A 111,706-nucleotide genomic window follows, 5' to 3' on the forward strand; every position below is an offset into this window, starting at 1 on the left:
GGCGCGGGGACGCCGCGTGCGCTCCCACAACAGACTTCGGGCAATCGTGCGGAGATAGGCAGCGGGGGTGCGCACCTTAGACCTAGGGCGCGCCTCGACGAAATTGACAAATGTGTCCTGAACAAGGTCGTGCACCTCATCTTGGTTCCGGATCGATCGGCGGAAGAGGCGTGCGAGGCGCGGCGCCTCCGACCGGAACAACCGGTCGATCAACCGATCATTTTCGCCGGTTTCCGGCACAGGGGCGCGATCATTATCGGATCGGTTCATGCCGCAATACCCGCTGCAGAACGCCGCGTGCGCCGAGACGAGGTCTGAAGATTTGGTGGCATGGAATTGAAAGCCGATCAGCAAAGCATGACGCAGCATTGCCCGTGTGCAGGCCAATTGCGTAACGATGTGACGGCCGACCCGCATAGTCGGGCGTTTGTAGATCAGGAGACGGGTTCACCCATCCCCTTCGCGCATCATGACGAGGGTAGCTTGTCGTTGCAACAGCAGAATTTACGCCGCGCCCGCTCAGCACCGGTCCTGAGCGTGGCAACCGTCCGGCACAGGATCAGATATTGCCCGACTCTGACGCGGCAGCGCGTTCGAGCTCAGCCAGTTTCTCGGTGCAGATTTCCCGGACGATCGCGCTCAGCTCCTGCACGCGCTCGCCCAGCCATGCGAGATCTTCCGCGCTGATCCGATAATGTTTCGAATAGCGGGCTTTGACATAGGCGTCCTTCAAGAGGCTGAAGCGGCGGCGCGACTGCCTGTCGTCGTCGGGCCAGACATGGACGAGGCGCCGGTCGACCTTCCTCGCCTGGTTGCGGAGATTTTCCAGATTATGGCTGTGCGGCGTGTACAGCGTGCAGGTCAGCAGCAACGTGTGATAGAGACGCTCAGTAGCCTGATGCAGCTGAAACGCGGCATTCTTTCGAAACCCTTGATTTTGAGCAGCTTCGAACATGGCAAAGAACTCGCCGGCGCTCGGGTACCATTCGTCAAAATATTCGCGTGCCAGCGCGAGCGCATCCGCAGGGCGCTTGGGTCGTGGCGTCGCGAGCTCGCTGTCGTCCGATTGATACAGCGCAACCGCATCCTTGACGACGTCCAAGAAAAAGAAGCGTCCATCGGCGAGATTATTATTCACCTCTTGGAGCGTGTGGACGATCAGGCTCACCGGATGACGCAGCCGGTGAAGAACCATATAATCGCGCGCCAGCCGGTTCTCGAGATGATACCAATATTCGTGATCGGTAAGTTCGACCTGATTGACGATGACGAGGATGTCATAGTCCGAGACATAGCCCTTCTCGGTGTGCGGCTCGTATATCCCCTCGCCGCGCGCCATCGAGCCATAGAGAATGACTTTCAGGATCCGGCCAGCCTTGCGTTCGCCGTTCGCGAGCTTGTGGGCATCTTCGAATTCTTCGAAAATCGCCTGCACGATGGCCTCGAGTTCGCGCTGGCCGCGGGCGGGAAGGTGCGTAATGTCCGTGCGCATGACAATTCTTCCTGCATGACTGGGGGCCATCAGGCAATGGGCGACGGGTTATCGCGCTGCTGGATCGTCAGAGTCTGATCGATCGCGACAAGCGCCGCGGCAAGTTCGCGACGAACCAAATCCTCCGAAATGCCAAGGGCCGCGGCGATCGCCGGATAGTCGAGGCTGCCGCGGGAGGACAATGTGAACACGTCTCGGGCAAGAGGCGGCAGCGCGGCGATGGCGGCCGCCAAGCGCTCGGGATCGATGCTTTCACGGCTGCCGGGGCCGGTTGCGGCGCGGATCCAGGCGCCGATCCACACGCCCGCGCGATCGACGCGACAAGGTGCCCGATCGGCGATGAGCACGCGGTCTTCGGCCGCCCAGGCCTGCCTGGTCGCCTCAATGAGACCTGACGGAGCGGTGTCGTCGGCATCGACCGCAAGCACGGCCTGCACGCGTGCGAGAAGTTCACGTCGACGTCTGCGACGGCTGACGACGCCCAAGAACCTGCTTTCGTCGGCGAGTTGGTCGCGCAGTTCCCGGAGGAGCGCGCAAAGATGAACGGTGTCCATGGAATATATCCTTGATGGCAGCCGAGGACTCCAGCGGGTACGCAACCCGCTGTCCTCGCTTCCATCCTTCCCACTCCCCTTCCTGTCCGACACCGATCGCGCAGTCGTGGGATGCATCGATCAGCCATTGAGTGCCGACGAGCGGGCAGGATGCCGCGCACCATCGAACCTTGCGATAGTGTCGGGCAAAGTAAGTTCGCCCCCCGGAAATTCTCACTGGAAAGTCCGGGGGTAGTGATCAGCAATCACGATGACCGATGAACTGCGCAGACGCGCCGAGCGCGCCGCCTATCGGGGTCGATCTTGAATTCACACAATCCAAATCTTCGGTTCGACGCTGCATGCGTGCGCCAGCCATCGATCTATGCGCGGCAGCTAGCTGCCGCGCATTTGCCGTCGCACTTCTCTCGCGATCAGTTTGTCCGCGGTGAATGAGCTGAGATGGCGTCGGGAGGAAAAACCCAGCGCCGCGATGCCATTTTCGCCAGCCGACCCAGCACCTTATGCCCGCGCCGTCACGATCCCCCAGCATCTGACTGGTGCGATCCTCGCGAATATGATGCGTTGTTGCGGTGCGATCGCCGCGCGTTCGCGTGGGAATGGCTACGGCGGAACGGATTCTATCGCAGCCTTTGGAGCGCGCGTGATACACTGCCGTCAGACGCGCCCAAATGTGTTGGCCTCGTCGCATGGGTCGATCCGGCTCTCGCATCTCCCGTGGCGCGACCGATCTGGAGCACAAAACTGGACCCGAAGGTTGTGAGGAGTCACTTGACCGGCCGGCGAGCGGCTTCGAGTGACCTGTTCGATATTCGGGACTTCGCGTCATTCGTCTCGGTTGAAATTGATGCGAGCCAGACGGAACATTGGCTATTCAGTGACGGGCACTGGATCGTCAGGCTGGACGTGCATGGCGGTTCGCTACTCGGCGGCCCGGCAAGACTTGAATATCAATTGAGTGGCGTACGATCGGCAAAACCAAAACTGGAAGCACTACGACAGTTGCTCGCCCTGTTTGAAAATGGCCGCTTACCAAGGTCAATGATTCCCCGCGAACAGCGGGCTGCAAGGTGGATAATGGAACTTCGTATCGGCGATGCAATACTTGCCGGCGCCAGCGAACAAGAGATCGCGAGGGAATTGTTCCCAGATGCAATCGCGCCCAAGCGCTGGCGCCGAGAAAATTCGTCTCATCGCCTGAGGGTGCAACGGCTGGTTCGGACAGCCCGAAGTCGTCTTTCCGATCCGCTGGGAGGGCCATGGTTCGAATAATTTGTCGCAAATAGCCGGTGCCTGGGGGCAATTTGCGGGCTGCACACATGTCATCGCTATCTTGCGCGCTCACCATATTTGGCTGCCGAATCTTCTGCGTAGATGCTGCGAGACGCTCGCCGCGTAGCGCAGTTGCCTCCAACCCGTCGGGCTATGATAGACGCCGATCGCCTTCCAATAATCGCCGGCCGCCGCGAGCCCCGACAGGAATATCCAGCGCGCCGCCTCCGCATTGAAACAGGCATCGTTCTGGAGCCAATGCCGAACATGGGTTTCGGGCCGCCCCACGAGCGTCGCAATTTTGGGCACCCACCAGCTGTTGATTTGCAACGGCCCCAGATCATGAGTGCCATTGCTGTTGACGACAGCGGCGCCGATCCAGCCGCCTTCCTGATCGCGCAGACCCCAAAGCGTGCGTTCGAGCCACGGCTTGCCATGGGCGGCGCTGCGGATGCAGCGAGCGATCTCAGCATCGCCCGTCGCGACTGGCGCGCGAGCCATTGCCGGCAGTGAGATGCCGAATGCCAAGGTGAAGATGGCCGCCGTCACCCCAAACCGCAAACCTTGCGAAGCGCGGACCCCGATAGGCGCGCTGGCGAGTTCGGCTGTCCGTGGAAACGGGAATATGTTCATCGATCATGTCCTTGCTGTCGGGAATGCGGTTGCTCTGCGGGCTCGGGATCAGTCGGTGCTTGCGCGCGCTGGCTCTTCGTCGAGCCAGCGAGAATGCCGTTCAGATAGGAATCGAGCTTCGACATGCCGTCTCTCGCGCGGCCCGCGAGCATTTCCGCAAGCGATGGCGGACGCAGAACCTCGTTCCATTCGCGCTCGCGCTCGGCCCTTCGCTCGGCGCGATCCGCACGCGTGCTCAGCATCAGCTCGCGCGCCCGGTCGAGACTTTCAGCGAGCCGGGCGCCGCGGATGTGGTGGCTGTCGCGCCAGAGACGTCCCAAGCCTTCGAGCGAGGACGTCTTTTCGCCAGAATGCTTCTCGAGCTTCTGCACGAGGCGATCACGGTCCTCGGTCCAGAGTTTCACGCCGTAACGAGCACGAGTGATGGCGGTGTAGTAATTCTGGCCATTGACGAGGCCCGATCCGACCGGGGCAAGGACATAGACGCGGTCATAGGTCTTCGACTGCGCCGAATAGACAGTTTCGGCGTAGCCATAATCCCAGGTGCGATGAACGGAGAGGTCGATCTTCTGCGGCTCGACGCTCCGGTCCCAGCGAATAGTCGCGATCGTCCCGTCTAGACGCTCGATCGTCCCGCGCTCCGCATTTTTGAGGCCGAGCTCCCTGGTCGCAAGCCGCCACTGAATGCGATCGCCCGCGGCGATGTCGCGTTTGTCCTCGACGAACACATTGACTTGCGACGCGCGGCCGAGACGGGGATTCCAGAGGATCGTCCCACCCTTCTCGTCGACAAGCCGCACGAGCTGGCGTCCGCGAGCATCGCGTGCGATACCGTCGACACGATATTCGGCGCCGGCGGCGATACCGAGCCCGGCATTGTCGCGGGCGAAGGTCACGACCTGGCCACCCGAATAAAACCGGGCAAAATGCTTCTCCTGGTCGGTCATACCGGAGGGCGAAAGAATATCGATGCGCGCGTCTTCGGCGGCAACGGCCCCTTCCCGCTTCAGAACTTCGCGGATCTGCGTGTTGACGATCAGCCTGGTCGCGTTGTCGAGAACCAAGATATTGGTCTTGTCGCGGTTCTCGGGTTTGAGCCGCGTCCATTCCGCGACGAGGTTAGCCGCAAGTTTGTCCGCGCCCTCGCCGCTGACGATCTTGTCGAGCGATTGGAGTGACGCGGCATAATCCCCGCTGCGCGCGCTCGCCACCGCGGCCTTCATCGACTGGGTTTGCTGTCGGACCGCCTCCGTCAGTTCAGCCGTCGGCAGGCCCAGCTTCTGCATCAGCCAGAATGGTTTGCCCTGCTCGATCGCCCCGGTCTGCTTGTTGTCGCCGAGAAGAAGAACGCGCGCACCGGTGTCGTGGCTGATCTGCAATATCCGCTGCGCTTGTCGGCTACCGAGTTGGCCAGCCTCGTCGACGACCAGGACATGACGGTCGGTAATATCATGCCCGCCGCCGCCTAGGAGCGCGGCGACGGTACGAGAGTCGATACCCGCGTCCTGGCCGAGTTTCGCGGTCGCCGATGAGGTCGGCGCCAATCCGATGAAGGTCCAGCCCGGATCGGCCGCGGCCTTCAACTGCTTGATGAGAGTCGATTTGCCCGAGCCGGCGACGCCGTGAACACCCATGACGCGGTCACTGGATATCGCGATTTCGGCGAGCACCTGTCGCTGGTCATCATTGAGAATGCTCCCGCGCAGCGACGTGTCGATCCGTTCCCGCGACGCAAGCGGAACCCCATCGCCAAGGCTTAGCGAGATATGCGTCGATAGCGCGATCTCGAGCCGCGCGGCGCGGCGCGAGGTTCTGCCGCGCGTAAGGACTTGGTCACCGGTGGGCTCTCTCGTCTTTAGCAGCTTGAGCCGTGCTTCATGCTCCTCGAAGAGGGGGCGAATGTCTCGGAACCGAACATCGCCCACATGCGACGCGAGCCCGGTGCGGATGAGCCGACCAAGGTTATTGACCGCTTCGCGTGTCTCCGACTGGCGAAGCCCGAACAGCGCAGCGCGGCGCACGGTTGCAGTATCGGCGTCCAGATGCTTCTCCTCTCGCGCATCGGCGGCGTCGCGGACAGCTTCGAGCGCGGGAATGTGAGCCTTCGATCGCTCTGCCCATTGGGCATGGAGCGTGTCGAGATCGACTTTCTGCTTGGGGGGCCGGGTCGCGAAGAAAGAAATCGATCGCTCGGCCTGGCCCTGGAAACCATGTTCCTTCGCGTGCGCATTGATCTGCTCGGCCCGGCGCGACGTCGCATCGATCAGCTCCTTGGGGACACCCCGAATCTCGAACAACCCCCGGCGCGGGTCGAACTCGATCTCGTAACCAATCCCCCTGAGGTCATGGGCGAGGTCGTTGCGATAGATCTGGCCGGCGACCATCTGCTCGGCGAACATGGCGCGGGATTCGAGGCTCACCATCTGCTCGTCACCGGCATGGCGGGTCATGTTGAGGATGACGACATGGGTATGGAGGTGCGGATCGAGCTCGCGCGAGGCATGTTCGGTAAAACGCGCATAGAGAAGCTGGCCCGTCGTCTCGTGGGTAATCTTGCCGTCCATGCGCCGACGGAGTTCGGCATGCTCCTCGATCCAGGCGATGGCCGTCCCGACCGCGCGCTCATGCGCGGCGATGATCCTTTCATCGCCCGTCACCAGTGCCATGATCGACACCGACTTCGGGGCTTTGACGGCAAAGTCCCACCCCGGATGATGCTGAACTTCGCCATTCCGGATACGCCCGAGTTGCTGCCCATCGACCTTGCCGGCGAGCAGCGCCTCGAACGCCTTGCGGTCGACCGGCCCCGAAAGACCGAGGTCGGCCGCAAGCTTCCCGCCCCACTCCGAGGGCTCATCCCCACCCTTGGTGTAATAATCGCCGATCGTATAATAGCGGGCGATATTGCCGGGTTTGCCTCCAAGGCGGCGCGGATGGATCATGCAGGCTTCGCGGGCCGGCGGCGACCGCCCGGACGACCGTGCTGCCGTAGGGTGCGATCCCAGTGCGGGGCGATGATTTCGAGGGGCGTGGCCGGATTATCGGGCGAACCATCGGCGGGCGCGTCCCGGTCGGTTGGCGCCTCCCCATTCGTGTCTTCAGGCGCGGGATCGGACGCGCCCATCGGGAGATCGAGCTTCAGCTCGGGCGCATTCGCATTCGCTTCGCGCTTCCCGGACCGTTTGCGCGCTGGCGCACCGTTCTTCGCCGGTTTCGCCGATGACGGGGCAGCCTCTACCGAACCTGATGGTGACGGCGGCGCGGGCAGAGGCGCGATGCGATGCGGAAGTCGACGGCGTTCGGTAAATGCCTCTCCAATGGATGGCAGGTCGTTGTATCGATCCGCAAAGCGAACGACGGGCAGGTCGCGACCGAACCGCAGATAGCCCGACAGGTTCGGGAGGTTCGTGACCTCGGTGTGCATCACAAGAGGTCGCGTCACCTGGATGCGCGAGAGATTGACCCCGTCGCGCATGTCGTTGACGCCGTAGCTCATCCCCTCGTTCGCCTCGACCTGCTCGACCTGTCCCAAATTCTCGCTGACGTGCTTGGCGGTGGGGGTATCGTTCGCCCGGAGCGCGACCCAGGTCGAGCAATAGCCGGTGATCGCCGCGGCATCCTGGATGCCGTATGTCGCCTCGAGCTGCGGATAAGACTGGAACCCGAGGATGCCGCAGCCGCCATATTTGCGGGCGCGTGCGAGAAAGTCCGAAAGCGATGGCAGTTTCTGGAGCGAGGGTAGCTCGTCGATCACGCAATAGAGGCGGCGCTGCTGATCGGGTTTCAGGCTCATGATCGCGCTGATCGCGATATCGAGCCAGACCGTGATGAGGGGGCGGAGCGAGGGAAGCTGGTCGGCCTTCACGGTGACGAACAGCCAGCTGTCGTCCCCCTCGGTCGCCACCCAGTCGCGGATCGAAAGCCCGTCGTCGGTATCATCGAGATAGGCGAAGCTGCGCATCACCGACGCGAGCTCAGCCTGGACGCCCGCCGACGTGCGTTCGCCCTCCATCGAGATAAACGCCGCCGCATCGGTCCCTGCGGCGAAGGCGGACAAATCCTTCAGCGAGGAGCGGACGATGGTGTGAAGGAGGATCGATATATAGGTGCGTCCCTGCGCTGCGAGCTTGCGCAGCACGGCGACCAGAGTACCGCGCGCGGCCTTAGGCCAGAAAGGATCGCCATGCTTGTCGGGGATCGTCGATTCCGCGATCTGGTCATAATGATAATCGTGCGGAACATCGACCCAGGGCGACCAGATGGCCGACCGTTCGTCGAGGGGGTTGAGCAGGATGTCCTTCCCCTCGCGGTAGAATTTCTCGACGAAGGTGCCGGCGGTGTCGTAAACGATCGCCCGCTTGCCCTTGGCGCGGATGCCCTCGAGCATCTTGACGATCATGTTGGTCTTGCCCGTGCCGGGAGCGCCGCAGATCAGAACATGCTCGGTTTCAAAAGCGTTCGGGACGTTGATGCCCCCGATCGCGAAGCTGCCCTTCGCTTCGCCGCGAAGCGCGCGTCGTACCTGACGGACTGTCCCGAAGTGGGCCCCGCGCAGATATTCATTGGAACCGAGCCCCTTCCCTGTCCGGGTAAAATAGAACCAGGCGAAGACAAGTGCTGCGAGCGCGAACACCCCGGACAGGATCGCCCCGCCGATGAGATCGCTCTCGAGCTTTTCGAGCGCCTGCTTCGCGATCACAGAATCGACCAGCCAGTCGGCCGACGTCCAATATTCGCGGCCATCCGGGGTGCGGAACAGGACCGGGTCGTTCGTCCCCGGCGCGGCGTCGGCCTTGAAGTTTGCCTCAATGAGCTTGGTAAGGACGAAGCGCTGATAGGCATCCGATTTTTCGAAGGCGTACCAGATGGCGCCGATGACCCAGATGCTGAGCCCGGCGAGGGTGGTCTGGAAGAAGACCTGGGTGGTCATCCTCACATTGTGGACGATGGCCTGGCCGCCGCGCGTCCAGCTGCCGAGCGTGTCGTTGCGGAAGATGCTCATGACGACGCGCCTCCCCCCAGAGCGGGAAGGTCGCCAGCGGTGATCAGTCCCCGGTCGAGGAGTAGCCGCTTTGTATCTTCCATCCCCTTTGCGAGCGATTTGGGCGCGCGCGCGCCGACGTCGGACGCGAGGATCGCGAGCACTTGGATGACGGTCGAATGAAGTTCGTCGAAGCGGGCATGGAAGCCAAAGGGGTCGGCGCCGTTCAGCTGTTCGAGGGCGTCACGAACGAAGGCCGCGGTAGAGGCGCCTGCCGCATCCGCATCGGCCGCGAGCCGGTCGTATAGATCGTCGGGAAGACGAATAGTCAGTCTTGCCATGGCAAGCTCCTGGTCTGGAGCTTCGGCAAGTGAGGACGCGTAGCCCCTCTTATATAGCAAAACCGGCTCTGACAGGCAAATCGATGAAGGATATTTCGAGGTTCTGGCCTGTCGCAATCATCTCGATCCAGCTACGGTCGGCTTGAAAAACGGTTCAAACAAAACTATCTGAATGCCGTAAGCGTCGTATTTTGGTGAAGCCATGCCGAGCCTGTCGAAACAGATTCTGGATTATGTCCCCGAGGGGAAAGTCGTCGATCGCGCGCAGATTGCGCTCGACGCCGATTATGATTCCATTGGCCGCGTGCTGCGCAAGCTGGTCGACGATGGTAAACTCGTGCGTGTCGGTCGCGGCCGTTACCGCAGGCGGGCACGCGGCTCGACTATGTCCTCGAACTCGATCGCCGATCGTGTTGCGCGACGCGTGGCTCGTTCAAAGCGCAATGTCTTCCTGCGCCGGGATTTCGAGACGTTTGGCAGCTATGATGCCGTTGGGCGCGCCCTGCGGAGGGTCACCGAGGAGGGCCGCCTCGTCCAGATCGGCTACGGGCTCTATGCGCGCGCCGAACGCTCGCCGGTGACCGGCAAGCCCGCCCCCGTCGTCGGGATCAAGCGGCTCGCGACCGAGGCCCTCAAGCGGCTGGGGAAAACGGTCTCCGATTCCGGCCAGACAAGAGATTATAACAGCGGCCGAACGAACCAAGTCCCCACCGGGCGAACGATTGCCGTCAAGAACCGTGTCCGCCGCCGGATCGGCTATGATGGCGCCTATGTCATTCTCGAACGCGCCTGACGCAAGAACGCTCGGGCGCGTCGCAGGTGCGCTGCGCGTCGACGAAGCGTTCGTCGAGAAAGACTGGTATGTCGTCTAGGCCATTCAGGTCCTTCTCAACTGGCCACGCCCGACCTTACGCCAGTGTTTTCAGGGGGAACGTCGCTCCTAAAAGCGCACGGGCTGATTCAGAGATTTTCAGAGGAGTTAGATTTCAAGCTCATCCTCTCGGACGCATTCTTGGAAAAGTCTCCGGGGCAAAAACGTAGTGCGTTGAGCGCCTTCAAGAACGGACTCGCCGATGCCTGGGCGGCAGCGGGATTCGTCATAACCGGGGTCGAAGCCGGAAGTGGCAACGGGTTCATCCAGATCGACATGGACTATCCAACGATCCTCGATGGGCATGACGCGCTCCGCCCCCATATCCAGGCCGAGATATCCGCCAAGCCCACGCCGCTTGCGACCGGCGAACGGCCGCTGGCATCTTTCGTCCATCAGTATCGTGGATTGGAACCCGAGATCACCGCGATTGCGTGCGTCGATCCGGTCGAGACAGCCGCCGACAAGCTGAGCGCCTTCTGCTGGCGGGTGCTCACCCGCGACCGCGAGAGGGTCGGTGATGACCCGACGATCGTGCGTCATCTTCACGATCTCGCGGCGCTCGAAGCGACCGCTTCCGCAAACGCGCAGTTCCCTGCCCTGGCTGAAGAGACGATTATGGCCGATTCGCATCGCGGTGGCGGCGCACTGGAAGGCATGCTCCCTGCGCAACGCATGGCGGCCCTGGTGGAGCACCTGCAATCAGACACGCTCTATGCGGATGAATATGCCCGCTTCGTAGGCGGAATGGCCTTTGCCACTGAACAGAAATTCCCACATTTCCGGAAGCCGTCGGGGCGCTGGAGCGGCTTTGCAGGCCGGTACCGGCCAAATAGAGTCGGTACCGGCGTTTTTCCATGTGGCAGCTGCGGCAGCCAAAAGATGCCAAATGAAATCAGAAGCTTGCACCCAATGGCTGCCAAACGCGGCCGCAACCGGCAGCCGCGGCTGCCAGATGACGCCATCTTGGTCGAGCCAGGATATCCACATAACTAGCTGAATTAGAATGAGGAACAGATCCGCAGCACCCGTGCGTAGGGTGCATTACAAACGCCAACGGCGTGCGTCCGCCCACCGCAGCGACGTGTCGCTGCGACACCTCGTGCCGGAAGGCGCGGGGGTTCCCCCCGCCGGGGGGGATTTCTTCATCTGCCGGCGGCACGCCGGCCAGGATAATTGACGTTTGATCATGGCGCATTCCTTCGGATAGAATTGGAAGCTGGCGGGCAGACCATTTGAAGGATGATGGTTATGCCCAAGAAGAGTGAACGTGAACGCCTCGCCGATCTCGAAGCGCGTCAGCGCAAGGTCGCCGAGGACGTGGAGAATGCCCGCCGCGCCCTGCGCGGCCGCTATGCGTCGATCATCGGCGAGCTTGCCGTCGAGGAACTGACCGAACGCGAATTTCGAGAGCTTGTAGGCCTTGCTATCCGGTCCGGCGGCGAAGCGGCGGTGGGGGCACTCAAATCCCTGCCGATACGTCCCGCCAAGTAACGCTATCCCGAAGGGATGCCCCTGCGACGAGCACGGCGAAGCCGCGCGCAGGAGGCCGATGGCATCGCCATCGCATCGCCCGCGCGACGGACCCCGCCAGGGGTCCACGAGCGCGGGCGACCTTCCCTTACACCAAAAAGAAAAGGGACGGCCCGGCACTCCGGACCGTCCCTTTGCGCCGCCCGATCAGGCGGCGAGACGCTGGTCGATAAGGCGGAAGAAATGCGCGGGCACGCCCTTCGCGCGGACCAGCCGGGCGAGATGTGACTGAAGCCCCGAGCCTTCGCAGACCAGGGCTTCCACCGGGTTCAGTCCGAGCAGTTGCTCATTGCGCATAAACCCCGCGCGTTGCCCGAACTTGCTGCTGAGGGTGAAAGCGACGAGCGGTGTTGCGGTCCGGGCCGCCCATGCAGCGGCAATGGCATCGCACCCCTTGGACTGCGCGGTCGTCGCCAGCACCATCGCCGGGATGCGCACCTTGATCTGGTCGAGCCGCTCGGTCAGCAGGGCGTGATCTTCCCATTGCTGCCCGCCCGAGAAGATCACCACGGGCCCCTGCGGGGCGTGGGCGTCGATCCGGCGCTGACGCCGCGCGGCGAGGAAATCGGTCGCCGCCACCACCGCGGCGGTGCGCTTGCTCGACACCAGCGACCCCCGGGGTGCCGCCCATGGGCGTCCGGTTTCGGCGGCGAAGGTCTGGGCGGCATAGTCGCGCATGCAGGCCACCGCGTCGCGCGCCTCGTCGAGAGAATGGCAGAAGGTCTGCGCCTCCTCCAGCTCGGCGGTCAGGATCTCGCTGCCGTCGGCGTCGCGGACGAGATCCTTGACCTTCAGCGCGGCCTTGTCGGCTTCGGCATCGAGCTGGTCCGCGACCTTGTGGAAGCTGTGGACGATGCCCCAAGCAATGCGGTCGGCGATCCCTTCGAGGCGGGTGTCGCGGAACAGATCGAAGAAGGTGCGGACCGCCATTTCCGTAGCGAGCTCCGCCGCGTGGGGGAGCGGCATGTCGGCGTCGGTCGGCTCGTCGGCATAGCCCATCCGGAAGCCGCCCGTGGTTTCGGTGAAGGCGTTTTCGAAGGCGGGCGACACGGTTTCCGCGGCGATGAGGTCAGCGATTTCTTGGTCGGTGCGAGTGGTTTGTGTATGCTTCGTCATGAGAACCTCCTTGAAAAAGAGGTCTCCTTCCCTGCACGGGCTCTGAGCGACGGGGTCAAGGATCGGGCGCAGCCCGACCGCGCAGCGGCGATGGGGGTCACGATTTTCTTTGGCGGCCACCGGCACCCGATGGGCTACGCCGCGCCCGCCGCGCCGAAGAAAATGGTGGGGCCCCGTCGTCCTTGAGGCCGGCGCTGCCCCCGTGCCACACTAAAAAGAGTTGAGAGAGAAGAAGAGGCTTGCGAAGCGGGGGCTCGATGCCCCCGATTCGCAAATGGTTGCATCAAACGCGATTATTTGCGGAAGGTCTCCGCCAGACCGGGAGGTGCGCCGCAACGGTGCTGGTCAGCCCTTCGAAGGGGAAGCGAGAGAGGATGAAGATAGTTGGACGCGTGTGAGCAGACCGAACGGGTGGACAGCGCATCGCGGATGATCCTCGCCACGCCGCGGCAGTTGTTCCGTACCTATTTTGACGCCGAGAAGATGAAGAGTTGGCGGGTGCCCGATGGCGCGACGGGCACCTATTCGGTGCTTGAACCGCAGCCCGGTGGGCGTTTCTGCCTAAATCTCCTCTATTCCGATCGGGCGGAGATCGACGGGCCTGAAGCCGCAATCGAAATCATCACCGGCACATTCACCGAGTTCCTACCCGACGAGCGTGTGGTCGAAGCGATTCGCTACACGAACGCCGACGCGGCTTATTCCGGCATGATGACGTTGACCCTCACGATCGAGCCAGCGAAAGTCGGCTCCAAAGTCTCGCTCCACGCGACCGGCATGCCCCCGGCGCTGGAGGTCACCGCCCATCGCGCGACACTTGCCGCAGCGCTACGGCGGCTGGCGCTGCTGACCGAATGAACGAGGAAGGCGGCCGCCTCGCAAGAAAGGCGACCGCTCATTTTCTTAACGTCGTTCGAAGGCTTCTCCGGTCGGCGGCATATAGGCCTCGAACGGATTGCCGTCATGCAAATGTCCGAACGGCGTCATGACATAGCTCGAACCCTCGCGCCCCACCGCGCAGATGACATAACGGGGCTCGCCCGACGCCGCATCGGTACATTCCATCAGGGCGAGGTCGCCTTTTTCCGCCGCACGGCGGAGCGTCGCGAAGTTCCGCCGATAAGCCTCAGGAATCGCCATCGCCGTCACGCCGTCAGGCGGAGGCCGGGGCCCCGCTGTGCCGCCGGGCGCGAAACGTCATCCGGCTTCTTGAAGGCATGAATCGGCACCCCGGCCTTGCGGAGGAGCTGGTAAAGATTGGCCTGAAGCCCCGACCCCTCGCAGAGCAAAGCCTCGACTGGCTTCAGCTCGGCGAGCTTGCGGTTGCGGTTGAAGGCGGTTTTCCGCCCCGAGCCATAAAGGCCATAGGCAACGAGTGGCACGCTGTTCTCGGGACGCGCCGCCCATGCGGCGGCGATCGCGTCGGCGCCCTTGCGCTGGCCGGTCGTCACTAGCGTCATATGCGGCACGCGGGCCTTGATCTGGTCGAGCCGCGCCCACAGCGGTTCCCAGTCGGCCCAGACGGCGGGACCCGAGAAGACGACGATCGGGCCTTGCGGGAGGGTCCGTTCGCGCGCGGCGAGCGCCCGCTCGCGCAGAAAATCTTGCGCCGCGATCTGGCTCGCCATCGAGACGGACGACGCCCGGGTTCCCTTCGCCGGCGACCATGGCCAGCCGGTGAGCGCGCGATACATTTCGGCGGCATAATCGCGCATGCATTCGATGGCGTCGCGCTGTTCCGCGAGCGAGCGGCAGAGGAGCTGCTTCTCCTCCAGGCTCGTCGCATAGACTTCGCTGAGGTCCGGCGTGCGCGCGAGATCACCGAGTTCCTGCGCAATTGAATCTTCGCGGCGCGCAAGCTTTCCGGCCGTGAAATGGAATGAATTGACGAAGCCCCATGCGATGTCCGGAGCGAACGCTTCGAGGCGCGTGTCGGTGAAGAGGTCGAAGATCGCGGCGATCACGCCGCCGCATTCGGCCTGCGCGGCGAAAGGCTCGGGCATGTCGAGATCGCTCGGCTCGTCCCCGGCGGAGACGATCGAGAGCGGGATTGGGTCGCCGAAGGCGGCCTGAAATTCAGGCGTGGCGATGGCCTCGGCGTATAGCTGTTTCAGGTCGGCGAAGCGGTCGACGGACGCGGGGTTGGCGTTGGTCATGATGGGCCTCCAGTCAGCAAAAATGAAAATCGGCCGGAGCGGCTGCGCCGCCCGGCCGCACGAGGATCAGTGGAGCGTTGCGCCCGCAGGCTTCCGCGGCGCCGGGCTGGCAGCGATGCCGTCCAGCGGGCGCAGCCCGTTGACGACCTCCCATGCGAGGACGGGCGCGAGCGGTTCGAGCGCGGTTCCGGCGACGATGTCGAAGACAGCGGCGATGACGGCGCCGCATTCGATGAGACGAATCTGGGCCATGACGGCCTCCCAAGCTGGATGAGAAAAATGGGCCGGGAACCGAAGCCCCCGGCCCGTCAAGCCTGACCGTCAGAACGGGACCTCATCATCGACGTCGGCGCCGGCGCCCGCGCCATTATCCATCAGCGCGCCGTCGGTGCCTGCGGTGCTCTCGCCGAACCCGCCGCCCTGCTCACCGTCGCCATAGTCGCGGCGCGACGAGCGGATCGCGGGACCGAAGTCGTCGCGGCGCTGCGGGCGCCGCCACGCGACGCGGTAGCCATCCTGCTCGGACCCGAAGAGCGCGATCGGGAGCGGTTCCGGGAGGCTCGGGTCGTCGATCGAGCCCTGAAGGAAGACTTCGCCGGTGGTATTTTTGGCGACGGCTTCCCAGAGAGCGCCGAGTTGGACCCAGCGATTGCCGACGTTGAGCGCGACGATCTCATAGGCCGGGGCCCGCTCGTGATCGCTCTCGACCGGACGAAGGCCGAGACGCGGCAGATCGATGGTGCGGGTCGCGATCGACCCCATCAGACGGCCGTTCCGATTGCTGAATTCACCAATATTCATGGGACTTTCCTTTGACGTTCATCGCTCCGGCCAATCCCGAAGCGACACCCGCCAAGGTCCCCCTCTCCTCTCTGTCCCGCCGCCGCCGTCCGGCGCCGCGGCCTGCGGTCGCACCCGCCCTCGCGCCCTCACGCACCCGCTCGCTTCAGGCGCGCGGATGCGCTATGCAGGTCGCATGGATGCCGAGACGATGAGGACGGTTGCGCGGCTCGCGCGGTCGCGCGCGGATCGCGGCAGTTCCGCGGCGCATGGTGACGGGCTCCAGCGGCTCGGGGCCGCGCGGGCGCTGCGCCAGCTCGCGATCGATCTCGAAGTCTCGGCCGATGCGTGCGAGGTCAGTCCCCCGCCATCCCGTCGGCGCGGCCGACCGGCCTAGCTCCACCCGGCCCCCGCGCATTTCCCTTTCGGCAGCCAATCGTTACCCTTCAGGGCCGAGATCCGGCGCAGCCGGAGCTCGGTCGGAGCGGCGCGCAGCGCCGCGGAGATAGAGCGGCGGTGCCCGCGGCAGCGGACAGCCGCCCCGCAGCGACATCCAACCATCTGCGGATCAAGCACAACAGTCCGGTGCCAGGCTATTCCAGGGGACAGAGTCTCGAACGCGCCGCAGGCGCGCTGCCAATGCGGCGCGCCTGCGATCGGTCGGACGGCAGTCTCAAGATAAGAGAGGCGGCGGCCGCTAACGCCGCCGGTAGTGTCATTCCGCGATGCGAGGGGTCAGAGCGAGCGGTAGCTCGCGGTCCGGTGACGGCGCGGTCGCGGTGTTGCGCGTGAAGGTCGCCGGACCGCCCACAGAGCGGCGGCCAACGTCAAGACCAATTTCATTGAGGCGTGCCCAAAGCGCGGACGATCTAAGGGCGGGACCTTCCGGAGGATAAGACCGGGCTATTTTGCCTTGGCGCGGCCACGCGGGGCCTTGCCGCCGCCGCCCCGACCCTTGGTTCCGAGGCCAATGGCCTTGGCGAGAGTGCGGCGGGTCTCGGCATAATTGGGCGCGACCATCGGATAGTCCTTGGGAAGGTCCCACTTCGCGCGATACTCGTCGGGGGTCATGTTATAGGCCGTCATCAGGTGGCGGCGGAGCATCTTGAGCTTCTTGCCGTCTTCAAGGCACACGATGTAATCGGGCTTCACGGAGGCGCGGATCGAGACGGCGGGCTCCTGTTTGACTTCGGGGGGCTCGGTCACGCCAAGACCGGCGAGGGCTTCATGGACGGACCGAATGACGAGGGGAATGTCGGATATCGCGACGCTGTTGTTGCTGACATGAGCAGCCACGATATCGGCGGTCAGCGTTACGAGCGTTTCGGAATCGTCCATGCGTTCACCCTTCGAATGCCAAGCTATCTAACTTTACCAATAGCAGGCATTCCACCGGGAACAAAGGGCAAGTAATCGGCAGTCCGACACCGAACTATCTCATCCAGACACTTACAGGGACCTACCAAGGGAACGTCGGTAGCAAGTCCTCGGTCGGTCCGTCGCTGTCGAGCAGCACATAATCACAGCCGTTGTCGCGGCCGAGCGCCAGGATCGCGGGCAGTTCCTTGGGGAGACAGCGCTGCGCTTCGGGCGGTAGCGTCATCGTATGGAGGAACCAGCCATATTGCGTTGGCGCGACGCACAGCGGCCGCCTGTGCGGCGGATAGTCTGCCCAAGCGGTGAGCAGCTGCCCGGTCGCGCAGCGAATATGGGCGGTGCTGAGCACAAGATATTGTCCGGTTTCCATGGCGTATTCCTTGAAGGGAGGCTCTGGTCGAGGGCAATTCAACGAACCGATTCCTGCTGTTCGATCCGCGAATTCGGATCCGCGGTGCTCGATGGTCACGCCGCGAGCCGCGTGACACCGGCGTTGAACCGGTCGATCCATTCGCGGAGCGGCGGTCGCTCTTCGATCGGGATCTGCGCCGCGACTGCCTGGAATTCGACGAGGGCGACGGGTGCGCCGTTCACGATCGCGGCAATCTCGCGGGGCGGCAACAGGCCGCGGTCCCGGATGAACTCGGTCATCGTACCGGGCCGCGCACGGGTGGACCGCCGCCACAGGCCTTCGACATTGATCAGGCGGGGGGCCGCGCGCGCTTCCATCAGGACGATCAGGCGCAGACACCAAGCGGGCAAGGTCTGAACCTCGTGCGGCTTCATCGCGGCGCAGAAGAAGCAGCTCGACTTGACGGGAACGGGAAGGCCTTCGGCCTTGATGCGAGCCGCGCATCGATGCCGGTCCCAACCCCAGTCGCGTAAGGGGTAACAATAGTCATAGCGCGGGTCGACATGCCCCTCGCGGTGCGCATACCGGCGGCTGTCCGCCGGCGATGCATCGTAGCCAATGAGCTTGATCACCTTGCCGCCGCGTGCCCACGCCTGCTTCGCGGGATCCCAGCTCTCGACCCATTTATCCTGTGGCTGGATCTTCCATTTCTGACTGCAACTGTGACGCCCGAAGCTGATCGAGGGCAGGGTCGCGTTGGTGAGGCAGTTTTCGAGCAGGGAGAAATAGGGCGGCCAATGCTTGAAGCGCTTCGGGGCATAGCGGACGATCTCGTGCGCTATGCCGCGGGCATCCATCCAGCGCTGAAATATCGGGAGATAGTCATAGGTTTCCGGACGCTCGCTGCCGGTGTCGGCCGTCAGCACGAGGTCCAGGGGTCGGCCGCGCGCGATCCATTCGATGATCATCGCCGTGCTATCGAGTCCCATGCCCCATGCGGCGATGACCGGCGGACGTGGCAGCGCAGGATCGTCCGGAAGACCCGGGTGTGGCCGGACATCAGACGAGAGGCGGGCGAGCGCGGTAGCCATATCAACGGCACCGGCAGCCGAGCGATCGCCGAAAGAAGCGGTGCGAATGTTGCGGGCGTGAAGATGTCATCGGCGAATACCCTTCCAACGATCCTCGCCGATGCTTCTCCCTTCCCTCCTCCGTATTGGCCGGTCAGGCGACGAGGGTCGTCAACCTTTCGCCATTGCCGGGCGGTCGCGATGAGACCCTGAAAGGCCGCAGCGTCTCTCCAGTGTTCACGATGAACTGGGCGCGACCGCTGGCGGCGCACCGCCTGACGGCAACGGCATAGCAACGCTCGAAGGAGGCGAGTTCCGCGCGCCGCGGCGACAATCGGATCGATGGTTCAGCGTTCGCCATGACAAAGTCCAGTCGAAGTGGATGAGGAGAGGCCCGCCTTCAGGTGCCGACGCGTTTGATCGTGAGCCGGAAGGCATCACCGTCTTCGAACACGACATGAATATGCGCGGCATCGATCCTGGAGCTGGTCGCGATGCTTGCGATATAAGCCTGCGTGCCAAATGCCTCGGAGACGATGTGCGGCGGGCGCTCGTCCGGACCGCCCCCGGCGTTCTCGCATTTGTCGATATGCGTCTCGATCAGTTCGGAAAGGAACGCGGCCATCGTCGAAAGGCGCGTCCTCGCGGAGCCCGCGTCGCCACTCTCGGGAGGGCCGAGGTCGCGCAAGATGGGCGCAAGAGCATCGTTGATCAGGTTCAGGAGATGCGATCTCCCCTCGGCATCCATTCCGGCGAGTAGCGAGGATGGGATCAAATTGTTGACCGCATGGGTCGCGTTGTCGACGAGATCGTCGAATTCGTCTTCCGCCATGGGAGTGACTCCTCGGGAATTGGGCCGGTCAGGTGACCACGGATCGCCCGCTCGGTTCAAGATTCCGGCATCGTCATGCCACAGTGGTTTCAGGGTCGGCGTCATTGGCCGCCAACGCGACCCGCACATTGCCGTGATAGGCCTCGAGCGTGAGCCGCCGCCCGATCGGGATCATCCATTGAACTTCTTCGGCGAAAACGGCGCGGATGTTCTCGGCGAGCGCTTCATCGGCTCCAAGAAGCAGTTCATTTGCAAATTTGCGGGCATCGCGTTCAAAATCGCGGTGCTGGGTGTGCCAACTATCGCTGCTACAATCCTCGTCGTAGGCAAAGCAGCAATCCTCGATCATCTGCGCAAGCGCCGCCGGCGCGATAGTGGCTCCTTCGCGAACGAAGACATGGGTTTCATCAAGACCGCTTCCGCCATTCGCACAGACCAGCATGTCGACGGGAAAGTTCAACGTCGCGATCGGCTCGTCGGACGCGGCGCAGCGGACGACTGGAACTTCGAGCGTGATCATAGGAACGCGGCCAGACAATGTGTCCGAGCAAATCACATCGCCGTCGGCGTAGTGAATCTGACGCCCGTCAATCTCGGTCGCAAAGGACAGGCCCGTGACGCGGGGAAGGTCATCATACCATTTGTAGCCCGCGAACGCGTCCTCGGCGCGGACGGCACGAAAGCCGAGCCTCTCTTCGGTCAGCAGCGATGCCGCGCATTGCTCGATATCGGCGTCATGATCGGGAATCAGGATCATCGGGACGGCCTCGATGCGGGCGCCCTCGGCGCCGCCACGATCGTCCGCCGTGCGTGGGCACCATTCGGAGAGCCAGGCACTGGCTTCGGGAAGTTCGATGCCGAGATCGGCTGCGCGCTGCCAGTTCTGGAATGAAAGTCGGTGGCTGCTCTCGGTTGCAATGGTTCGATAAATGGTGGCCTGAACGGCTACCCGCAGCGAAGCGAGCGCGGCATTATCGACCATTTCCTTGCGCGCAGGGAGCACGAGCTGCAACGATGGCGCGTCGACGATGTCGATCCGGGCCGTCCAGGGATACGAACCATCGACCTCTTTGACCGACGGCAAGCGGCAGGCGACCTTGACCCCGTGAAAGTTGATCCGCGGTTCAGTCGCGAGATCATAATTCGCGCGGAAGATGCCGATCCGGCAACCGTTCCATTCCTCGACCCGATGGGCCCCTTCGAGGAAATCCTCACGCGGCAGCAGTGCGCCGTGGAAGTGGACAGGCAGGGGGAAATGCTTGGCAGCGGCCTCGATCTGGCCCCGAAGATTGCAGAGCCATTCCTTGGGCATGGCGATGATGATCTCTGTGCCCGCCCGGATGCGACAGTTTTCGACAGCCAGGGGCTGCGCTCCTTCCCAGCCGTCCGCGGGGATGGTCATTGTCCAGCCCTCGTCTGCGACCCGCGAGAAGGACCGCACGGTCACGGTCCTGCCGGCCAGGCTGAACACACCCATGCCGGCCGGGTCCTCGCGCTGCGCGATCTCGTCGCTCCAGCCAGAGCGCCCAAGCGTGACGAAGGAAGCAGGGTCGTCGATACCGCGGCCATCGTCGGCGATGTGAAGGCTCGAGCTGCCCTCGTGGTCGCCCAGATGAACGTCGATCCGTCCGGCGCCCGCGCGGCGGGCATTCTGGAACAGCTCGTTGAGAACGTCGGTGATCGTCCCATTGAACAGGCGCGATACCTTCGTGATGAGTTCATCGCCGACCGATGGCCGAATCTCGCGGGGAAGCGTCATGACAGGATCTCCGGTTGCCGGGCAACATCATTGCTGCCGCACCGCCCCGCTCCCCCTTTCCTCCTAGCCCAGGGGAAGCGGGCGCATGGGCCCGTCATCAGGGGCCCCGCTTATCGGCTTCGGCGAATGGCTCGCTCAGCCTCGGTTTCGACATAGACCTGTTGTGAGCGACCGCGGCGGCGCTTGCGGATGCGGCCATCGACATGGGCCTCGGCCCAGCGCCGCGCCTCGGCGGCGCGCATGCCCATCGCGCATTCGTCGGCTTGCTCGAAGATCGTGTAGGCAAGCGCATATTGCTCGCGCTCGGGAAGAGCGAGCAGGGCCGAAGCGACCGGCAGAAGCCCCTCGTAGAATTCGAGAACATGGCGGCCGCCGCCATGGTGCATCAATATGGCGAGGCGGCCCTTCTTGCCGATGCCGGTCGGCCTTGCGATCATCACATTGTGCGAGGCATAGGTGACGCCGGCGCTGCAGCCGTCGGGTTCCGTCGGATAGTAGACGCGATCATCGCGCGCCGGCAGTGGGTGGGCGATGATATCGTAGCCGTCGAACGTTTCGACCTTTCGTATGTGATTATGTCCGATAACGCTCATTTCAGACCCTTTCTTTTTGGGTGGCTTCAGGACGAGGTTGCAGGTTTCGTGGACTCGGCCGACCGACATCAGGCGGCGCGTAAATTGTCGCCCTGACGCAGACCGAGGTCGAAGGCCGTGAGAATGTCGAGGTTGGCCTCAAGGCGATCGAACGCGGCCGTGAGGTCCGCGATTTGGATCCAGACGCACGCATCGCCTGGGTCATGGTCGAGCTCGAATACGATCGGCACCGAGTCCGCTGTCATCTCGGGGAAGATCGAGCGGATGATCAGCAATTCGATCCTGCGGCTGAGCGCCCCGATGCGCGGCGCGAGGGCCGCACGTTCGACGGGGCTCATCATCAAATAGCGCTCGGGCGCTACGATGGGCGCCATGCGAACACATGCGATCCGCCCCGCAATCTTGGGCGCAGCGGACGCACCGCCGATCATGCGTCGTTCTGCCGCGACGCCGTCGGCGGGGACCAGGACGCGGTAGATATAATGGGGCGGCGTCCCCGCGAGGCGGGAACGGGAGACAATGATTTCCATCGATTTGCTCCTCAGGCAACGAGCCGCAGGGGCGGCGATCCGGGGTTGGGGAGATGGAGGTCGCGGCGGATGCGCGCCGCCAGGCGATCGGGCTCGAGCAGTTCGCCAATGGCGGCCCAATGATTGCGGTCGCCGCAATAGTCTCGTCGACCTGCGACACGGCGAAACATCACCTCGCGGCCGGACCCGATGCCGAGGCCGAGCTGGACATAGATGCCTTCGCCATGAAGGACGATCTCGCCGCTGACCGCGATGCCGCCCTTGTTCGAGCGCAGGTCGTAGCTTCCGTCGGCGAGGCAAAGCGCGTCGGCGAGGCGCTTCAGCGCCTTCCGGCCATCGCTATGGAAGAGCTTCTTGGCCTGCTCGTCATAGCTGACGCCCTTTTGCGCGAGCACCGCGAGGGCGGATTTGCCTCGCATGTCGGCAATCCGGTCCATGCAGGCGCGGCGAAGCAGACTGTCACCCTCGCCCAAGTCTCTCGCGATGGCGCCGAGATGGCGTGCCAGCAAAATCACGGCGGGATCGAGATCGTCGGACTTGCCCGCGTTCCGGCAATCCGTGATCGCGGCGGTCAGCGCGTGGAGACAGGCGGGAAGCGTCGACAGCCCCGAGGGATCGAGCGCTTGCTGAAATCGGAACGCGATATCGTAAGCCATGGGATAGGCTCCTGCCTTCGGGCGCCCCATCGCGCCCGCCCCTGCCCATCCCCCTCTCCTCCGGCTTCAGTCGGCCAGTTGCGGTTCGCAATTATCGATTAGCTCGGCACAGCAATCCTCGATCTGGACGCCCAGCGGGCTCGGGCCGGGATCGAAGATCATCTTGAGGCATGCGCAGATATCGGGCTGGCCCTGTGTCCCGCACATCAGTTCAAAATCGGACTGATCGGCGGTTCCGCTCGTCTGCGCATAGGCGGCAAAGGCCGATTGCCGCATGATTTGCTCGTCCCACACATCGACATAGAGCGTCACGCTCGCGCTGGTGATGCCGGTCACGTCCTCAATCCCGGGCGGACCGATCGCAGCGTTTCGTCCATCATCTCGCGGGTCGAGGTGCCGAGAATCTCCGTGCCGGTGATGACGAAATATCCGCCGCCATGCTGGCCCGGCCTGAACTTGTCGCAGGTAGACGCCCACTCGAAACCGAAGGGAAGCGCGCTTTTGCAGACCTTTTGGATCAGCGATGCGAGCGCCTCAACATCGGCTTCATGTCCGCGAATGAACGCGACGCGGCCCGTATCGTCGCGATTGTCGTCGATCGTGATGTCCGCATCGAATGAGGGAATATCAGGATAGGGCCAGAGTTCGAGGAAGGATGCGAACGGATCTTCTTCGTGATCTTGCTTGGGGAAGAATTTGCTGAAGGCATCGCTGCAGGCGGCGTAGAGCGACGCGAGCGCCGCCATCTCCCCGCTCGGTGTTCCCTCGAAATCGCCGGACAGTTTCTCGGCGACAAGAAAGCATTCCTCGAGCAGCGATGCTTCTTCGGGCGTGACGGGCACATTGAAGGCCGTCTCGACATAGTTGTTGGCCATGTTCGGATTCCTTGGCGTTCGTGCTGGTCGCTCATTTCTGCGATAGGTGGATGTCCAGGGCCTGGCGGAGCAGGTCGTCGCGCGCGCCATTGACGATGATCGCATCGGGATTGGTCGCCAGGACCGCACTGATGATCGTGTCGGCCGGGCGCTTACGCAGCGGGTACTGGAAGATCTGACCACGCTCGATCGTAACGACAAAGGTGCGCATCAGCCGCTTCAATCGGCGGCGTTCGAGTTCGCGGGCAAGGAGATCGCCGACTTCGACCTCGAGGTCATGATCGTAGGTGAACTTGCCGAAGGACTGCTGCGGCCGGTTCGCGACCAGCCATTGGTTGACTTCCATCTCGGTCCAGCGGCCGACCTTATGGAAGAAGTCAGCGCCGCCCGTCCCTTGGTTGCGGGCATGGAAGGCCAGTTCGCCATCGATATAGACGTCGGCCGTGTAGGCGCTGGTTTCCTGCGACAGCGCAGCATTATAGGTGATGCGGCGAAGTTCGATTTTCATGGGTAGTATACCTCCTGAGTTGGACGATCACCCGAGCCCCTCTCCCTCTTCTCCATGCAGCGACCACGATGGCTGCGCTGTCGGTCGCTGTTTGTCGGGAATTTCAGGCCGTGCTGGAGTATCGAGCCTGGGCTCAATTCTATGTGCGGAGAGTCGCTGTTCGATCGTACAGGTCGAGGAGAATTCCCAACCCCGCGGCTTCCGTATAGGTGAGATCGCGATGGCCATCCGCATCGAGGCCGCTTGCCAGCTCGATGACAGGGTGAACCGAGATAATTTGCCCTGAGGGAAGCCGAAACTGGTTCTCGATGCCGGGTGAGGGAGTGGTGCCGTCAGGCACGTCCATCCGACCTTGAATCTGGAAAATGATGTGCATGAGCTTTCTCCGTGAACGAGTAGATTTGGGCAGTCGTCGCCGCCGATCACTGAAAGGACCGCCTAGGCAGCGAGGTCGAGGAGCGGGAGCGCTGTGACGTCGCCTCCGGTCGCCGCCCGGTCTAGGATGGGATAAGGCAGGCTCGGCACCTTGCGCGCGGCGATCCGGACCGCCCTCGTCAAGGGAAAGAGATAGGCGTGGCAGCCAGGATGGCGGCGCCGTGTCAAAAAGCCGGTGTGTTCTAGGCTGGCGAGCCATTCGCCACGGTCCTCACCGAGGCGCGGCGCGCGGGCACCGGCTCGGATCAAATCCTCCATCGCATATCTCTGACCGCATTCGGCATTGCGGATCTTGGATATTGCCCGCGACGATATGGGGCGCCCATCGGGAAGGATGAGGTCAACGCGCGGGCTTGATCGGCCGGTGTAGCGACTTCCCATCACCGCGTAGAGGCCGCCGACATGGCCAGGAAGGAACACGTGTCCGTCTGCATCGACGCGCCTGACCGGGTCGGCATAGGATATGACCGACAGAATCTCGGGTTTCTGGCGGCGGAGCAGCCGGAACGCCCGTGCCGCCAGGAACGATTCCGAATTGGCGCCCTGACTGTCGAGTATGACGAGACGTCCAAGGTCGCACGCCGCGCGCGGATCGCCGAGGCCCGCCGTTTTCGGAGCGCTTGCATTATTGACCGGGTGCGAGAAGACGCAAACGCCCACGAGTTCCGATCGTCCGCCGCGGCCATTGGCGAAGAGGCCGACCGAGAGCCGTGCGACCGGCATCGCCCCCGCATAATGATGTTCCCTGACGAACGGCGCGGCCTCACGCCGGGTATCGATTATATCGACGGACAGGGTTCCGGGGTCGATCTCCCAGTGCCCGGCACCCAGCGGCACCGGCGCTCGCGCCACCGCTGGGTCCGGTCGGTGATCATTCGGGATCGCCCGCGCCGTCGTCGGTGGATTTGACTGCGGCCGTCCGAGAAAGGTCGGGAATGCGCGGGTCGTTGTAGATGCTGTCGAGCGACAGCGAGAGCGCGCGGTGCTGGGCGCCTTCGGGCGTCGAAGCGTCGATCGTGAAGACCTCGGTCGCGAAGCGGTCATCGCCGCTATAGAAATCGACGTCGACGACATAGGTGACGATATCTGCCGGAGCGGTCGGCGACAGTGACTTGTCGAGCAGGTCGATGACGGTGGATCGCAGACCGTCGATATCAGGATCGAAATCTTCCCACGTCACATGGTCGGGGCATTCATCGACGAGATAGTTGGACATGAGATCCTGCATCGTCTCAAGCAGCGTGTGGCGTGCGTCGGCCATGGTTTTCCTCCTTCGGAAAATTGGCCGCCGGACGATCGCGTCCGGCGGCGCAGAATGTCAGTGGACGGCTTCGAGGAGCTTGCGGGCCTTGCTCTCGATATCGAGCCTGCTGTCCTGGTGGGTCTTGGTACGGGCGAAGGCGGTGATGCCCTGCACGAAGTCGTAGATGCTCTCGGGCGGGCGGCCTTCCTCGCCCAGCACCGTCGCGACAATCTTGGCGGACTCGGCCTTCGAGAAGCCCCGCTTGCGCAGAAAGTCCTCGCGATCTTCGTCCTTCCGGGCGACGATGCGTTCACGCGCGGTTTTGACGCCACTGACGAAGCGCATCGGCGAGGAGTCCGCGAAACGCTCGAGCGCCGGCGCGGCTTCGTGCGCGAAGCGGTTGGCAGCGAATTTCGAGTGCCGGATCTTGACCTCCTCGAAATTCTCCACGCCCCAGAGGTTCCGGTTCATGCAGACGGCGCGGAGATAGAAGGTCGCCATGCCGAGCGTCTTCGCGCCGACCTCAGAGTTCCAGGTGTAGAAGCCGCGGAAGTAGAGATCGGGCTCGCCGTTCGGAAGCTTGCCCGCCTCGATCGGGTGCGTGTCATCGACCAGAAAAAGAAAGACATCGCGGTCCGAGGCATAAAGCGTGGTCGTGTCGCGGCTGACATCGACATAGGGATTATAGTACATGTTCGACCAGTCGAGCACGCCCGGAACCTTCCACCGCGTCTGCCCGACGCCGTCGCCGGCGATCTTCATCACCGCGGCGACGAGTTCGTGATCGAATATCCGGCCATAGTCAGGACCGGTGGCAGCGCGTAATTCGTTCCGACCATCGTGGGTCTGGTAGAGTTTGACCTGCTCGGCCCGGTGCGCGACGAGCCCGTGCTGGAGGTTGATCCCCGCGAGCGCCGCAGGCAGTTCGCGCAGATAGGATGCGGGCGCACTGACAAGGCTGCAAAGCTGTCCGAACGACCAGTTGGTCGGGGCAACGGGCCGTTCTTCACCGGGAACGATGAGCGAGAGGCGTTCGGGGCTGTCGCTGCGCGCCTCGACGCGAATCTCCTTGCTATCCACGACGCGCGCCGTGGAGCGGTCGGCGCGGGTACGAACGGCCGCGTAAAGCTCGGTCAGCGAAAGATAGCGCTCATCGTCGGGCCGCGAGAACCATTCAGAAGATACGCGCCCGATATTTCGGCCGCGGGAAATATCGACACGATAGGCGCCGGAAACGGGATGATCGGTCGTGGGTGCAAGCGTGGCCATGGTGGCTCTCCTTGATTGGCTGGGTTACGCAGAAGGCCGATCAGCCTTCGGACGCACTCCGCCCTCACCCCCTTTCCACCTCTGAAGCAGGGAAGCCGACGATCAGTCCAGACGGTCGAGATCGATCCGAATTCAGGATAGAGCGTCATTCGATGCCGGGGCGGTAAAGTGGCCGTTCCCGCTGCCACCGCCAAACGGTCAAGCTGGTCAATCGCTCACGGGGCTGCTTTTGAAGCAATTCTGACCGGTTGCGGTCGTGCAGCTTTTATCTAGCCAGCATCGAGAAGCAGACTTTCCGGGACTGAGCGTTAACTACCCAAGCTACCCGCAAACCGTTCGGCCAGCCGCTCGCGTTTGAAAACATCGGCGACCCAATCGACGAACGCGCGCGTCTTGCCGGGAAGCAGCGTGCGCGACGCATAATAGACCGAGATCGCACCCGCGTCGGCGTACCAGCGTGGGACCAGCCGCACCAGCTTACCACTCTCGAGTTCCGGCAGCACATCGGGCATCGCGAGAAGCGCGACACCGAGCCCGAGCCGCGCGACTTCGCGCATCGCGGCGGGATCGTTGACGACGATATCCTCACGCAATGTCGCCGCGCTCTCGTTCCCGACCGCATCGCGCATCATCCAGTGGCGGATGCGCCCCGACTGGAGCGAGCGCATGACGATGCCTTCAAACTCGACCAGTCCGGCAGGATCGCCCGGCGCGACGCGGCCCGCCATATAGGCGGGCGATGCGACCGCGACGATATGCGCGGGCGCCAGGGCCCGCGCCACGACTCCCGGCGACAGGTCGAAGCCGCCCCCGATCGCCGCATCATAACCCTCGGCAACAATGTCGACCGGCCGATTCTCGAAATGCCATTCGGGCCGGATGCGGGGATAACGCGCGAGGAAGGCGGGCAGCATCGGCAGCAGGTGCATAACGCCAAAGGTCGGCGCCATACTGACCTTCAGCACCCCCGCCGGTTCCCCGCTGTCCGAAGCAATCCCCGCGATCGCCGCCTGGATGTCGTCGAGGCTTCCCGCAATCGCGAGGCGAAAGGCTTCCCCCGCCTCGGTCAGCGTCAACCTGCGCGTCGACCGGTGGAAGAGCCGCACCCCCAGATTGCGTTCGAGCATCGTGACGTTGCGGCTCACCGCCGCCGGGGTCAGCGCCAGCCGGCGCGCCGCTTCGGAAAAGCTGCCCAGCTCGGCGCTGCGCACAAAGGATATAAGATTGGCGAGCGTTTCCATTTTCAATCAATGATTGAATATATAGCAAATCATTACCGACTAATCGAGCCATAAACATTGCGCCATCTTGGTCTCACCCCACAACAAGGAGTGCAGACCATGACCAAAGCTAGCCAGAACCTCACGGGCAAAACCGCCCTTGTCACCGGCGGCTCGCGCTCGATCGGCGCCGCCATCGCGCGCCGCCTCGCCGCCGACGGCGCGGCGGTCGCCATCACCTACAGCGCGTCGCCCGACAGCGCGGCGAGCGTTGTCGCCGAGATCGAAGCCGCGGGCGGGAAGGCCATCGCCATTGCCGCCGATGCGGGCGACCCCGACGCCGTTCGCGCCGCGGTCATCCAGACCGTCGAAGCCTTCGGCGGCATCGATATCCTCGTCAACAATGCCGGCGTCGCGGTCAACGCGCCGATCGAAGAGTTCCGGTTCGAGGATTATGAGCGCATGCTCGCGGTCAACGTCACCGGCGTCTTCGTCGCGACACAGGAAGCCGCGCGGCGCATGAAAGTGGGCGGCCGCATCATCCACATCGGTTCGTCGATGACGCGCTACGCCGCCTTTCCAACCGCGTCGGTCTATACGCTGACCAAGGGCGCGATCACCGGCTTCAACCGCAGCCTCGCGCGCGATCTCGGGCCCAAGGGGATCACGGTCAACACCGTCCACCCCGGCCCGACCGACACCGACATGAACCCCGCCGACGGCCCCGTCGCCGCGATCGTCGGTCCCGGCATGGCAATCGGCCGCTATGGCCAGCCGGCTGAAATCGCCAGCATCGTCGCCTTCCTGGCCAGCGACGAAGCCGCCTTCGTCACCGGCGCCGACATCGTCGCCGACGGCGGCTTGACCGCCTGACCCGACCAGAAAGGACTATCGTCATGCCCAGCATCGGCATCATCGGCGCCGGCAACATCGGCCGCGCCATCGCCACCGCGCTCGCGAACAAGGATATCCCGGCGACGCTCGCCAACCGCCGTGGCCCCGAGAGCCTCGCCGAGGTCGTCGCGGCCATCGGTCCGGCGATCACCGCCGGAACGCGCGAGGAAGCCGCCGCGAAGGATATCGTCTTCGTCGCGGTGAACTGGTCGAAGCTTCCGGCCGCGCTCGCCGACCTGCCCGACTTTGGCGGCCGCATCGTCGTCGACACCAACAACCCGATCGAAGCGCCGCTATTCAAGCCTTTCGACCTTGGAGGGCGTGCGTCATCAGAAGTGTTCGCCGACATGGTGCCGGGCGCCCGGGTGGTGAAGGCATTCAACCACCTTCAGCCGCATCTCGTCTCGCGCGATCCGGCCAGTGAAGGTGGCCATCGCGTGCTCTTCTACTCAGGCGACGATGCCCCGGCCAAGGCCAAGGTCGGCGCGCTGATCGACCGGCTCGGCTTTGCCGGGATCGATCTCGGCTCGCTCGCGACCGGCGGACGCCTCGTCCAGTTCCCGGGCGGACCGCTCCCTGCTCTGAATTTGGTCAAATTCGACTGATCAAACCGATCGGCGGCGGATTGAAGTGCAATCCGCCGCCACTGGCCGGTGCACCGAAGACTTTCTGACGCCTGGCGGCGTCCGAAACTCTCAACGTTTGCGGTCAGGCCGCTTTCGGTCACGAATCTTTGAAAGCGGACGCGGAGAAATGCTGAGCGCAGTGCGGCCACCCCAATGCACCTTACTTGCAGCCGTTTGGCGCGCGCGACCCGAGGTAGGCCCCGATGCAGGCGCATTCGCCTCCCCGCCATTCCGCACAGCCGGTGAAAGGAAGAAAACCCAACGCATCCTTAGTCACAATTTGCACCCACGCGGATTGCTTGGTGCATTTGTTCCTTATTTGTTCTATTGCGACATTTGAATCGGAGACCGAATTCGAGGACGACGCGTGCTCACCATTCCCAGGTTCCTGATTTCTGGATATCCAGATTTCTTGCAATCCACATTTGTGGATTGCAAGAAAGGCCGATTTCTGTATTTCTCCACCAGATGCGCACGGCCCACGGCGGTCCGCAGTGGGGAGGTTCGCCTGATGGTCGACAAGCAGATCGTAGACGATGGTGCCACGGATGGCGAAAACAAATCGCTCAATTTCAAGGTGAGCGCCGACTTCAAGAAGGACTTCAAAGGGTTCGCTGTCGCGCAAGGCATGACGATGACAGACCTTCTCAAGGAAGGCTTCGCGCTAACGAAGAAAAAGCGGCAGAAGTGATGCTGACGGCGCCGTCGCGGCTGACCGGACTCCGGCGATGACAGTGCACGCGCCCGATGCGGCGTTCGCTGGCGCCGAATGGCTGTTTTCGATCGGCCGCGGGGACGTCCCGGCCGTCGAAGGATTGGTTCCGGTTGCCTCGTTCGATCGCGAAGGGCAGAATCCGGATGTCGTAGCCATGATCGAGCGTGCGGCCAGTTATGGGGCACGCGCGGTCTTCTTCGAGGCGCAGCGACAAGGACGGACCCCGGTCGCGCAGGCGTTCGTCTTCGACACCAAGGATCATCCCGACGACACAAGATTTGCCGAACTCCACAAGCGACTATGGAGCTGGGGCGGCGTGCCGCTGGTCTATCGCGCAGGACCGGGCGTCATCCAGTTGTTTCGCTGCGCACACCAGCCGGATTTCGTCGGTACGGACGATCGTCCGATATGCAATCCGATCCGCACGCTGGAATTGGGCGCGGCGATCGCGGAGCAAGATGTCTGGTGGGACGCGCAGCGAATCCGCAATGGCGCGATCTGGGATGACCCCGACGCATGCCTGCTCATGCTGTCCGCGACCAAGTCGGCTCACCGCAAACTGGTCGCCGGGGTCCGCGCGCTCGCCATACAGCTTTCGGACAGCGAATTGCTTGACCCGGCGCTGCGCCGCCGGCTGCTCATCCTGTCACTGCTGATCGCATATCTCGAAGAGCGACTGGTCTTGCTCCCCCATGATTTCGCGAGCGCCCTGCCCGGTGCCTCTCGCTTCTTCGAGGTCCTTGCCGACGGTCCGGCGCTGATCAGGCTGCTCGAAGCGCTTGAGGCAAGATTCAACGGCCATGTCTTCCGACTTCGCGACAGCGAACGCGCCGCCTTGGCCAAAACTTCCGATCTCGCCCGCTATGCGCGATTGGTGCAGGGCTATGAAGATGAAACCGGCCAGCTCAGCTTCTGGCGCCTTTATTCGTTCCGAGACCTGCCGGTCGAGCTGATCAGCAACATCTACCAGCTCTTCGTGAAAGACGAGGCCAGCTCCATCTACACGCCGCCGGCGCTTGTTCGACTGATGCTCGAGGAGGTTCTCGATTGGGATCGGATCGACGCGCTGATGGAAAGCGACGGAGTCATCCTCGATCCGGCATGCGGTTCGGGCGTTTTCCTCGTCGAGGCGTACAAGCGGCTCGTGCTCCATTGGCGTTCGCGCAACGGATGGGTGCATCCCGGCGTGGAAACTCTTCGCGGGCTGCTCCAGCGCATTCATGGCGTCGATCTCGAGGAAGGTGCGGTCGAGCTCGCAGCATTCAGCCTCTGCCTCAGCCTATGCGACGCCTTGAAGCCCGAGGATATTCGCGCCAGCGTGAAGCTCTTCCCACGCCTTGCCGGCGAGACGCTCCATTGGAGCTGCTTTTTCGACGCAAAGAAAAATGGCCTTATCGCGCAGAAGGTCGCGATCATTGTCGGCAACCCGCCCTTCGCCTCGTCGCTGACGACCAAGGGTGCTCGCGATTGCGCCGCGTCGTATACGAAGGAGTACGGCCCCCTCGCCGACAAGCAGCTCGCCTACCTGTTCCTCCACGAAGCCATGGCGATGGCGACTAAAGGCGGCATTCTCGCAATGATCGAGCCGTCGGGGTTCCTGTACAACCAGAATGCCCATTCGGTCCGCCAAGCGTTCTTCAAAACCTGGCGTGTCCGCGAGCTATTGGACTTTGTATCCGTCCGGGGACTGTTCAAAAAGGGAAACGCCGATCCGAAGATTGTCGTCGTAATCGCAGAGGCGGAAGATCCCGAAGTCGACGGCCGCCTCCTGCACGCAGCTTTCCGGCGCAACGGCCGGGCGACCGCAGAGCAGGGATTCGACATTGATTATTACGATCTTCACTGGATCAGCAACATCGATGCTCAACAGTCGCGGGACATCTGGCGGGCCAATCTGCTGGGGGGCAGCCGGGCGCACGATCTGATCAAGCGGCTGCGCACCTATCCTACGCTGCGACAATTCGCCGAACAGCGGCAATGGGATTTCGGCGAAGGCTATATTGCGGGACAGAAGGGTATCTCGCGCCCCGCCAACCATCTCATCGGCAAACCGCTCCTTCCCACCAGCGCGCTATCCAGCGCCGGTCTCGACACGAGCAATCTTGCCGTCGTGCCCAAGCAACCAATCAAGGATACGAAGACGGAGCGCCGATTTACGCCGCCGCTCCTGCTCATCAAAGAGCATGAAGATCTGCACCACGGGATGTGGACGGGTCACTATCTAACCTATAAACACGAGATCGTCGGCCTTGCGGCACCACGCGGTCAGCTCCCTCAACTCGCGGCGATTGGCGAATGGCTTGAACGGGAGTCGGTAGCCCTGCGAGCCTATATCGCGGGCATCAGCCCCCGCCTGTTTACGCAGCGTGCGACGGCGATCCTAAACGCAGACGTGCTTGCCCTACCCTATCCCGAAAGCGGGAATCTGGATCTCAGCGATAACGAAAGGATCATTGCTGAAGACATCGTCGAGCATCAGCGCGATTTCATTCGGCTTGGTACGGGTTCCGCCGTCATGCAGGCAGCCCCGCCAGCGGCCCTTGAAGCCTTCGACAAGGTGTTCACGCGGCAGTTGAATGCGATCTATTCGCGCACGCCGCTGCGCCCGCTTCCCGCACAAAAATGGTCCGGCGCTATTTGCCGGGCCTTTGCCTTCGGTGATGGCCAAGTCGATTGGACGGGTGCCGATGAACTACGCATCAAACTCGACAGCTTGTTGCGCGAGCGGCGGGGCTCGAGCCTGACGATCACGCGGATTACGCGACTGTACGACAAGGAATTCGTTTTTCTGCTCAAACCCGACCGGCACCGTTTCTGGACCCGATCGGTCGCGCTCCGCGATGCCGACGATGTTCTCGCCGATCTGCGAGGCCAGGGTTTCTGATATGCTGGCCGACGACGGTGAAAGCGTTGGTCATGCGGGTTCGCTTGACGCCGGCGTGCATCTTCCCGGCGAATGGTTCTCATCCCTGATCCGCTTCCTACGCGATGCCCTTCCGGGATGGCGCGACGATCCTGCGCGCGAAACGGCGACAGGGGAGACGAAGTTGACCGCGCAACTCTGCGCGCGCCTCGCCAGCCTGACACGGCACGCTCCGGGATGGGATTTTCTTCAGTTCCGGCGCGAGGAGCCCGACGAAACCAACGGCAATCGCGCAATCGATCTCGCCGTCGCGCCCTGCGGCGATGTCATATGGATCGAAGGGCGGGCGTACACCGAGTATCAGACCCTACTGCCCGTGGAATGCAAGCGCCTCCCCACGCCTCCTGGCTCTGACCGCGACGAGCGCGAATATCTGATCAGCCGTTTCAGCAGCGCGGGCGGAATCCAGCGTTTCAAGGCGGGCCACCATGGGGCTGCACACAATCGCGCGGCGATGATCGGGTACTTGCAGGCCGAAGATTGTGTCTTCTGGCGAACGCAGCTCGACAGTTGGATCGACGGCATTGTGGCGGAGCCGGTGGAAGGATGGTCCGAAAGCGACAAGATCACATTGCACGACCATGACGCCGGAGCGCGTCTTGCCGCTCTGCAGTCCAACCATGTCCGGAAGCCTGGCCTAGCGCCAATCCTCATCGATCACCTTTGGATCGAAATGTAGGTCACGCGTACCTGCCTGACCAATGCGCCGAAGGGAGGGAGCGAGGCCGATGCAGCGGACCGTGGAGATAGCCGATTTCGAGCTACCGCGCGGCGGCATTGCTATTTCCCAGCTGATGACGATGGACCGGGCGAAGAATGATCGACCGGACGCAGGAGCGCTTCGGCATCTGGCCGCATCGGCTTGTAGCGGACGCAGCCTATGGTTCCGCCGCGAACCTGGCGTGGCTGGTGGAAGAGAAAGGCATCGAGCCGCATATCCCCGTGTTCGAAAAATCCGGTCGCAATGACAGCAGCTTCGAGCGCGTCGACTTCATCTATGATTATGACGACGACAGCTATATCTGCCCGGGTGGCAACCACTTGCGGCGGTCTAATCGCAACTTCAGTACACCGCGCACCGGGATCGATAAGGACGGCTCCATCCGCTACCGCGCGCGTCAGCACGACTGCGAAGGCTGTGCTCTGAAGCCGCAATGCACGCCCAATGCGCCAGCCCGCAAGATCACGCGTTCAATCCACGAAGGCGCGCGCGACATGGCCCGCGATATCGCGACAACCGACGCCTATCTTGTGTCGAGCAGAGAGCGGAAGAAGGTCGAAATGCTGTTCGCCCACCTCAAGCGCATCCTGAAACTGGACCGCTTGCGTCTGCGCGGCCCCAATGGTGCCCGTGACGAGTTCCACCTCGCCGCCGCGGCCCAAAACCTCCGGAAAATGGCAAAGATCTTCCCGATCCAGCACCTCGCCACCGCCTGATCAAGGTGGGGAGGCCGTTCGCCTCCCGTCCGCTTCCACCCTCCGCAGTCCGCCGGGCGACTTCTTCAACAGAATAGGGCGCTAAGCCGACAATCATTCGTCGCCTCTGAGGTCGATTCGGACGGGCGGATCGACATCTTCTCCTCGGCCAGGATAGTCGTCGAAGACCGTGACACTGTTGTCGGAACAATTATCGCGCTGGGCGGTCAGCTTCGATGGTCGCCGCATTTTTTTGCGCTGTCTGGATCGAAGTCGATTGCCCGGCGAGCGCGATACGCCGGCGTGGTGAGGTTCCGGGAACAGGAATGAATTTGAAATGCTGGGTATCCGCCTCGAACGTCCGCGCTCGGCGGTTCATTTCCTGCGCGGTTTCTCGCAAAAGTGAAAAATCCACTGCAAAATATGTAGCTCAACGCGCAACCGGGATCGACGGTGGATCTAGAATTCTATGAGTTCGAATCCACGCGGTTTGAGGATCTTGCGGACCCAGCCCTTGTCGATCTGCAGATTCTCACCGGTCAGGTCGATTGCGGGATCCGCTCGCTCGAACAATGCGATGCAAAGTTCGTCCGTGTCGAAGCGCGACCTATACTGGATGCCATCGAACGCCGTCTCGGTATAAACGATCGCGGAAATCCGTTGCGTAATGTCGTAACCACCAGGATTGGTGACCGGATCGAAATCGGCCGCTACGCCGGCAGCGGTGGTCTGAAACCAGGCGAGACCGGGGCCATGCAGCTTGGCAAGGCGTAGTGTTCGTCTGGTCTTGAACGTAGCCGCGCGCTTCTGCTCGACACGGTCCCATAACAGGTCCCGGTCAGCGGGCTTCCGCAGCAGGCTTTCCGCGAACGGGCCAACCAGTGTTTTCCCAAGATAAAGAACGCCGAATTGTCCGTCGGGATCGTCCCAGCGCCAGGACGCGTCCTTGCGGCCATACCAGCGCGCGTCGACGGATTTGCCATGAACACGGTGCAGCGTCCGTCCGGCAGCGATCGTCGCCACCGGCATCATCGATTTTGCCGCCATTGTCAGTCGTCGAGTGTTTGGGCGACACGCACGACACGATCGACATCGTCTTGATTGCCCCTTAGGAGGTCGATCGGCCGCGCGTCGCCCAGACCGTCGTCGCCGCTCACCAGATACTGGAGGACCGCCCAGCCGCTCGCCCCGGGTGCAGCACCGAGAACGCGGGGAATCGCCGGGAGGATGGCATTGCCATCGAACTGGAATGCCGGAAACAGCTTGGCACCATTGTCATCGATCATGAGGAGGCGACGGTCCCGGGCGGCCTTGTAGACGGCCTGCACTGTCTTGTGTCCGAGCAGATTGCGAACTGCTTCGGCATCGAAAGCTCCACCTGCGGCTTCGATCAGTCGCCGTTTGAAGGCGATGGCCCGGGTAATCTCTTCCGCCTGTTCCGGATCGCCGGCTTCGACCGACGGAATGCCGCGCGCGATATTCAGGACAAGCGCGGGGACGTCGATGCTGCCAATCGCCGCCGTCTTGGCGGCAGCTGGCATCATCTTGATGATCCGGTCGGCGCTTGCCAGGATGCGGTCACGCAGGATGCGATCTACATCGATAGCGGCCATACTGGCTGTGCGAGACATGTCGGCGCTCCTAGTTTAGTGAGTTTCATATAGGGCATATTGGGAACGCTTTCAACCATCCACAGACGCCGAAACGATGAACCTTCAAACATGGACGTCGACGGACGTCGTGCCATCACGCTGGCTCCGTGGCCTTGGCGGCTGCCGCTTCAACTCGCTGGGAGTAGCAGTAAACACCGTCCAGTCGCCGTAGTAGACCCCGTCATGCTCGACATAATCGTTGAAGATGGTGAGGCGCCAATCGCACAGCGGGCCGACGACGTTCGACAATCCTCGCGCCCGCCAATCGGACATCACCGCCGGGAAGTAGCGGTCCATCACTTCAGGTGTGGCAGCAAATTTGACGTCACACATATAGGTGGTGTGGACATAAGCGAGCGGCCCGATGACGGGTCCATCACTGCCCCAGTCTTCGAGGTTCTCATCGGGATCTTTGCGACCATGATAGAGGTGGAGATAGAGTTGCGGAACATCCGGGGCGACGGCTTCGGCTCTTGGCATCGTATCACCGGTCTCATTCGCTTCGCGGGCGGCAATCCAGTCCAGATAGCCGAGACGCGTGTCATCGTTTGAGATCTCGTATTTCCAGTCGGCTAACGGATGACCGGCGCGGCGGCTCCACGGTCCCTGCTCTTCCGGCGCGGAAGCGATCGAAATCGGAGGCGGAACGAATGCGGCAATTTCGAACCAGGCGTCGGCCGCGGCTATGGATCCGAGCCCATTCAACTCGGTCCGGCTCATGAGAACATGGTCCGACCCGTTGGTGTCGAAATATAGCGGATCGCCCTCGCCGGTATAGACGGCACGCTGAGCGCTGAACGCGCCGACACACGGATCCGAATTGCGAACAAAAGGAATGCCGTGGTGGGTGCAGAAATCCTCGACCTGATCGAATTGCCCGCCAACCAGGCCATGGGCGCAGATTTCGAGGGCTTGGCCATCGACAATGTGGGACGCATCGACGGTCGCTCCAACCCAGTCGAGCATTCCATGGTCGCACGCTATGGCGTCGATCAGCGGCTCGATCAGATCGCTCCTGATCGCCCCGCCGATCCGAATGATCGCGGATGCACGGTCTGTCATGGGAACCTCCATCGTCTCGATGGCCCTGCGGACAATTCCGCCGCCACACCGAGCCCCCCCCCACTCCCCCCTTTTCGCCTGTAAATTGGCCCAGCACGCAAACTATGGCGGTGACTGGGGGCCGCATTCGGCAGCGCCGATGAGGCTGCGAAGCTTCGACCATGCGAGTGCTTCGCCGGCGCACCGCCCTTGCCGGACGCCTATTTCGTACAGGCGATAGGTCAGGCTGACGATTTCAGGTGTGGCGTTCGAGGGGACGAGGATCAGGAAATCGCTTTCGTCGTCCAGGAGCTCGAAGACCGTGCCGTCGGTCGGCAAGGTCGTGACTGCAATGCTGGCCGAGCTCCCGAGCGCGGTGAGAGCCGTGTTGAAGCGGTCGACAAAGTCCTGATCGACCAGTGGATAGAAGTCGGACATCATGGCCCCCTTCGTGGATTCGGGATTCACTGCGGCCGCTCGGCGATGATCGCGGCGAGGACCTCGTCGGCCTTCTCGACAGGCAGGAAGAGCCGCGTCTTGTACTGGATCACCTCGCTGAACAGACCGCGCGCCTTCAGCCATTCGCGGTCCTGTGGCTGGAAATCCCGGACCTCGAAGCGCCGGCTACTGTTCACCATCGTGGAAACGAGGCGCGCGCCATGGAGGCCCGGGATCAGTGCGCCATCGCCGCCACGCGCCGCCTCGATCAGTTCATCGGGCGTGAGTTTGATCGAGGACTCAAGACCGAAGGCGGACTCCAGTTTCTCGAGCGCGGTGGGCATCACGATGCGTCCGAGGATGGACGTTCCCGCCGCGTCATCGATCCGCCAGACGCGGACATCGTCTTGCGGCAGCTTGTTCCAGACGGGCAAAAGGAGGCCGGTCGCGACGCTGATCGTGTCAATATCGACCTTATCGAGCGCTTCGGACACCTCTGCTTCCCAGAAGCTTTTGAAGCTATCGTGATCGACCTCTTTCCAGAAGGTGTGCCAAAGTTCGGCGAGTTGGATACGATTGGAACCCGTCGGCCGGACAAGCTCCAGCATCTTGACGGGGCGCCCCTCGTCGTCGGTGATCGACCAGGATGGAACGCAAACGGCGACGCGCCCCGAACGGCTGTTCCGCAGATATCGCACGTCGTCGGAGCTTCCCCAGATCTTGTCGAGGCGCGTCCATCCGGTGACGTGCGGCTTCAGATGAAGCTCGAGGCGGAGCAAACGCGTTTCGGCGCCGGATACCGGGTCTTTCCTGAGCACGCGCTCCGAGATCTGAACGATACGCTCGGCCCGGATCGCTTCGACGCCGAGGTCGAGCGTTCCGGCTTCGCGCGCTGCGTCGACGCGGGCCTGTATGAGCCCCATATATTCCTCGAAAACCGCGTTCTGGGTCGCGATCCTGAGCGCGAGGATGCGGTTGAGCCAGCGCTGGATCGGCGGCAGCTTGTCGAGCAAGGTGCCATGCTCATCGACAAGCTTCAGGCCTGTGATGATCTGGAATTTCTCGAGGCTGACGCTCGCGAGCTTGCCGGCGTGGAGGAGGTGATACCACTGGGTCAGGGCCTCGCGGGCATAGCTGCTTTCGAGATTATCGGCGGGATCGAACAGGTTCTGGCCGCCTGTCTGGCGTTGGCCGCGCGTGAGCGCGCCCAGCGTGTCGAGACGGCGCGCGATCGTGCTGATAAAGCGGCGTTCACCCTTGCAGTTGGTCGTGACCGGGCGGAACACCGGCGGCATGGATTGGTAGGTGCGGTGGGTGCGACCGAGGCCCTGGATCGCGATGTCGGCGCGCCATCCGGGTTCGAGCAGGAAGTGGATGCGCCGCTTGCGCGCGGTCGGGCAGTCCAGGTCAGCGTGGTAGGACCGCCCCGTGCCACCCGCCTCGGAAAAGACGAGGATGGGCTTTCGCCCCGACATGAAGTTGTCGGTCTCGGCGATGTTGGAACTGGACGTGCGACGCTCGACCTTCTGCCGGCCCTGCCCATCAACGACAATCCGCCGCGTGCGCCCCGTGACCTCGGAAACCATGTCGGTGCCGAAATGTACGATGAGAAAGTCGAGCGCAGCCGGAACAGGCGGCATCGAGCAGAGCCGCTCGATCAAATCGTCGCGCGCGGCGACCGCTTCCTGGCACAGGACACCGTTGCCGTCGTCATCGAGCATTGGCTCGGAGCGCATTGACCCATCGGTCGCGCGAAAGGCGCGCATTTGCCGGGTTGGGAAGGCGGTCTTCAGATAATCGACCATGGTGTCGAGTGGGGAGACATCGATCGAGAGGTTCGCCCGTTCTTCGGGTGACAGGTCAGCCAGGCGGCGGTCGAGTATTGCCTCGGCGGTACTGGTGAGCTGAACGACGGCGACATGGCCCGCGGCGAGTTCATCCTCGATCGCGCGAACGAGCGTCGGCATCTTCATCGCGATCAGGACCTGCGAGAAGAACCGCTGCTTCGCGCTTTCGAACCGGCTCAGCGCCGATCCCTTGGCCTGGGCGTTCATCGTCTGCCCCGAAATGCGGTCGACGATGTTCGACGCCTTCAGAACCTCGTCGAGGTTCTGGTGAATGATCGCCCATGCATCGGCATAGGCGTCGTAGATGTCGATCTGGTCCGGCGTGAGCTGATGCTCGAGCGGGTCATATTCGACGCCGGCGAAACTGAGCGCCCGGGCGGTGTAGAGACCCATGGACTTGAGATCGCGGGCGACGATTTCCATCGCGGCGATGCCGCCGTCGGTCATCGCGGCGAGAAAGCCGTCGCGATTGGCAAACGCCGTACCGGGACCCCAGAGCCCGAGCCGCGACGCGTAACTCAAATTTTCGGGCTTGGTGGCGCCGGTCGCCGATTCATAGACAACGCGGGCGCGCGGCAGCGCATTTTGCAGGCGGACCCCGGCGAGGCCCTGCTCGGATCCCTTGGCTTGCCGGTACTCGTCCTTGGTCCCGGCGGCGTTGCCCATCGAATGGGATTCATCGAAGAGGATCACGCCTTCGAACCCGGCGCCCGTCCACTCGAGAATCTGCTGCAGGCGCGAGCATTGGTCGTGGCGCTGGGACCGGAGCGTCGCATAGGTGAGGAAGAGGATGCCACTCGCCATGCCGATCGGCTGACCAAGCGGAAAGGCGTCGAGCGGCTGGACGTCGATTGGAAGCCCGCCGAGCGCGCTCCAGTCGCGCCGGGCATCTTCGAGGAGCGTCGCGCCCTTCGAGATCCACATGGCGCGCTGATTGCCGCAGTTCCATTGGTCCCGGATAATTGCGGCGCCTTCACGGCCCTTGCCGACGCCCGTCCCGTCCCCGATGAAGAAGCCCATGCGATAGGGGCGGCCTTCGGGGTCCTCGATCAGCAAGTCGCCTGCCGTGTTGGTGACGAACCGGCCCGAGAGGTCGCGCGAGAAGGCATCGCCTGCGTAAATGATCGCTTCGAGCTGGGCGTCTGACAGCGCCTCGCTTGCCCGCTTCTGGAAAAGCGGGCGATATTGGGGGATCGGGGGCAGAACCGACGCCATGGCGAGCGATTCCACGAGATCGTCGGGGTGGGGCTTCGCGCCTGGAATATCGATGCGGGCGAGCCGCCAAGGCGCATAGATACCGACCGGATCGCCGACAGGGAGCGGCGCGTCGCGGACCGAATAGGCGAGCGGCTGCGCTAGATCATCGGTCGCGGCGATCCGCGAGGGTGCGATGATCCTGGGGCCAGCGAGGCCGGAGAAGAGTGAGGACGACGAAGGCCTCAGCGCGGGACGCATCGGGATTACCGCCGGGGACGCCGGGGGCGGTTCGTCGGATGGGTCAAGCCGCGCCGGAGCCGCGAGCACGATGGGCAGCGCCGCCGCGATGGTGTCGACCGTGTGGCGCTCGGTTTGGCCGATCCAGCCCTTGTCGAAGACGATCAGGCGGACGGCGACGCTGGTGCCATGCTTCGCATAGGGACGGCCGAGAATCGTGATCTCGACGCGCGGGCGGGCAATTTCGGCGACGGAGACATAGCCGCTCGCGCCGCTCGCATCGTGCGCGAAGGTCGGCGACATGATCGCGACGCAGCGTCCGCCCTCGGCAAGACGCAGCAGCGCGGAGCGAAGATGGCGCGCTCCGGCATGGCGATCTTGGCCGCGCCCCTCGCTGCGGCTGAAGGGCGGGTTGATCAGGACAATTGTCGGCCGAACATCCGTCGGCAGCCGGTCGTTGATGAACTCGGCGTCATGGGTCGTGACTGGGCGGCCCGTCACGAGGGAAAGCAGCGCCGCCCGGCAGGGATCGCGCTCGTTGAGCGAAGCGCTCGCGCCCGCGGCGATCGCGCGCGCCGCAAGCATGCCGGTACCTGCCGACGGTTCGAGCACATGATCGCCAGCAGTGACCGCCGCCGCTCGGGCCGCGAGCCAGGACAGCGCCGCCGGCGTGCTGAACTGCTGCATATCGACCTGGTGCTCGCTGCGATAGGTCTGGGTCGGCAGCGCCTTCTCGAACGCGAGGATATCCGCGAATTCGTCTTCGGGCCCCCAGTCCGGGTTCGGGTCATCATCGGGCACGAGCGTGTCCGATGCCTGCGCGGCTTCGAGCGCGTCATAGGCATCGCGCATCGACCAGCGCCCGTCGGCATCGGAGCCGCGGAACGCTTCCACCATCAGGCGCTTGAGCAGCGAGCGGGTCACGGATTGCGGATCGGCGAGCCGGTCGCGCAGTGCGCGGGCGACGCCATAAAGGCGTTCGGCTTTTTCCCGGGCCTCGGTGCCCGGGGTTTCAGCGAGCTTCAGAAGCGGAAGGGTCATGGCAATTCTCCTGAAGAGGTTCGGGAGCAACACGCCCCCGCTGCCATCGCCCCTCCCCCTCTCCTCCCGACTGGAATGGGGGCATAAGAAAAGGGGCCGCGGCGCAGGACCGCGACCCCATAAAATCGAAGAGCGAGATTAGGCCGCGTCGGAGAGCGGCTCGTCCTCGTGGGTATCATCGGCGGGATCGCCCGCCGCCTCGGGTTCGACGGTGCCGCTCGTTTCGTCTTCGCCATCATCGTTCACCGGCTCGGCGACCGGATGCTCGAAGCGCATGGCGTCAGGCAGCCAGGCAAGCGCCTTTTCCTTGACGTCCGCCTCGACGATGATGTTCCCGGCGAAGAGCTGTTCAGCCGAAGAGGCGAGCAGGTTCTTCTTCGACGCCCCGTAGCGCTGGCTGAGCTCGCTGCCGCCGATCTCCTGAAAGAGGTCGATGATGGAGCTCTTGGTGAGCCGCTTGAAATAATTCTTCGCGGTCGGGCGCCACCAGGCGGCGACATCGATCTTGAGCTTGCGACCGAGATGATCGACGAAACCGCTGGCGGAATCTTTCATGGGCACCGCATGGATCGTCCGGGCGATCGCCCAAGCGAGCCAAGCCGCACGCGCTTCTTCGCCGAGCGCGCAGAAGGCATCGTAGCGCCCGGCGACGCCGATGTTCGGCTGGACCCAGCTTCGATCGAGCCCCTCTTCGAGCTTGGCCCATTCGTCAGCCGCGAGCGATCCGCTTTCGAAGCCAATGACACGCGACGGCGCGGCATCGGCGCGAAGGTCGCTGGCGAGATCGGAAGCGTAGCGCCGTAAAGCCGCATCGACCATCACGAAGGTTCCGAGATCGAGCGCAAAGCGGGGATCGCTTGCGACATGGACACGAAGCAGTTCCGCCTTCATCGTTGCGAGCTCGTCGATGAGTCGTTGGCTCATTGCCGGTTTCGCCGAGACAGAGCCGTCGGTCTCGGCGTCGCTATCATCGTCGCCATCGATGTCTTCGTCGGCCTCGGTCGGCACCATGTAGGCCTGATGGTGCACACGCGGCTGGCCATCTTCGCCGATGACGAGGAAGGCAAGTGCCGCGGCCTTTTGGTCGTCGGTCAAGACCGCCGGTCGATTCTGGATGCCGCTCAGTTCGGATTCAAGTTCGCGATACCGCTGTTCCTCGTCCTCGGTGATGCCGTCATCACTCTCGTCGGCAGATTCGGCGATCATGTTCATCTCAGCTTCGATTTCGGCGCAGCGCGCTACCTCCTCTGCGGTCGGTTCAGGAATCTCGCCGCGGACCGGGCGGAGGCCATCATAATCCGCGAACGAGATGCGCGTCATCGGGACCGCGCGAATTTCCGCGAAGCCCTCGCGCGCCCGGATCGCTTCGGCTTCCGCAGCCAGCTTCTCATCAGCGAGGCGGTCGAGGACGTCGCCATCGATCCAGTTCTCGGATGCACTGTCGGAAAAGAGGTCAGAGTCGATCCGCCCGCCCGCCTCGACATAGGCATCGCGGCCGACGAGCAGCGCTTTCGGGTCGCCGCCCCGGTAGCTGCCGGCGGCGAGCTCACGCCGGATGGTGTACGGGTCGTTGCGGTAATAGCTGTCGCGATATTGCTCGAAGACGCGGGATTGGCGAGCCGTATCCGAGGTGCTGCCATAGGCCTTTGCAATTTCGAGGGTGATTTCGCCCTTGCGCAGCGCATCGAAGATCGTCTCGTGGAGATCGGCGAGACGGACGCGGCCGAGCACGAAGCGCTCGGTTTTGCCGAAGCGCGCCGCGACCTGGGCCGCAGTCTTGTCCTCCTTCTCGATCATGTTCTTGAACGCCATGCACTCGTCCGCGGCGGTCATCGGGAGCTTGTTATTCTCGGCGTAGCTGAACTCGATGGCACGCTTCGCGTCCGGCATCACCATGACCGGAATCTTGAAGTCGTCCGGGAGCCGCCCCTTTTCGATCAGGACGTGCACGCGCTCGAGGCGCCGACCGCCGCCGAAGATGCTGTAGTGGTCCTTCTTGCGCTTGACTGCCGTACCAATCAAATTCTGGAGCACGAAGCCGGCCTCGCCGATCATCGCCTCCAGTTCTGCGTCGGCATCGGGATCGCTTTCGGTCCTGACGTTGAGCGGCGAAGGGACGCAGTTGCGCGCAGGCGCGTATACGATGGGAAATGACATAATCAGTCTCCTGGCGGCGGAAGCCCGACCATTCAGGCCGCTCGGCGCCGCCAGTCCCCCACTCCCTTCCCTCCTTGCCTGAGGACATCGTTCCAGTCGTTTCGGCCGTTCCATGGCCAGATCGTATCGATGCGTCGTCCGGGCACCGCGTGCGCCTTCACGGCGAGCGGCACGGCGAGGCGGCCGGCACGGTCGTTGTCGGGCAACAGGATGAGACGCGACACCGATTCTGGAATAGTAATTTGTGGGATGCGCTCATTGCCGAGTGCGGCCCAGACCGGGATGCCGAGGAGGATCATCGCCGAGATCGCTGTCTCGACGCCCTCGGCAATTCCGAGTGTATAAGCGGCCGGCGCGAGTCGAACCGCACCTGTGCGGGGGTGACCGAGCAATCTGCGAGGGTGCCGGAGGTCGCGCGCGCGTCGGCCCCTGCCATCAAGGAAGGTCCGTTGGACGGCCAACAATCCCGAGTCATCGGTTACCGCGGCGAGCATCGCCGGTCGAAACACGGCCAGTCGGCCCTTGCCGAGAGGCGTTCGGGGAGCGAACCGCAGGCAGTTAGGTGCAATATCGATCGACCTGTTCCGCAAATAGGTCTCCGCGATTGTCCAGTTTATTGGCCGACCAATGCCCCACAGGTCACGGGCACGCTGCTGTAGCCATTCTTTAGGGAGGGAGGATGGCGCCCCCCTGCCGTCACGTGCGTCGAGGGCGTTCAGACCGTCGCGGCGAAGCGCCCGGAGCACATCGGAAATATCGCAGCCGGCAAAGCATTTGAACAAAAGTCGTGTTTCGCCAATCCTGACCGACAGGCTCGGGGTTTTATCCTCATGAGCAGGGCAGCGGCACATGCCAGAATCGCCAGACCAAGTCCCGCCGAAGCGGCGCACAAGAACGGCCCCGGCGACTTCGAGTTCTGGCTTGCGAGACGTTGAAAACCCTGCAGGCATGGCGAGCCTCTTCATCAGGACGGATACGCAATAACCCCCTCTTTTCCTCCTCGCTCCGCTTGGCTGCGGCATTAGTCTGTGGCCCCGCGGCGCGGGAATGCCGCCGACCGGTAGCTACGTGCCCTCCTCCTTGTGAAAATCGTGCCGCCGACCATGCTTGAGCGGGCGAAAGCTGCGTTGGAACCGCGCGCAAAAATGTCTCGTTGCGAGGACATGAAAGATGCGGGATTCCGATGACACTCCGGTTGAGATCGTATTTATCGAGCCCCTTACGGTACGGATTTCCACTGCCGTCAAGCTCACCGGAATCAGTCGATCCAGGATTTACGAACTCATCGAGTCCGGCGACCTTGAAACCGTCAAGGTCGGCCGATCTACGCTGATCCCATATAAAAGTCTGAAAGCCCTAACCAGCGCATAATCGGTTGCGCCACCGCTCGAAAAGAGGGTCCCAAATTTTCGTTCCCACCGTGTAGCTCGCGTCGGAGCAGCTATTGATCGCTTGGTCCATGCGGAGTCACATGCTGGCTATCTAGCTATGATCGTGCAAAGAGCAACAATGGCCCGATATCATGGCTATCGGCTACTTTAAGTGCGGCAACATAAGCTGCTCTCGTTTCGCTGGCATTGACCAGGCCAACGCTTCCCCATGTAAACGGTGTACATCCGAGTTGGACCGCCAGCATGTCGCCGACCATACGCGAAAAACGGCCATTGCCGTTCGGGAAAGGATGGATGGCAACGAGCCGGTGGCTGAATCGGACGGCAATTTCATCGGGTGGGTAGGTTCCATGCTCGACCCAATATCGCGTGTCGTCGATCAGTTGACGAAGGTCCATGGGGATTCTGTAAGCATCGACGCCAATGTTGCGCGGCGTGGTGCGATACTGCCCGGCCCAACGCCACACGTCTCCGAACATGCGTTTGTGAAGCTGGTTCATGAAATCCTGATCGAGAATATCCCGCTTCCGGCTCATCACCCATCGTAAAGCTTGCCTGATATTGATCTGTTCGGCTTCATTCAGCTCATGCCGCATGGTGATATAGGACGGGATGAGTTGTTCGCGCTCCTCGGCGGTCAGCGGCGTGTTGGCGTCGTCGTCATCGTTAAACAGCTTATCTGTCATTCATCATCCCACAGGCCGCGCAAGGAGCCGGATAGAATGAGTTCGATCATGCGCCGCTGTTCTTCGTCGAGATCGGCTTTGAGCAGGGCCTGATTTTCCAGCCGCATGGTATGGTCCAGCCGCGCAATATCCTTGCTCGCTTTCTGCTTCGCGCGGTCGCGCAGGATATCATCAAGCGGCTTCGTCGGTACGAAGGCATAAACGAAAGTGCAGTTCATTGCCTCAGCCGCCTGACGCAGCGTCTTAATCGTGGTGGATCCGCTGACTTCGGCCTTCTCAATCACGGGAATGCGCGAAATCGATGTTCCCATACGAGCGGCAAGCTGGCGGACCGTCATGCCCAGAGCTTCGCGTATTGCCTTTATCCAGCCTCTTGGGGGCACGGCAAAAGACGTTTCGCGCAAGGGCGCGAAACGTCTTTCGAGTTGCTTGCGGGCAAGGGCGGCCTGATCTTCGTTCATATATATATGTCCTGATGAGCCGAAGATGTATATATAAATATGAACATATCAAGATATTTTGATCGTAAATTTATGATCGTTACCTCATAAAATATACATAAATATATGAACGTACTACCGCAAAACCTGAGCGCGCTAGGCAGTCATTCGGCCGCCCCTCTGAAAAGATGGCCGCACAATCTGTGCGCCATCGCGGAGCTGGTCGAGATAGTCCGACCAGTGCTGCATCATGCGCACACGCTCATCCCAATATTCGCCGCGCGTGTAGATTCGCCGCGTCGCGTTTGCATCCAGATGCGCGAGCTGCCTCTCGATCGCATCGGGATGCCACATGCCCATCTGGTTGAGAAGAGTCGCGGCTGTCGAACGGAAGCCATGCGCCGTCATCTCCTCGCGGCTATAGCCGAGACGCCGAAGGGCCGCGCTCACCGTATTCTCGGACATGCACCGCCGGGAAGTTCGAAATGAGGGGAACAGAAATTGCCCATGGCCCGTGAGGCCGTGCAGCGCTTCAAGCATTTCGAGAACCTGCCTGGACAGCGGGACACAATGCTGACGGCGCATTTTCATCTTGTCGGCCGGGATCGTCCACACCGCGTCCTCGACATCGATCTCCGTCCATTCCGCCTGTCGCAGTTCGCCCGGCCTCACGAAGACATGCGGCGTCAGTCGCAGCGCAATTGCCGTGATTTCGTGACCAGCATATCCTTCGATAGCGCGCAGGAGCGCCCCTGTTTCCTTGCGGGTCGTGATCGCGGCGTGGTGCTTTACCTTCGGAGCCGTGAGCGCGCCGCGCAAGTCAGCCGCAAGATCACGGTCCGCCCTTGCGGTGGCGATCGCGTATCGGAAGACCCTGCTGATCACGCTGCGCATCCGACGCGCACTTTCATACCGTCCATTGGCCTCGACCTTACGGAGTACGGCCAGAACCTCCTGGGGCGTGATTTTCGAGATCGGACGGCTGCCGATCAGTGGATTGGCGATATCGAGGAGCCAGCGAATTTTGCGAAGCGTGACGGCCGCGCGCTCTTCCCGTTCGTTTTTCGCCAGCCATTCCTCTGCGATCGTCTTGAACGTGTTGTCCTCGGCGATCTTTCGGGTGATCCGTTCGACCTTCTTTTCCGCGGCCGGATCGAGCCCTGCAAGAAGCAGCTTTCGCGCTGCGTCGCGCAGTTCCCGAGCGGAAGCAATTCCAATATCAGGCCACGAACCGAAGTAGAGAGTCTTTTGTCGGCCCAGGTGACGATAGTTCATTCGCCAGACCTTTGCTCCGCTCGGTCTGACCACGAGATATAGGGCATCGCTATCGGCCATTTTATAGGCCTTTTCTGCGGGCTTGGCGTTCGAAATCTGGATGTGGGTAAGCGTCATGATGGTTTCACCTGCAAGAGGCTGACCGGAACCATCAAAAACACCATCAAAGCTGATGGTACGCTGATGGTTCCGGCTGGATCAGCCTGGATTCCATTCAGCGATTCTCATCGAAAAACGGTGGAAAACCAGCCGCTTGCTGGACGTTCCCGGACGTTGCCGGAAAGGTCACTGGTGCCCAGAAGAGGACTCGAACCTCCACGACCTTGCGATCGCCAGCACCTGAAGCTGGTGCGTCTACCAATTCCGCCATCTGGGCACGGGGTAGGAGCGGGCGCTTAGCGGCGGGGCGGCGGGCTTGTCAACCGCGTCGGCCCGCCCCGCGGCAAATTTTATTTCAAGGGCGCGGATTTGTTGCCCTCGCGCGCCCTGCCCCGCCCTTCGCGCTTGCCCCTTCGGGCGCTTCGCGGCATGGGGACGCGAGGGACGCTGCGGCGTCCGGCTTCGAGAATCGGCAAGACAGGCAAGGTGATGCAGAATCTGAGCGGGCAATTGATCACGGTGTTCGGCGGCGGCGGCTTTCTGGGCCGCTATGTCGTCCAGCGGCTGCTGGCACGCGGCGCGCGCGTGCGGATTGCGCAGCGCGACCCGCGCCAGGCGGTGTTTCTGAAGCCGCTCGGCGGGCTGGGCCAGACGCAGTTCGTCGCCGCCGATGTGCGCGATGCCCGCAGCGTCGCCCGCGCCGCGACGGGCAGCGACGCCGTGATTAACCTCGTCGGCAGCTTTGCCGATATGGCGGCGGTCCAGGCCGCCGGCGCCGGCCATGTCGCGGCCGCAGCAAAGGCGGCGGGTGCGAAAGCGCTCGTCCATATCTCGGCGATTGGCGCCGATCCGGCCAGCGCGTCGGGCTATGGCCGCAGCAAGGGCGACGGTGAAGCCGCCGTGCGCGCCGCTTTCGCTGGCGCAGCGATCCTGCGTCCGTCGATCGTCTTCGGCCGCGAGGACAAGTTCATCAACCGCTTCGCGGGCCTCATCCGCGCGCTGCCTGCGGTGCCGGTCATCGCGCCGAAGGCGAAATTCCAGCCGGTCTATGTCGGCGACGTCGCCGATGCGGTGGTCGCGGCACTCGATACCCCCGGCCAGACGCTCGAGCTCGGCGGTCCGCAGCAGTTCACCATGCTGGAGCTACAGCAGTGGATTGCGAAAGCGATCGGTCGGAACCGCCTGTTCGTCGAGATTCCCGATACCGTGTCGGGCTTTCTGGCGCGCGGCTTCGGCTGGGCGCCGGGCGCTCCGATCACCAAGGATCAATGGCTGATGCTGCAGCACGACAATATCGTCAGCGGAACTAACGGCCTTGCCGCGCTGGGCATCGCCCCCACCGCGCTGGCCGACGTCGCCGACGGCTGGCTCGTCCAGTATCGCCGCCATGGCCGCTTCGCAGCGATGGCCCGCTGAGCCGCGCGCGCGACGAAAGGCGCAATAAGCGGCTGGATAAATCCGTCCGCGCTGCGTAGGTCTCAACATCAGGACAGGGGCGTCCGGCACCGCGCGGGCGCCCCTTCGCTTGTCATCTCCAGCTTCGGGAAGTCCATGATCCAGTTTGCCGCATCGCCCCGCCCCGCCCTTCTCCTGCGCGTGGAGGCCGGACGATGAGCCTGTGGCTGACCGCGATCATCCTCGGCATCGTCGAGGGGCTGACCGAATTCCTGCCCGTCTCGTCCACCGGGCATCTGATCCTCGCCACCGAATTGCTCGGCTATGACGCGTCGAAATGGGCGATCTTCAATATCGCTATCCAGCCCGGGGCGATCCTTGCGATCGTCGTCCTCTATCGCAAATTATTCTGGGACATGTTCATCGGCTTTTTCCGGCGTGATCCGGTGGCGATCGCCTTTGTGCGCAATCTGCTCGTCGCCTTCATTCCGGCGGTGGTTCTGGGGCTCGCGTTCGGCGACTATATCGAGACGTTGCTGGAAAGTGCCGTCGTCGTCGCCTGGGCGCTGGTGATCGGCGGCTTCGCGATCCTGCTGGTCGAAAAGCTCGCCAAGCCGAAGGAGAGTGGCGGGGTCGCCAAGCTGACGCTGCGCCAGTCGATCATGGTCGGGCTGGTCCAGTGCCTCGCGATGATCCCCGGCGTCAGCCGCTCGGGCGCGACGATCATGGGGGCGATGGCGATGGGCGTAGACCGCAAGACCGCCGCCGAATTCAGCTTCTTCCTCGCGCTGCCGACGCTGACCGGTGCGACGGTGCTGCAGCTCGCCAAGCATCGTGATGCGATCACCTCGAACGATATGGGCCTGATCGCGCTCGGCGCCGCGGTTTCGTTCGTCGTTGCGTGGGCGGTCATCAAGGCGTTTCTGGCCGTGGTAACGCGCTATGGCTTCGCGCCGTTCGCCTGGTATCGAATCATCGTCGGCGGCGCCGCGCTTATCTGGCTCACCATGAGATAGGTCCGATATTTTACTAATTGCGAAACTTAGTTGCGTGTCCGCGCATCCGCCAACTGAAACCCCTAATTTTTAGGTCAGCATAACTGTCTTACTCCACAAAATGTCCGTGACAGCGGCGCTCCCGCCATGCATCCGCGCTTCAACGAAGGGGATTTTGCATGGCTTCCGAACGCATGCTCCAATTTGTGGGGCGCGAACAACATTATCCGGACAAGCGCTCGGCCGACGAACGTGCGCGCGATTTTAACGAAATCGCGGCCCGCTACGCGCAGCCGGAAGCCGACGATCAGGCGTCGCGCTGCTCGCAGTGCGGCGTACCCTATTGCTCGGTCCACTGCCCGCTCCACAATCATATCCCCGACTGGTTGCGCCTGACCGCCGAGGGACGGCTGCGCGAAGCCTACGAACTGTCGAACGCAACGTCGACCATGCCCGAAATCTGCGGCCGCATCTGCCCGCAGGACCGCCTTTGCGAAGGCAATTGCGTGATCGAATTTTCGGGTCACGGGGCGGTGACGATCGGCAGCGTCGAGAAATATATCACCGACACCGCCTGGGCCGAGGGATGGGTCGAACCCGTCCATGTCGGCCCCGCAACGGGCCAGTCGGTCGCCATTGTCGGCGCGGGGCCCGCGGGCCTGACCGCCGCCGAATATCTGCGCGCAGAGGGGCATGAGGTGCATGTCTACGATCGGCACGACCGCGCCGGCGGCCTGCTGACCTATGGCATCCCCGGCTTCAAGCTGGAAAAGGATGTGGTGATGCGCCGCGTCGATCGGCTCGCGGAAAGCGGCATCCATTTCCATCAGGGCTTCGAGGTCGGGCGTGATGCGACGCTGGAGGAGCTGCGCCGGCGCCACGATGCGGTGCTGATCGCCACCGGCGTCTACAAGGCGCGCGAGATCAACGTCCCTGGCAACGGCGCCGAGGGGGTGATCGCGGCGCTCGATTATCTGGTCGCGTCGAACCGCAAAGGGTTTGGCGATGCGGTCCCGGCCTTCGACGATGGCAGCCTGAATGCCGAAGGCAAGCATGTCGTCGTCATCGGCGGCGGCGATACCGCGATGGACTGCGTCCGCACCGCGATCCGCCAAGGCGCCAAATCGGTGAAATGCCTCTATCGCCGCGACCGCGAGAATATGCCGGGATCGCAGCGCGAAGTCGCCAATGCCGAAGAGGAAGGCGTCGAGTTCGTCTGGCTGTCCGCCCCCGAAAGCTTTGCCGCCGACAAGCATGTGAAGGAGGTCGCGGTTGCCGGGATGCGCCTTGGCGCGCCCGACGCAAGCGGCCGGCGCAGCCCCGAACCCGATCCGGGCCGCACCTTCGACCTGCCCGCCGACATGGTGATCAAGGCGCTGGGTTTCGATCCGGAGGAATTGCCGCACCTGTTCGGTTCGCCCGATCTGTCGGTCACGCGCTGGGGCACGCTGCGCGTCGATCATCAGACGATGATGACCAGCCTTCCCGGCGTTTTTGCCGCCGGCGACATTGTCCGCGGCGCCAGCCTGGTCGTCTGGGGCATTCGCGACGGCCGCGATGTCAGCGAACAGATGTCGAAATGGTTGAAGGCGAAAGCGAAAAGCGAAAAGAAGGCAGCCTGACCAACAGGGGAAGGGATTTCAAAATGTCGACGTTCAAAAATCTGCTGCTCGCTGGCGCCGTGGTGCTGACGCCTGCCCACGCCTATGCCGCGCCCAAGGAAGCGCCGATCGCCGAGGCAGTCACCGTTGCAATGCCCGCAGAGAGTGAAAGCGAGCCCGACAGCGAGCAGTCGCTCGCTAACGCCAAGGCGAAGATGCAGAAGGAAATCGATCAGGCGATCGCGCTGATCGAAAAAATCTTCGAGGTCGACAAGCTGCCGCCGGTCGATCCGGCGCAGCTCGCGCTCGCGCAGCAGACGACGAACGCGCTGATCCCGGCGGGAAGCATCGAGAAGATGCTCGACAATATGTACGGCAAGCTGTTTCGCGCCTTCATGGATCAGACGAGCAGCATGTCCGACCTGATGCTCTCGATCAAGACGGGCGTCGATAGCGAGAAGATTGCCGCGCTTGATGCGACGAGCAAGACCGCGATCGCCGATATGTTCGACCCGCACCGCAAGGAACGCGAGGATCAGATCAACAAGGTGATCAAGCCGCTGATCAGCGAGGCGCTCGGCGATCTCGAGCCGCCGATGCGCGACGGCCTCGCCCGCGCTTACGCCCGCAAGTTCAGCGCGCAGCAGCTCGGCGACCTCAACGCCTTTCTCGCCACCCCGACGGGCCAGGCCTATGGCGCCGAATGGATGTCGCTGCAGGCCGATCCCGAAGTAATGATCGCGATGGTCAAGGCCGTGCCGCCGCTGATCAACAAGTTCATCGACCGCGGCCCCGAGCTTGAAGGCCAGCTCAAGGATCTGCCCAAGGAAAAGGCGATGAGCGACCTCACCGACGCCGAGCTGGCGAAGCTTGCCAAGCTGATGAAAGTCGACGTCAAGACGCTCAAGGAGAACCGCGACATGTGGAACGACGACATGACCACGGACGCTACCGCGGTCGATGCCGTCGATGCAGCGGGCGATGCCGCAGACGCGGCCGCTGACGCCGCGGATGCAGCCGCGGCGACGGCCGACGCGGCCGGCGACTATGACGAGGCTTACGATCGCAGCAACTGGTCGGCCGCCGATCTGCAGAAGGTAGAAGATCTGGAGGCCGAGGCCGACAAGGCATCCTCAGCCGCCTATGACGCCGAACAGGAAGCCGTCGCCAACGCGCGCAAGCGGCTCAAGCCTTCGACCTGACCCACGCCCATTCCGGCAGGAACCACGACATGACCCATTACCCGACCCCCGATCACCAGCGGCTTGCCGAAGACGGCATGTATCGCCCCGACCTCGAGTCCGATGCCTGCGGCGTCGGCATGGTCGCGGCGACCGACGGCAAGGCCTCGCGCCGCGTCGTCGAGGCGGCGATCGAGGCGCTGCGCGCCGTCTGGCACCGCGGCGCCGTCGATGCCGACGGCAAGACGGGCGATGGTGCGGGTATCCATGTCGACCTGCCGGAGCGCTTTTTCGACGATGCGATCGCGGCATCGGGGCACAAGGTGCTGCCGAACCGCCTCGCCGTCGGCATGATCTTCCTGCCGCGCACCGACTTGGGCGCGCAGGAAGCATGCCGCACGATCGTCGAATCCGAAATCATCGACGCGGGCTACACCATCTATGGCTGGCGCCAGGTTCCGGTCGACGTGTCGGTGATCGGCGACAAGGCGCAGCGCACGCGCCCCGAAATCGAACAGATCATGATTGCCGGCCCCCTTCCCGAGGAGCAGTCGATCGACGAATTCGAAAAGCAGCTCTATCTCGTCCGCCGCCGCATCGAAAAGAAGGTGATTGCGGCGCAGATCGCCGATTTCTACATCTGCAGCCTGTCTGCGCGATCGATCATCTACAAAGGACTGTTCCTCGCCGAGAGCCTGGCGGATTTCTATCCCGACCTTGCGAACAAGCTGTTCGAAAGCCGGGTTGCGATATTCCACCAGCGCTATTCGACCAACACCTTCCCGCAATGGTGGCTCGCCCAGCCGTTTCGCACCCTCGCCCATAATGGCGAGATCAATACGATCCGCGGCAACAAGAACTGGATGAAAAGCCACGAGATCAAAATGGCGAGCCTCGCCTTCGGCGAACATTCGGAAGACATCAAGCCGGTGATCCCGGCTGGCGCCAGCGATACGGCAGCGCTCGACGCAGTGTTCGAGACGCTATGCCGCGCGGGCCGCGATGCGCCGACCGCAAAGCTGATTCTGGTCCCCGAAGCCTGGGCCACCGATGAAGAAATGCCCGCCGCGCACAAGGCGATGTACAACTTTCTCGCAAGCGTGATGGAGCCGTGGGACGGCCCAGCCGCGCTCGCGATGACCGACGGCCGCTGGGCAGTCGCGGGGATGGACCGCAACGCACTTCGTCCGCTGCGCTACACGCTGACGGCCGACAATCTGCTCGTCGTTGGCTCTGAAAGCGGCATGGTGCTGCTGCCCGAGGCGAGCATCCGCAAGAAGGGTCGCCTCGGCCCCGGCCAGATGATCGCCGTCGATCTCGACGAAGGCACTCTCTACGAAGACCGCGCGATCAAGGACAAGATCGCGGGAACGCACGATTATGCGGCGCGCGTGAAGGGTTTCCGCACGATGGCCGACCTGCCCAAGGGCGGCAAGTCGAGCCTGCCGGGCTTTGACCGCGCCGAACTGCTGCGCCGCCAGGTCGCCGCCGGCTTCACGATGGAAGATATGGAACTCATCCTTTCGCCGATGGTCGAGGATGCGAAGGAAGCGATCGGCTCGATGGGCGACGACACGCCGCTCGCGGTCATTTCCGACAAGCCGCGCCATGTCGCGCAATTCTTCCGCCAGAACTTCAGCCAGGTCACCAACCCGCCCATCGACAGCCTGCGCGAACGGCATGTGATGAGCCTGAAGACGCGCTTTTCCAACCTTGCCAATATTCTCGACGAAAAAGGCCAGAGCCCGCACGTGCTCGTCATCGATTCGCCGGTGCTCGTCGGCGACGATTGGGACCGGCTGCGCGCCTATTTCGGCGATGCAGTGGCCGAGATCGATTGCACTTTCCCAACCGGCGGCGACGCCTCGACGCTGCGCGACGCGATCGCGCGCATCCGGCGCGAGGCAGAGGACGCCGTGCGCGCGGGGCGGAGCGAGCTATTCCTTTCCGACCAGACTATCGGCGAAGATCGCGTCGGGGTCGCAATGGTGCTCGCCGCTGCGGCGGTCCACACGCACCTCGTGCGCAAGGGGTTGCGCAGCTACGCCTCGATCAACGTCCGCTCGGCCGAGATACTCGACACGCACGGCTTTGCGGTGCTCATCGGCGTCGGCGCGACCACGGTCCACGCCTATCTCGCCGAAGCGGCGATCGCCGACCGTCTGTCGCGCGGCCTGTTCGGCGACCTAGCGCTCGCCGACGCGCTGCAGCGTTTCCGCAAGGCAATCGACGACGGCCTCTTGAAGATCATGGCCAAGATGGGGATCGCGGTGATCTCCTCCTATCGCGGCGGCTATAATTTCGAGGCGGTCGGCCTTAGCCGCGCGCTCGTAAACGATCTCTTCCCCGGCATGCCGGCCAAGATTTCGGGCGAAGGCTATCAGTCGCTCTTCATCAACGCGACCGAGAAGCATGAGGCGGCGTTCGACGCGCGCGTCACGACGCTCCCCATCGGCGGCTTCTATCGCCAGCGCGCGGGCGGCGAAGCGCACGCCTATTCGGCGCAGCTCATGCACTTGCTGCAGACCGCCGTCGCGACCGACAGCTATTCGACCTATCTGCAATTCGCGCGCGGGGTCGCCGACCTGCCGCCCATCTATCTGCGCGACCTGATGGAATTCAACTTCCCAGCGCAGGGCATAGCGCTCGACAGCGTCGAGGCGATCACCGAAATCCGCAAGCGCTTCGTCACCCCGGGCATGTCGTTGGGCGCACTATCCCCCGAAGCGCATGAAACGCTGGCGATTGCGATGAACCGCATCGGCGCGAAGGCGGTGTCGGGCGAAGGCGGCGAAGCAAGCGAGCGCTACAAGCCTTATGCCAATGGCGACAATGCCAATAGCAACATCAAGCAGATCGCGTCGGGCCGCTTCGGCGTCACGGCCGAATATCTCGGCGCCTGCGACGAGATCGAAATCAAGGTCGCACAGGGTGCCAAGCCGGGCGAAGGCGGCCAGCTTCCGGGCTTCAAGGTCACCGAATTCATCGCGCGCCTGCGCCATTCGACGCCGGGCGTGATGCTGATCTCGCCGCCGCCGCACCACGACATCTATTCGATCGAGGATCTTGCACAGCTCATCTACGATTTGAAGCAGATCAATCCGAAGGCGCGCGTCTGCGTGAAGCTCGTCAGTTCGGCGGGCATCGGCACCGTCGCGGCGGGCGTTGCCAAGGCGCACGCCGACGTGATCCTTGTCTCGGGCAATACCGGCGGCACGGGCGCTTCGCCCCAGACGAGCATCAAATATGCCGGCACCCCGTGGGAAATGGGCCTCAGCGAAGTCAACCAGGTCCTGACGCTCAACGGCCTTCGGCACCGCATCCGCCTGCGCACCGACGGCGGGCTTAAGACCGGGCGCGACATCGTCATCGCCGCCATCCTGGGCGCCGAGGAATATGGCATAGGGACGCTGAGCCTTGTCGCCATGGGTTGCATCATGGTGCGCCAGTGCCATTCGAACACCTGCCCCGTCGGGGTCTGCACGCAGGACGAGAAGCTGCGGCAGAAGTTTACGGGGTCGCCCGAAAAGGTCATCAACCTGATGACCTTCATCGCCGAGGAAGTGCGCGAAATCCTCGCCAAGCTCGGCTGCCGCAGCCTCGACGAGGTGATCGGCCGCACCGAGCTTCTCCGCCAGGTCAGCCGCGGTGCCGAGCATCTCGACGACCTCGACCTCAATCCGATCCTCGCCAAGGTTGATGCGCCCGACGAGCAGCGCCGCTCGCAGGGACCGAATTTCCGCAACCCGGTGCCCGACAGCCTCGACGCGCAGATCTTGAACGATGCGAAACCTCTGTTTGATCGCGGCGAGCGGATGCAGCTCACTTATAACGTCCGCAACACCCACCGTGCCGTCGGCACGCGCCTCTCGGCCGAAGTTACGGCGCGTTTCGGGATGACCGGGCTTGCCGACGACCATGTGCAGGTGCGTCTGCGCGGAACCGCCGGGCAGTCGCTCGGCGCCTTCCTCTGCCAGGGCATCACGCTCGAAGTGTTCGGCGATGCGAACGACTATGTCGGCAAGGGCCTGTCGGGTGGGCGCATCATCGTGCGGCCGACCGTGTCGAGCCCGCTGGTCAGCCAGCATAACAGCATCGTCGGCAACACCGTCCTCTACGGCGCGACCGCAGGCACCTTGCTCGCGGCGGGCCAGGCGGGCGAACGCTTTGCGGTCCGCAACTCGGGCGCGAAAGTCGTGATCGAAGGCTGCGGTGCCAATGGCTGCGAATATATGACCGGCGGCACGGCGGTGATCCTGGGTGCGGTAGGGTCGAATTTCGGCGCCGGCATGACCGGCGGCATGGCCTTCGTCCTCGACGTCGATGAAAGCTTCGAAAGCCGCGCCAATCCCGAATCGATCGTCTGGCAACGGCTCGACAGCGCACATTGGGAAGGCGCCTTGCGCGCACTTGTCGAGGAGCATGCGGCGGCAACCGGCAGCAAATGGTCGGCCGAGGTGCTTGCGGACTGGGATCGCTGGCGCACGCGTTTCTGGCAGGTGTGTCCCAAGGAAATGATCGGGCGACTCGCGCATCCGCTCAGCGACCGGCCTGCACAGGCGGTCGCCGCCGAATAGCCGGTGTCCCCGGCCCTCGCCGGGGACGTCTGCCGCATCAAGGCCCCAGTCTGCCGCAAGACGATAGGTTATTCAGCCGCGCGAAAGCGTCGGGCCGCTATGTGCGGCGCTGATGTTTCGCGCTTCCGAAAGGATGATTCCATGCGCCCGATCCGCGCCGCCCTTCCGCTTCTCGCAATCCTCGCCCCCGTGCCGGCGTCGGCGGCGGATGCGCGCGACGCTGCCGCCGTGCTGAACGATCCGGCGACGCAGGACCGGATGGCCGACACGATCACGGCGCTGGTCGGTGCAATGATGCAGATGCCCGTCGGTCCGCTCGCCGAAGCCGTCGCGCGGATCGATCCGTCGTCCGATGCCGCCCGCATACCCGCCGACGCAACCATCGGTGACATCGCGGGGCGCGACCCCGGCTATGCCGAGCGTATGGGCGGCGACGTTCGCGCAAGCGCGCGCATGGCCGGCCATGCCGCTTCTGCCGTCGCCGCTTATGCTCCGGTTATCAAGGATATGGCGCGTGATCTTCTGGCGCAATGGGAAGCTGAACGCACCACTGCGCGGCAATAGCGCACCGCTTGCGTGCTGACCCGAACCGACCCGGTTGATAAGTCCGCCATAGCCATTGGACGCGCCGCCTCGCTGACGCTATGCGGATGATCATGTGGCAACTCTATCAATTCCCTCTCTGTCCCTTCTCGCGCAAGGTCCGGCTGCTGCTCGGCGAAAAGGGCGTTGGTTATGAATTGGTGCGCGAATCACCGTGGGAACGCCGTGACGAATTCGTCGACCTGAACCCCGCCGGGCGTACCCCGGTGATGGTGGACGAGGGGCGCGGACAAGTGCTCATCGACAGCAACGCCATCGCCGAATATTTCGAGGAGACGGTCGAGGGCAAGGCAATGATCAACGGCACCGCCGCCAATCGCGCCGAGATCCGCCGCCTGGTCGCCTGGTTCGACCAGGAATTCTATTTCGAAGTCACCGGCCCGCTGCTTTTCGAACGGATGCAGAAGCGCATCGTCCACCGCCAGCCACCCGACGGCGGCGCGCTGCGCGAAGCGATGAAGGCGGCGAACCAGCACCTCGACTATATCGACTATCTCATCGACCATCGCACCTGGCTTGCCGGTGCGACGATGAGCCTCGCCGATCTCGCCGCCGCGGCGCACATCTCGGTCGCCGACTATCTGGGCGGCATCGACTGGACCGGGCACGATCAGACTAAGGGCTGGTATTCAGGCCTCAAGTCGCGCCCGAGTTTCCGGCCGCTGCTGGCCGAACGGATGGAAATCGTGACGCCGCCCAAATATTATGAAGACGTCGATTTCTAGTAAGTTCGCCGCCGGGCAAATGAACGACCGTTCGAAGCTTTCGGCATTGACCCCCTCATAAAATATGACCCGCCTCCCGAGCCCATGTCCCCGGAAGGCGGGTCGCGACCCGTCGCCATGAGGGTTGGCGGCCGGTCCCGAGGCATGTTCGGGACCGGCGCCTGCCCGGTTACGCGAGGTCGAAACGATCGGCGTTCATGATCTTCGTCCAGGCTTTGACAAAGTCCTTGACGAACTTTTCCTCGTGGCCCGTCTCGGCGTAGACTTCGGCGACAGCGCGCAGTTCCGAATTGGAACCGAAGACGAGGTCGGCGCGGGTTGCGCGCCAGGTTTCGCCCCCGCTCTTGCGATCGGTTGCCACATATTCCTGGTCATCCGATCCGTCGACGGCCTTCCACACATTGGTCATGTCGAGCAGGTTGACGAAATAGTCGTTCGTCAACTGGCCCGAACGCTTGGTGAAATGGCCATGCCCGCGATCGCCATGATTGGCACCGAGCACGCGCAGGCCGCCAATCAGCACCGTCATTTCGGGCACCGACAGGCCGAGCAGCGACGCGCGGTCGAGCATCATTTCCTCGGTCTTCACCGCCAGCTTCTTCTTGCCGAGATAGTTGCGGAATGCATCGGCTTCGGGTTCCATCACCGCGAAGCTGTCGGCATCGGTCTGTTCGGCCGTCGCGTCGCCGCGGCCGCCGGTGAAGGGCACCGCGACGTTGAAGCCCGCGTCCTTGATCGCCTTTTCAAGACCCACAACGCCGCCGAGCACGATGGCGTCGGCCATCGACATCGAACCACGCAGCCCGTCGAGCGTATCGAGCACCTTGGCCAGCATCGCCGGTTCGTTGACTTCCCAGTCCTTTTGCGGCGCGAGGCGAACCCGCGCACCATTGGCACCCCCGCGAAAGTCCGACTTGCGGAAGGTGCTGGCGGAGGCCCACGCCGTCTTGATGAGTTGGCTGACGGTGAGGCCGCTCGCGGCGATCTTGTCCTTCACTGCCTTGACCTCGGCATCCGAAGGCATGGTGCCTGCGGGGATAGGGTCCTGCCAGATCAGGTCTTCGGCGGGCACTTCGGGGCCGAGGTAGCGGGTTTTCGGACCCATGTCGCGGTGCGTCAGCTTGAACCAAGCGCGCGCGAAGGCGTCCTTGAACGCTTCGTGATCGCTGCGAAACCTCTCGCTGATCTTGCGGTATTCAGGATCGCGCTTCAGCGCCATGTCGGCGGTCGTCATCATCGTGGGCACCTTGATGTTCGGATCCCACGCCGCCGGCGCCATATCCTCTTCCTTCTGACCGATCGGCTGCCACTGGTTCGCGCCCGCGGGCGATTTCACCAGCTCGTAATCATAGTCGAACAGCAGCCGGAAATAATTTTCGGTCCATTTGTCGGGGGTGTTGGTCCAGGCGCCCTCGATGCCGCTCGTGACGGCATGTTCGCCGATGCCGCCATGCTCCTCGCCGCTGACCCAGCCGAAGCCCTGCGCAGCGAGATCGCCGCCCGCGGGTGCGGCCCCCAGCTTGGAGGCGTCGCCATTGCCATGCGCCTTGCCGAATGTATGCCCGCCCGCGGTCAGCGCGACGGTTTCCTCGTCGTTCATCGCCATGCGCGCGAAGGTTTCCTTCATGTCGCGCGCCATGCCTTCGTCATCGTGCGGATTGCCCTGCGGTCCTTCGGGGTTGACGTAGATCAGCCCCATCTGGATCGCCGCGAGAGGTCCCTCGATCACTTCGAAGCCGTGCTTGGGATCGATGCGCGTCTGCACGCCTTCGTTCACCCACTTGTCTTCGCTGCCCCAATAGATGTCGCGTTCGGGTTCATAGACATCGACGCGGCCGCCGCCGAAACCGAAGACCGGACCGCCCATGCTTTCGATCGCCACATTGCCGGTGAGGATGAACAGATCGGCCCAGCTGATCTTGTTGCCATATTTTTGCTTGATCGGCCAAAGCAGGCGCCGCGCCTTGTCGAGATTGCCGTTGTCGGGCCAGCTGTCGAGTGGCGCGAAACGCTGTTGCCCGCTATTGGCGCCGCCGCGGCCATCGGCGGTGCGGTAGGTACCCGCGGCGTGCCACGCCATGCGGATGAAGAAGGGCCCATAATGACCATAGTCGGCGGGCCACCACGGTTGGCTGTCGGTCATTAGCGCGGTCAGATCATCCTTCAGCGCCTGATAATCGAGCGATTTGAACGCTTCGGCATAGTCGAAATCTTCGCCCATCGGGTTGGAAGGCCCGTTGGGGGTGAGGATGTCGGTCGCCAGCATGTCCGGCCACCAATCCTTGTTTGTGCGGCCGAGCAGCGCGCGCATGCCGCCCTTGTGGACGGGACAACCGCCTGCGGCGTCGATGGGGGTCTGGTCGTTCATGCAATCTCTCCTCTTTTGGATTATTGGATTGTGACGCGGCGCGGTGACGGACGCGTGACGGGCAAAGTCGGGCCGACCGGCATTGCGCCGAGTCGGTGGCGCTATCCTCTCCTTCTGACAGGCCGAGGATAGGCTGCGCGGTCCCATCGACATAACCGAATAAGCTGTATTCAGTGATCGACCCTTCCGATCATTAACACGCGAAGGACGATCGGGATCAGTCACTCGTCGCCCCGCCGCCACGACCGGACGCGGATGCGACGAACCGAGGAACATCGCGCGTTCGCCGCGGGTTTTTCATGGGTCCGGCCGCGATACTTGCAGCCGGACTGCAAGGAGAAGGAAAGTGGCTAATACCCCCAACCAGAACCAGCAGAAGCCGCAGGCGGATCGCGAAGAAGAACAGCGCCGTCAGCAGCAACAGCAGGACGGCCAGAACCGCCAGCCGGGCGAACAGCGCCGCGAAGAAGAGCGCAATCCCGGCCAGCAGCGCTAACGCCGCCGGCCTGTGAAAGGGGCCGCCCATCGGGCGGCCCCTTTTCCGTCGGCCTTGCGCTCCCGCCCCGGTCAGAAGCCGAATTTGATCGTCCCGCCCCACGTGCGGGGATCGCCTGGAAGCCCGGTGATCAGGCCGGTATTGCCCGGACCGACAAAAAGCTGATCGATATAATCGCGATCGAACGCGTTGCGGACCCAGGCAAAGACATCGAGGCGGCGTTCTGCCCGGAAGCCGACGCGGATATTCGACAGCGAATAGCCGTCGACCCAGGTGTAGATTGACGGGCTCGCGTTCGACGAGAAGTTCGAACGATAGCTGCCGTCATAGCCCAGATAGACCTGTCCCTCCTGACCGAACAGCGATGCCGGCACATTGGCTTCGGCGCCGAAAGACAGCGCCCATTTCGACACGCCCGGCAGCCGCGCGCCCGATATGTCGCAGTTCGCGGGGCTGTTCGCACCGCCCGACAATTCGGGCGGGCATGGCGCATCGACGAAGCGCCGGTATTTGGCGTCGGTGTAGGCGCCGTTGACATAGGCATTGAAGCGTTCGCTCGGGCGGATCGCGACGTCGGCCTCAATCCCCTGTGTGCGGACCTTATCGGCATTGGCGAGATAGCCGCGCAACACCCCGAACTGTCCGTTGTTCACATTGGCCTGATAATCACCGATGTCGGTGCGGAAGACTGCCAGGTTGACCGTCCCCTTCCCGTTCCAATAGTCGGTCTTCAACCCCGCCTCGTAATGATCGACCGCTTCGGGCTTGATCGTCGCGGCGCCGAGCAGCGGGTTGCCGGCTGCATCGGTCGGCACACCATTCTGATTGATACCGCCCGATTTGAACGTCCTGGCATAGGTTGCATAGACCAGCACACCGCGCGCCGCCTTGTAAGTCGCGGTCAGGTCGTAACTGAAGTTCCAGTCGCTGAAGCTCGGCGCATATTCCTGCGGCGCAAACACACCCAGCCGCGCCACCGACACCGGGTCGTTCAGCGCCCGCGTCACCGGTGACCCGTCGCCCGCGAACACCAGCCGCTGATAATAGCCCTCCTTCTTGTCATAGTTGATCCGCGCGCCGGGCTGGACCGTCAGCCGATCGGTGATCTTCCAGCTCAGCTGCCCGAACAGCGCGAGGCTGGTGTTCTTGAGATATTGCGTATTGCGCGCCGTCAGCCCGTCGAGCACGGTCGGATCATTGGCGAGCGCGCTCGCCGGATTGAGCGTCCAGCGGCTCGAGGCCGCGCCATGCGCCTCGGTCCCTTGCGTGTCGATGCGCTGGTGAAACGCAAAGCCGCCAAGCACGAAATCGAAGCGGTCGCCCGAAACATTGTAGCGCAATTCCTGCGTATATTGATTCTGCTGCGACGGGTTCTGCGACTTGGTGACGATCGGCAAGCCGGTGAAGTCGCGGTCGTTCTCGGGCTGCCAGTCCCAATAGCGCCACGCGGTGATCGAGGTGAGCGTGCCGGGACCGACATCCCATTTGGCGCGCAGCGCCACGCCGCCGATCTCGTTCCCGGCATTGAGATTGGCATCGAGGTCGGTCAGCCGGTCAAAGGGATTGGTGCTCGGCACCGTATAGCCCTGCGCCACCGCGAGCGCGGCATATTGGCGGGCGAGCGGCCGCTGCGTCGCGCCGGTGCGCACGAACACCGAACCGCAGCATACAGCGTCCTGCTTGTTCCAGTCGCCGACGAGCGTGACGCTGAGCGTGTCGGTGGGTTTCCACAGCAATTGCCCGCGCAGGCCGATATTGTCCTGGCTCTGTATCCAGCGGTCGGTCGTGACATTGTAGATGGTGCCGCGGCGGCTCGTCGCCGACACCGCGAAGCGCGCCGCCAGCCGGTCGGACAGCGGCCCCGAAATCGCCGCCTTCGCCTGCTTGAAATTGAGGTCGCCGATGCTGAGTTCGGCCTTGCCCTCGAAATCGAAGGTCGGCTGGTTCGTTGTGATATTGATCGCCCCGGCGGTCGTGTTCTTGCCATAGAGCGTGCCCTGAGGACCGCGCAGCACTTCGATCTGCGCGACATCGAGGAAGTCAAAGGTCGCGGAGGCGACGCGCGCATAATAGACGTCGTCGACATAGATGCCGACGCCCTGTTCGATACCGTCGTTGGTCAGGCCGAACGGCGCACCGATCCCGCGGATATTGACCGCCGAGTTGCGCGGATTGCTCGTGTAGAATTGCAGCGTCGGCGCGAGTTGCTGGAGGCGGCCGACGTTGAAACTGCCGGTGCTGTCGATCTGATCACCGCCGACCACCGAAATGGCGATCGGGACGTCCTGTGCGGTTTCGCTGCGGCGTCGGGCGGTGACGACGATTTCATTGCCATAGGCGGCCTGCGGGCCTTCGCCCGCGACGGTGTCTGCCGCTGCGGTTTCGTCAGCGGCATTTTCGGCTGCAAAGGCGGGATCGTCGCCAAGAAGCAGCAGAAGGGTAAGCGGGATGGCGGCCGGAGCGACCCGGCGGCGAGACGATGACTTTGGGATCATGACAATTTCCTGTTGCAAGAAATTGCCACATCCGGTTGTCCGGTCTGCGGCAGGTGGCGGGGAGTATCCCCGTCGGGAGCTTGAGTATCAGTTGGGGTAGCGGTGCCGTTCGGTCACATCGACCTGCACCAGCCGCCCTTCATGGACAGTTAGTTGGATGGCGCCGAAGCGGAGCTTTTCAAGCGCATCGAGCACGGCTTGAACCGCGCGCGAGGGCGGCTCGCGCTCGCCGGGCGATGGGTCTTGGGACGACGTCATGGCATTTCCTTTCCCCTTTGGTGGATTCGGCGCCAAGACTATCCCAATTGTTTTAGTTGACAATGATTGTTTTGCTTTGGGCGCCGAAAGGAGAGTTTCCCGCGCCCAGCCGAACGGCGAAATCCGTTCCGCCTTCGGGGCTGTGCTCGGCAATGGATTGCGCGCGCGCGCGGCTGCTGGCAAAGGCGCAGCAATGAGCAAATTGAACGAACTCATGGCGCGCGGTACGGCTCTGCTGGGCAGCGACTACGCCATTCTCTGCGGCGCGATGAGCTGGGTGTCCGAGCGCCATCTGGTCAGCGCCATCAGCAATGCCGGCGGCTTTGGCGTGATCGCCTGCGGTGCGATGACGCCCGAGCTGCTGGATGCCGAGATCGCGGCGACAAAGGCGCTGGCGACCCGCAATTTCGGCGTCAACCTGATTACCATGCACCCGCAGCTTTTCGAGCTGATCGAGGTGTGCGCCAAACATGGCGTCGGCCATGTCGTGCTGGCGGGCGGACTGCCTCCGAAAGGCAGCCTCGAGGCGATCAAGGCGTCGGGCGCCAAGGTGATATGCTTCGCGCCGACGCTGGCGCTCGCAAAGAAGCTGGTCCGTTCGGGCGTCGATGCGCTGGTAATCGAAGGGATGGAAGCGGGAGGTCATATCGGCCCCGTGTCGACGAGCGTACTCGCGCAGGAAATCCTGCCCGCGCTCGCTTCCGAGGTGCCGATCTTCGTCGCCGGCGGCATCGGCCGCGGCGAGGCGATCGCCGGCTATCTTGAAATGGGCGCGGCGGGCGTCCAGCTCGGCACGCGCTTCGTCTGCGCCACCGAAAGCATCGCGCATCCCAATTTCAAAAAGGCGTTCATTCGCGCCTCCGCGCGCGACGCCATCGCCAGCGTCCAGATCGATCCGCGCCTGCCCGTCATCCCGGTCCGTGCGCTAAAGAATGCGGGCACCGAAGCCTTTACCGCCAAGCAGCGCGAGGTTGCCAATCTGCTCGACGGGGGCACCGTCGACATGGCGGCGGCGCAGCTCGAAATCGAACATTATTGGGCCGGCGCGCTGCGCCGCGCGGTGATCGACGGCGACGTCGAAAACGGCTCGTTAATGGCAGGGCAATCTGTCGGTATGGTAACGCAGGAAGAGAGCGTTGCCGAGATCATCGCATCTTTGGTGCAACAGGCCGAAACGGCCTTGCACGCACGGGGTTGACGCCGCATGAAGCATGCGGCTGGGGAGAAGGTCATGAATTTGTCGCGTAAAATCATCGTTGCCGGCCTGCTGGCAAGCGTCGCCGCCTGTGCGCCGAAACCCCCGCCCCCGCCCCCGCCGCCGCCGCCCCCGCCGCCGGTGGCCGTGGTCATCCCGCCGCGCCCCCTGCCCCCCGGCAATGCCTCTCTTACGCAAATCCTCCCCGCGCGCGGCCTTGACGGCCGGTTCATGACCGCGAACAGCGGCATCAGCGGCGACCGCGCCTTCTGGCAGCTCAAGATTGCGCTCAACGTCGCGGCGATCGGTTGCCGCGGCGCCGAAGAAGCGACGCTGGTGTCGGCGTACAACAATATCATCAAGGCGCATGCCAAGCAGATCCGGTCTACCGAAAAGACGGTCATCGCCGATCTTGGCAAGGAAACGCGCACCAACGGCATCGCCGCGCGCGACAAGCTGTCGACGCAGCTTTTCAACTATTTCGCGCAGCCCCCGGCGCAGCGCGCCTTCTGCGCTCGCGCCAACGAAGTCGCCCAGCTCGTCTCATCGACCCCGTCGGCACAGGTCATTCCGCAGGCTCCGGCCCAGCTTGCGCAGCTCGACCAGCCCTTCGTCGATTTCTATGAAGCCTATGCCAAATATCGGGCCGATGTCGCCGCGTGGGACGCGAAATATGCCCCGCCCCCGCCGGTGATGACCGCACCCGCCACGACGGCGGTTTCGGGACCGTCCGGGGCGCCCGTCGGCGGCAACTGAAACCGCCAGAATAGCGGGATAAAAGTCGCGCCGGGCAATGGCGTTGGCGCCGTGCATCTGTTAGCAGGATTGCACGATGACCAACGCCCCGCCCCCGCCGACATCCGCCGCCCAGTCGGCCCGCACGATCCTGACGCGGCTGCACGAGGTGATGGCAGCGCGCACCAACGCGCAGTCGAAGCTCAACCAGGTTGTCGGCATCATCGGCGAATGCCTCGATAGCGAGGTCTGTTCCATCTATCTGCTGCGCGAAGGCGCGCTCGAACTTTATGCCACGCGCGGGTTGAAGCAGGAGGCGGTGCACGTCACACGGCTGGGCCTCGGCGAAGGTCTGGTCGGCACGATTGCCGAGCAGATCGAAACGCTGAACCTCGACGAAGCGGCGGCGCATCCCGACTTTTCCTACCGTCCTGAAACGGGCGAGGAGCTGTTCCACAGCTTTGCCGGCGTGCCGATCATCCGGCGTGAGCGCGCGGTCGGCGTCCTGTGCGTCCAGCATGCCGAACCGCGCCGATATGAAGAGATCGAGATCGAAACGCTGCAGACGGTCGCGATGGTGCTGTCCGAACTGATCGCCAACGCCGACCTGGTCGATACCGCAGCGCGGATCGATGCGGGCGAAACCGACCAGTCGATGCAGCGCCTGTCGGGCCAGAAACTGGTCGACGGCATGGGCGCCGGGATCGCGGTTTTCCATCAGCCGCGCGTGCATATCGAACATACGGTCGCCGACGATATCGAGGCCGAACGCCACCGCGTCTACGCCGCGTTCGACAAGATGCGCGAACAGATCGACCGCATGGCGAGCCAGGCCGAATTCGGCGTCGGTGGCGAGCATGAGGAGGTGCTCGAAACCTACAAGATGTTCGCCTATGACGAGGGCTGGTCGCGGCGGATCAACGAAGCGATCGACAGCGGGCTGACCGCCGAAGCGGCCATCGAACGCGTCCAGCAACGCACCCGGATGCGGATGCGCCAGATCGACGACGCGCTGCTGCGCGACCGCATGCACGACCTGGAAGACCTGTCGAACCGGCTGATCCGGATCGTGTCGGGGCAGATGGGGACGGCGGCGCAAGTCGGGCTGCGGCAGGATTCGATCCTCGTCGCCCGCAACCTCGGCCCCGCCGAGCTGCTCGAATATGATCGCCGCCGTCTCAAGGGCGTGATCCTGGAAGAAGGGTCGCTGACCGCGCACGTCATTATCGTCGCGCGTGCGATGGGCGTCCCCGTGCTGGGCCGGGTCCGCGACGTCCGGACCTCGATCCGCGAGGGCGACATGCTGCTCCTCGATGCCGCCGCCGGAACGCTGCACGTGCGCCCGACGCAGGCGGTGCAGGACGCCTTCGATGCCAAGCTCGTTATCTCGCAAAAGCGCCGCGCGAGCCTCGCGTCGCTGCGCGATCTGCCCGCCATTACCAAGGATGGGGTCCCGATCGAGCTGATGATCAACGCCGGGCTGCGCGAGGATGTCGCGGCGCTCGACCTCACCGGCGCACGCGGCATCGGCCTCTTCCGGACCGAATTCCAGTTTCTCGTGTCGGCGACGCTGCCGCAGCGCGAGCGGCAGCAGCGGCTCTACCGCGACGTGCTCGACGCGGCGGGCGACCGTCCCGTCATCTTCCGCACCGTCGACATCGGGGGCGACAAGGCGCTGCCCTATATGAATGTCGACGAAAATGCGCTGGAGGAAAATCCGGCGATGGGGTGGCGCGCGCTGCGCCTCGCGCTCGAACGCGAAGGCCTGTTGAAAGTCCAGGCGCGGGCGCTGATGGAAGCGGCCGCGGGACGCACGCTGAACGTGATGTTTCCGATGGTGTCCGAACCCTGGGAATATGAGGCGGCGCGCCAGTTGTTCATCAACCAGCGCGCCTGGCTGAAACAGCATAACAAGAAGCTGCCCTCGGCGATCCGCTATGGCGCGATGCTCGAGGTGCCGGGTCTGATCGAGACGCTCGATCTGATGCTGCCGCACCTCGACTTCCTGTCGATCGGCACCAATGACCTGACCCAGTTCCTCTTCGCCGCCGACCGCGCGCACCCGCGGCTCGCCGAGCGCTATGACTGGCTATCGCCGACGGTGATGCGCTATCTGGCGCGGGTCGTGAAAATGGTGTCGGGATCGAAGGTCACGCTTGGCGTCTGCGGCGAAATGGGCGGCCGCCCGCTCGAAGCGATGGCGCTGCTCGGCATCGGGATCGAACGCCTGTCGATTACGCCGGCCGGGGTCGGTCCGGTAAAGGCGATGATCCGCTCGCTCGACCTTGGCGCGCTGCGCCGCGACGTCCCGGCGATCCTCGCCCACCCGGCCGCCAACCCGCGCGGACAATATCTCGACTGGGCCCAGAAGCACCACGTCGATCTGGGCGAGTAACCGCGCGGCTTGACCGCCGACGTAATTGCCTTTGAGAAAATGTTTATGGTATGTTCTCCTCCCAGCCAAGGAGAGAGACATGACCGATTCCCCTGCCCGCGCTTCCGGCCAGTGCCATTGCGGTGCGATCCGATATTCGATGCCGACAGCGGTAGAACATCACGCCCTGTGTCATTGCAGTGATTGCCGCCGCCACGCCGGCGCGCCGATGGTCGGCTGGGCGCTGGTCGCACAGGCCGATCTGGAGCTCAGCGGCACGCCGAAAGTCTACGCCTCCTCGGAGCATGGGCGGCGCCATTTCTGCGGCGATTGCGGTACCGGCCTCTTCTATACCAACGACCAGATTTTCCCCGGCAAGATCGACGTGCAGTCGGGGACGCTCGACGATCCCGACCTGATCCCCGCGGGCGCGCAGATCCAGGTCGCCGAACGGATCGGCTGGATGGAAAAGCTGGATGAGATGCCCAGCTTCGTGCGCTACCCTGGCCAGGAGTGAGGCCTTATTTCCGGGTGCCGGTCTTGTCGTCGCCGGCGACGACGGCGGCGGTGAGTTTGGCAATATCGAGCCGCTGCGCCGAGTCGTCATAGCCCTGCCGGACGATGACCAGCCGCCGCGACGGAATGACGATCACATATTGGCCGCGATTGCCGAAAGCGCCGAAAGCATCGGACGGCACGCCCGCCGATTTGTCGAGCAGCCAGAAACCGGCACCATAACCGAATGGCCCGTCCGGCTGCGGGCCGCTCGGCGTCGAAACGAAGCGCCGCCAGTCGGCGGGCAGAATGCGCTCACCGTCCGCGACGCCATCGTTGAGATAGAGGAGGCCGAGCCGGGCAAGATCGCGCGCGGTCGTCCACACCTGGCTCGACAGAATGAAATCGCCATCCTTGTCATGTTCGACGAAGGTGCGCGTCATGCCCAGCCGGTCGAAAAAGGCCGCAGGATCGAGCGCCTCGCCCTCCTTCGTCAGCGCGGCCTTCAGCGACAGCGTCGCGAGCAGCGTGTCGTTGTTGGCGTAGCGATAGCGGCTGCCCGGCGGGTTGAGCAGCGGCCACTGCGTCGTCCACGCGCGCACCGATGCGCCGCCCATATAGATGGCATCGGTGCGATTGCCGGCGCTGTCGCTCGTCAGACCGCTCGCCATCCGCATGAGCTGTTCGGTGGTGATGAGCGCGCGCGGATCGCCAGCCGATTGCCATTCGGCGATCGCCGCGGGCGCGGCCACGTCGAGCTTGCCGCGCAGCACCGCATTGCCGATCAGCGTCGCCGCCAGCGACTTTGCAACCGAAAAGGTGCGCTGCGCGGTATGGACGTCGTGCCCGGCTTGATAGTGCTCGACGACGATCCGGCCGTCCTTGACGATCACCAGCGCGCTGGTCCGCCCGCCGAAACCGGCAATGTTCATCACCGCCGCTTCATAGCGCGTCAGACCGCGCGGGATCGGCGCGCGTGCGCCCTGGTCGCCGAGCGGCCATGGCCGGGCGTCAAGGTCGGCGCGCTTCTGCGGCGAAACTCCGGGCCCCGACGCGGGATCGGCGCCAATCGGCAGCGCCACGCAGCCGTCCCGCCCGGTCCACTGCGCGATGCGCGGCGGCATGTCGCCGCGATAGCGGACAAGGACGCGGCGTGCCGTCTGGTCGACATCGGCGGTCAACGCGCGGACGTCGGCCTCGATTTCGGGATAGATGCCCGTCAGCTCGTCGCGTTCGATATCGGCCATCGCCTTGCCCGCGCCGTCCCAAAGCGCCGAGCAGGTGAAGGCGGCGCGATAGCCCGCCGCCCAGGCGCGATTGAGATCGGCCCCCGCGTCCGCGGCCTGCGCCGGCATCGCCGTGAGCGCCATGGCTGCGACGAGAAACGCGCGCCCGCGCACGTCAGGGCCGCGGGCCGAACGCCGCGCGCTGGGCCTTTTTGGCGCGATCCCACCAGGCGCGGCGGATGACGTCGGCGACCCGGCCGGGATCGGCGGGCGCGAAGCGAACGAGCAGGCCGGGCCAGCCTTCATAATGCGGGGTTTGCCAGAAGATACCGGGGTCGGTTTCAAGCAACAGCTCCTTTTCCTCGATCGGGCACATGACGTGAAAACTGCCGGCCTCGCGGCCCGGCGAAACGAAGGCCTTGCCGTTCACTTTCGGGCAAGGAGTGCCATAGAAGAGCGCCATTTCGACATCGGGCAGTGCGCAGGCAAAGGCGACGACATCGTCCCAGTCAACGAAACGGAAGGCGCTCACTGCTCCTCCCGCGCGGCGCGGCGGCGCTCGTCCCACCAGGCGATGCGCTCGGCGACGCGCTTTTCGAAACCGCGATCGACGGGCCGATAGAAGGTCGCGGGCGCCATGGTATCGGGCCAGTAATTGTCGCCCGAAAAGCCGTCGGGGGCATCATGGTCATAGGCATAGCCTGCGCCATAGCCTAGATCCTTCATCAGCTTGGTCGGCGCATTGAGAATGTTCGCGGGGGGCGCAAGCGAGCCGGTTTCGCGCGCCGCGGCCCACGCCGCCTTTTGCGCAGCATAGGCGGCGTTCGATTTGGGCGCGGTCGCGAGATAGAGACACGCCTGCACGATCGCGAGCTCGCCCTCGGGCGAGCCGAGAAACTGATAGGCGTCCTTGGCGGCAAGGCATTGGGTCAGCGCCTGCGGATCGGCGAGCCCGATATCCTCGCTCGCAAAGCGGACGAGGCGGCGCAGGACATAAAGTGGTTCCTCCCCCGCGACGAGCATGCGCGCAAGCCAATAGAGCGCCGCTTGCGGATCCGATCCGCGCAGCGATTTGTGCAGCGCCGAGATCAGATTGTAATGACCGTCACGGTCCTTGTCGTAGACCGGCATGCGGCGGTGCAGGAATTGCGCAAGCTGGACCGCGTCGAGCGGATCGGCGATCGCTGCCGCGAACAGGGTTTCGACCTGGTTGAGCAGGAAGCGCCCGTCACCGTCCGCGCTGGCGATCAGCGCCGCCCGCGCGTCCGCGGTCACCGGCAGGCTCCGCCCGACATCCGCTTCTGCGCGTTCGACAAGCAGCGCGAGCGCCGCTTCATCGAGCCGGTGCAGCACCAGCACCTGCGCGCGGCTGAGCAATGCGGCGTTCAGCGCAAAACTTGGGTTCTCGGTTGTCGCGCCGACGAGCACGACCGTCCCGCGCTCGACAAAAGGCAGGAAGCCGTCCTGCTGCGCGCGGTTGAAGCGGTGAATCTCGTCGACGAAAAGCAGCGTGCGCTTGCCCGCAGCCGCCATCTTCTCGGCTTCGGCAAACGCCTTTTTAAGGTCGGCGACGCCCGAAAACACCGCCGACAACGGCGCGAAGCGCATCCCCACAGCTTCGGCCAGCAGCCGCGCGATCGTCGTCTTGCCCGTGCCCGGCGGCCCCCACAGGATGATCGACGACAATTGCCCCGCCGCAACCATGCGCCCGATCGCGCCCTCGGCGCCGGTCAGATGCTCCTGTCCGACGACATCGGCGAGGCTGCGCGGGCGCAACCGTTCGGCGAGCGGAACCGGCCCGGTGGCATCGGCTGCCCCGACCGGCGCATCGTTGCCGAACAGATCCCCGGCCATGCCGCGCTACCTCCGCTGCCGCTGCTTCTGGCGGATCAGCCGCAAATAGGTGTCGGCAACCGACTGATTGATCGCGTCCCATTCATAGGCCATGCTTTCGGCCAGCGCCGCCGCACCATGCGCCGCGCGCAGCCCGGCATCGGTGCAATAGCGCTCAAGGTCGTCGGCAAAGCCGGTGATCGACCCCGGATCGACGAGATAGCCCGTCTGGCCATGCTTGACGATGCTGGCGCTGCCCGTCGCGCGCGCTGCGACCACCGGCAGGCCGCACGCCATCGCTTCCAGCGTCACATTGCCGAAGGTTTCGGTGACGGACGGGTTGAACAGCATATCGCACGACGCGATTGCCCGTGCGAGATTGGGACCGCCCTGAAAGCCGACGAATTTCGCCTGCGGGAGCCGCGATTCGAACCAGTCGCCCGCGGGGCCTTCGCCGATCACGACGACCTGATGGCGGACCTTGCGGCGTTCGAGCACGTCGATCGTGTCGGCGAAAACGTCGAGCCCCTTTTCCATGACCAGCCGTCCGAGGAAAGCGATGACGGGCATGTCGTCGGCGAGGCCCCATGACTGGCGCCAGCTCGCCTCGCGCCTGTCGGGCCGGAAAATGTCGCGCTCGACGCCGCGCGTCCAGATGCCGATGTCATAGTTCATCCGCTGTTCGCGCAGCACCTGCGCAAAGCTTTCCGACGGCGCGATCAGCGCGTCGCAGCGCCGGTAGAGCCGGCGCAGCCACGCGACCATAATCGGTTCGAGGAAGGACAGGTTGTAATATCGGAAATAGGTTTCGAAGCGTGTGTGCACCGAACAGGCGACTGGGATATTGCGCCGCCGAGCCCACGCCGCCACTTGCCGCGAAACGCGGTCGGGGCTGGAGATATGCAGGATATTGGGCGCGAATTTCGCGATATCCTCGCGCACGCGGGCCGAGAAATGAAGCGGAATGCGATATTCGGGGCGGTTCGGGATCGCCATCGACGGCACGCTGACAAGATCGCCGGTCGGTTCGAAATCGGGTTCGGCAACCGTCGGCGAATAGACGCGCACCGATGCGCCCTGGCGTAGCAGATAGCCTACAAGGCGGTTGAGCGCCTTGTTCGCGCCATCGACCGTCATATTGTAATTTCCGCTGAACAGCGCGATGCGAAGGTCCGAAACGTCCATCCGGTTTGCGCTAGTCCTTTGCCCCGTCAAAGGCAATTCGTCAGAAGTCGGCGCCGCGGTCGGCCGAGGCTTCCAGGTCGACAACCACCGGCGGATGCAGGCGCAGACGATGGACGCGCTTTTCATCGGCCTCAGTGATTTCGATGCGCCACCCGCTCGAGTGGTGCAGCACCTCGCCGACCGCCGGGACATGCCCCGCGAGCACCGCAGCGAGGCCGCCGAGCGTGTCGACATCTTCGTCGACTTCGGCAAGGCGCGGGTCGATTACTTCGCCAATATCGTCGAGTTCGGCGCGCGCATCGGCGTCCCAGCAGCCGTCGGCGCCGGGCACGAACAGCGCGGTCGGCTCGTCGTCATGCTCATCCTCGATCTCACCGACGATTTCCTCGACCAGATCTTCGATCGTGACCAGGCCGTCGGTGCCCGAATATTCGTCGATGACGATCGCGAGGTGCGTGCGCTTCGCGCGCATTTCAGCGAGCAGGTCGAGCACGCCCATCGATTGCGGCACATAGAGCGGCTGACGCAACAGGTCGAGCAGCGGCGGCGGCGTGCGCCCTTCGGCCAGGACCGCGAACACGTCCTTGACGTGGATCATCCCGACGACCTCGTCGAGCGTTTCGCGATAGACCGGCAGGCGGCTGTGCCCCGCATCGGCAAAGATCGCGACGATTTCCTCGAAGCTGGCGCTTTCCGAAATCGCGATGATCTCGCCGCGCGGCACCGCCACATCGTCGACCGTCTGTTCGCCGAAATGCAGCAGGTTGCGCAGCATCTTGCGTTCGATGGGCGACAGATCGCCGACGATGCTGCTGCCGCGGCGCTCGGCGCCCTCTTCCTCGGCCTCGTCGATGACCTCTTCGATCTGCTCGCGCAGCGACGGTTCGCTGTTACCGCCGAACAGCAACGTCCGTATTCCGGCCCACAGGCCGGACCTACTGTCCTCTTCCGATCGGGTCGAAGACCCCTGCTCGTCGGGCATGTCTCTCGCTTTTGCCGTTAATCCTGCACCGCATATGGATTGGCGATGCCCAGCGATGCAAGGGCTTTCACTTCCAAAGCCTCCATCGCCTCGGCGCCATGATCGTCGACATGGTCATAACCGACCAGATGCAGCATCCCGTGCACGATCAGATGAGTCGCATGATCGGCGACCGAAACCCCCTTCTCCGCGGCCTCCCGCACGCAGGTTTCGCGCGCCAGCACGATGTCGCCGAGCAATATCTCGCCATCGTCGCTGTTGCTCATCGTTTCGAGAAGATCGGGCTGGACCTGCGGGAAGGACAGGACGTTGGTCGGCTTGTCCTTCCCGCGGAAATCGCGGTTGAGCGCGTGAACTTCATCATCGTTGGTCAGGCGGATCGCCACCTCGACAAGCGGCGCGGCATCGGCCAGCGCGGCGTAAGGCGTCAGCGCGAGCGCGGCCGCGGCCGCCTCACCGGCGCGCACCTGCCAATCGAGATCGTCGGGCCAGGGGCTGGCCTCGTGCGTTTCGACGCTCAGCATGGCCGGATCGCGGCCGCGGGCCGGCTGCGCTTGTCAACGGAGAGAATCGGCGTGATCATTGCCCCTCGCTACTGCCGCACCGCGCCATGCGCCATGCGAAACTGCTTGCCCACGCCTGTTACGGCGGCGGGGCCGGTGCCGGCTGGGGCTGCGCCGACGGAGTTGCCGGTGTCGGGGGCGGCCCTTGCCTCGAGGGTGGCTGACGGTCACCGATCGGGAGGCGCAGATCGACGCGTGTGCCGCCGATTTCGGTGCTGATGACCGCATTGCCGTCCTCGACCCCGATGCTCGTCTTGTCCCCGACCGGGATCGTCCCGATGTCGGGCACGTCAAGCGGCTGGACCGGTCCCGCAGGATCGGCAGCCGGCGGCGGCTTCTTCGGTTCGGCGCCGCGGCCGCTGGCCTGCACCATGAAATCGCGCCAGATTCGCGCCGGCACGCCGCCGCCGGTCACACCTTGCAGCGGCGAATTATCGTCGTTGCCCACCCACACGCCGACGACCAGCCCATCGGTATAGCCGATGAAATAGGCGTCGCGATTGTCCTGGCTCGTCCCCGTCTTGCCAAAGCCGGCGATCGGCAGCCGCGCCGCGCGCCCGGTACCGCGATTGACGACGGCGCCCAGCATATCCTCTATCCCGTCATGCTCGCGCGCCGAAAAATGGCTGGCCCCCCAGACCATATTTTCGAACCAGCCCTTGTCCTCGCTCTTGAAGGCGTGCGGCACGACCGGATAGGCGTTCGCCGCCACCGCAGCATAGGCGGCGGTCAGTTCCATCAACGTCATCGTCGAGGTACCGAGCGCCAGGCTCGGATCATCCTTGGCCAGCGGCGCGGTCACGCCCAGATCGCGCGCCATCGCGATGACGCGGTCATCGCCCACCTCCTGCAGCAGTCGCACCGCCGCGACGTTGCTCGAGGTCGCGAAGGCGTCTTCCAGCGTGATGCTCGGCGAATAGATGCCGCTGGCGTTTTTCGGCCGATAGGTGCCGGTTTCGATCGGCCCGTTGGCGATGCGGTCGTCGGGGCGCCAGCCCTTGCGCAGCGCCGCGAGATAGACGAACAGCTTGAAGGTCGATCCGGGCTGGCGCCGTGCCTGCGTAGCACGGTTGAACGGCGATGCGGCATAGTCGCGCCCGCCGATCATCGCGACGACCTCGCCATCGGGGCGCATCGCGACCAGCGCCACCTGCGATTTGCCGAGCGCGGCGCGATTGACCGCACGCCGCGCCGCCGCCTGCAAACGGGCGTCGAGCGTCGTCGTGATCGTCTGGCGCGCATAGCCGATGTCGCTTAGCTTGCGGGCCTGCGGCAGCGCCCAGTCGGCGAAATAGGTGCCGGTGGGCAGGTCGTCGCGCTCGCGCACGTCGATACGCGGCGGCCGCATCGCTTTCGCCTCGGCTGCGGTCAGATAACCCTCGCGCGCCATCGCCTGCACGACCAGCCGCATCCGCTTTTCAGCCAGATCGGGGTTCTTGGTCGGGGCGAGCCGCGACGGCGCCTGCACCAGCCCCGCCAGCATCGCCGCCTGCGCCGGGGTCAGCTTTTCGGGCTGGCGATAGAAATAATGGAGCGACGCGGCGCGCAAACCATAGGTGTTATCGCCGAAATAGGCGTTCGACAGATAGCGTTCGAGGATCTCGTCCTTGGTCAGCCAGGCTTCGAGCCAGAAGGCGATCAGCGCCTCGCGCGCCTTGCGGCCCAGCGTACGCTTGGGCGTCAGGAAGGTGAATTTGGCGAGCTGCTGCGTGATCGTGCTGCCGCCCTGCGTGCGGCCGCCGGTAACATTGCTCCACACCGCCCGCGCGACGCTGCGCGGATCGACGCCCCAATGATTGTAGAAACGGCGGTCCTCGATCGCGATGAAGGCCTGCGTGACATGATCGGGCAGGTCGGCGACCTTCACTGGCTTGTCGACTACCGCACCGATGCGCGCGATCGGGGTGCCGTTCGATGCGAGCAGGGTAATCTGCGGCGGCGCAATCGGTTCGAGCGATTTCGACAGCGGCGCCGTAATCGCCAGCCAGCCGACGAGCAGGATGAAGAGGACCGCAAAGGCCGCAATGCCGCGCGACAGCCAGCGCAGCCATCGTGGCCGCGGCTTCTTCGCGCCCGCCGGCGTCGCAGGCGTTTCGGCAAGCGGAAACAGCGGTTCTTCAATCGCCGGAGGCGGAGGATCATCGGAAAACGGGAAAGCGGTCATTCTTCGCGCCGTATTACACGCCCAATACAGAGCGCGCAATCGCTCCTGCGGCGAAGCGCAATCGGGCGGCGCTTCAGTGCATGTGGCGCAGCTTGTCGGGGTTACGCACGATATAGATGCCGACGACCAGCCCGTCCTCGATTTCCAGCGCGGTCGTCTGATATTCGCCGTCGGCCTCGCGCGTCACGAAGCCGGGCAGTCCGTTGATCGTCCCGACCTCGACCAGCATTGAGGCATGTTTTCCGAACAGGACCGCCAGGCTGCGATGCACGCGCATGACGAGGTTGAAGCCGAGTACCGGCTGCATCGCCGCGGGCCGCTTGCCGCCGCCGTCGGACCACATGCCGACATCGGCCGCGAGCAGGCTGCCGAGCGCGCTCATGTCACCGCTCCGCGACGCCGCGAAGAAGGCGCTCGCGATTTCGAGTCCGCGCTCGCGCTCGAGCCGATAGCGCGGGCGCGCGTCGCGGACGTGGGCGCGGGCACGGGTCGCGAGCTGGCGCGTCGCCGCCGCATCGCGGCCAATCGTCGCCGCGACTTCGTCGAACCCGACGCCGAAGACGTCATGGAGCAGAAAGGCTGCACGTTCGAGCGGCGACAGCCGTTCGAGCGCAAGCATCAGCGGCAGCGTAACATCGTCGTCGGGTTCCTCGCCGACGATCGGATCGGGGAGCCACGGCCCGACATAGGTTTCGCGCCGCGCCCGCGCCGATTTGAGCTGGTCGAGGCAGAGCCGCGTCACGGTACGCCGCAGAAAGGCAGCAGGCTCATGCACCGCCGCACGATCGGCGCCGAGCCAGCGGATGAAGGCGTCCTGCACCACATCCTCGGCATCGGCGACCGACCCGAGCATGCGATAGGCGACGCGCGTCAGCAGCGGACGCAGCGGGTCGAAACTCGCCGCCGCATCCGCCGCGTCCGCGTGCGAAGGTGCCGTCCCCGTCACGCGGCGCGGGCCGGCTGTTCGTACCAAAGGTCGAAACCGACCGCGATGCGGTTCCATCCGTTGATGATGTTGATCATCAGCGTCAGCTTCACCTGTTCCTCCGGTGTGAATTCGGCCTCGAGCGCCGCCTTGGCTTCGCCCTGTGTGTGCCCCTGCGACAGGCGCGTCAAGGCGTCGGTCCAGGCGAGCGCCGCGCGTTCGCGAGGCGTATAGCAGGGCGCCTCGCGCCATGCCGCCAGCAGATAGATGCGCTGCTCGCTCTCGCCGCCGGCGCGCGCTTCGGCGGTGTGCATGTTGATGCAATTGGCGCAGCCGTTGACGATCGAGGCGCGGATCTTGACGAGTTCGATCAGGCTTTTCTCGAGGCTGTCCTGCACCGCGAGCGAAACCGCCATCCACTGCTTCATCAACTGCGGCGCTGCGGCGAAGGGGTCGGTTACCTTGGTCATGTCATCACTCCTTTGTTCGGGTTGTGCCGACATGACGAGGCAGCGCCGGTCGATTGTGACATGGCGCGCGAATAAATTTCGCGGCGACGGCTTTTTGCGATAGCTTCGCCCATCGACAACGACCGAAGGGGGCGTGTGATGAAGTTTCTCGATGGATATCGTGAACAGGCCTATGCGCTGCTGCGCATTGTCGCCGGCTTGCTGTTCCTCGCGCACGGAGTGCAGAAATTCTTCAATTTCCCGACCGATTTTCCGATGCCGCTCAACCCGATGCTCTATGCCGCCGGAACGATCGAACTCGTCGCGGGCGCACTGATCATCATCGGCCTGTTCACGCGGCCCGCGGCCTTCATCGCCAGTGGAATGTCGGCGGTCGGTTATTGGGTCGCCCACGCGCCGAACGGGCTCTATCCGATCGTCAACGGCGGCGAGACGATCATCCTCTACACCTTCATCTTCCTGTTCATCGCGACGCGCGGCGCCGGGATATGGAGCATCGACGCCAGCCGCTCCAAAGGCTGAACGGCCTTGGCGTCAGGGCGCCGTAGCGCTCAGCTTCCCGGCCCCTCATAGGCTTCGACGATCCGCCCGACGATGGGGTGACGCACGACGTCGGCGCTCGTGAAGCGGCTGACGTTGATGCCTTCGAGACCTTCGAGCCGCGCGACCGCATCGGCGAGGCCCGATGTCGCGGGCAGCGGCAGGTCGACCTGCTTCGGGTCGCCGCAGATCACCATGCGGCTGTTCATGCCGAAGCGGGTGAGGAACATCTTCATCTGCGGGATCGTCGTATTCTGCGCTTCGTCGAGGATGATGAAGGCATCGGCGAGCGTGCGCCCACGCATGAAGGCAAGCGGGGCAATCTCGATCTCGCCGCTCGCGATGCGACGTTCGACCTGCTCGGCGGGCAGGCAATCGTGCAGCGCGTCGTAGAGCGGGCGCAGATAGGGATCGACCTTTTCCTTCATGTCGCCAGGCAGGAAGCCGAGCTTCTCGCCCGCCTCGACCGCCGGGCGCGACAGGATCAGGCGCTGGACGCTGCCGGTGATGAGCTGGGCTACGGCCTGCGCGACCGCAAGATAAGTCTTGCCCGTGCCCGCGGGACCGAGCGCGAATATCACGTCGTCGCGCGCCAGCGCCTGCATATAGGGGATTTGCGACGGCGCGCGCGGGACGATCGTCTTTTTGCGCGTGCGGATCATCACCGGCGGCGCGTCGCTGGTTTCGTGGCGGATGATGCCGTCGAGCGTCGGCTGCGCCGTCATCGCGATCACCGCATCGACCAGCCCGCTGTCAATCTCTTCCCCGCGTTCGATCCGCGTATAAATTTCGGTCAGCACATCGCGCGCGCGCGCCGCGGCCTCGGCCTCCCCTTCGATCTGCACGCGGTTGCCGCGCGCCGAAATATAGACGCCGAGCCTGTTCTCGATCGCCACCAGATTACGGTCGAACTCGCCGAACAATATGCCCAGAAGCTGGGTTCGCTCGAACTCCACCGACAATCGGACGCGGTCGCCGGGTTCGGCGGGCAATGCGGCGGTCAGCGGGCGTTTCGACACGTGGGCAGGGCTCCTTCTTTCAGCAACAACCTGTGTACTCCCGCGAAGGCGGGAGTCCATCTCCCGTGGCACCCGAATGCGGCGAAAGGAGATGGGTCCCCGCCTTCGCAGGAACACCCAAACTCAAAGCCGGCACTAGGCCACCGCTTCCATCAACGGCTCGGCCCCGAGGCTGTTGGGCCCGGCCGATGCAATGCGCACATCGACCATGTCGCCGATCGCCAGCCCCGGCGCCGTCACATGCACCGATTGCAGCCAGGGCGACTTGCCGATCAACTGGCCGTCATGCTTGCCCTTGCGCTCGAGCAGCAGGCGCGTCGCGCGCCCGACCGTCGCTTCGTTGAATGCCTGCTGCTGCTGATTGAGCAGCGCCTGCAGCCGCTGGAGGCGGTCGTTCATCACCGCTTCGTCAATCTGCTCGTCCATCGTCGCCGCGGGCGTGCCGGGGCGGCGCGAATATTTGAAGCTGTACGCCATCGCGTAATTGGTCGCGCGCACGATATCGAGCGTCGCCTCGAAATCGGCCTCATCCTCGCCCGGAAAGCCGACGATGAAGTCACCCGAGATCGCAATGTCGGGGCGCGCCGCGCGAACGCGTTCGATGACGCGCAAATAGCTGTCGACGCTATGGCTGCGGTTCATCGCCGCGAGGATGCGGTCGCTGCCCGCCTGCACCGGCAGGTGAAGGAATGGCATCAGCTTGTCGACCTCGCCATGCGCCGCGATCAGCCCGTCGGTCATGTCGTTCGGGTGGCTCGTGGTATAGCGGATGCGCTCCAGCCCGCCCTCCCGCGCAAGCTCGCGGATCAGGCCGTCAAGGCCGATCGCCCGGCCCTTGTCATCCTCGCCGTCCCACGCGTTCACATTCTGCCCGAGCAGGGTGATTTCGCGCACCCCGCCCGCGATGAGCGCGCGCGCCTCGGTGATCAGGTCGGCGAACGGCCGGCTGATCTCGGCGCCGCGCGTATAGGGCACGACGCAGTAGGTACAGAATTTGTCGCAGCCTTCCTGCACGGTCAAAAAGGCCGTCGGGCGCTGACCGCCCGCGCGCTTTGGCAGCGCGCCGAACTTGCTTTCGAGCGGCATGTCGAGGTCGATCGCCTTTTCGCCGCGTTCGGCGCGCGCGATCAGGTCGGGCAACCGGTGATAGGCCTGCGGGCCGACGACGACATCGACGCTCGGCGCGCGGCGCGCGATTTCGGCGCCCTCGGCCTGCGCGACGCAGCCCGCGACCGCGATCGTCGGCGTACTGCCGTCCTCGCGCTTCAGCCGGCCGATGTCCGAATAGACCTTCTCGGCCGCCTTTTCGCGGATGTGGCAGGTGTTGAGCACGACCAGATCGGCATCGGCGCCGTCCGCGGCGGGAACATAACCCTGCGCGCCCAGCATCTCCGACATGCGTTCGCCGTCATAGACGTTCATCTGGCAGCCGAAGGATTTGACGTGGAAGGTCTTGGCGGGATTTTTGGCGGGGGAGTCGGATGTCATCGGCGCCCTATAGGCGATGGCGGCTGATCGCGGAAGGGTTTGGCGTCTGCGCCATCGCGCCGGCGATCGCGGCGCGCGCGGCCTCGGCCAATAGCTTGCGGTCCGCCTCGGCATCGTTGGGCAGCGGATCGAGATAATGGATGGTCAATGTGATCGGCCGCTTGCGCGCGAGCAGACGCTTGAAATTGTCGAGGCCCGATTCGGGATCGAGCCACGCAATATCGGGAGCCTCGACCCCATAGTCGAGAAACACCGGCTGCACCTGGAGCGTTGGCGGCGTCGGAATCACCGCCTGCAACAGCGACGGCCGGAATGGCAGCAAGCCGTCGCCGGGCCCCGTCGTCCCTTCAGGAAACAGCGTCACCGGGCGCCCGCGCGCAAGCGCATTGCGCAGATCGTTCGTCTGATTGTGAATCTCGCGCTTCGCCTCACGCTGGACATAGATGGTGTGATTCTGGTCGGCGAGCCAGCCGACGAGCGGCGTCGTGCCGACCTCGGCCTTGGACACGAAGGCCGATCGCGCCGCACCGCCGAGCGCCAAAATGTCGAGCCAGCTGACATGGTTCGACACGAACAGGACATCGCGGCGCAGCCGCGTCCCGGTGGTCGTGACCCGCAAACCCGCGATCCAGCCAACCGCGTTCAGAAAGGCCATGACCATCGGCGATGGCCGCCCGATGGCGCGGTAGAAAAGGTGCGGGACGATCAGGAAAAGGAGCGTCAGCACCATCAGCGCAAGGCGGAAGACCGAGCGCCAGGTGATCCGGGCGCGATCAGTCGCGCTTGCGATCGATGGCGACACCATAAAGCTCCATGCGGTGATCGACGAGGCGGAAGCCCAGCCGTTCGGCGATCACCTTCTGCAACGCTTCGAGTTCGGGATCGACGAATTCGATCACCTTTCCCGTTTCGACGTCGATCAGATGATCGTGATGCGCCTCTGGCGCGGCTTCGTAGCGCGAACGGCCATCGCCGAAATCATGGCGGTCGAGGATGCCCGCTTCTTCGAACAGGCGCACGGTACGATAAACGGTGGCGATCGAAATGCCGCTGTCGATCTTCGACGCGCGCTCATAAAGCGTTTCGACGTCGGGATGATCTTCGGAATCCGAAATCACGCGCGCGATGATGCGACGCTGTTCGGTAATCCGCAGGCCCTTTTCATGGCAAAGGGCTTCAAGATCGATGGAACCGGGCATGATGGCCTTTCGTGCAAAGCGCGCAGGTCGCGTCCTGTTTCTTCAATCTGTATAGGGTCGCCCCGCGCATAGAACAAGGGCGGCGCCCCCCGGCACCGCCCCTGCATTCTGCGCCGTGAAAAGCTCAGACTTTCTTGCGCTTGCGGCCACCGCCGCGTCCCTTGGTGCCCAGGCCGATTTCCTTGGCGAGCGCGCGGCGCCGTTCGGCATAATTGGGAGCGACCATCGGATAATCGGCTGGAAGGCCCCACTTTGCGCGATAATCGTCGGGCGTCATGCCATAGTGGGTCATCAGGTGGCGGCGAAGCATTTTCAGCTTCTTGCCGTCTTCCAGACACACGATATGGTCAGGCTTCACCGACGCGCGGATCGATACCGCGGGCACCGGCTTTTCTTCTTCGACCGCCTTTTCGCCAAGGTTCGACAAGGCGGTGTGGACGTTGTTGATCAGGATTGCGAGATCTGAAATCGCGACGCTGTTATTGCTGACATGCGCCGCGACGATGTCGGCAGTCAGTGTGACGAGCATTTCATTTGTATCGGCAGACTCCGACATGAAACTCATTCCCCATATAAAGACCCGGATAATCAGCGATTTGATTATTGGGGGGTTCCTACCCCGAGGAAATTCATGCCATTTTGGTGGGAATTTCGCAATGCCTCAATTGCTAATGATCAGCGTCCTTGACTGGGCGCCGCATCGTAATCGCATCGCGCATTACGCCATCGCGCCCGCGATAATAAGCAGGGCGCCGTCCGCACTCCGTAAAACCCGACGCCCGGTAAAGATGAATAGCGTCATTGTCGGCCCGCATTTCAAGGAAATAGTCTTCGGCGCCTTCGCCCGATGCCCAATTCTGCCAGTCGGTCATGAGTTTTTTTGCGACGCCGCGGCCGCGAAAGGCCGGGTCGACCGCGAGCAGGAGCAATTCGCTTTCGGGACCGGCGATCCGCGCCGCATAAAAGCCGCACGCCCGCTCCCCGACCCATGCCAGACAGATGCGCGCCGAAGGTAGCGCGAACAGCGTCAGCAACTGACCTGCACTCCACGCTTCGCCATAGGCGGGTTCGAACGCCGCATCCATGATCCGCATCGCCGCGTTCAGGTCTGCGACGCGCGCGGTGGCGATCCGCACTGCCTCGCTCATGGCGTCGCCATCGGTTTTGCGTCGGGCGCCCGCCCGTAAATGGGACGGGGGTGATCGAACAGGGCTTCCGCCGGCAGCGCAGGCAGCGCACGCGCGTCGGGCAGCATAACGAGCGCTTCGCCGAAGCCGCGGCGCGCGACGAAAACGTCGGCGCGGTTCCCGACTATCAAGCCATCCGCGTTCTCTACGGCGACTTCGGGTAACAGCGATTGAACTGGCCCGCGCGGCGTCAGCTTGGCGCCGAAGGGCTGGACGAACCATTGGCCGTGCCCGCCCTCCATGACGACGAGCGCGCCGCCTGCCGCCGCAATCGGCGCGGCCGCTGCCGCGGCGACGAGGGCGGGGGTCGAAAAGCCCCGGACCGGGACGCCCCAGGCCAGTCCCAGCGCGCGCGCCGCTGCGACGCCGATCCGCACGCCGGCAAAGCTGCCGGGCCCGCAGCCCACCAAAATCCCGGCTGCTCGTCCACCGCCTTGCAGTTCGGCGATCAGGGGGATCAACCGTTCGGCATGACCGCGCCCGATCACCTCGTGCCGCACATCGACGATGCGCGCGCCATCGATCAGCGCGACCGTGCAGGCCTCGCTGGCACAATCGATGACGAGCCGGAGCGCGTCAGGCGATGCGGTTGAAGCGGTCAAAGTCCGGCCGCGGGCTGCGCTCGAAGATGCTCGCCGGATCGCCATAGCCCAGCGTCGAGATGAAATTGCTCTTCACATTCGGCGTATCGGCGAAAAATGCGGCGTCGACAGCGTCATTGTTGAACCCCGACATCGGTCCGGTATCGAGCCCGAGCGCCCGCGCGGCCAGGATGAAATAGCCCCCCTGCAGACTGGAGTTGCGGAACGCGGTTGTCGCCGCGTGCGGCGCATTGCCAGCAAACCAGCTCCGCGCGTCGGTGTGCGGAAACAGTTCGGGCAGATGTTCGTAGAATTCATTGTCCATCGCGATGATCGCAGTGACCGGCGCCTTCAATATCTTTTCGGCGTTCGCGGGCATCGACAGCGCGGCGAGCTTTTCCTTGGCGGCGTCCGAAACGCACCAGACAATGCGCGCGGGCAGACTGTTCGCGCTCGTCGGGCCGAATTTCATCAGATCCCAGATCGCGCGAAGCTGCGCGTCCGACACCGGCTTGTCGAGATAGCCGTTGTAGGTACGCGCGGTGCGGAAAAGCTGGTCGAGGGCGCTGTCGGAAAGCGGCTCGCTCATCGGGACATACTCCTGTGGCTGGGATCAGATCAGACCGCGTGGACAGCGGTGACTTCGGGAACATAATGTTTGAGCAGCGACTCGATTCCGTTCTTGAGCGTCGCAGTCGACGAGGGACAGCCGGCGCAGGCGCCCTGCATCTTCAGATAGACATTGCCCTTGTCGAACCCGCGATAGACGATGTCGCCGCCGTCGTTAGCGACCGCCGGGCGGACGCGCGTTTCGATCAATTCCTTGATCTGGTCGATGATGTCGGCATCGGCCGGATCGTCGGCAAAGCCGTCCTCCGCGTCGCCCGGAACGCTGATCCCCGCAGCACTCGCCGGGTTGAACAGCGGCATATCGCCCAGGAAATGATCCATGATGATGCCCAGCACATCGGGCTTCGCCATCGACCATTCGGCGCCGGGCGCGATCGTCACCGACACGAAGTCACGCCCGAAGAAGACGCCGCTTACGTCGCCGAGCGTGAACAATGCCTGCGCCAGGGGCGAGGCTTCGGCCTCTTCGGGGCTGGCAAAGTCGCGGGTTCCCGTTTCCATGACCGGACGGCCGGGCAGGAATTTGAGCGTCGCGGGGTTCGGAGTCGGTTCGGTTTCGATCAGCATGGGTCGCATTTGGGACCGCGCGGCCCTTTGTGCAAGCCGCCGCGCCGCGCTACACGCCAAATATGCGCCGTTTCACCCATTTTGCCGCCATCGACTGGTCGGGCGCCCGCGGCGCGCGCCAGCGTGGCATTGCACTCGCCGTGGCGAGCGGCGGGGCGGCGCCGGTGCTTGTCCGGCCGGGGCATGTCTGGTCGCGCGCGGAGATATTCGACTGGCTCTGCGACGTTGCCGCTCAAGGCATCGACATTCTGATCGGCTTCGATTTTTCGGCCGCATTCGCCTTTGCCGACCGCCACGCCTATTTCCCCAAATGGTCCGACAGTCCGCCCGATATGCGCGCGCTGTGGGCGCTCGTCGCGCGCCATGCAGCGGACGATCCGCATTTCGAGGCGCATGGCTTTCTGAACAATGTGGAAGCCCGCCGCCATTTCCGCCATGCAAAGGGCGATGTCGGCGACTTGTTCGAGGGCGGTACGGGCCGGCTGCGTATCGTCGAACAGCATCAGCGCGCGACGCGCCAGGCGGCGAGTGTGAGCAATTTCAACCTCGTCGGTGCGGCGCAGGTCGGCAAGGCAAGCCTGTCGGGGATGCGGCTACTCCACCATCTCGGCGGCGCTCTCCCACTCTGGCCGCTCGATCCGGCGCCCCCGCGCGGCCCGCTGCTCGTCGAAATCTACACCGCGCTTGCCGCGCGCGCCGCAGGCGTGCCCGCCGGACGCAGCAAGATCCGCGACGGCGCCGCGCTCGACACCGCGCTCGCGGCGCTCGGCTCGCCGCCGGCGGGGCTTGCGGGCCCGGTCAGCGACCATGCAAGCGACGCGCTGCTCAGCTCCGCGTGGCTTCGCGCGATCGCCGCCGATACCGCGCCCTGGTCTCCCGCACCGCTCACCCCGACGATCGCGCGCACGGAGGGCTGGACCTTTGGCATAATTTGACGCAAGGGGCGCGAACGCGCGCCGGCTTAGCTCAGTTGGTAGAGCAACCGCCTTGTAAGCGGTAGGTCGTCAGTTCGAGTCTGACAGCCGGCACCATCTAAAGCGCTGAAATCTGCAGTTTTTGCCAATTTTCGGCAGTTTTTCTGCTATCACCGTGGTTATCGCCCCCCCCAGATTGTCTCCGTTTGCTCCACCCCATCGCAGGGCACCCAGCTACTGCATTTCCGGCTCGTCTCACCGGCACCCGTCACCACAGAGGTCGAGTTTGACACGCGCCGCCATTGGGACCGCGAATTCCGCATGCGCAGCCTCGCCTGATGCCCCGATACGGGACGGGGTGAAGCCTCGCTCGCTCCGCAATATCAGGGCAACGTCTGGCGCCCGCGCGCGTTAGGCAAAGAGAATTGGAAAGGAAGACCATGGTGCGGTTGCTGCTTGTGATGACGTCGGCCCTGTCGATCGCCGCCGCGACGCTTTCGCTGCAATCCTGCGGCGCGAGTGATGTGGAGGCGGCGCCGCCGGCTGGCCCGCTTAACAATGTCGTGACCCTTCCCGACGGTTCGACGCTCGCCGCCGCCAAGGGCTCGCTTTCGCGCAACATCGCCGAGTGGCTGGCGTCGCGCGACGGGCAGAAGGGCGAGTTTGCATTTGGTGGCTTCGCCGAGGATCGGCCGATCCTGACGCGCGCAGGCATCGGGCAGGCGGCCGACCTTTCCAACATCCTGCGCGCGGCGCCCGCGGCTTCGATGGAAATTGCCGGTGACGCTGGGCAGGCGCGGGCGCTGGCGCATATGCTCGGCGACCGCGGCATAGCGCCTGATCGCATGAAGGTGGTTCCGGCGGCTGGACTGGGTAGTGTATGGCTGACGATCGACAGGGGCTCGACCGCCTCGTTGATAACCGCGAAATCCTGACGGCGTCATTCGGACCCTAGCGCCCGAAACCAATCGGCATAATCTGTATTTACCGCCATACGGCGATTGAGATCGGGGGCGCCATCCGACCACCACCCCGGTCCGCGCTCGCCGAGCCCCCGCTTCGCGCGATCGACCGCGGCCCTCGACCGCCGCATGGCGGCGGCGTCCCTCTCCTCGCGCGCCATGCGCACCGCCCGCCGCGCCGCCATTAGGTCGGAGACAAGACGCGCGCGCTCTTTTTCCGGCAAGTTGGGATTGGACATCCGCCAAAGACGACCGCGGACCACGAAATAACGGCCGTCGGGCGTCACCGGGTGGTGAAAAGATCGCTCTGGCACGTGCTGCCGCCCTTCCTCCCTCGGCGCAGCCGTCGGCCCGAACATGAGCTTAGGTGACCGGCGGCCGAAGGGTCGTGGGCCGCCGGCACCCGTCAGAAAAAGCGGACGAAAGATCGTCCACCCTTCCCGAACCAACGCCCGCGTCGATCAGGGCAACGTGCGGCGACCGCGCCCGAACAGAAAGGCGAGGACGAAAAGCACGACGCCGATGACGAGCAGAATTTTCGCAAAGCCGGCCGATAGACCGGCAATGCCGCCAAAGCCGAGAAGCGCGGCGATCAGCGCGACGACGGCGAAGATAATGGCCCATTTGAACATGAAATGTCTCCCGCGTTCCGGCCGCGCCGGTCCGCCTCCCCGCGTGCAGGCGTAGGAGCGGCAAGACGCGCCGTTCGGTCTATCCTTAGTGGATGCTCACCAAACGCTGCCGAACCGCGTTGGTTCCGGCCCCAATGCTCTGAATTTCCTTTCATAACATAGGTTAAGTCGATGTTTTCAAGTGATCTTTCAGGGGAGCAATGGCCGCGGCCGGGCGTCTCCCATGCGCGCCCGCCCCCGAGGGCGATCTGAGAAGGAGAGGCCATCATGGCGCAGAATAATCAGCAGGGCGGCAGTCAGCCGAACCAGAACCCCCGGCCAGAATCCCGGCCAGGACGGCGAGCAGAAAGGTTCGATGCCCCGCACCGACAAATCAAGCTACGCCGACAAGCAGAAGCGCAGAGCCGAGCATATCGAGAAGGGCTATGAAGAGCGCGGGGTGAGCGATGAGGAGGCCGAGCGCCGGGCTTGGGCGACGTTCAACAAGGAATCGGGTGGCGGCGACATGTCGGGGTCGGGCCGCGGCCATTCCGACACCCATGAATCCTCGCGCAAGGGCAGTTCCGGTCAAAGCCCTGAGAAGCGCTCTCACGCGGCAAAGAACGGATGGGAAACTCGGCGCCGCTACGGGAACGGATGAGGAGGCGGATAAGGATGGAGCGATTGCGGCCTTGCGGACGTTGATCCCATGTCCGTAAAGTGAGTTTGTTCATGATCCAGCCAGCAACGAAAGAAGATGGCCACACGCATGGCGCGCATGATCATGCGGCGGGTGCTAGTTCGCGAAGCCTCGCGATCGCTTTGGCGCTGACTGCGCTGTTTCTGATCGCTGAACTCGCCGGAGCCTGGCTTTTCAACAGCCTCGCGCTCTTATCCGACGCTGCGCACATGTTCACCGATACAGCAGCGCTGGCGCTCGCGCTGGTTGCCGTCCGGATCGGGCGAAAGCCCGCGGATGCCCGCCGCACCTATGGTTATCGCCGCGTCGAGATCCTCGCGGCAGCCTTCAATGCGTTGCTTCTGCTTGCCATCGCCGCCTATGTGCTCGTGGCGGGGGCAAGGCGCCTTTTCGCGCCCGAGGATGTCGGCTCGATCGGAATGCTCGCCGTCGCGGCCGTCGGGCTCGCGGTCAATCTCGTCGCCATGCGCGTCCTCGCGCACGGCGCGCGGGACAGCCTCAATGTCAAGGGCGCCTATCTCGAGGTCTGGGCCGACATGCTGGGATCGCTCGGCGTGATCGGCGCGGCCGGCCTCATCTGGCTGACCGGCTGGCGCTGGGTCGACCCTCTGGTCGCGATTGCAATCGGGCTCTGGGTAGTTCCGCGCACCTGGATATTGCTGCGCGATGCCGCCAATATTCTGCTACAGGGCGTTCCGCGCAGCGTCGACCTCGACACTGTCCGCGCGCAAATCCTGGCTTGCGGGGGAGTGGTCGCGGTCCATGAACTTCATCTCTGGTCGGTCGCCGGGAACGACATGAATTTCACCGCGCATATCGTAACCGCGACGCCTGATGGGCACGGCAGGGTCCGGCGGGAAGTGGCGGAAACATTGCAAGAGCAATTCGGCATTACGCACGCGACGCTACAGCTCGAAACGACGGGACGCGCGTGCAAGACGCCCGCGCACCCCTGACGCCTGCCCGAACCGGGAGATCATACGCGCCGGGTGGTACGACGGCTATCGCATGTGGGCAAACTCGCCCGACCGGCGGCATCTGCTGGTCCCGCAATTCCGCAGATGGGAGCTGCGTCGGCGCGGCTAGAGTCCCGCTATTTCTCCGCTGTCGATCGCCTTGCGGACGCAGGCCTTTTGCGCCGCGTTCGCCGCAACGGGATCGGTCCGGGCGAGTTGTTCGGCGGCAAGTTTCGCGCCCGCCATCTGGTCCGCAGGGACAGTCTCGACCGCGACATCCCACCAGTCGCCTATCTGCCAGCTCGGGCCGGAAACCGGGCCTTCGGCCGCGATCTTCTCGATGAACAGTTCGACATGCGCCCGGCACGCCGCCGCGTCGAGCCCGGAGCCGGCTTCTGTCCGCGCGGCGACAGCGGCGCGCATCTCACGATGAGCGCGGTAGCGCGCAAGCAAAGCCAGCCCGTCGATATCGGGCGTGCGGCGCACCGCCAGCGCGGGATCACGGCGGCACATCATCTGCGCGGCGTGCCGCGCGAGATCATTGGATGGCGAGGCAAGCTCGGCGCGCCCGAATTTGCGCAGCCGCTTGCCACCCGCAGAGAATTCGCTGCCGGCGAGCATCTGGACCTGCAAGGCGGCACAGTCGGCGCGATAGGTCGCCAGCATGAAGGCTTCGCCGCGCGGGCCATCGGCAGGCAGGAGAAAGGCCGCGCCATAGTCGATCTGCCCGCCCCCGCGATCGACCCAGCGCAGATCGAAATATTTGGCGCCGTCGGGCCCAAGCGTGTCGGGCACGGGATTGGCTTGTCCCGACCGCGCAACAAGGTCGGCGAGTTCCGCCTCGGTTTCGGCCTCCCCGGCTTCGCCGGCCGCGGCCAAGGCTAGCCGATACTGGCCCTGCGCGGCGTCGGGCGCGCCGAGCGCAGCATAGGCACGGCCAAGATCGCGATGCCACGCGGGCAGGATGGCGAGCATATGATGACGCGGCGCGACGAGCGTTTCGAGCATGTCGGCGGCTTCGCGCGCGCGGCCTCCGTCAAGGGCCTGCCGCGCCGACCGCGCCAGATCGGCATCGCGATCGACCTGACTTTGCCCGGAGGGTGGCGGCGGAGCGGCCAGCGAAGGCGCGGCCGCCGAAATTGCCGTAGCGATCCCGGCCAGCAAAAATCTGCGCGAGGCAAGCGCGCCGATGACGCGCCGTAGCAATGTGCAACTCGTCGGGGCGCCAGCGACCTTAGATGTCCGCATATCGATCGACGGTGCGCGCCGCCCCGCAAGAGCCGATACCGCTTTGTCCATGCCCGCCCCCTTCAACCTTCAAATTCAGCTTCGGGCAAAAGGCCCCGAAGTCAAGAGCGTAGCGAAGATCATCCCAGGCCAGGTCCGTACGCGGATTTCCTATCCTGCGGAGCAGAACCCCTTGCCTGCCCGGCCGCGGGTCCCGCTGGACAGCCGGGCGTACCGAAAGCGGGATGGAAAGGGCAGCCGGCTGGCGCCCCTTCCCCCCTCTGGCTCGACTAGAAGCGATAGCCCCCAGCGAACACGACCTGATGGCGCGACGCCTTGAGCCCGGTGCCGACACCGGCATAGCTATATTCGCCATAATCGGAATAGCGATATTCCAGCCGCCCGAAAATCGGACCCGATACATATTCTGCTCCGCCGCCAAGGCGATAGCCGTCCAGATTGTCGCCCTCGGTGAGGCTGCTCGTGCCGTCATTATATTTGAGCTTCACCCGGGCATTGGTGTAGCCGCCCTTGGCAAAAAGCAGGACATTGTCGCTGGCCGCAAAGCCGATCCGCGCGCCGACATAGAGGTCACGGCCGGTCACGAGCGATGCCCGGTCCCCCGGGACAACGACGTCGGAGACGTTTTCCTCGGCGGTCGAGTCGGAGATCTCGGTTTCGATTCCGAGGATCGCTCCACCCAGATCGACATCATAGCCGGCGGTCAGGCCATAAGCGAAGCCGCCTTTCGAGCCGCTGTCGCCGTCGAGTTCGAGCTTCACGCTGTCATAGCCTGCAATGGCGCCGAGCTTGAAACCCGCCAGACCGCTGCTGTCCTGCGCGTGCGCGGGAACCGCGAAAAGCGTTGCGGCAAATGCCGCCGTCATCATCTTTCTCAAATTTTTCCTCCTGTTGACGAGCACTTGGCTCGCGCCCGGAAGAAAAGGCGCAACGAGCTAAGTCAAACTCACTTCGGATATAATTGTCGATAAATTTTGCTTGTTGCCGTTGCGCCACAATTGCGCGCGATATCTCTGGCGCACGTCGCGGGATCGCCGACACCACATGCACTGTCGATCCGATCGGATGAGCATCGCACTATTCGGGCTAGACCGCCCGTCTGCAGTGGATCTGCGTCATTGTCCTAGGGCGACGCAACGTCAGCCCGCGGAGCCGCCGATTTCGCGCAGTGTCCCCGCGTTTGCAAAATAAAGCTCCTCGAACAATGCGGGCGGGACCGGAGGGCCGAACCAGTAACCCTGCCCCTCCTCGCATCCCTGCTCGCGCAAGAAGGCTGCATCCTCGGCCGTTTCGACGCCTTCGGCGATTACGGAAATGCCGAGACGGCGCGCCATGTCGATCAGCGTGGTGACGATGATGCGCTCGCGCGGCGCACTACGCACCATCCGGGTGAAGCTCTTGTCGATCTTGATGTGGGTGACGGGCAGCGTGCGGAGCAGGTTGAGCGACGCAAAGCCGGTGCCAAAGTCGTCGAATGCGAGGTGGACGCCCTGATCGCGCAGTGCACCGAGCTGTTCGACGATCGGTGCTTCGCCCTCGATCAGGATATTCTCGGTGATCTCGAGTTCCAGTGCACTGGGCGCCAGGCCGCGGCGCGCGCAGACGCCGCGCACCAGCTGCGGCAGATCGCCGGCGCGAAACAGCGACGCCGAGAGATTGATGCCCATCCGGAAATCGGGTGCGCGAGCGCGCCAGAAAGCTGCGCAGACGCTGGCCTCCTCGACGACCCAGCGCGCGACCGGCGCGGCGAGCGGCCCGGCTTCGAGCGCGGCAAGGAACGCGGCGGGCTCGAGCAGTCCGCGCTCGGGATGTTTCCACCGGATAAGGGCTTCGGCCCCGGTGAGCGCACCATCGGCGAGGCAGAACTGCGGTTGATAGAATAGACAGAATTCGCCGGCTTCGAAGGCCCGGTGCAATTCGGCGTCATACATGCGCCGTGCGACCGCTTGGGCGCGCAGCGCGGGCACATAGACATAACGCGACCCTGGCCCGAGCTGGCGAGCCTGGAACAGCGCCAGTTCGGCGCTGCCGATCAGCGCGTCGGCCTCACCGCCATGATCGGGCGCGAGCGCGATCCCGACATGGCCCGACAAATGATGTTCGACGCCATCAATATGGATAGGAGCGGCGATCGCTGCAATCATGGCCTCTGCCAGGGCATCGACTGCCAGAAGCGCGTCCGCCGCCACAAGCAGCGCAAAGGCAGCGCCGCCGCAACGCGCTGCCATATCGGATTCCTTAACCAGCGTGCCCAGCCGCGTCCCGATTTCGCCGAGCACCGCATCGCCCGCTGCCTGACCGAGCGCGTTGTTGACGTCCCCGAAGCCCGCGAGATCGGCGACAAGGAGCGCGTGCGGCGCGCCGGCGACGGCGGCTTCTGCCAGGCGCGCGCGCAGGAGATTGCGATTGGGCAGGCCAGTGAGCGCGTCATAATTCGCCAATCGGTAGAGCGCGTCATGCTCGGCCTGCGCTTCGGTCATGTCCCGCACGATCGTGCCGAAATGGATGGCACCATTCTCGAACCAGTGCGACCAGTGAATCTCGCCCGGAAAGCGGGTGCCATCGGCCCTCACTCCCGTGAGCGGTGTCGCCTCGGTAACCGGCGTGCCCCCTCCGCGGACGCGCGCGATCGCGGCGTGGACGAGCGGATGATCGCGCGGATCGATGATGCTGTCGATCGGCTCGCCGATCATCGCCGCGGCATCGTGACCGAACATCATGCTCGCTGCCGCATTCCAGGCGGTTACGCGCGCTCCGGCATCGAAGCAGATGACCGCATTGGGTGACGTCGAGGCGCTCGCGGCAAAACGATTGGGCCGGGTTGCGGCCTGAACGCCGAGCCGGCGAAGCTCGAGCTTGTCCGACACGAGATCGGCGAGGGCGCGCAATCGCGCCCGGTCCTCGGGCGACAGGCCGGCGCGCGGCGCCGGATCGAGCACGCACAGCGCGCCAAGCGCATGGCCGGACGGCGATCTGAGCGCGGCCCCGGCGTAGAAGCGGATGAGCCCCTCGGCGACGAGCGGATTGTCGTGAAAGCGCGGATCGAGCGTCGCATCCTCGACGACGAGAATATCCTGGGCATTGATCGCATGCGCGCAGAAGCTCGCATCGCGCGACATGTCGCATGCCCCAACGCCCTCGCTTGCGGCAAAAAAGACATGGTCATCGCCGATCATGTTGACGGCAGCCGCGGGACAATCGAAGGTGCGCGCCGCCATTTCGACGATCGGCTGCAGGCCGGGCAAGCCGAGTGCGGGGTCTATCCCATATTCTGCGAGCGCTGCGAGCCGTCCGACTTCGTCAGCGCTTCGTTCGGGACATCGCAAGGCCGGCCTCCTCTCCCCGCATGATAAGCCATGCTTTGGTCAAATCGGCGTTAATCAGACCCCCAATAGGTCAATATTACATTGGTAAAGCCAGCGCGATCGCAACCATTTTGGTCTCAATTTTCCCGCCAGCGGCCCGCGGATGGCGGCGGGGGCGCCGCGCAATGGCGCGGCGCGGATCGCGCGGGTGCAATTTTGGCCCGCCAAGCCTTTAATCTTTGATCTGGCGATCGATACAGCAAGCAAGGCCGCTGGCGGGAACCCGTCTCGCGGACGCCCCTGCGGCCAGGCACCTCTCCGCTCAACCGCCGCGACATGGAAAATGATGAGGCAGGCTTGGCCGAACACGAAGCCGCGCCGACGAGCATGCGCAACCATCCTTCGCTTTGGATGGTTCGTGCTTAGGAGCGGGGGCAGAAGAGGAAAGCAGAATGACCCGCAAAGCCAAAGCCGGAAAGGTCGGCGAAAACAGCAAGGAGAAGCGCGGCAAGCAGATCGCGGCAGCCAAGCTGCGCAAGCAAGTGGGCGACAGCAAGTCGATCGCCGCGCCGCTGGTCGATAGCGAAGCGACGCTGGAGCGCAAACCCGAGTGGGAGCCGCGCTATCGGGGTTCTGATCGCCTGGCCGGGAAGGTCGCGATCGTGACCGGCGGCGACAGCGGCATCGGCCGCGCGGTCTGCGCACTCTTCGCGCGCGAAGGGGCCGACATCGCCATCGTCTACAAGTCGAACACGCGCGATGCCGAAGCGACGGCCGGGATCGTCGAGGCCGAGGGACGAACCTGCCTGACCATCAAGGCCGATGTCGGGCGGGAAGATGCTGCGGCGAAGATCGCGGACGAGACGATCGCCAAATTCGGTCGCATCGACATATTGGTGAACGATGCCGGCGAACAGCATCCCGCCGAGGACATCCGCGACATTTCGGCCGAACAGCTCGAGCGGACCTTCGCCACCAATATATTCGGCATGTTCTATCTTGTTCAGGCGGTACTACCGCACCTGCGCGCGGGCTCGGCGATCGTCAACTGCACCAGCGTCACCATGTACCAGGGAAGCGCCGGACTGCTCGACTACAGTGCGACGAAAGGCGCGATCACCGCCTTCACCCGGTCGCTGAGCGAGAATCTCGTCGGCAAGGGCATTCGCGTGAACGCGGTCGCACCGGGGCCGATCTGGACACCGCTCAACCCGCGCGGCGGCGCGCCCGCCGAAAAGGTCGCGACGTTTGGCGAGAGCACGCCGATGAAACGACCGGGTGAGCCCAATGAGGTCGCACCCTGTTTTCTGTTCCTCGCCTGCGAGGACAGCAGCTATATGTCGGGCCAAGTGCTTCACCCGAACGGCGGCACCATCGTCAACGGATGAGCGACCCCGCTCTGCCGAGCGCCGCCGTAGGTGGCAGTTGCCCGCCCCTCACTCAAAATATCTACACGAGCCCCCGTCACTGCGGCGGCGCGCGCAGGACAGCGGTCGGACCATGGCTGATCCAGCGCGTAGAGCCATCTGCGACCAGGCGGCTCACGCAAACAGGCGAGGCCGGTGCACGCTCTGCGGAGGGGCTGCGTCGCCTAACGCAGCCTCTTACGGACGGATGGGTCTCGGTCGCTCGGTCACCCGTTCGGACTGCAAGCAGACCGTCGCGCGCGACGCCCATGAAGCTCCCCGAGCCGGCGGGCCCGCAGGCCGGGCCGGTGAGCCAAGGGGTGCTGCACCATGGACGCCAGTGATCAGCGATCGACCATCTTGCTCTGTGAGGGATCCCAGTCACCCGCGTTGAGGTGCCCCTCGAAGTCGGGCACTGGCCGCGCCCGAGCTTCCTCGGGGGTTGCCGCGATGCCGTGTGCCTCTATGTCGGCGATCAGCCATCTCATCTCGGAGATTTCCTTGCGCTGGGTCCGTATGATCCCGTTCGCAAGCGCGCGCACGCGCGCATCGTGGATGCGGGCCCGCTCGCTGGTCAGAATGGCGATCGAATGGTGCGGCACCATCGCGGACATATAGTCGGTGTCACCGACGGTTATCTGGCTGCGGACGAGAAAGAGCGAGCCGGCGAATACGGCCGCCGCGGCGCCGATTATGATCATATTCTTCTGCGAATTACGGTACATTGCGCGCATGAAGCCCAGCATGATCAGCGCCATTGCGGCGCCCATCACCAAGGTCATCCAGAAACGCGTCTCGCTCCACAGGACATGATCGAGCGCATAGCTATTGAGATACATGAGCCCGAACATCACCGCGGTTGAGGTCCCCACCATCGCCATGAAGCGCAGGTAGTTGCCATTGTTCGAGCCGGCTTCATGCTGACTGTGGTTCATCTTGCGTCTCCTCCGGAGCCCCCGCAGGAAGAAGCGCGCCGGACGTCACAGGGGTTCCCGCGCCCTGCGACGCGCGGCGCCTTACGCTCGAACAATATCCGAACTCTCCGGCCGGCAGAGACGGCTTGCGGGCCGTCCTTCGGTGGGCGCCGCATCAGCTATCGAACAGCTCGACATGCGTCTCGGCGGTGCGCCCGTAATAGACCACGCGCCGGCCCAGGAAGGAGACATGATAGCCGGCGCAGCCGGCCGTCTTGGCCTGCGCACTGAACGCGGCATAGCTGTAGTGGGGCACGTCCGACTGCGCCCAGCGCACCAGCGCCGCGATGCGCGCGTCATCGAAGCGGGCCGAAACGTCCTCTGAACAGGATGGCATCGCGAGCTCGACGCTGTCGCCGTCGGGGAGATAATAGATCTGCATGGCCCGGCGATAGTCGACATCATAGCCTTCGAAACCCGCGTCGATGAGCTTGCCGACAATCTCGGGGAAACTCACGCGTCCGTCGTAAGCAGCGTTTAGACAATATTCGGCGGTGGCGGTCTGGTCGGCGTGCATGTTCACGTCCTTTCGTTCGAAGATCTTTGCGCTCAGTCGACAGGAGCGGCCGAGAGGCCGTTCCGGGCGATCAGCGTCTCTAGAAGGGCGCGCAGCTCGGCGCGTTCGGCATTGCTCATCACCGCAAAAAAATCGGCATCATTGCGATCGGCAAGCGCAGCAATCGCATGCACCTTCTGCGCACCGGCCAGCGAGAGCGAGAGGCTGTGGCCCCTTTTATCGGCCGGATTTTCGCGCCGCTCGACAAGGCGCTTGGCAATGAGCCGGTCGGCGAGCTTGCTGATCGCTCCTCTGGTCATCCCCATCTTCGTGGCAAGTACCGATGGCGCCATCTCGGTCTCATCATAGAGCGAGCGCAGCATGACCCATTCGGCGACCGTCACAGCTTCGGCTGCGATCTTGCGCGCGAACTCGTGCGACACTGCGTTCGAGACGCTGCGCAGCAGATATCCGAGATGCGCCGTCAATTCAGAAACACCGCTCATGGCCGCTCCCTTCGCGGCCCGGTCGCACAATAAAGTTTCCTAGTCAACTATATTTGGTGGAGAGGGCGAGGCTGCGACTTGGCACGGGTCAGCGACCGCGCCCGGAGGGCGAGCGTTCCCCCAACCGCGTCGGTTGGCGGCGGCGCGGCATCGAGCCCGCGAATGCGCAGAGGTTTGATTTCTGTCGGTCGGCTTGGCCAAGGCAGGGGTTCACCGGTCTGCATGCGACCAGCGGAGCGAGCCACGATGCGGGACGCGCGTCGATCTTGTCGCCGGGACTCTTCCGATATGCGCCGCAACCGATGCCCGCGAGATCACATGTACGGGCGCGCGCTGGCGGCTCGGCCCCAAGCGTAGGAAGTGCCGTCAAACATCATTTCGGATCGAACTTGATCTATTTTATGTCGGCCGCCGATCGCTGCGGCTAAGCATCGCCTCCCATTCTGCTGCGCGCGACCCGGAGCAGATGTGAGTCTGCCTCCAGCTGGCGTAGCCATATTGCCACGGGGGCCGGAAGGGCTTCGCCGAACGCGAAGCCCTTCTTGGCTTATCGTGCCGCCGACATGCGGGCAGCCGTTCGCTCCGCCAGCATTCCCGCAAGCCAGAATACACCGCCTAAACAAAATGGTGCGATCGACAGGGTGCCGGCCAGATCCGATGCCTCTCCCCAAATTGCCCGTTCGGCGGTGAATTCAAACGCCCCGGCTGACAGGCGCCGAAGCGGCGGAACAATTAGCGCGTGAATTCGTAAGGCGAGGCAGAGGCGCTAGTACGCCTTGTCACCGGAGAGAGGATATGAAGAAGCTGCTGACAATTTTCGTGATCAGCGGATCGCTGCTGGTCTTGTCGGCCTGCAACACCGTTGAAGGAGCGGGCAAAGACATCGAATCGGTCGGCGATTGCGCCGATGGCGTCAAGGGCAACTGCTAGGATTAACGCCGCTTTTGCGAATGCCGCGAACGGAGGCTGCGTCGGTTGCCGCGCACGGAGCGTGATCGCGTTCGAGTGAAGTTGCTCTGTCGTCAGCCGCGCCGAGACGCCGGCGACCCTCGGCGGATACGACCGCCGAGGGTCGCCCATCCACGCACGCCTTCCTTCCGTCCGCCTGATTGTCGCCTCTCCGCTCGTTCCCGGTTCTGCCGCACCATATTGCCTTGCGCCGCTTATTTGGCTTCCTTAGCCGACAGCGTCCTTTTCGCTGCCGCTCATCTGCGGCGCGATATCCTCTTCCTGCCAGTGCGTCCGCCGCCTTGCCGCTGCGGTTGACCGCGTTGCCCGCACAAGAAAAGGCCCGCCGAGGCGGGCCCAGTTTGCCACGGGGTATGGCGGGAGATCAGGATTCGGTGCCGGGCGTGCCCAGCTTGGGCGCCTTGCCATCTTCGATGCGGCCTTCATTGCGAAGGTCGCGGCCTTCCTGCGCTTTGCGCTTGGCCTCGGGGCTGTCACCATTTTCGTGCAGCTCTTCCTTCACATAGCCGGCGGCTTCCTTGATCTTTCCTTCGATGCTCATGCTGTCCTCCAATTGATTTGACATCGGATCAACCCATTGAATCAGAGGAAAGTTTCTCTGCGAGCGAGCAGTATATTTTTGCTTCGGCAGGAAACATTTGCCCGGTGCGGGTGTTGCGCGCGGGCGGCCGAGTGCGCGGGGCGCGACTGGGCCGGGCACGAGGGCGCGGAAATTCTCGGCGGCTTCGCCGCAATGGTGCGGCGGCAGAAGCAAAGCGATGCGTTCCCGCCTTTTTCTGAAAAGCCGCCCCGCAGCCGTCCTCCGCCTTGCACCGCCGCTCCTTGCGGCACGATCGCGAATTCTTTGCCTGCCGCGCGGAACATCGAGGCGTCGCGCAAGTTCCTGAGGAACGCTGACAAATTTGACTCATTCTCGTCGCTTCCCATGAGCGCGGGATAGCTTGCTATGGGCTTCAAATGACAAGCAGGATATTGATCGTCGAGGACGACCCGCTGGTGGCGATGATGATCGAGGGTTTCCTCGACGCGCTCGGTTGCGAACTTGCCGGCTGCGAAGGAAGTCTGGCCGGCGCTCTCGCGCGCTTGGCATCGCCCGATTTCGATGCGGTGATCCTGGACGTTCATCTTGCCAATGGCGAGACGAGCGAGGCGGTGGGTAAGGCGCTCTGCGAGGCAGATATTCCCTTTGTCGTCGCGACGGGCGACGGCGGCGCTGCTCGGTCCGGATTCGGAGAGGCGGCGGTGGTACGCAAGCCTTTTACCCTCGATGCGCTTGCGGCCGCCCTCGCCAGCATTGGCGTCTAGCGGCACTTCAGCCTGGCTCCGTCTATCGCGATCCATCCCACGCCGCGCGCCAGCGCCTTCGCGACTGCGGCGGCGGGGCTTCGCGACGATGATCGATCAACCGAGGAAAAGGACCGACCAGGATCCTTACAGGTACGTCCGCCTTTACCGGCGACGCCTTGCGGCAAATGACGCCATAAGCGGCGTCGACGCGCGACGCTGACCGACCGATGCGCGAAGCGCTGCGCGCCCGGCAATCTCGATATTGCGCGTTCCGCGATAGCGGCTAGAGCATTGCACATCACAAGCCGAGCGCGCGTCGTCCGCGGCAAGGAAAGGCATTGATAATGTTCGACCGCGACAAGGCGCCACCCGGCATGGGTGTGTTTCTGGCCAAGCTGCTCAGCCACAGCCTCCTGTCCACCGAGGACCAGGCGGCGATTGCCGCTCTGCCGCATCGCACGCGGCACCTGGAACCCAATGACTATATCCTGCGCGAAGGCGAGCGATCCGATATCTGCCCGGTGCTGCGATCGGGCTTTGCTTACCGCCAGAAGACGACCCTCGATGGCGGCCGCGAGATCGTCGCGATCAAGATCCCTGGCGACCCGCTCGATTTCCAGTCGATGTATCTTCGCACCGTCGATCATAATTTGCAGGCGCTCACCGCCGTTGAACTGACCGTGATCATGATTTCGGATTTCGAGCGGCTCGTGCAGGCCCGCCCCGCAATCGCGCGCGCCGTCATGGTCGATATACTCATCGAGGCGTCGATCGGTCGCAAATGGCTGCTCAACAACGGGCGCCGCAACGCACTCGCACGGCTCGCCCATCTTTTGTGCGAGCTCCACTTCCGGTTGGACGACACCCACTGGGGCGGGCTCGACGTGCGCAAAATGCCGCTCACCCAGGAGCAGCTCGCGGACGTTCTGGGGCTGACGCCGGTGCATGTGAACCGGACCCTCAAGGCGCTTGAGCGCTCGGGTTCGATCGTCCGCGAAGGTCGCGGGATCCGGATTGCCGATCTCGATGCATTGATCGCGGTGGCGGACTTTTCCGATCTCTATCTCCACCGCGATCAGTCCTGATCGGCCGAGGCGCGCGATCCGGACAAGGATTTGCCGTGCAGCCGCGAGGGGTAAGGCAAGCCTCGCGCCGCCTAGCGCACGCCTGCCAGAGATACGCCTGCCCCGCGCTCACCGCCGCCGAACCCGGTGCGCAACACCGCCTCAATTGCTTGCGCCTAACCTATGTTATGTGGCGACTTTTTGAAGCGCGGCCGGTCGGCTTAAGATGGAACAGCTCGCTTGCCCCGCGCGTTGACCGATCAGACAGAATGGAGACCGATCATGAACAACGATACGATCAAGGGTAATTGGGAGCAGGTCAAAGGCCATGTTCAGAAGAAATGGGGCGAGCTCACGAACGACGAGGTCGATCAGATCAATGGCAGCCGCAAGGTGCTCGCCGGCAAGATTCAGGAAAAATATGGCCGCGCCCAGGATGAAGCCGAGCGCGAGATTGACGAGTTCGAAAACAGCTACTGACCTCGACGAGGTTCAGCAAAGCCCGCGCGGTGCAACTGCGCGGGCTTTTTCGTGTCCAAACAGGAACTGGGCGCAATCTTCGCAAAATTTCAGGCGACCCGACGCGCCGACCGGCACGTCCAACGGCGCCCAACGCCACGCTTGCACCGCCCCGGCCCTTCCCTTGGCAATATGCTCAGATAAAGGGCTCGAAGGCTTTGAGTTCACCAGCCTTGAGGGGCAGCAGGATCCTGGCACGCATTCCCCGTCCGCCCGCCTGGTCAGACTCATAATGCACCTCGGCGCGGTGGGTACGTGCGATTGCATCGATGAGCTTTGTACCCAGCCCGGTGCCCTGCGCCGGCCCGCCGGCTGAAAAACCAGGCCCGTCATCTTCGACGCCGAGTTCAACCATGCCATCGCCGCTCCGGCGCAGAATGATCCTCACTGCGCCGTCTTCGGCGGCCCCATAGGCATATTTGCAGGCATTGCTCACCCATTCATTGGCGATCATTCCGAGCGCGACGGCCTTGTCGGTCGCGATCCGCAACGGCTCGGCCTCGGCGCGAACTTCGCGGTGCGCCGCGCCGGTCGACCAGCTGGCGCCGAGGTCGGCGGCGAGGCCCTCCAGATAGTCGTCCATCGCGACGAATTCGACGTCATTGCTGGTGTAGAGACGGCGGTTCACCTGCGCGACGGTTGCGATCCGCTGCTGGGTCTTCTTGAGTGCCTCGCGCGCTTCGGGATCGGGGAGTGTCTTCGCCTGGAGCGCGACGAACGACATGATCATCTGGAGATTGTTCGCGACGCGGTGATTGACTTCCGTCAGCAGCGCCTCGAGCCGCGCGTTGCTGGCCCTGAGCTCCTCCTCGGCGCGCTCGCGATCGCGGCGGAGGCTGGCGCGTTCAAGGACCTGCCCGAAGGTGCTCGCCAGCAGGTCAAAGAAATCGCTGCCTACCGATTTCACGACATAATCGTCGGCACCCGCCTTGAGCGCGGCGACCGCGACGCGGCTCTCCTCCGAACCCGTCACATAGACGATCGGCGGACAGCCCGCGACGCGGCGCAGTGCATCAAGCGTCGAGAGCCCGTCCTGCCCAGGCATGTAATGATCGACGGCGATTAGGTCGAAACGCCCTGCACGGGTCATCATGACCCCCTCGGCCCCGCTTGCTGCCAGGCTGACCTTGAACCCCTCGCGTTCGAGATTGCGCGAGACGAGGCGGCGGATGCCCTCGTCATCGTCGATATAGAGAATATGCGCCACGCTTGACTAAGCCCTTCCGGTCAGGCCTGGTCGGGATCGGGGACCTGGATCACCGACAGAAAGAGGCCGAGCTGGCGGATCGCATCGGCGAAATTTTCGTAATTCACGGGCTTGGTGATGTAGACATTGCAACCCAGATCATAGCAGCGCTGGATTTCGACCTTGTCGTCGGTCGTCGTCAGTACCACGACGGGCGTCCGGCGCAGCGCACTGCCCGCGCCTTTCAGCCGTGCCAGAATATCGGTCCCGCTCATGTCGGGAAGATTGAGGTCGAGAAGGACGAGCGCCGGACCGTTGCGCGCTGGCCCTTCCGCAGCATCATAGAGAAAGTCGAGCGCCGACGTGCCGTCGGTAAAGTGATGGATGGCGTTCGAAATGCCGGCGCGGCGGATATTCTTTTCGATCAGCCGGGCATGACCTTCGTCATCCTCGATCATCACGATATTTACGGATTGCTGTTGCTCAGGCATTTTCTTCTCCGCCTTTCCATTCGACCGGCAATGTGAGACGGAAAATCGATCCCTCGTCCAGCGCCGATTGCACGTCGATCGTGCCGCCAAGGCGATAGGCAAGCGCCCTGGCGTGAGCGAGACCAATGCCCTCACCGGGCTGGTCCTGTGTTCCCGACCTTCTGAAGAGGTCGAAGATGCGATCATGGTCGCGCGGGTCGATCCCGCGGCCATTGTCCTTTACCTCGACGTATGCCCGTCCATATTCGCATTGTCCGCTGACGGCGATCACGCCGGGCCGGTCGGGCTTGAGATATTTGAGCGCATTTTCGATGAGGTTCGAGAGTATCTGTTCGACGGCGAGCCGGTCGTTGACGATCTGCGGCAAATCGCCGATTTCGAGCCGCGTCCCCGTATCCTGGATGCGATGCTCGAGGCTGTCGGCGATCGTCTTGACGACGAGCCCAAGGTCGAGCCGTTCGGGCGCCAGCGACCGCCGACCCTGGCGCGACAGATTGAGGATCGCGTTGATGAGCCGGTCCATCTTCTGGGTGGAGCTGCGGATGAAGCCGATCGCTTCGGGAAGGTCTTCCTCGATCGCGAGGCGGGTCGCGGGATCGGGCGCCTGCCAATTTCCTTCCTCGCTGCGCGCGAGATAATCGGCGATCGCCTTGCGCGCTGCTTCCAGCTCGGCGGTAAAGCCCATCACATTGACCAGCGGCGAGCGAAGGTCGTGACTGACGATATAGGCGAAGCGTTGGATCTCGGCATTGGCCCGGCTGAGCTCGGCGGTGCGCGCTTCGACAAGCTCCTCGAGGCTTTCGTTCAAATGGCGAAGCTGTTCGCGCGACAGGCGAAGGTCGACGAGATTGCGGCGAATGAGAAGAAGCGTGATCGCGGCGACCGCCAGAATGAGCAGCCCGGTGATCAGCAACGTGGTGTTGAATAGCGCCTGCGTGCGCCGCTGCTTGCTTTCGCGCTCGCGAAGCAGCGCGAGTTCGTGCGCCATCATGGCATCGACCACCCCGCGAACGTCGCGGACATAAGCGACCCCCGTATCGCTCGCAAACCCCTCGACGACCGCGCGCCGTGCCGCGATGCCGCCGCCGATCGCCTTGCGATTATAGGCGCCATAAGCGTCGATGAGCTTGCGAAGCCGCGCCACGCGCGCCACCTGCTCCGGATTGTCCCGGATCAACGCGCCAAGTTCGCCGAGCTGTGCCCGGGCGCTCTCCTCGGCCTTGTCCATGATCGCGGCGAAGCGCGGATCGTTGGTCAACAAAAGCCCGCGTCTTGCGGTCTCCATCCGCTCATTGGCGCTCGCGAAGGCGCCAAGTCGCGCCTCGACCAGCAGCGTGTGCGAGACGCGCTGGGCAATTTCCTCATTCTGGCGCTGGGTCCAATAGGTTGCCGCGGCAGCAACGAGCAGCGCGACAAATCCGAGCGCGAGCAGCGCTACGATAGTGCGGCTTGCGCGGCGGTCGCGTCCGAGCGACGCGATCTTCTTCGATTCCATAGAGGTTGCCGTCTCCGCGCCGCGAGTGGAGAAGACCCATGGCGAGACCGGACAGATTGCGCAAGCCCTCGAAAAGCGAACGCAGGAACGCTGGCCGGGCGAACTTAACCTATATCAAACTGCCGCGCCTATCGCCTCTCAGGTTCAATCGACCGAGCGGTGGGCGAGCTACTCCTCGTCCCCGAAGCGTGCCGCGAAAAATATGGCCAGCATGAGCATGATCGCAAATGCGACCAGCCCGATAAAAAGCATCCCCTGCCTCATGCCGCCATCCTTACCAGACCTAGCCGACCACACAATCGCATTGGATCCGTCTTGCCCGCCGCGATGCCGCTATTGACGAAAGCCCAATGACATCCACTGGTCGCCGTGCGGCGCTGATGATTTGCTTTTCTATATTTTAGAATGGAAGCGGCAATTTTATCTCACTGTTTAGGATGGTCGCCTCCGCGTAGATCGACTGTACCCCGAATGATCGGGATCACCGATCTTCCAGAGAAGGAGTGCCACCCATGTCGATCAAAGCCACCCCGACCCCCGCCAAGGCGCTGCTGGATCCCAGCAATCATGCGCTGGTCCTCATCGATTTCCAATCGCAGATGGCGTTCGCCACCAAGTCGATCGCACCCGAACTGCTTCGCAACAACGCGGCACTGGTCGCCAATAGCGCTGCCGGCTTCGCCGTCCCGACCATACTGACCACGGTTGCCGAGAAGAGCTTCTCGGGCCCGATGTTCAGTGAGATCACCGATGCATTTCCGGGGCAAGCGCTGTTCGATCGCACCAGCATGAACACTTGGGAAGACGCCGCCGTGATCGGCGAAGTCAATCGCATTGGCAAGGAGCGGCTCGTGTTCGCCGGCCTCTGGACCTCGGTCTGCATCGTTGGCCCCGTGCTCTCGGCGCTTGAACAGGGCTATGACGCCTATGTCATCACCGACGCGAGCGGCGATATCTCGACCGAAGCGCATGAGCGCGCCGTCGAGCGCATGGTGCAGGCCGGCGCGAAGCCGATCACCTCGCTGCAATATCTGCTCGAACTGCAGCGCGACTGGGCGCGCGCCGAAACCTATGACCTCACGACCGGCATCGCTCGCAAATGGGGCGGCGCCTACGGCCTTGGGATCACCTATGCCAAGACGATGTTCGGCGCCTCCGAGGCCTCGAAGTGATTTCACCCGCCGGACCGGAGGGTTGTTGAATCCGGTCCACTCCATCCAAATGCTGAAGGGAATTTGTCATGAGCTATGTAACCACAAAGGACGGCACCCAAATCTTCTACAAGGACTGGGGTCCGAAGGACGCGCAGCCGATCGTCTTTCATCATGGCTGGCCGCTGTCGTCGGACGACTGGGACAACCAGATGCTCTTCTTCCTCGCCATGGGCTACCGCGTCGTGGCGCACGACCGCCGCGGTCATGGCCGGTCGCAGCAGGTGAGCGAGGGTCATGACATGGATCATTATGCGGCCGATGCAGCGGCCGTGATGGAACATCTCGACCTGCGGAACGCGGTTCATATCGGGCACTCGACGGGCGGCGGCGAAGTCGCAGCCTATGTCGCCCGCTACGGCATTCCCCAGGGCCGCGTCGCCAAGGCGGTGCTGGTATCGGCGGTGCCGCCGATCATGCTGAAGACCGACCGCTATCCCGGCGGCCTGCCGATCGAAGTGTTCGACGGAATCCGCAGCGAATTGGCGGCCAACCGGTCGAAATTCTTCCGCGACCTGCCCTCGGGCCCCTTCTACGGCTTCAACCGCGAGGGTGCGACCGTCATTCCTGCCGTAATCGACAATTGGTGGCGTCAGGGCATGATGGGCAGCGCCAAGGCGCATTATGACGGGGTCAAGGCCTTTTCGGAAACCGACCAGACGGAAGATTTGAAGGCGATCAGCGTGCCGACCCTCGTGCTGCACGGCGACGATGATCAGGTCGTGCCGTACAAGAATGCCGGCGTACTCCAGGCCGAAATCCTGCCGAATGCGACGCTCAAGATCTACGAGGGCTTCAGCCACGGCATGCTGACGGTCAACGCCGACGTCATCAACCCCGACCTGCTGGCCTTCGTACAGGCCTGAGGCAAATAAGGGAGAACGGACCCGTGAAAATCTATCTCGTCTCGCTGGGCGCCGGACTGCTCGCCGGTCTTGTCTACAGCCTGCTCGGTCTCCGTTCTCCCGCGCCTCCGGTCGTCGCGCTGGTCGGCCTCGCCGGAATCCTGCTCGGCGAACAGATCGTCCCCGTCGTAAAGCGTCTCGCCGATACCACTGAACTGGCTCGCTTCGTCCGGGAAGATTGCACACCCCAAGTCCTCGGCGCACCGCCGCCGCGCCGCGAGCATGACGCATGAACCCGATAACCCGCCGCCAGGCGCTTGCCGGCGCCGCCACCACCGCCCTTCTCTCATCATCGGAAAGCTTCGCCATGAGCCCCAAGGATCTGATCATCGTCAACGCCAAGGTGACCACGCTCGACAAGGGCAATCCCGTCGCCGAAGCGGTCGCGATCCGCGACGGAAAATTTCTGAGCGTCGGCGGTGAGCAGGCGGTCCGCGCCGCCGCCGGACCCGACGCAACCGTCATCGATGCCAAAGGCCGCCGTCTGATCCCGGGGCTGATCGACAGCCACATCCACGTCATCCGCGGCGGGCTCAATTATAATATGGAACTGCGCTGGGACGGCGTGCCGAGCCTCGCCGAGGCGATCGCAATGCTGAAGCGCCAGGCGGAAAACACCCCGCCGCCGCAATGGGTGCGCGTCGTGGGCGGCTTTACCGAGCATCAGTTCGCCGAAAAGCGCCTGCCGACGCTCGACGAGATCAACGCCGCGGCGCCCGAGACGCCAGTGTTCATCCTCCACCTCTACGACCGCGCGCTGCTTAATGCCGCCGCGCTGCGGGCGGTCGGATACACGAAAGACACGCCGAACCCGCCGGGCGGCGAAATCGTCCGCGACGCCGCGGGCAACCCGACCGGTCTGCTGCTGGCGCAGCCCAATGCGACCATCCTCTATGCGACGCTCGCCAAGGGTCCGAAGTTGCCAGAGGAGTATCAGCTCAACTCGACGAAGCACTTCATGCGCGAGCTCAATTCATTGGGGGTCACCAGCGTCATCGATGCGGGCGGCGGCTTCCAGAACTATCCCGACGATTACCAGATCATCGAAAAGCTGCATCAGGATGGCGAGATGACACTGCGCATCGCGTACAACCTCTTTACGCAAAAGCCGAAGGAGGAGCTTAAGGATTTCGCGACCTGGTCGACCCAGGTTAAACCCGGCGACGGCGACGACACTTACCGCCACAATGGCGCGGGCGAGATGCTCGTCTATTCGGCCGCCGATTTCGAGGATTTCCGCGTCGAACGCCCCGACATGCCGGCGAACATGGAAAGCGACCTCGAACCCGTCGTCCGCCTGCTCGCCGAACGCAAATGGCCTTGGCGGCTCCACGCGACCTACGACCAGACCATCGGCCGCGCGCTCGACGTGTTCGAAAAGGTCAACAAGGATATCCCGCTTCAGGGCCTCAACTGGTTCTTCGACCATGCCGAGACGATCAGCGAGCGCAACATCGACCGCATCGCCGCGCTCGGCGGCGGCATTGCGGTCCAGCACCGGATGATGTTCCAGGGCGAATATTTCATCGAACGCTATGGCGCCAAGGCCGCCGAAGCGACCCCGCCGATCAAGCGGATGATGGAGGCCGGAATCCCCGTCGGCGCGGGCACCGACGCGACGCGCGTTGCGAGCTACAACCCGTGGGTCTCGCTCTCGTGGCTCGTAACCGGCAAGACGCTCGGCGGTACGAACCTCTATCCCGTCCGCAATCGCCTCGACCGCGAAACCGCGCTGCGCCTGTGGACCGAAAAGAATACATGGTTCTCGAACGAGGTCGGCAAGAAGGGACAGATCAAGGCCGGCCAGCTCGCCGATCTCGCCTTGCTTTCGGATGACTATTTCAGCGTCGCCGAAAGCGAGATCGTGCATCTGCGTTCGGTGCTGACCATACTCGGCGGCAAGATCGTGCATGGCGAGGGCGATTATGGCCCGATCGCCCCCACGCTGCCCAAGCCGATGCCCGACTGGTCGCCGGTCGCGACCTTCGGCGGCTATCATCGCCGGCCCGAAGGCGCGCAGAAGATGGCATCCGCCTGCGGCTGCGCTTCGTCCTGCGCCGTCCACGGCCATGACCATGCCGCAGCGCTCGGCGCCAACACCCCCGCCGCCGACGTCCAGAGTTTCTGGGGCGCGTTCGGCTGCGGTTGCTGGGCAGTCTGATCGATGAACGCGCCCGCTCCCATCGCCCGCCTGCTTGGCAAGCGCGGCTTCTCAACCCTTGCTGCAGCGCTTCTCACCTTGCCTTATTGGACGAGCGGGATCACCAAATTATTCGATATGTCAGGCGCGCTTGGCGAGGCCCGGCATTTCGGGCTCGAACCTGCGATACTCACCGTCATCGCAACAATATTCGTCCAGATCGGCGGTTCGCTCCTCGTCATCCTTGGCCGCCAGGCGTGGCTCGGCGCGGGCGCGCTCGGCGTATTCACCGCCGCGGCGACGCTGATCGCGCATCCCTTCTGGGAGGTCGCCGACCAAATGGCGCGCTTTCACGAGCGTAACAGCTTCCTTGAACATGTCGGACTGATCGGCGGCCTGATGCTCGCCGCGATCCTGCGGACGCAAAAATCATGACCGACACGGCTTCCCCTCCCCCGCGTCCGCTCGCAAGCCCGCTATTCCGCGCGCTGTGGATTGCCACGGTCGTCTCGAACATCGGCACCTGGATGCACGACGTCGGGGCGGGCTGGCTGATGACCTCGCTGTCGCCCGATCCGCTGATGGTCGCATTGGTGCAGGCCGCCACAACCTTTCCGATGTTCGTCCTCGCGCTTCCCGCCGGAGCGCTCGCCGACATCGTCGACCGGCGCAAGCTGCTGATGGGGGCGCAACTGTTCGGCCTAACCGGCGCGGCAATTCTGTCGGCATTGACGCTCGCGGGTCTGACCGACGCCCGGGTCCTGCTCGCCTTTACCGCCGCCATCGCGATTGGCGCGGCCTTTTCGGCGCCTGCCTTCCAGGCGATCGTCCCCGAACTCGTGCCAGGACCCGCACTGCAACAGGCGGTCGCGCTCAATTCGCTGGGCGTCAACATCGCGCGCGCGATCGGCCCCGCGCTCGGCGGCCTGATCATCGCAGCATCCGGGCCGGGCGCAGTATTCGCCGTCAATGCCCTTTCCATCCTCGGCATATTGGTGGTGCTCGCGCGCTGGCGGCGTGTCGCCCCCGATCGGCACCTGCCCGCCGAGCATATGGTGGGCGCGATGCGCGCCGGCTTGCGCTATGCGCTGCGAGCGCCCGAACTTAAGGTCGTGCTCGTCCGCTCGGTCGGCTTCTTCCTCTTCGCCAGTGGTCTCTGGGCGCTGCTGCCGATCATAGCGCGCCGCGACCTCGGGCTCGGCCCGCTTGGCTATGGCGGCCTCCTCACCTTCATGGGATTGGGCGCGATCGGCGGCGCGATGCTGATGCCAAAGCTGCGCGGCACAATGGGCGCCAATGCGATCACCCTCGCCGCCTCGATCCTGCTCGCCATCGCCATGGCGGGCTTGTCGCAGGCTGCGCAATTCGCGACCGCTGCGGCGGCGTTGTTCGTCGCGGGACTCGCATGGATCGCAATGATGGCGTCGCTCAACGGCGGCGCGCAGGCAACGTCGCCGGGCTGGGTCAAGGCGCGCGCGCTCGCCATCTACCTGCTCATTTTCCAGGGTTCGATGGCCGCGGGCTCGACCTTGTGGGGATCGATCGCCTCGCACATCGGCGTGCCATCGACCCTGCTTGCGTCCGCCACTTTGCTCGTTGCAGCGAGCCTGATCCTCGCCTGGCGCTTTCCGCTCGACCGCGCGAGCGCGCTCGATCTTGCCCCTTCGTCGCATTGGCCTGCGCCACTTGTCGACGGCGCGGTCGAACATGACAGCGGACCGGTGCTGGTGACGATCGAATATCACGTCGACCCGGCGAAGCTGTCCGACTTCTTCACCGCAATGCA

General features: G+C 63.8%; 111 protein-coding genes, 2 tRNA genes and 2 pseudogenes (2 of these 115 cut by a window edge). 42 read left to right on the forward strand and 73 right to left on the reverse strand.

Features of this window, described 5'->3' with window-relative positions; genetic code table 11:
• The 3 genes from AOA14_RS01085 to AOA14_RS01095 all read right to left on the reverse strand — a co-directional run.
• Window positions 1-417, reverse strand: partial view of an RNA polymerase sigma factor gene (locus AOA14_RS01085; protein ID WP_082665243.1) — the 5' portion only. The gene continues 279 nt to the left of window position 1, outside the view; only the first 417 of its 696 coding nucleotides appear in the window; it begins with the start codon at window positions 415-417; its stop codon lies beyond the left edge, outside the window.
• Window positions 418-559: 142 nt separating this feature from the next.
• Window positions 560-1,492, reverse strand: a complete 933-nt coding sequence (locus AOA14_RS01090; protein ID WP_058804226.1) for a HEPN domain-containing protein — start codon at window positions 1,490-1,492, stop codon at window positions 560-562.
• Between the two features lie 29 nt (window positions 1,493-1,521).
• Window positions 1,522-2,046 carry a sigma factor-like helix-turn-helix DNA-binding protein gene (locus AOA14_RS01095; protein WP_058804225.1) on the reverse strand — a complete coding sequence of 175 codons (525 nt, stop codon included), beginning with the start codon at window positions 2,044-2,046 and terminating at the stop codon, window positions 1,522-1,524.
• A 441-nt stretch (window positions 2,047-2,487) separates the two neighbouring features.
• Here AOA14_RS01095 and AOA14_RS20340 point away from each other — a divergent pair.
• Both AOA14_RS20340 and AOA14_RS19555 read left to right on the forward strand, forming a co-directional pair.
• Window positions 2,488-2,637 (forward strand): annotated as a pseudogene (locus AOA14_RS20340) (hypothetical protein); the annotation flags it as partial.
• Between the two features lie 180 nt (window positions 2,638-2,817).
• Window positions 2,818-3,318 carry a DNA -binding domain-containing protein gene (locus tag AOA14_RS19555; RefSeq protein WP_168707799.1) on the forward strand — a complete coding sequence of 167 codons (501 nt, stop codon included), beginning with the start codon at window positions 2,818-2,820 and terminating at the stop codon, window positions 3,316-3,318.
• Window positions 3,319-3,387: 69 nt separating this feature from the next.
• Here AOA14_RS19555 and AOA14_RS01100 read toward each other — a convergent pair whose 3' ends face one another.
• The 4 genes from AOA14_RS01100 to AOA14_RS01115 form a co-directional block, all read right to left on the reverse strand.
• On the reverse strand, window positions 3,388-3,819 hold the full coding sequence (locus AOA14_RS01100; RefSeq protein ID WP_058804247.1) for a lytic transglycosylase domain-containing protein: 432 nt from the start codon (window positions 3,817-3,819) through the stop codon (window positions 3,388-3,390).
• Window positions 3,820-3,947: 128 nt separating this feature from the next.
• A complete protein-coding gene (gene mobF / locus AOA14_RS01105; protein ID WP_062900429.1) occupies window positions 3,948-6,893 on the reverse strand; it encodes a MobF family relaxase in 2,946 nt (981 codons plus the stop codon).
• Complete coding sequence (locus tag AOA14_RS01110) at window positions 6,890-8,953, reverse strand: type IV secretion system DNA-binding domain-containing protein (protein ID WP_058804223.1); 2,064 nt, start codon at window positions 8,951-8,953, stop codon at window positions 6,890-6,892. Before AOA14_RS01110 ends, mobF begins: the two co-directional genes overlap by 4 nt.
• Window positions 8,950-9,273 carry a ribbon-helix-helix protein, CopG family gene (locus AOA14_RS01115; RefSeq protein WP_058804222.1) on the reverse strand — a complete coding sequence of 108 codons (324 nt, stop codon included), beginning with the start codon at window positions 9,271-9,273 and terminating at the stop codon, window positions 8,950-8,952. Before AOA14_RS01115 ends, AOA14_RS01110 begins: the two co-directional genes overlap by 4 nt.
• Before the next feature lie 202 nt (window positions 9,274-9,475).
• Here AOA14_RS01115 and AOA14_RS01120 point away from each other — a divergent pair, with 202 nt between their 5' ends.
• From AOA14_RS01120 to AOA14_RS01130, 3 genes are all read left to right on the forward strand, one after another.
• Window positions 9,476-10,066, forward strand: a complete 591-nt coding sequence (locus tag AOA14_RS01120; protein WP_058804221.1) for a hypothetical protein — start codon at window positions 9,476-9,478, stop codon at window positions 10,064-10,066.
• 123 nt (window positions 10,067-10,189) lie between these two features.
• Window positions 10,190-11,140 (forward strand): nucleotidyl transferase AbiEii/AbiGii toxin family protein, encoded by a 951-nt coding sequence (locus AOA14_RS01125; RefSeq protein ID WP_232014687.1) that lies wholly within the window; start codon window positions 10,190-10,192, stop codon window positions 11,138-11,140.
• A gap of 255 nt (window positions 11,141-11,395) precedes the next feature.
• The gene (locus tag AOA14_RS01130) at window positions 11,396-11,638 is read left to right on the forward strand and encodes a hypothetical protein (protein WP_062902938.1); all 243 of its coding nucleotides are present in this window, start codon (window positions 11,396-11,398) and stop codon (window positions 11,636-11,638) included.
• A 186-nt stretch (window positions 11,639-11,824) separates the two neighbouring features.
• Here the strand turns inward: AOA14_RS01130 and AOA14_RS01135 are convergent, their stop codons facing one another.
• On the reverse strand, window positions 11,825-12,793 hold the full coding sequence (locus AOA14_RS01135) for an SLOG family protein (RefSeq protein ID WP_062900430.1): 969 nt from the start codon (window positions 12,791-12,793) through the stop codon (window positions 11,825-11,827).
• A 384-nt stretch (window positions 12,794-13,177) separates the two neighbouring features.
• On the opposite strand from AOA14_RS01135, the gene AOA14_RS01140 reads away from it, so the two are divergent.
• Window positions 13,178-13,651, forward strand: a complete 474-nt coding sequence (locus tag AOA14_RS01140) for an SRPBCC domain-containing protein (protein WP_137867548.1) — start codon at window positions 13,178-13,180, stop codon at window positions 13,649-13,651.
• Window positions 13,652-13,696: 45 nt separating this feature from the next.
• Here the strand turns inward: AOA14_RS01140 and AOA14_RS01145 are convergent, their stop codons facing one another.
• The 4 genes from AOA14_RS01145 to AOA14_RS01160 form a co-directional block, all read right to left on the reverse strand.
• Window positions 13,697-13,933, reverse strand: coding sequence for a DUF6117 family protein (locus tag AOA14_RS01145; RefSeq protein ID WP_062900432.1), 237 nt, complete (start codon window positions 13,931-13,933; stop codon window positions 13,697-13,699).
• A gap of 5 nt (window positions 13,934-13,938) precedes the next feature.
• Window positions 13,939-14,949, reverse strand: coding sequence for an SLOG family protein (locus tag AOA14_RS01150; protein WP_062900433.1), 1,011 nt, complete (start codon window positions 14,947-14,949; stop codon window positions 13,939-13,941).
• A 66-nt stretch (window positions 14,950-15,015) separates the two neighbouring features.
• Window positions 15,016-15,201, reverse strand: coding sequence for a hypothetical protein (locus AOA14_RS01155; RefSeq protein ID WP_062900434.1), 186 nt, complete (start codon window positions 15,199-15,201; stop codon window positions 15,016-15,018).
• Window positions 15,202-15,270: 69 nt separating this feature from the next.
• Window positions 15,271-15,750, reverse strand: a complete 480-nt coding sequence (locus AOA14_RS01160) for a DUF736 domain-containing protein (protein WP_062900435.1) — start codon at window positions 15,748-15,750, stop codon at window positions 15,271-15,273.
• Between the two features lie 157 nt (window positions 15,751-15,907).
• Between AOA14_RS01160 and AOA14_RS01165 the strand changes: the two genes are divergently transcribed.
• Window positions 15,908-16,126 carry a hypothetical protein gene (locus tag AOA14_RS01165; protein WP_232014688.1) on the forward strand — a complete coding sequence of 73 codons (219 nt, stop codon included), beginning with the start codon at window positions 15,908-15,910 and terminating at the stop codon, window positions 16,124-16,126.
• A gap of 506 nt (window positions 16,127-16,632) precedes the next feature.
• On the opposite strand, the gene AOA14_RS01170 is transcribed toward AOA14_RS01165, so the two are convergent.
• The 16 genes from AOA14_RS01170 to AOA14_RS01245 form a co-directional block, all read right to left on the reverse strand.
• Window positions 16,633-17,067 carry a Ros/MucR family transcriptional regulator gene (locus tag AOA14_RS01170; RefSeq protein WP_062900437.1) on the reverse strand — a complete coding sequence of 145 codons (435 nt, stop codon included), beginning with the start codon at window positions 17,065-17,067 and terminating at the stop codon, window positions 16,633-16,635.
• 121 nt (window positions 17,068-17,188) lie between these two features.
• Entirely contained in the window at window positions 17,189-17,476 is a 288-nt protein-coding gene (locus AOA14_RS01175) for a DUF5983 family protein (RefSeq protein WP_062900438.1), read from the reverse strand.
• Between the two features lie 95 nt (window positions 17,477-17,571).
• On the reverse strand, window positions 17,572-18,447 hold the full coding sequence (locus tag AOA14_RS01180) for a hypothetical protein (protein WP_232014689.1): 876 nt from the start codon (window positions 18,445-18,447) through the stop codon (window positions 17,572-17,574).
• Between the two features lie 481 nt (window positions 18,448-18,928).
• Window positions 18,929-19,360: a hypothetical protein gene (locus tag AOA14_RS01185; protein WP_062900439.1), complete on the reverse strand. Its 432-nt coding sequence runs from the start codon at window positions 19,358-19,360 to the stop codon at window positions 18,929-18,931.
• A 73-nt stretch (window positions 19,361-19,433) separates the two neighbouring features.
• Window positions 19,434-20,837 (reverse strand): ATP-binding protein, encoded by a 1,404-nt coding sequence (locus AOA14_RS01190; RefSeq protein ID WP_238929703.1) that lies wholly within the window; start codon window positions 20,835-20,837, stop codon window positions 19,434-19,436.
• Between the two features lie 392 nt (window positions 20,838-21,229).
• Complete coding sequence (locus AOA14_RS01195; protein ID WP_062902940.1) at window positions 21,230-21,712, reverse strand: hypothetical protein; 483 nt, start codon at window positions 21,710-21,712, stop codon at window positions 21,230-21,232.
• Window positions 21,713-21,780: 68 nt separating this feature from the next.
• Window positions 21,781-22,242, reverse strand: coding sequence for a hypothetical protein (locus AOA14_RS01200; RefSeq protein WP_062900441.1), 462 nt, complete (start codon window positions 22,240-22,242; stop codon window positions 21,781-21,783).
• An 11-nt stretch (window positions 22,243-22,253) separates the two neighbouring features.
• Complete coding sequence (locus tag AOA14_RS01205) at window positions 22,254-22,898, reverse strand: hypothetical protein (RefSeq protein ID WP_062900442.1); 645 nt, start codon at window positions 22,896-22,898, stop codon at window positions 22,254-22,256.
• A 66-nt stretch (window positions 22,899-22,964) separates the two neighbouring features.
• Window positions 22,965-23,234 carry a hypothetical protein gene (locus tag AOA14_RS01210; protein ID WP_062900443.1) on the reverse strand — a complete coding sequence of 90 codons (270 nt, stop codon included), beginning with the start codon at window positions 23,232-23,234 and terminating at the stop codon, window positions 22,965-22,967.
• Window positions 23,231-23,863, reverse strand: a complete 633-nt coding sequence (locus tag AOA14_RS01215; RefSeq protein ID WP_137868952.1) for a hypothetical protein — start codon at window positions 23,861-23,863, stop codon at window positions 23,231-23,233. The genes AOA14_RS01210 and AOA14_RS01215 overlap by 4 nt, the downstream gene beginning before the upstream one ends.
• Entirely contained in the window at window positions 23,805-24,281 is a 477-nt protein-coding gene (locus tag AOA14_RS01220; RefSeq protein ID WP_062900445.1) for a hypothetical protein, read from the reverse strand. The genes AOA14_RS01215 and AOA14_RS01220 overlap by 59 nt, the downstream gene beginning before the upstream one ends.
• A 139-nt stretch (window positions 24,282-24,420) precedes the next feature.
• A complete protein-coding gene (locus AOA14_RS01225; RefSeq protein ID WP_062900446.1) occupies window positions 24,421-24,657 on the reverse strand; it encodes a hypothetical protein in 237 nt (78 codons plus the stop codon).
• Between the two features lie 62 nt (window positions 24,658-24,719).
• On the reverse strand, window positions 24,720-25,568 hold the full coding sequence (locus AOA14_RS01230) for a Mom family adenine methylcarbamoylation protein (RefSeq protein ID WP_232014691.1): 849 nt from the start codon (window positions 25,566-25,568) through the stop codon (window positions 24,720-24,722).
• A 19-nt stretch (window positions 25,569-25,587) separates the two neighbouring features.
• On the reverse strand, window positions 25,588-25,977 hold the full coding sequence (locus AOA14_RS20030) for a hypothetical protein (RefSeq protein WP_232014692.1): 390 nt from the start codon (window positions 25,975-25,977) through the stop codon (window positions 25,588-25,590).
• 57 nt (window positions 25,978-26,034) lie between these two features.
• The gene (locus AOA14_RS01240; RefSeq protein WP_062900447.1) at window positions 26,035-27,228 is read right to left on the reverse strand and encodes a hypothetical protein; all 1,194 of its coding nucleotides are present in this window, start codon (window positions 27,226-27,228) and stop codon (window positions 26,035-26,037) included.
• A gap of 308 nt (window positions 27,229-27,536) precedes the next feature.
• Window positions 27,537-28,439, reverse strand: a complete 903-nt coding sequence (locus AOA14_RS01245) for a LysR family transcriptional regulator (RefSeq protein ID WP_238929704.1) — start codon at window positions 28,437-28,439, stop codon at window positions 27,537-27,539.
• 129 nt (window positions 28,440-28,568) lie between these two features.
• Between AOA14_RS01245 and AOA14_RS01250 the strand changes: the two genes are divergently transcribed.
• Together AOA14_RS01250 and AOA14_RS01255 are read left to right on the forward strand one after the other, a co-directional pair.
• Window positions 28,569-29,321: a 3-oxoacyl-ACP reductase family protein gene (locus AOA14_RS01250; RefSeq protein ID WP_062902942.1), complete on the forward strand. Its 753-nt coding sequence runs from the start codon at window positions 28,569-28,571 to the stop codon at window positions 29,319-29,321.
• Window positions 29,322-29,344: 23 nt separating this feature from the next.
• Window positions 29,345-29,947, forward strand: a complete 603-nt coding sequence (locus AOA14_RS01255) for an NADPH-dependent F420 reductase (protein ID WP_062900449.1) — start codon at window positions 29,345-29,347, stop codon at window positions 29,945-29,947.
• 181 nt (window positions 29,948-30,128) lie between these two features.
• Here AOA14_RS01255 and AOA14_RS19560 read toward each other — a convergent pair whose 3' ends face one another.
• Both AOA14_RS19560 and AOA14_RS19565 read right to left on the reverse strand, forming a co-directional pair.
• Window positions 30,129-30,593: a hypothetical protein gene (locus AOA14_RS19560; RefSeq protein WP_202988354.1), complete on the reverse strand. Its 465-nt coding sequence runs from the start codon at window positions 30,591-30,593 to the stop codon at window positions 30,129-30,131.
• A 22-nt stretch (window positions 30,594-30,615) separates the two neighbouring features.
• Entirely contained in the window at window positions 30,616-30,975 is a 360-nt protein-coding gene (locus AOA14_RS19565) for a hypothetical protein (protein ID WP_202988355.1), read from the reverse strand.
• Between the two features lie 24 nt (window positions 30,976-30,999).
• Here AOA14_RS19565 and AOA14_RS01265 point away from each other — a divergent pair, with 24 nt between their 5' ends.
• The 3 genes and pseudogenes from AOA14_RS01265 to AOA14_RS01275 form a co-directional block, all read left to right on the forward strand.
• Window positions 31,000-33,567, forward strand: coding sequence for an HsdM family class I SAM-dependent methyltransferase (locus AOA14_RS01265; RefSeq protein ID WP_202988356.1), 2,568 nt, complete (start codon window positions 31,000-31,002; stop codon window positions 33,565-33,567).
• Between the two features lies 1 nt (window position 33,568).
• Window positions 33,569-34,285: a hypothetical protein gene (locus AOA14_RS01270; RefSeq protein ID WP_062900452.1), complete on the forward strand. Its 717-nt coding sequence runs from the start codon at window positions 33,569-33,571 to the stop codon at window positions 34,283-34,285.
• Window positions 34,286-34,416: 131 nt separating this feature from the next.
• Window positions 34,417-35,043 (forward strand): annotated as a pseudogene (locus tag AOA14_RS01275) (transposase); the annotation flags it as partial.
• 438 nt (window positions 35,044-35,481) lie between these two features.
• Here the strand turns inward: AOA14_RS01275 and AOA14_RS01280 are convergent.
• The 7 genes from AOA14_RS01280 to AOA14_RS01310 form a co-directional block, all read right to left on the reverse strand.
• Window positions 35,482-36,069: an RES family NAD+ phosphorylase gene (locus tag AOA14_RS01280; RefSeq protein WP_062900453.1), complete on the reverse strand. Its 588-nt coding sequence runs from the start codon at window positions 36,067-36,069 to the stop codon at window positions 35,482-35,484.
• Window positions 36,070-36,071: 2 nt separating this feature from the next.
• Window positions 36,072-36,653, reverse strand: coding sequence for a hypothetical protein (locus AOA14_RS01285; RefSeq protein WP_062900454.1), 582 nt, complete (start codon window positions 36,651-36,653; stop codon window positions 36,072-36,074).
• 84 nt (window positions 36,654-36,737) lie between these two features.
• Entirely contained in the window at window positions 36,738-37,736 is a 999-nt protein-coding gene (locus tag AOA14_RS01290) for a hypothetical protein (RefSeq protein ID WP_120216964.1), read from the reverse strand.
• A gap of 102 nt (window positions 37,737-37,838) precedes the next feature.
• Window positions 37,839-38,153: a hypothetical protein gene (locus tag AOA14_RS01295; protein ID WP_062902943.1), complete on the reverse strand. Its 315-nt coding sequence runs from the start codon at window positions 38,151-38,153 to the stop codon at window positions 37,839-37,841.
• A 26-nt stretch (window positions 38,154-38,179) separates the two neighbouring features.
• Window positions 38,180-42,475 (reverse strand): strawberry notch family protein, encoded by a 4,296-nt coding sequence (locus AOA14_RS01300; RefSeq protein ID WP_062900456.1) that lies wholly within the window; start codon window positions 42,473-42,475, stop codon window positions 38,180-38,182.
• Between the two features lie 138 nt (window positions 42,476-42,613).
• A complete protein-coding gene (locus AOA14_RS01305) occupies window positions 42,614-44,632 on the reverse strand; it encodes a ParB/RepB/Spo0J family partition protein (RefSeq protein ID WP_062900457.1) in 2,019 nt (672 codons plus the stop codon).
• A 32-nt stretch (window positions 44,633-44,664) separates the two neighbouring features.
• Entirely contained in the window at window positions 44,665-45,597 is a 933-nt protein-coding gene (locus AOA14_RS01310; RefSeq protein ID WP_223181169.1) for a DUF7146 domain-containing protein, read from the reverse strand.
• Between the two features lie 205 nt (window positions 45,598-45,802).
• Between AOA14_RS01310 and AOA14_RS01315 the strand changes: the two genes are divergently transcribed.
• Complete coding sequence (locus AOA14_RS01315) at window positions 45,803-46,003, forward strand: helix-turn-helix domain-containing protein (protein WP_062900458.1); 201 nt, start codon at window positions 45,803-45,805, stop codon at window positions 46,001-46,003.
• A 115-nt stretch (window positions 46,004-46,118) separates the two neighbouring features.
• Here the strand turns inward: AOA14_RS01315 and AOA14_RS01320 are convergent, their stop codons facing one another.
• The 4 genes from AOA14_RS01320 to AOA14_RS01335 all read right to left on the reverse strand — a co-directional run bounded on the left by AOA14_RS01320 (window position 46,119) and on the right by AOA14_RS01335 (window position 48,800).
• Window positions 46,119-46,709, reverse strand: coding sequence for a mobile mystery protein B (locus tag AOA14_RS01320; RefSeq protein ID WP_062900459.1), 591 nt, complete (start codon window positions 46,707-46,709; stop codon window positions 46,119-46,121).
• Window positions 46,706-47,170: a mobile mystery protein A gene (locus tag AOA14_RS01325; RefSeq protein ID WP_062900460.1), complete on the reverse strand. Its 465-nt coding sequence runs from the start codon at window positions 47,168-47,170 to the stop codon at window positions 46,706-46,708. The genes AOA14_RS01320 and AOA14_RS01325 overlap by 4 nt, the downstream gene beginning before the upstream one ends.
• A 135-nt stretch (window positions 47,171-47,305) precedes the next feature.
• Window positions 47,306-48,541, reverse strand: coding sequence for a tyrosine-type recombinase/integrase (locus AOA14_RS01330; protein ID WP_062900461.1), 1,236 nt, complete (start codon window positions 48,539-48,541; stop codon window positions 47,306-47,308).
• A gap of 172 nt (window positions 48,542-48,713) precedes the next feature.
• Window positions 48,714-48,800 (reverse strand) — tRNA-Leu (locus tag AOA14_RS01335).
• A gap of 212 nt (window positions 48,801-49,012) precedes the next feature.
• On the opposite strand from AOA14_RS01335, the gene AOA14_RS01340 reads away from it, so the two are divergent.
• The 7 genes from AOA14_RS01340 to AOA14_RS01370 all read left to right on the forward strand — a co-directional run bounded on the left by AOA14_RS01340 (window position 49,013) and on the right by AOA14_RS01370 (window position 59,600).
• Entirely contained in the window at window positions 49,013-49,939 is a 927-nt protein-coding gene (locus AOA14_RS01340; protein ID WP_062900462.1) for a complex I NDUFA9 subunit family protein, read from the forward strand.
• A gap of 194 nt (window positions 49,940-50,133) precedes the next feature.
• Entirely contained in the window at window positions 50,134-50,934 is an 801-nt protein-coding gene (locus AOA14_RS01345; protein ID WP_062900463.1) for an undecaprenyl-diphosphate phosphatase, read from the forward strand.
• Window positions 50,935-51,092: 158 nt separating this feature from the next.
• Window positions 51,093-52,535: an NAD(P)-dependent oxidoreductase gene (locus tag AOA14_RS01350; RefSeq protein ID WP_062900464.1), complete on the forward strand. Its 1,443-nt coding sequence runs from the start codon at window positions 51,093-51,095 to the stop codon at window positions 52,533-52,535.
• A gap of 23 nt (window positions 52,536-52,558) precedes the next feature.
• Complete coding sequence (locus AOA14_RS01355) at window positions 52,559-53,716, forward strand: DUF2059 domain-containing protein (RefSeq protein WP_062900465.1); 1,158 nt, start codon at window positions 52,559-52,561, stop codon at window positions 53,714-53,716.
• Between the two features lie 29 nt (window positions 53,717-53,745).
• A complete protein-coding gene (gltB, locus tag AOA14_RS01360) occupies window positions 53,746-58,272 on the forward strand; it encodes a glutamate synthase large subunit (protein ID WP_062900466.1) in 4,527 nt (1,508 codons plus the stop codon).
• 141 nt (window positions 58,273-58,413) lie between these two features.
• Entirely contained in the window at window positions 58,414-58,836 is a 423-nt protein-coding gene (locus AOA14_RS01365) for a hypothetical protein (RefSeq protein ID WP_062902945.1), read from the forward strand.
• 92 nt (window positions 58,837-58,928) lie between these two features.
• A complete protein-coding gene (locus AOA14_RS01370) occupies window positions 58,929-59,600 on the forward strand; it encodes a glutathione S-transferase family protein (RefSeq protein WP_062902946.1) in 672 nt (223 codons plus the stop codon).
• A gap of 169 nt (window positions 59,601-59,769) precedes the next feature.
• Here AOA14_RS01370 and katG read toward each other — a convergent pair whose 3' ends face one another.
• Window positions 59,770-61,968, reverse strand: coding sequence for a catalase/peroxidase HPI (gene katG / locus AOA14_RS01375; RefSeq protein WP_062900467.1), 2,199 nt, complete (start codon window positions 61,966-61,968; stop codon window positions 59,770-59,772).
• A 346-nt stretch (window positions 61,969-62,314) separates the two neighbouring features.
• Between katG and AOA14_RS19570 the strand changes: the two genes are divergently transcribed.
• The gene (locus AOA14_RS19570; RefSeq protein WP_186402752.1) at window positions 62,315-62,464 is read left to right on the forward strand and encodes a hypothetical protein; all 150 of its coding nucleotides are present in this window, start codon (window positions 62,315-62,317) and stop codon (window positions 62,462-62,464) included.
• Between the two features lie 71 nt (window positions 62,465-62,535).
• Here the strand turns inward: AOA14_RS19570 and AOA14_RS01385 are convergent, their stop codons facing one another.
• Together AOA14_RS01385 and AOA14_RS19090 are read right to left on the reverse strand one after the other, a co-directional pair.
• The gene (locus tag AOA14_RS01385; RefSeq protein WP_062900469.1) at window positions 62,536-64,959 is read right to left on the reverse strand and encodes a TonB-dependent receptor; all 2,424 of its coding nucleotides are present in this window, start codon (window positions 64,957-64,959) and stop codon (window positions 62,536-62,538) included.
• An 87-nt stretch (window positions 64,960-65,046) separates the two neighbouring features.
• On the reverse strand, window positions 65,047-65,217 hold the full coding sequence (locus AOA14_RS19090) for a YezD family protein (RefSeq protein WP_082813399.1): 171 nt from the start codon (window positions 65,215-65,217) through the stop codon (window positions 65,047-65,049).
• Between the two features lie 193 nt (window positions 65,218-65,410).
• Between AOA14_RS19090 and AOA14_RS01390 the strand changes: the two genes are divergently transcribed.
• From AOA14_RS01390 to AOA14_RS01405, 4 genes are all read left to right on the forward strand, one after another.
• Window positions 65,411-66,415 (forward strand): NAD(P)H-dependent flavin oxidoreductase, encoded by a 1,005-nt coding sequence (locus AOA14_RS01390; protein WP_062902947.1) that lies wholly within the window; start codon window positions 65,411-65,413, stop codon window positions 66,413-66,415.
• 33 nt (window positions 66,416-66,448) lie between these two features.
• Complete coding sequence (locus AOA14_RS01395; protein WP_238929705.1) at window positions 66,449-67,168, forward strand: hypothetical protein; 720 nt, start codon at window positions 66,449-66,451, stop codon at window positions 67,166-67,168.
• Window positions 67,169-67,244: 76 nt separating this feature from the next.
• Entirely contained in the window at window positions 67,245-69,542 is a 2,298-nt protein-coding gene (ptsP, locus tag AOA14_RS01400; RefSeq protein WP_062900471.1) for a phosphoenolpyruvate--protein phosphotransferase, read from the forward strand.
• Window positions 69,543-69,621: 79 nt separating this feature from the next.
• A complete protein-coding gene (locus AOA14_RS01405) occupies window positions 69,622-70,038 on the forward strand; it encodes a GFA family protein (RefSeq protein ID WP_062900472.1) in 417 nt (138 codons plus the stop codon).
• A gap of 4 nt (window positions 70,039-70,042) precedes the next feature.
• Here AOA14_RS01405 and AOA14_RS01410 read toward each other — a convergent pair whose 3' ends face one another.
• The 9 genes from AOA14_RS01410 to AOA14_RS01450 all read right to left on the reverse strand — a co-directional run bounded on the left by AOA14_RS01410 (window position 70,043) and on the right by AOA14_RS01450 (window position 79,364).
• Window positions 70,043-71,386: a serine hydrolase domain-containing protein gene (locus tag AOA14_RS01410; protein WP_062902948.1), complete on the reverse strand. Its 1,344-nt coding sequence runs from the start codon at window positions 71,384-71,386 to the stop codon at window positions 70,043-70,045.
• 31 nt (window positions 71,387-71,417) lie between these two features.
• Entirely contained in the window at window positions 71,418-71,774 is a 357-nt protein-coding gene (locus AOA14_RS01415; RefSeq protein ID WP_238929706.1) for an MmcQ/YjbR family DNA-binding protein, read from the reverse strand.
• On the reverse strand, window positions 71,771-73,096 hold the full coding sequence (locus tag AOA14_RS01420; protein WP_202988357.1) for a replication-associated recombination protein A: 1,326 nt from the start codon (window positions 73,094-73,096) through the stop codon (window positions 71,771-71,773). The genes AOA14_RS01415 and AOA14_RS01420 overlap by 4 nt, the downstream gene beginning before the upstream one ends.
• Before the next feature lie 6 nt (window positions 73,097-73,102).
• Entirely contained in the window at window positions 73,103-74,260 is a 1,158-nt protein-coding gene (locus AOA14_RS01425; RefSeq protein ID WP_062900473.1) for a glycosyltransferase family 4 protein, read from the reverse strand.
• 40 nt (window positions 74,261-74,300) lie between these two features.
• Complete coding sequence (locus AOA14_RS01430) at window positions 74,301-75,242, reverse strand: hemolysin family protein (RefSeq protein WP_062900474.1); 942 nt, start codon at window positions 75,240-75,242, stop codon at window positions 74,301-74,303.
• Window positions 75,243-75,259: 17 nt separating this feature from the next.
• A complete protein-coding gene (gene ybeY, locus AOA14_RS01435) occupies window positions 75,260-75,766 on the reverse strand; it encodes an rRNA maturation RNase YbeY (protein ID WP_062900475.1) in 507 nt (168 codons plus the stop codon).
• A gap of 118 nt (window positions 75,767-75,884) precedes the next feature.
• Window positions 75,885-77,969, reverse strand: a complete 2,085-nt coding sequence (locus tag AOA14_RS01440) for a transglycosylase domain-containing protein (protein WP_062900476.1) — start codon at window positions 77,967-77,969, stop codon at window positions 75,885-75,887.
• A gap of 73 nt (window positions 77,970-78,042) precedes the next feature.
• On the reverse strand, window positions 78,043-78,915 hold the full coding sequence (locus AOA14_RS01445) for a sigma-70 family RNA polymerase sigma factor (protein ID WP_062900477.1): 873 nt from the start codon (window positions 78,913-78,915) through the stop codon (window positions 78,043-78,045).
• The gene (locus AOA14_RS01450; RefSeq protein ID WP_062900478.1) at window positions 78,912-79,364 is read right to left on the reverse strand and encodes a carboxymuconolactone decarboxylase family protein; all 453 of its coding nucleotides are present in this window, start codon (window positions 79,362-79,364) and stop codon (window positions 78,912-78,914) included. Before AOA14_RS01450 ends, AOA14_RS01445 begins: the two co-directional genes overlap by 4 nt.
• 138 nt (window positions 79,365-79,502) lie before the next feature.
• On the opposite strand from AOA14_RS01450, the gene AOA14_RS01455 reads away from it, so the two are divergent.
• Window positions 79,503-79,886: a DoxX family protein gene (locus AOA14_RS01455; protein ID WP_062900479.1), complete on the forward strand. Its 384-nt coding sequence runs from the start codon at window positions 79,503-79,505 to the stop codon at window positions 79,884-79,886.
• A 29-nt stretch (window positions 79,887-79,915) separates the two neighbouring features.
• On the opposite strand, the gene AOA14_RS01460 is transcribed toward AOA14_RS01455, so the two are convergent.
• The 9 genes from AOA14_RS01460 to AOA14_RS01500 form a co-directional block, all read right to left on the reverse strand.
• On the reverse strand, window positions 79,916-80,923 hold the full coding sequence (locus AOA14_RS01460) for a PhoH family protein (RefSeq protein ID WP_062900480.1): 1,008 nt from the start codon (window positions 80,921-80,923) through the stop codon (window positions 79,916-79,918).
• Window positions 80,924-81,058: 135 nt separating this feature from the next.
• On the reverse strand, window positions 81,059-82,411 hold the full coding sequence (miaB, locus tag AOA14_RS01465) for a tRNA (N6-isopentenyl adenosine(37)-C2)-methylthiotransferase MiaB (protein WP_062900481.1): 1,353 nt from the start codon (window positions 82,409-82,411) through the stop codon (window positions 81,059-81,061).
• A 7-nt stretch (window positions 82,412-82,418) separates the two neighbouring features.
• A complete protein-coding gene (locus AOA14_RS01470) occupies window positions 82,419-83,216 on the reverse strand; it encodes a lysophospholipid acyltransferase family protein (RefSeq protein WP_238929707.1) in 798 nt (265 codons plus the stop codon).
• Window positions 83,185-83,610: a Fur family transcriptional regulator gene (locus AOA14_RS01475; protein WP_003039883.1), complete on the reverse strand. Its 426-nt coding sequence runs from the start codon at window positions 83,608-83,610 to the stop codon at window positions 83,185-83,187. The genes AOA14_RS01470 and AOA14_RS01475 overlap by 32 nt, the downstream gene beginning before the upstream one ends.
• A 124-nt stretch (window positions 83,611-83,734) precedes the next feature.
• Window positions 83,735-84,166: a Ros/MucR family transcriptional regulator gene (locus AOA14_RS01480; RefSeq protein ID WP_062902952.1), complete on the reverse strand. Its 432-nt coding sequence runs from the start codon at window positions 84,164-84,166 to the stop codon at window positions 83,735-83,737.
• A 112-nt stretch (window positions 84,167-84,278) separates the two neighbouring features.
• Window positions 84,279-84,758, reverse strand: coding sequence for a GNAT family N-acetyltransferase (locus AOA14_RS01485; protein ID WP_062900482.1), 480 nt, complete (start codon window positions 84,756-84,758; stop codon window positions 84,279-84,281).
• Window positions 84,755-85,399 carry a tRNA (adenosine(37)-N6)-threonylcarbamoyltransferase complex dimerization subunit type 1 TsaB gene (gene tsaB, locus AOA14_RS01490; protein WP_062900483.1) on the reverse strand — a complete coding sequence of 215 codons (645 nt, stop codon included), beginning with the start codon at window positions 85,397-85,399 and terminating at the stop codon, window positions 84,755-84,757. Before tsaB ends, AOA14_RS01485 begins: the two co-directional genes overlap by 4 nt.
• A complete protein-coding gene (locus AOA14_RS01495; RefSeq protein ID WP_062900484.1) occupies window positions 85,374-85,967 on the reverse strand; it encodes a malonic semialdehyde reductase in 594 nt (197 codons plus the stop codon). The genes tsaB and AOA14_RS01495 overlap by 26 nt, the downstream gene beginning before the upstream one ends.
• Before the next feature lie 29 nt (window positions 85,968-85,996).
• A complete protein-coding gene (locus AOA14_RS01500; RefSeq protein WP_062900485.1) occupies window positions 85,997-86,575 on the reverse strand; it encodes a NifU family protein in 579 nt (192 codons plus the stop codon).
• A gap of 62 nt (window positions 86,576-86,637) precedes the next feature.
• On the opposite strand from AOA14_RS01500, the gene AOA14_RS01505 reads away from it, so the two are divergent.
• The 3 genes from AOA14_RS01505 to AOA14_RS01515 all read left to right on the forward strand — a co-directional run bounded on the left by AOA14_RS01505 (window position 86,638) and on the right by AOA14_RS01515 (window position 88,424).
• Entirely contained in the window at window positions 86,638-87,510 is an 873-nt protein-coding gene (locus tag AOA14_RS01505) for a hypothetical protein (protein ID WP_062902953.1), read from the forward strand.
• Between the two features lie 20 nt (window positions 87,511-87,530).
• Window positions 87,531-87,606 (forward strand) — tRNA-Thr (locus tag AOA14_RS01510).
• Window positions 87,607-87,929: 323 nt separating this feature from the next.
• Window positions 87,930-88,424, forward strand: a complete 495-nt coding sequence (locus AOA14_RS01515) for a hypothetical protein (RefSeq protein ID WP_062900486.1) — start codon at window positions 87,930-87,932, stop codon at window positions 88,422-88,424.
• 488 nt (window positions 88,425-88,912) lie between these two features.
• On the opposite strand, the gene AOA14_RS19095 is transcribed toward AOA14_RS01515, so the two are convergent.
• Window positions 88,913-89,083, reverse strand: a complete 171-nt coding sequence (locus AOA14_RS19095; protein ID WP_082819779.1) for a DUF1328 domain-containing protein — start codon at window positions 89,081-89,083, stop codon at window positions 88,913-88,915.
• Between the two features lie 355 nt (window positions 89,084-89,438).
• On the opposite strand from AOA14_RS19095, the gene AOA14_RS01525 reads away from it, so the two are divergent.
• Together AOA14_RS01525 and AOA14_RS01530 are read left to right on the forward strand one after the other, a co-directional pair.
• Window positions 89,439-89,723 carry a hypothetical protein gene (locus tag AOA14_RS01525; protein WP_062900488.1) on the forward strand — a complete coding sequence of 95 codons (285 nt, stop codon included), beginning with the start codon at window positions 89,439-89,441 and terminating at the stop codon, window positions 89,721-89,723.
• Window positions 89,724-89,782: 59 nt separating this feature from the next.
• Complete coding sequence (locus AOA14_RS01530; protein ID WP_238929708.1) at window positions 89,783-90,718, forward strand: cation diffusion facilitator family transporter; 936 nt, start codon at window positions 89,783-89,785, stop codon at window positions 90,716-90,718.
• Window positions 90,719-90,844: 126 nt separating this feature from the next.
• Here AOA14_RS01530 and AOA14_RS01535 read toward each other — a convergent pair whose 3' ends face one another.
• From AOA14_RS01535 to AOA14_RS01545, 3 genes are all read right to left on the reverse strand, one after another.
• Complete coding sequence (locus AOA14_RS01535) at window positions 90,845-92,017, reverse strand: hypothetical protein (RefSeq protein WP_062900490.1); 1,173 nt, start codon at window positions 92,015-92,017, stop codon at window positions 90,845-90,847.
• A 218-nt stretch (window positions 92,018-92,235) separates the two neighbouring features.
• On the reverse strand, window positions 92,236-92,835 hold the full coding sequence (locus tag AOA14_RS01540; protein WP_238929709.1) for an outer membrane protein: 600 nt from the start codon (window positions 92,833-92,835) through the stop codon (window positions 92,236-92,238).
• Window positions 92,836-93,105: 270 nt separating this feature from the next.
• Entirely contained in the window at window positions 93,106-95,292 is a 2,187-nt protein-coding gene (locus AOA14_RS01545; protein WP_082819780.1) for a putative bifunctional diguanylate cyclase/phosphodiesterase, read from the reverse strand.
• Window positions 95,293-95,723: 431 nt separating this feature from the next.
• On the opposite strand from AOA14_RS01545, the gene AOA14_RS01550 reads away from it, so the two are divergent.
• On the forward strand, window positions 95,724-96,659 hold the full coding sequence (locus AOA14_RS01550) for an SDR family oxidoreductase (protein ID WP_082819781.1): 936 nt from the start codon (window positions 95,724-95,726) through the stop codon (window positions 96,657-96,659).
• 362 nt (window positions 96,660-97,021) lie between these two features.
• Here AOA14_RS01550 and AOA14_RS01555 read toward each other — a convergent pair whose 3' ends face one another.
• The 3 genes from AOA14_RS01555 to AOA14_RS01565 all read right to left on the reverse strand — a co-directional run bounded on the left by AOA14_RS01555 (window position 97,022) and on the right by AOA14_RS01565 (window position 98,653).
• The gene (locus tag AOA14_RS01555) at window positions 97,022-97,612 is read right to left on the reverse strand and encodes a DUF305 domain-containing protein (RefSeq protein ID WP_062900492.1); all 591 of its coding nucleotides are present in this window, start codon (window positions 97,610-97,612) and stop codon (window positions 97,022-97,024) included.
• A gap of 154 nt (window positions 97,613-97,766) precedes the next feature.
• On the reverse strand, window positions 97,767-98,168 hold the full coding sequence (locus AOA14_RS01560; protein ID WP_062900493.1) for a DUF1398 domain-containing protein: 402 nt from the start codon (window positions 98,166-98,168) through the stop codon (window positions 97,767-97,769).
• Window positions 98,169-98,200: 32 nt separating this feature from the next.
• The gene (locus AOA14_RS01565; RefSeq protein ID WP_062900494.1) at window positions 98,201-98,653 is read right to left on the reverse strand and encodes a MarR family winged helix-turn-helix transcriptional regulator; all 453 of its coding nucleotides are present in this window, start codon (window positions 98,651-98,653) and stop codon (window positions 98,201-98,203) included.
• Window positions 98,654-99,448: 795 nt separating this feature from the next.
• Between AOA14_RS01565 and AOA14_RS19100 the strand changes: the two genes are divergently transcribed.
• The gene (locus AOA14_RS19100) at window positions 99,449-99,583 is read left to right on the forward strand and encodes an entericidin A/B family lipoprotein (RefSeq protein WP_082819782.1); all 135 of its coding nucleotides are present in this window, start codon (window positions 99,449-99,451) and stop codon (window positions 99,581-99,583) included.
• Window positions 99,584-99,986: 403 nt separating this feature from the next.
• Here AOA14_RS19100 and AOA14_RS01570 read toward each other — a convergent pair whose 3' ends face one another.
• A complete protein-coding gene (locus tag AOA14_RS01570) occupies window positions 99,987-100,376 on the reverse strand; it encodes a hypothetical protein (RefSeq protein WP_062900495.1) in 390 nt (129 codons plus the stop codon).
• Between the two features lie 203 nt (window positions 100,377-100,579).
• On the opposite strand from AOA14_RS01570, the gene AOA14_RS01575 reads away from it, so the two are divergent.
• From AOA14_RS01575 to AOA14_RS01585, 3 genes are all read left to right on the forward strand, one after another.
• Window positions 100,580-100,927, forward strand: a complete 348-nt coding sequence (locus tag AOA14_RS01575; RefSeq protein ID WP_062900496.1) for a response regulator — start codon at window positions 100,580-100,582, stop codon at window positions 100,925-100,927.
• Between the two features lie 326 nt (window positions 100,928-101,253).
• Window positions 101,254-101,994 (forward strand): Crp/Fnr family transcriptional regulator, encoded by a 741-nt coding sequence (locus AOA14_RS01580; protein WP_062900497.1) that lies wholly within the window; start codon window positions 101,254-101,256, stop codon window positions 101,992-101,994.
• Window positions 101,995-102,255: 261 nt separating this feature from the next.
• Window positions 102,256-102,453 (forward strand): CsbD family protein, encoded by a 198-nt coding sequence (locus AOA14_RS01585; RefSeq protein ID WP_062900498.1) that lies wholly within the window; start codon window positions 102,256-102,258, stop codon window positions 102,451-102,453.
• 175 nt (window positions 102,454-102,628) lie between these two features.
• Here AOA14_RS01585 and AOA14_RS01590 read toward each other — a convergent pair whose 3' ends face one another.
• Genes AOA14_RS01590 through AOA14_RS01600 form a run of 3 tightly spaced genes read right to left on the reverse strand, consistent with a single transcriptional unit; the run spans window position 102,629 to window position 105,664 of the window.
• A complete protein-coding gene (locus tag AOA14_RS01590) occupies window positions 102,629-103,699 on the reverse strand; it encodes a response regulator (RefSeq protein ID WP_062900499.1) in 1,071 nt (356 codons plus the stop codon).
• Between the two features lie 20 nt (window positions 103,700-103,719).
• Window positions 103,720-104,169, reverse strand: coding sequence for a response regulator (locus AOA14_RS01595; RefSeq protein WP_062900500.1), 450 nt, complete (start codon window positions 104,167-104,169; stop codon window positions 103,720-103,722).
• Complete coding sequence (locus AOA14_RS01600; protein WP_062900501.1) at window positions 104,162-105,664, reverse strand: sensor histidine kinase; 1,503 nt, start codon at window positions 105,662-105,664, stop codon at window positions 104,162-104,164. Before AOA14_RS01600 ends, AOA14_RS01595 begins: the two co-directional genes overlap by 8 nt.
• Window positions 105,665-106,176: 512 nt before the next feature.
• Here AOA14_RS01600 and AOA14_RS01605 point away from each other — a divergent pair.
• The 6 genes from AOA14_RS01605 to AOA14_RS01630 all read left to right on the forward strand — a co-directional run.
• Entirely contained in the window at window positions 106,177-106,836 is a 660-nt protein-coding gene (locus tag AOA14_RS01605; protein ID WP_062900502.1) for a hydrolase, read from the forward strand.
• Window positions 106,837-106,904: 68 nt separating this feature from the next.
• Window positions 106,905-107,741, forward strand: coding sequence for an alpha/beta fold hydrolase (locus AOA14_RS01610; RefSeq protein WP_062900503.1), 837 nt, complete (start codon window positions 106,905-106,907; stop codon window positions 107,739-107,741).
• 23 nt (window positions 107,742-107,764) lie between these two features.
• Entirely contained in the window at window positions 107,765-108,013 is a 249-nt protein-coding gene (locus AOA14_RS01615; RefSeq protein ID WP_062900504.1) for a XapX domain-containing protein, read from the forward strand.
• Window positions 108,010-109,941, forward strand: coding sequence for an amidohydrolase (locus tag AOA14_RS01620; RefSeq protein ID WP_062900505.1), 1,932 nt, complete (start codon window positions 108,010-108,012; stop codon window positions 109,939-109,941). Before AOA14_RS01615 ends, AOA14_RS01620 begins: the two co-directional genes overlap by 4 nt.
• Before the next feature lie 3 nt (window positions 109,942-109,944).
• On the forward strand, window positions 109,945-110,355 hold the full coding sequence (locus AOA14_RS01625) for a DoxX family protein (RefSeq protein WP_062900506.1): 411 nt from the start codon (window positions 109,945-109,947) through the stop codon (window positions 110,353-110,355).
• Window positions 110,352-111,706 carry the 5' portion of an MFS transporter gene (locus tag AOA14_RS01630; RefSeq protein WP_062900507.1) on the forward strand. 223 nt of this gene lie beyond the right edge of the window, so the window shows 1,355 of its 1,578 coding nt (coding positions 1-1,355); the start codon lies at window positions 110,352-110,354; the stop codon falls past the right edge of the window. Before AOA14_RS01625 ends, AOA14_RS01630 begins: the two co-directional genes overlap by 4 nt.

The organism is Sphingopyxis terrae subsp. terrae NBRC 15098 (assembly GCF_001610975.1).
GTDB lineage: Bacteria > Pseudomonadota > Alphaproteobacteria > Sphingomonadales > Sphingomonadaceae > Sphingopyxis > Sphingopyxis terrae_A.

Bases quoted from the DNA above. Each gene is read 5' to 3' on its own strand.
- AOA14_RS01370 (WP_062902946.1), top strand. From the start codon at position 58,929: ATGTGGCAACTCTATCAATTCCCTCTCTGTCCCTTCTCGCGCAAGGTC.
- AOA14_RS01450 (WP_062900478.1), bottom strand. From the start codon at position 79,364: ATGACCAAGGTAACCGACCCCTTCGCCGCAGCGCCGCAGTTGATGAAG.
- AOA14_RS01550 (WP_082819781.1), top strand. From the start codon at position 95,724: ATGACCCGCAAAGCCAAAGCCGGAAAGGTCGGCGAAAACAGCAAGGAG.
- AOA14_RS01200 (WP_062900441.1), bottom strand. From the start codon at position 22,242: ATGGAAATCATTGTCTCCCGTTCCCGCCTCGCGGGGACGCCGCCCCAT.
- AOA14_RS01305 (WP_062900457.1), bottom strand. From the start codon at position 44,632: ATGTCATTTCCCATCGTATACGCGCCTGCGCGCAACTGCGTCCCTTCG.
- AOA14_RS01540 (WP_238929709.1), bottom strand. From the start codon at position 92,835: ATGATGACGGCGGCATTTGCCGCAACGCTTTTCGCGGTTCCCGCGCAC.
- AOA14_RS01135 (WP_062900430.1), bottom strand. From the start codon at position 12,793: ATGACGAAGCATACACAAACCACTCGCACCGACCAAGAAATCGCTGAC.
- AOA14_RS01145 (WP_062900432.1), bottom strand. From the start codon at position 13,933: ATGGCGATTCCTGAGGCTTATCGGCGGAACTTCGCGACGCTCCGCCGT.
- AOA14_RS01350 (WP_062900464.1), top strand. From the start codon at position 51,093: ATGGCTTCCGAACGCATGCTCCAATTTGTGGGGCGCGAACAACATTAT.
- AOA14_RS01595 (WP_062900500.1), bottom strand. From the start codon at position 104,169: ATGCCTGAGCAACAGCAATCCGTAAATATCGTGATGATCGAGGATGAC.
- AOA14_RS01405 (WP_062900472.1), top strand. From the start codon at position 69,622: ATGACCGATTCCCCTGCCCGCGCTTCCGGCCAGTGCCATTGCGGTGCG.
- AOA14_RS01255 (WP_062900449.1), top strand. From the start codon at position 29,345: ATGCCCAGCATCGGCATCATCGGCGCCGGCAACATCGGCCGCGCCATC.
- AOA14_RS01620 (WP_062900505.1), top strand. From the start codon at position 108,010: ATGAACCCGATAACCCGCCGCCAGGCGCTTGCCGGCGCCGCCACCACC.
- AOA14_RS01580 (WP_062900497.1), top strand. From the start codon at position 101,254: ATGTTCGACCGCGACAAGGCGCCACCCGGCATGGGTGTGTTTCTGGCC.
- AOA14_RS01310 (WP_223181169.1), bottom strand. From the start codon at position 45,597: ATGAAGAGGCTCGCCATGCCTGCAGGGTTTTCAACGTCTCGCAAGCCA.
- AOA14_RS01625 (WP_062900506.1), top strand. From the start codon at position 109,945: ATGAACGCGCCCGCTCCCATCGCCCGCCTGCTTGGCAAGCGCGGCTTC.
- katG (WP_062900467.1), bottom strand. From the start codon at position 61,968: ATGAACGACCAGACCCCCATCGACGCCGCAGGCGGTTGTCCCGTCCAC.
- AOA14_RS20030 (WP_232014692.1), bottom strand. From the start codon at position 25,977: ATGGCCGACGCACGCCACACGCTGCTTGAGACGATGCAGGATCTCATG.
- AOA14_RS01345 (WP_062900463.1), top strand. From the start codon at position 50,134: ATGAGCCTGTGGCTGACCGCGATCATCCTCGGCATCGTCGAGGGGCTG.
- ybeY (WP_062900475.1), bottom strand. From the start codon at position 75,766: ATGCTGAGCGTCGAAACGCACGAGGCCAGCCCCTGGCCCGACGATCTC.
- AOA14_RS01565 (WP_062900494.1), bottom strand. From the start codon at position 98,653: ATGAGCGGTGTTTCTGAATTGACGGCGCATCTCGGATATCTGCTGCGC.
- AOA14_RS01100 (WP_058804247.1), bottom strand. From the start codon at position 3,819: ATGGCTCGCGCGCCAGTCGCGACGGGCGATGCTGAGATCGCTCGCTGC.
- AOA14_RS01160 (WP_062900435.1), bottom strand. From the start codon at position 15,750: ATGAATATTGGTGAATTCAGCAATCGGAACGGCCGTCTGATGGGGTCG.
- AOA14_RS01355 (WP_062900465.1), top strand. From the start codon at position 52,559: ATGTCGACGTTCAAAAATCTGCTGCTCGCTGGCGCCGTGGTGCTGACG.
- AOA14_RS01295 (WP_062902943.1), bottom strand. From the start codon at position 38,153: ATGTCCGACTTCTATCCACTGGTCGATCAGGACTTTGTCGACCGCTTC.
- AOA14_RS01300 (WP_062900456.1), bottom strand. From the start codon at position 42,475: ATGACCCTTCCGCTTCTGAAGCTCGCTGAAACCCCGGGCACCGAGGCC.
- AOA14_RS01480 (WP_062902952.1), bottom strand. From the start codon at position 84,166: ATGTCGGAGTCTGCCGATACAAATGAAATGCTCGTCACACTGACTGCC.
- AOA14_RS01170 (WP_062900437.1), bottom strand. From the start codon at position 17,067: ATGGACGATTCCGAAACGCTCGTAACGCTGACCGCCGATATCGTGGCT.
- AOA14_RS01150 (WP_062900433.1), bottom strand. From the start codon at position 14,949: ATGACCAACGCCAACCCCGCGTCCGTCGACCGCTTCGCCGACCTGAAA.
- AOA14_RS01535 (WP_062900490.1), bottom strand. From the start codon at position 92,017: ATGGACAAAGCGGTATCGGCTCTTGCGGGGCGGCGCGCACCGTCGATC.
- AOA14_RS01110 (WP_058804223.1), bottom strand. From the start codon at position 8,953: ATGAGCATCTTCCGCAACGACACGCTCGGCAGCTGGACGCGCGGCGGC.
- AOA14_RS01180 (WP_232014689.1), bottom strand. From the start codon at position 18,447: ATGGGACTCGATAGCACGGCGATGATCATCGAATGGATCGCGCGCGGC.
- AOA14_RS19095 (WP_082819779.1), bottom strand. From the start codon at position 89,083: ATGTTCAAATGGGCCATTATCTTCGCCGTCGTCGCGCTGATCGCCGCG.
- ptsP (WP_062900471.1), top strand. From the start codon at position 67,245: ATGACCAACGCCCCGCCCCCGCCGACATCCGCCGCCCAGTCGGCCCGC.
- AOA14_RS01525 (WP_062900488.1), top strand. From the start codon at position 89,439: ATGCCCCGCACCGACAAATCAAGCTACGCCGACAAGCAGAAGCGCAGA.
- AOA14_RS01215 (WP_137868952.1), bottom strand. From the start codon at position 23,863: ATGGCGCGCGCGACGACCTGCTCCGCCAGGCCCTGGACATCCACCTAT.
- AOA14_RS01195 (WP_062902940.1), bottom strand. From the start codon at position 21,712: ATGAGCGTTATCGGACATAATCACATACGAAAGGTCGAAACGTTCGAC.
- AOA14_RS01185 (WP_062900439.1), bottom strand. From the start codon at position 19,360: ATGGCGGAAGACGAATTCGACGATCTCGTCGACAACGCGACCCATGCG.
- AOA14_RS01600 (WP_062900501.1), bottom strand. From the start codon at position 105,664: ATGGAATCGAAGAAGATCGCGTCGCTCGGACGCGACCGCCGCGCAAGC.
- AOA14_RS01325 (WP_062900460.1), bottom strand. From the start codon at position 47,170: ATGAACGAAGATCAGGCCGCCCTTGCCCGCAAGCAACTCGAAAGACGT.
- AOA14_RS01585 (WP_062900498.1), top strand. From the start codon at position 102,256: ATGAACAACGATACGATCAAGGGTAATTGGGAGCAGGTCAAAGGCCAT.
- AOA14_RS19100 (WP_082819782.1), top strand. From the start codon at position 99,449: ATGAAGAAGCTGCTGACAATTTTCGTGATCAGCGGATCGCTGCTGGTC.
- mobF (WP_062900429.1), bottom strand. From the start codon at position 6,893: ATGATCCATCCGCGCCGCCTTGGAGGCAAACCCGGCAATATCGCCCGC.
- AOA14_RS01175 (WP_062900438.1), bottom strand. From the start codon at position 17,476: ATGGAAACCGGACAATATCTTGTGCTCAGCACCGCCCATATTCGCTGC.
- AOA14_RS01250 (WP_062902942.1), top strand. From the start codon at position 28,569: ATGACCAAAGCTAGCCAGAACCTCACGGGCAAAACCGCCCTTGTCACC.
- AOA14_RS01485 (WP_062900482.1), bottom strand. From the start codon at position 84,758: ATGAGCGAGGCAGTGCGGATCGCCACCGCGCGCGTCGCAGACCTGAAC.
- AOA14_RS01575 (WP_062900496.1), top strand. From the start codon at position 100,580: ATGACAAGCAGGATATTGATCGTCGAGGACGACCCGCTGGTGGCGATG.
- AOA14_RS01605 (WP_062900502.1), top strand. From the start codon at position 106,177: ATGTCGATCAAAGCCACCCCGACCCCCGCCAAGGCGCTGCTGGATCCC.
- AOA14_RS01095 (WP_058804225.1), bottom strand. From the start codon at position 2,046: ATGGACACCGTTCATCTTTGCGCGCTCCTCCGGGAACTGCGCGACCAA.
- AOA14_RS01385 (WP_062900469.1), bottom strand. From the start codon at position 64,959: ATGATCCCAAAGTCATCGTCTCGCCGCCGGGTCGCTCCGGCCGCCATC.
- AOA14_RS01440 (WP_062900476.1), bottom strand. From the start codon at position 77,969: ATGACCGCTTTCCCGTTTTCCGATGATCCTCCGCCTCCGGCGATTGAA.
- AOA14_RS01340 (WP_062900462.1), top strand. From the start codon at position 49,013: ATGCAGAATCTGAGCGGGCAATTGATCACGGTGTTCGGCGGCGGCGGC.
- AOA14_RS01225 (WP_062900446.1), bottom strand. From the start codon at position 24,657: ATGCACATCATTTTCCAGATTCAAGGTCGGATGGACGTGCCTGACGGC.
- AOA14_RS01560 (WP_062900493.1), bottom strand. From the start codon at position 98,168: ATGCACGCCGACCAGACCGCCACCGCCGAATATTGTCTAAACGCTGCT.
- AOA14_RS01280 (WP_062900453.1), bottom strand. From the start codon at position 36,069: ATGGCGGCAAAATCGATGATGCCGGTGGCGACGATCGCTGCCGGACGG.
- AOA14_RS01500 (WP_062900485.1), bottom strand. From the start codon at position 86,575: ATGCTGATCGAAACCGAACCGACTCCGAACCCCGCGACGCTCAAATTC.
- AOA14_RS01425 (WP_062900473.1), bottom strand. From the start codon at position 74,260: ATGGACGTTTCGGACCTTCGCATCGCGCTGTTCAGCGGAAATTACAAT.
- AOA14_RS01455 (WP_062900479.1), top strand. From the start codon at position 79,503: ATGAAGTTTCTCGATGGATATCGTGAACAGGCCTATGCGCTGCTGCGC.
- AOA14_RS01420 (WP_202988357.1), bottom strand. From the start codon at position 73,096: ATGGCCGGGGATCTGTTCGGCAACGATGCGCCGGTCGGGGCAGCCGAT.
- AOA14_RS01390 (WP_062902947.1), top strand. From the start codon at position 65,411: ATGAGCAAATTGAACGAACTCATGGCGCGCGGTACGGCTCTGCTGGGC.
- AOA14_RS01130 (WP_062902938.1), top strand. From the start codon at position 11,396: ATGCCCAAGAAGAGTGAACGTGAACGCCTCGCCGATCTCGAAGCGCGT.
- AOA14_RS01395 (WP_238929705.1), top strand. From the start codon at position 66,449: ATGAATTTGTCGCGTAAAATCATCGTTGCCGGCCTGCTGGCAAGCGTC.
- AOA14_RS01205 (WP_062900442.1), bottom strand. From the start codon at position 22,898: ATGGCTTACGATATCGCGTTCCGATTTCAGCAAGCGCTCGATCCCTCG.
- AOA14_RS01120 (WP_058804221.1), top strand. From the start codon at position 9,476: ATGCCGAGCCTGTCGAAACAGATTCTGGATTATGTCCCCGAGGGGAAA.
- AOA14_RS01285 (WP_062900454.1), bottom strand. From the start codon at position 36,653: ATGTCTCGCACAGCCAGTATGGCCGCTATCGATGTAGATCGCATCCTG.
- AOA14_RS01430 (WP_062900474.1), bottom strand. From the start codon at position 75,242: ATGCCCGACGAGCAGGGGTCTTCGACCCGATCGGAAGAGGACAGTAGG.
- AOA14_RS01470 (WP_238929707.1), bottom strand. From the start codon at position 83,216: ATGGTGTCGCCATCGATCGCAAGCGCGACTGATCGCGCCCGGATCACC.
- AOA14_RS01505 (WP_062902953.1), top strand. From the start codon at position 86,638: ATGCGCCGTTTCACCCATTTTGCCGCCATCGACTGGTCGGGCGCCCGC.
- gltB (WP_062900466.1), top strand. From the start codon at position 53,746: ATGACCCATTACCCGACCCCCGATCACCAGCGGCTTGCCGAAGACGGC.
- AOA14_RS01555 (WP_062900492.1), bottom strand. From the start codon at position 97,612: ATGAACCACAGTCAGCATGAAGCCGGCTCGAACAATGGCAACTACCTG.
- AOA14_RS01220 (WP_062900445.1), bottom strand. From the start codon at position 24,281: ATGAAAATCGAACTTCGCCGCATCACCTATAATGCTGCGCTGTCGCAG.
- AOA14_RS01155 (WP_062900434.1), bottom strand. From the start codon at position 15,201: ATGGCCCAGATTCGTCTCATCGAATGCGGCGCCGTCATCGCCGCTGTC.
- AOA14_RS01165 (WP_232014688.1), top strand. From the start codon at position 15,908: ATGCGCTATGCAGGTCGCATGGATGCCGAGACGATGAGGACGGTTGCG.
- AOA14_RS01320 (WP_062900459.1), bottom strand. From the start codon at position 46,709: ATGACAGATAAGCTGTTTAACGATGACGACGACGCCAACACGCCGCTG.
- AOA14_RS01240 (WP_062900447.1), bottom strand. From the start codon at position 27,228: ATGGCCACGCTTGCACCCACGACCGATCATCCCGTTTCCGGCGCCTAT.
- AOA14_RS01610 (WP_062900503.1), top strand. From the start codon at position 106,905: ATGAGCTATGTAACCACAAAGGACGGCACCCAAATCTTCTACAAGGAC.
- AOA14_RS01410 (WP_062902948.1), bottom strand. From the start codon at position 71,386: ATGGCGCTCACGGCGATGCCGGCGCAGGCCGCGGACGCGGGGGCCGAT.
- AOA14_RS01495 (WP_062900484.1), bottom strand. From the start codon at position 85,967: ATGAGCGAGCCGCTTTCCGACAGCGCCCTCGACCAGCTTTTCCGCACC.
- AOA14_RS01330 (WP_062900461.1), bottom strand. From the start codon at position 48,541: ATGACGCTTACCCACATCCAGATTTCGAACGCCAAGCCCGCAGAAAAG.
- AOA14_RS01290 (WP_120216964.1), bottom strand. From the start codon at position 37,736: ATGACAGACCGTGCATCCGCGATCATTCGGATCGGCGGGGCGATCAGG.
- AOA14_RS19090 (WP_082813399.1), bottom strand. From the start codon at position 65,217: ATGACGTCGTCCCAAGACCCATCGCCCGGCGAGCGCGAGCCGCCCTCG.
- AOA14_RS01475 (WP_003039883.1), bottom strand. From the start codon at position 83,610: ATGCCCGGTTCCATCGATCTTGAAGCCCTTTGCCATGAAAAGGGCCTG.
- AOA14_RS01315 (WP_062900458.1), top strand. From the start codon at position 45,803: ATGCGGGATTCCGATGACACTCCGGTTGAGATCGTATTTATCGAGCCC.
- AOA14_RS01115 (WP_058804222.1), bottom strand. From the start codon at position 9,273: ATGGCAAGACTGACTATTCGTCTTCCCGACGATCTATACGACCGGCTC.
- AOA14_RS01365 (WP_062902945.1), top strand. From the start codon at position 58,414: ATGCGCCCGATCCGCGCCGCCCTTCCGCTTCTCGCAATCCTCGCCCCC.
- AOA14_RS01190 (WP_238929703.1), bottom strand. From the start codon at position 20,837: ATGGGTGTGTTCAGCCTGGCCGGCAGGACCGTGACCGTGCGGTCCTTC.
- AOA14_RS01270 (WP_062900452.1), top strand. From the start codon at position 33,569: ATGCTGGCCGACGACGGTGAAAGCGTTGGTCATGCGGGTTCGCTTGAC.
- AOA14_RS01515 (WP_062900486.1), top strand. From the start codon at position 87,930: ATGGTGCGGTTGCTGCTTGTGATGACGTCGGCCCTGTCGATCGCCGCC.
- miaB (WP_062900481.1), bottom strand. From the start codon at position 82,411: ATGACATCCGACTCCCCCGCCAAAAATCCCGCCAAGACCTTCCACGTC.
- AOA14_RS01090 (WP_058804226.1), bottom strand. From the start codon at position 1,492: ATGCGCACGGACATTACGCACCTTCCCGCCCGCGGCCAGCGCGAACTC.